This is a genomic window from Thalassospira tepidiphila MCCC 1A03514, from assembly GCF_001662875.1.
Taxonomy (GTDB): domain Bacteria; phylum Pseudomonadota; class Alphaproteobacteria; order Rhodospirillales; family Thalassospiraceae; genus Thalassospira; species Thalassospira tepidiphila.
On record NZ_JPVZ01000011.1, the window covers coordinates 1 to 110,441 of the forward strand.

Annotated in this window: 125 protein-coding genes and 3 tRNA genes (1 of these 128 running past the window's edge); 50 read left to right on the plus strand and 78 right to left on the minus strand. The window is 55.4% G+C overall.

Annotated features, from left to right (window positions below; translation table 11 throughout):
• Positions 1 to 121: 121 nt before the first annotated feature.
• Positions 122 to 195: transfer RNA gene (locus TH4_RS17865), tRNA-Gly, on the minus strand.
• 36 nt (positions 196 to 231) lie between these two features.
• Positions 232 to 316 (minus strand) — tRNA-Tyr (locus tag TH4_RS17870).
• Between the two features lie 194 nt (positions 317 to 510).
• Between TH4_RS17870 and rlmB the strand changes: the two genes are divergently transcribed.
• The 3 genes from rlmB to TH4_RS17885 all read left to right on the plus strand — a co-directional run bounded on the left by rlmB (position 511) and on the right by TH4_RS17885 (position 2,700).
• The gene (rlmB, locus tag TH4_RS17875; protein WP_008892100.1) at positions 511 to 1,383 is read left to right on the plus strand and encodes a 23S rRNA (guanosine(2251)-2'-O)-methyltransferase RlmB; all 873 of its coding nucleotides are present in this window, start codon (positions 511 to 513) and stop codon (positions 1,381 to 1,383) included.
• Between the two features lie 108 nt (positions 1,384 to 1,491).
• Positions 1,492 to 1,568, plus strand: a tRNA-Thr gene (locus TH4_RS17880).
• 151 nt (positions 1,569 to 1,719) lie between these two features.
• Complete coding sequence (locus tag TH4_RS17885) at positions 1,720 to 2,700, plus strand: tyrosine-type recombinase/integrase (protein ID WP_064782199.1); 981 nt, start codon at positions 1,720 to 1,722, stop codon at positions 2,698 to 2,700.
• A 9-nt stretch (positions 2,701 to 2,709) separates the two neighbouring features.
• Here the strand turns inward: TH4_RS17885 and TH4_RS17890 are convergent, their stop codons facing one another.
• The 41 genes from TH4_RS17890 to TH4_RS20720 form a co-directional block, all read right to left on the minus strand.
• Positions 2,710 to 3,390, minus strand: coding sequence for a hypothetical protein (locus tag TH4_RS17890; protein WP_064782200.1), 681 nt, complete (start codon positions 3,388 to 3,390; stop codon positions 2,710 to 2,712).
• Position 3,391: 1 nt separating this feature from the next.
• The gene (locus TH4_RS17895; protein WP_157097788.1) at positions 3,392 to 3,772 is read right to left on the minus strand and encodes a D-Ala-D-Ala carboxypeptidase family metallohydrolase; all 381 of its coding nucleotides are present in this window, start codon (positions 3,770 to 3,772) and stop codon (positions 3,392 to 3,394) included.
• Positions 3,769 to 3,954, minus strand: a complete 186-nt coding sequence (locus TH4_RS17900; RefSeq protein WP_157097789.1) for a hypothetical protein — start codon at positions 3,952 to 3,954, stop codon at positions 3,769 to 3,771. The genes TH4_RS17895 and TH4_RS17900 overlap by 4 nt, the downstream gene beginning before the upstream one ends.
• A gap of 37 nt (positions 3,955 to 3,991) precedes the next feature.
• Positions 3,992 to 4,198 carry a hypothetical protein gene (locus TH4_RS17905; RefSeq protein ID WP_245227992.1) on the minus strand — a complete coding sequence of 69 codons (207 nt, stop codon included), beginning with the start codon at positions 4,196 to 4,198 and terminating at the stop codon, positions 3,992 to 3,994.
• Between the two features lie 118 nt (positions 4,199 to 4,316).
• Positions 4,317 to 4,502, minus strand: a complete 186-nt coding sequence (locus TH4_RS17910) for a hypothetical protein (RefSeq protein ID WP_157097790.1) — start codon at positions 4,500 to 4,502, stop codon at positions 4,317 to 4,319.
• A gap of 9 nt (positions 4,503 to 4,511) precedes the next feature.
• Entirely contained in the window at positions 4,512 to 6,440 is a 1,929-nt protein-coding gene (locus tag TH4_RS17915; RefSeq protein ID WP_064782203.1) for a hypothetical protein, read from the minus strand.
• Positions 6,441 to 6,500: 60 nt separating this feature from the next.
• Positions 6,501 to 10,118, minus strand: coding sequence for a hypothetical protein (locus TH4_RS20825; RefSeq protein WP_209272171.1), 3,618 nt, complete (start codon positions 10,116 to 10,118; stop codon positions 6,501 to 6,503).
• A gap of 3 nt (positions 10,119 to 10,121) precedes the next feature.
• On the minus strand, positions 10,122 to 12,143 hold the full coding sequence (locus tag TH4_RS17925; RefSeq protein WP_064782204.1) for a hypothetical protein: 2,022 nt from the start codon (positions 12,141 to 12,143) through the stop codon (positions 10,122 to 10,124).
• Entirely contained in the window at positions 12,143 to 12,559 is a 417-nt protein-coding gene (locus TH4_RS17930) for a hypothetical protein (RefSeq protein WP_064782205.1), read from the minus strand. Before TH4_RS17930 ends, TH4_RS17925 begins: the two co-directional genes overlap by 1 nt.
• Positions 12,559 to 14,379: a phage tail protein gene (locus TH4_RS17935; RefSeq protein ID WP_064782206.1), complete on the minus strand. Its 1,821-nt coding sequence runs from the start codon at positions 14,377 to 14,379 to the stop codon at positions 12,559 to 12,561. Before TH4_RS17935 ends, TH4_RS17930 begins: the two co-directional genes overlap by 1 nt.
• Positions 14,380 to 14,382: 3 nt before the next feature.
• A complete protein-coding gene (locus TH4_RS17940; protein ID WP_064782207.1) occupies positions 14,383 to 14,967 on the minus strand; it encodes a phage connector family protein in 585 nt (194 codons plus the stop codon).
• Between the two features lie 85 nt (positions 14,968 to 15,052).
• Positions 15,053 to 15,238, minus strand: a complete 186-nt coding sequence (locus TH4_RS17945) for a hypothetical protein (protein ID WP_064782208.1) — start codon at positions 15,236 to 15,238, stop codon at positions 15,053 to 15,055.
• A gap of 40 nt (positions 15,239 to 15,278) precedes the next feature.
• Positions 15,279 to 15,686, minus strand: coding sequence for a Bbp16 family capsid cement protein (locus tag TH4_RS17950; RefSeq protein WP_064782209.1), 408 nt, complete (start codon positions 15,684 to 15,686; stop codon positions 15,279 to 15,281).
• 41 nt (positions 15,687 to 15,727) lie between these two features.
• A complete protein-coding gene (locus tag TH4_RS17955; RefSeq protein ID WP_064782210.1) occupies positions 15,728 to 16,720 on the minus strand; it encodes a major capsid protein in 993 nt (330 codons plus the stop codon).
• 20 nt (positions 16,721 to 16,740) lie between these two features.
• A complete protein-coding gene (locus TH4_RS17960; RefSeq protein WP_064782211.1) occupies positions 16,741 to 17,517 on the minus strand; it encodes a hypothetical protein in 777 nt (258 codons plus the stop codon).
• Complete coding sequence (locus tag TH4_RS17965) at positions 17,498 to 17,827, minus strand: Bbp19 family protein (RefSeq protein ID WP_064782212.1); 330 nt, start codon at positions 17,825 to 17,827, stop codon at positions 17,498 to 17,500. The genes TH4_RS17960 and TH4_RS17965 overlap by 20 nt, the downstream gene beginning before the upstream one ends.
• Before the next feature lies 1 nt (position 17,828).
• The gene (locus TH4_RS17970; RefSeq protein WP_064782213.1) at positions 17,829 to 19,466 is read right to left on the minus strand and encodes a portal protein; all 1,638 of its coding nucleotides are present in this window, start codon (positions 19,464 to 19,466) and stop codon (positions 17,829 to 17,831) included.
• Between the two features lie 69 nt (positions 19,467 to 19,535).
• Positions 19,536 to 19,667, minus strand: coding sequence for a hypothetical protein (locus TH4_RS20980; protein WP_280806649.1), 132 nt, complete (start codon positions 19,665 to 19,667; stop codon positions 19,536 to 19,538).
• Positions 19,664 to 20,233: a hypothetical protein gene (locus tag TH4_RS17975; RefSeq protein ID WP_064782214.1), complete on the minus strand. Its 570-nt coding sequence runs from the start codon at positions 20,231 to 20,233 to the stop codon at positions 19,664 to 19,666. Before TH4_RS17975 ends, TH4_RS20980 begins: the two co-directional genes overlap by 4 nt.
• A 73-nt stretch (positions 20,234 to 20,306) precedes the next feature.
• Positions 20,307 to 21,200, minus strand: coding sequence for a hypothetical protein (locus TH4_RS17980; protein ID WP_157097791.1), 894 nt, complete (start codon positions 21,198 to 21,200; stop codon positions 20,307 to 20,309).
• 2 nt (positions 21,201 to 21,202) lie between these two features.
• On the minus strand, positions 21,203 to 22,675 hold the full coding sequence (locus TH4_RS17985; RefSeq protein ID WP_209272170.1) for a terminase family protein: 1,473 nt from the start codon (positions 22,673 to 22,675) through the stop codon (positions 21,203 to 21,205).
• Positions 22,656 to 23,318: a hypothetical protein gene (locus TH4_RS17990; protein WP_064782217.1), complete on the minus strand. Its 663-nt coding sequence runs from the start codon at positions 23,316 to 23,318 to the stop codon at positions 22,656 to 22,658. The genes TH4_RS17985 and TH4_RS17990 overlap by 20 nt, the downstream gene beginning before the upstream one ends.
• Before the next feature lie 115 nt (positions 23,319 to 23,433).
• Positions 23,434 to 23,679 (minus strand): hypothetical protein, encoded by a 246-nt coding sequence (locus tag TH4_RS17995; protein WP_064782218.1) that lies wholly within the window; start codon positions 23,677 to 23,679, stop codon positions 23,434 to 23,436.
• A complete protein-coding gene (locus TH4_RS20715; protein WP_157097792.1) occupies positions 23,679 to 23,846 on the minus strand; it encodes a hypothetical protein in 168 nt (55 codons plus the stop codon). The genes TH4_RS17995 and TH4_RS20715 overlap by 1 nt, the downstream gene beginning before the upstream one ends.
• A gap of 1 nt (position 23,847) precedes the next feature.
• Positions 23,848 to 24,051 (minus strand): hypothetical protein, encoded by a 204-nt coding sequence (locus TH4_RS18000; RefSeq protein ID WP_064782219.1) that lies wholly within the window; start codon positions 24,049 to 24,051, stop codon positions 23,848 to 23,850.
• Entirely contained in the window at positions 24,051 to 24,293 is a 243-nt protein-coding gene (locus TH4_RS18005) for a hypothetical protein (protein WP_064782220.1), read from the minus strand. The genes TH4_RS18000 and TH4_RS18005 overlap by 1 nt, the downstream gene beginning before the upstream one ends.
• 54 nt (positions 24,294 to 24,347) lie before the next feature.
• Positions 24,348 to 24,575 (minus strand): hypothetical protein, encoded by a 228-nt coding sequence (locus TH4_RS18010; RefSeq protein WP_064782221.1) that lies wholly within the window; start codon positions 24,573 to 24,575, stop codon positions 24,348 to 24,350.
• 617 nt (positions 24,576 to 25,192) lie between these two features.
• The gene (locus TH4_RS18015) at positions 25,193 to 25,723 is read right to left on the minus strand and encodes a hypothetical protein (protein ID WP_064782222.1); all 531 of its coding nucleotides are present in this window, start codon (positions 25,721 to 25,723) and stop codon (positions 25,193 to 25,195) included.
• Between the two features lie 234 nt (positions 25,724 to 25,957).
• Positions 25,958 to 26,557 (minus strand): hypothetical protein, encoded by a 600-nt coding sequence (locus TH4_RS18020; RefSeq protein ID WP_064782223.1) that lies wholly within the window; start codon positions 26,555 to 26,557, stop codon positions 25,958 to 25,960.
• Between the two features lie 358 nt (positions 26,558 to 26,915).
• Positions 26,916 to 28,109, minus strand: coding sequence for an AAA family ATPase (locus TH4_RS18025; protein ID WP_064782224.1), 1,194 nt, complete (start codon positions 28,107 to 28,109; stop codon positions 26,916 to 26,918).
• The gene (locus tag TH4_RS18030) at positions 28,106 to 28,675 is read right to left on the minus strand and encodes a hypothetical protein (protein ID WP_064782225.1); all 570 of its coding nucleotides are present in this window, start codon (positions 28,673 to 28,675) and stop codon (positions 28,106 to 28,108) included. Before TH4_RS18030 ends, TH4_RS18025 begins: the two co-directional genes overlap by 4 nt.
• Positions 28,662 to 28,877: a hypothetical protein gene (locus tag TH4_RS18035; protein ID WP_064782226.1), complete on the minus strand. Its 216-nt coding sequence runs from the start codon at positions 28,875 to 28,877 to the stop codon at positions 28,662 to 28,664. Before TH4_RS18035 ends, TH4_RS18030 begins: the two co-directional genes overlap by 14 nt.
• Positions 28,874 to 29,428 carry an MT-A70 family methyltransferase gene (locus tag TH4_RS18040; protein WP_064782227.1) on the minus strand — a complete coding sequence of 185 codons (555 nt, stop codon included), beginning with the start codon at positions 29,426 to 29,428 and terminating at the stop codon, positions 28,874 to 28,876. Before TH4_RS18040 ends, TH4_RS18035 begins: the two co-directional genes overlap by 4 nt.
• Complete coding sequence (locus TH4_RS18045; protein WP_064782228.1) at positions 29,428 to 29,922, minus strand: helix-turn-helix domain-containing protein; 495 nt, start codon at positions 29,920 to 29,922, stop codon at positions 29,428 to 29,430. The genes TH4_RS18040 and TH4_RS18045 overlap by 1 nt, the downstream gene beginning before the upstream one ends.
• Positions 29,919 to 30,437 carry a hypothetical protein gene (locus TH4_RS18050; RefSeq protein ID WP_157097793.1) on the minus strand — a complete coding sequence of 173 codons (519 nt, stop codon included), beginning with the start codon at positions 30,435 to 30,437 and terminating at the stop codon, positions 29,919 to 29,921. Before TH4_RS18050 ends, TH4_RS18045 begins: the two co-directional genes overlap by 4 nt.
• Before the next feature lie 59 nt (positions 30,438 to 30,496).
• Complete coding sequence (locus tag TH4_RS18055; protein WP_064782230.1) at positions 30,497 to 30,709, minus strand: hypothetical protein; 213 nt, start codon at positions 30,707 to 30,709, stop codon at positions 30,497 to 30,499.
• Complete coding sequence (locus TH4_RS18060; RefSeq protein WP_064782231.1) at positions 30,709 to 31,077, minus strand: RusA family crossover junction endodeoxyribonuclease; 369 nt, start codon at positions 31,075 to 31,077, stop codon at positions 30,709 to 30,711. The genes TH4_RS18055 and TH4_RS18060 overlap by 1 nt, the downstream gene beginning before the upstream one ends.
• Positions 31,078 to 31,079: 2 nt before the next feature.
• Positions 31,080 to 31,568 carry an HMG-box domain-containing protein gene (locus TH4_RS18065; RefSeq protein ID WP_064782232.1) on the minus strand — a complete coding sequence of 163 codons (489 nt, stop codon included), beginning with the start codon at positions 31,566 to 31,568 and terminating at the stop codon, positions 31,080 to 31,082.
• Between the two features lie 415 nt (positions 31,569 to 31,983).
• Positions 31,984 to 32,280 carry a hypothetical protein gene (locus TH4_RS18070; RefSeq protein ID WP_064782233.1) on the minus strand — a complete coding sequence of 99 codons (297 nt, stop codon included), beginning with the start codon at positions 32,278 to 32,280 and terminating at the stop codon, positions 31,984 to 31,986.
• Complete coding sequence (locus TH4_RS18075) at positions 32,280 to 32,783, minus strand: hypothetical protein (RefSeq protein WP_064782234.1); 504 nt, start codon at positions 32,781 to 32,783, stop codon at positions 32,280 to 32,282. Before TH4_RS18075 ends, TH4_RS18070 begins: the two co-directional genes overlap by 1 nt.
• A gap of 232 nt (positions 32,784 to 33,015) precedes the next feature.
• Positions 33,016 to 33,249, minus strand: a complete 234-nt coding sequence (locus TH4_RS20720; RefSeq protein ID WP_064782235.1) for a YdaS family helix-turn-helix protein — start codon at positions 33,247 to 33,249, stop codon at positions 33,016 to 33,018.
• A 137-nt stretch (positions 33,250 to 33,386) separates the two neighbouring features.
• Between TH4_RS20720 and TH4_RS18085 the strand changes: the two genes are divergently transcribed.
• The 17 genes from TH4_RS18085 (at position 33,387) to TH4_RS18165 (ending at position 44,746) form a co-directional block, all read left to right on the plus strand.
• A complete protein-coding gene (locus TH4_RS18085) occupies positions 33,387 to 34,013 on the plus strand; it encodes a helix-turn-helix domain-containing protein (RefSeq protein ID WP_064782236.1) in 627 nt (208 codons plus the stop codon).
• A 604-nt stretch (positions 34,014 to 34,617) separates the two neighbouring features.
• Positions 34,618 to 34,944, plus strand: coding sequence for a hypothetical protein (locus TH4_RS18090; RefSeq protein WP_064782237.1), 327 nt, complete (start codon positions 34,618 to 34,620; stop codon positions 34,942 to 34,944).
• A gap of 58 nt (positions 34,945 to 35,002) precedes the next feature.
• Positions 35,003 to 35,644 carry a hypothetical protein gene (locus TH4_RS18095; protein ID WP_157097794.1) on the plus strand — a complete coding sequence of 214 codons (642 nt, stop codon included), beginning with the start codon at positions 35,003 to 35,005 and terminating at the stop codon, positions 35,642 to 35,644.
• A gap of 33 nt (positions 35,645 to 35,677) precedes the next feature.
• Positions 35,678 to 36,103, plus strand: coding sequence for a hypothetical protein (locus TH4_RS18100; RefSeq protein WP_064782239.1), 426 nt, complete (start codon positions 35,678 to 35,680; stop codon positions 36,101 to 36,103).
• The gene (locus TH4_RS18105) at positions 36,100 to 36,291 is read left to right on the plus strand and encodes a hypothetical protein (protein WP_064782240.1); all 192 of its coding nucleotides are present in this window, start codon (positions 36,100 to 36,102) and stop codon (positions 36,289 to 36,291) included. Before TH4_RS18100 ends, TH4_RS18105 begins: the two co-directional genes overlap by 4 nt.
• Before the next feature lie 118 nt (positions 36,292 to 36,409).
• Positions 36,410 to 36,637, plus strand: a complete 228-nt coding sequence (locus tag TH4_RS18110; protein WP_064782241.1) for a hypothetical protein — start codon at positions 36,410 to 36,412, stop codon at positions 36,635 to 36,637.
• The gene (locus TH4_RS18115) at positions 36,624 to 37,004 is read left to right on the plus strand and encodes a hypothetical protein (RefSeq protein WP_157097795.1); all 381 of its coding nucleotides are present in this window, start codon (positions 36,624 to 36,626) and stop codon (positions 37,002 to 37,004) included. Before TH4_RS18110 ends, TH4_RS18115 begins: the two co-directional genes overlap by 14 nt.
• On the plus strand, positions 37,004 to 37,513 hold the full coding sequence (locus TH4_RS18120) for an HNH endonuclease (RefSeq protein ID WP_064782243.1): 510 nt from the start codon (positions 37,004 to 37,006) through the stop codon (positions 37,511 to 37,513). The genes TH4_RS18115 and TH4_RS18120 overlap by 1 nt, the downstream gene beginning before the upstream one ends.
• Positions 37,510 to 38,658, plus strand: coding sequence for an SAP domain-containing protein (locus tag TH4_RS18125; protein ID WP_064782244.1), 1,149 nt, complete (start codon positions 37,510 to 37,512; stop codon positions 38,656 to 38,658). Before TH4_RS18120 ends, TH4_RS18125 begins: the two co-directional genes overlap by 4 nt.
• A gap of 10 nt (positions 38,659 to 38,668) precedes the next feature.
• Positions 38,669 to 39,586, plus strand: coding sequence for a recombinase RecT (locus tag TH4_RS18130; protein ID WP_064782245.1), 918 nt, complete (start codon positions 38,669 to 38,671; stop codon positions 39,584 to 39,586).
• 78 nt (positions 39,587 to 39,664) lie between these two features.
• Positions 39,665 to 40,060: a helix-turn-helix domain-containing protein gene (locus TH4_RS18135; RefSeq protein ID WP_064782246.1), complete on the plus strand. Its 396-nt coding sequence runs from the start codon at positions 39,665 to 39,667 to the stop codon at positions 40,058 to 40,060.
• Positions 40,057 to 41,895, plus strand: coding sequence for a DNA cytosine methyltransferase (locus TH4_RS18140; protein WP_245227994.1), 1,839 nt, complete (start codon positions 40,057 to 40,059; stop codon positions 41,893 to 41,895). The genes TH4_RS18135 and TH4_RS18140 overlap by 4 nt, the downstream gene beginning before the upstream one ends.
• A complete protein-coding gene (locus tag TH4_RS18145) occupies positions 41,892 to 42,575 on the plus strand; it encodes a hypothetical protein (RefSeq protein WP_245227996.1) in 684 nt (227 codons plus the stop codon). The genes TH4_RS18140 and TH4_RS18145 overlap by 4 nt, the downstream gene beginning before the upstream one ends.
• Positions 42,572 to 43,603, plus strand: coding sequence for a DUF5131 family protein (locus TH4_RS18150; RefSeq protein ID WP_064782247.1), 1,032 nt, complete (start codon positions 42,572 to 42,574; stop codon positions 43,601 to 43,603). The genes TH4_RS18145 and TH4_RS18150 overlap by 4 nt, the downstream gene beginning before the upstream one ends.
• A complete protein-coding gene (locus tag TH4_RS18155; RefSeq protein WP_064782248.1) occupies positions 43,600 to 43,848 on the plus strand; it encodes a Y16D family protein in 249 nt (82 codons plus the stop codon). Before TH4_RS18150 ends, TH4_RS18155 begins: the two co-directional genes overlap by 4 nt.
• Positions 43,848 to 44,480, plus strand: a complete 633-nt coding sequence (locus TH4_RS18160) for a J domain-containing protein (protein WP_245227998.1) — start codon at positions 43,848 to 43,850, stop codon at positions 44,478 to 44,480. The genes TH4_RS18155 and TH4_RS18160 overlap by 1 nt, the downstream gene beginning before the upstream one ends.
• Positions 44,477 to 44,746, plus strand: coding sequence for an excisionase family DNA-binding protein (locus tag TH4_RS18165; protein WP_064782250.1), 270 nt, complete (start codon positions 44,477 to 44,479; stop codon positions 44,744 to 44,746). Before TH4_RS18160 ends, TH4_RS18165 begins: the two co-directional genes overlap by 4 nt.
• Positions 44,747 to 44,846: 100 nt before the next feature.
• On the opposite strand, the gene TH4_RS18170 is transcribed toward TH4_RS18165, so the two are convergent.
• The 8 genes from TH4_RS18170 to TH4_RS18205 form a co-directional block, all read right to left on the minus strand.
• Positions 44,847 to 45,254, minus strand: coding sequence for a GFA family protein (locus TH4_RS18170; RefSeq protein ID WP_064782299.1), 408 nt, complete (start codon positions 45,252 to 45,254; stop codon positions 44,847 to 44,849).
• 16 nt (positions 45,255 to 45,270) lie between these two features.
• Positions 45,271 to 46,155 (minus strand): isocitrate lyase/PEP mutase family protein, encoded by an 885-nt coding sequence (locus tag TH4_RS18175; protein ID WP_064782251.1) that lies wholly within the window; start codon positions 46,153 to 46,155, stop codon positions 45,271 to 45,273.
• Positions 46,156 to 46,161: 6 nt separating this feature from the next.
• Complete coding sequence (locus tag TH4_RS18180; RefSeq protein ID WP_064782252.1) at positions 46,162 to 47,433, minus strand: TRAP transporter large permease; 1,272 nt, start codon at positions 47,431 to 47,433, stop codon at positions 46,162 to 46,164.
• On the minus strand, positions 47,430 to 47,918 hold the full coding sequence (locus TH4_RS18185) for a TRAP transporter small permease (protein ID WP_008892104.1): 489 nt from the start codon (positions 47,916 to 47,918) through the stop codon (positions 47,430 to 47,432). Before TH4_RS18185 ends, TH4_RS18180 begins: the two co-directional genes overlap by 4 nt.
• A gap of 165 nt (positions 47,919 to 48,083) precedes the next feature.
• Positions 48,084 to 49,073, minus strand: coding sequence for a TRAP transporter substrate-binding protein (locus tag TH4_RS18190; RefSeq protein ID WP_008892105.1), 990 nt, complete (start codon positions 49,071 to 49,073; stop codon positions 48,084 to 48,086).
• A 301-nt stretch (positions 49,074 to 49,374) separates the two neighbouring features.
• The gene (locus TH4_RS18195) at positions 49,375 to 49,929 is read right to left on the minus strand and encodes a GNAT family N-acetyltransferase (RefSeq protein ID WP_064782253.1); all 555 of its coding nucleotides are present in this window, start codon (positions 49,927 to 49,929) and stop codon (positions 49,375 to 49,377) included.
• A 14-nt stretch (positions 49,930 to 49,943) separates the two neighbouring features.
• The gene (locus TH4_RS18200; protein WP_064782254.1) at positions 49,944 to 50,498 is read right to left on the minus strand and encodes a helix-turn-helix domain-containing protein; all 555 of its coding nucleotides are present in this window, start codon (positions 50,496 to 50,498) and stop codon (positions 49,944 to 49,946) included.
• Between the two features lie 134 nt (positions 50,499 to 50,632).
• Positions 50,633 to 51,037 carry a RidA family protein gene (locus tag TH4_RS18205; protein WP_064782255.1) on the minus strand — a complete coding sequence of 135 codons (405 nt, stop codon included), beginning with the start codon at positions 51,035 to 51,037 and terminating at the stop codon, positions 50,633 to 50,635.
• A gap of 142 nt (positions 51,038 to 51,179) precedes the next feature.
• On the opposite strand from TH4_RS18205, the gene TH4_RS18210 reads away from it, so the two are divergent.
• The gene (locus TH4_RS18210) at positions 51,180 to 51,782 is read left to right on the plus strand and encodes a TetR/AcrR family transcriptional regulator (RefSeq protein WP_064782256.1); all 603 of its coding nucleotides are present in this window, start codon (positions 51,180 to 51,182) and stop codon (positions 51,780 to 51,782) included.
• Positions 51,783 to 51,862: 80 nt separating this feature from the next.
• On the opposite strand, the gene TH4_RS18215 is transcribed toward TH4_RS18210, so the two are convergent.
• On the minus strand, positions 51,863 to 52,201 hold the full coding sequence (locus TH4_RS18215; RefSeq protein WP_008892110.1) for a rhodanese-like domain-containing protein: 339 nt from the start codon (positions 52,199 to 52,201) through the stop codon (positions 51,863 to 51,865).
• Positions 52,202 to 52,816: 615 nt separating this feature from the next.
• Between TH4_RS18215 and TH4_RS18220 the strand changes: the two genes are divergently transcribed.
• The 10 genes from TH4_RS18220 (at position 52,817) to TH4_RS18265 (ending at position 65,426) form a co-directional block, all read left to right on the plus strand.
• Positions 52,817 to 54,760 carry a PrkA family serine protein kinase gene (locus TH4_RS18220; protein WP_008892111.1) on the plus strand — a complete coding sequence of 648 codons (1,944 nt, stop codon included), beginning with the start codon at positions 52,817 to 52,819 and terminating at the stop codon, positions 54,758 to 54,760.
• A gap of 175 nt (positions 54,761 to 54,935) precedes the next feature.
• Positions 54,936 to 56,273 carry a YeaH/YhbH family protein gene (locus TH4_RS18225; RefSeq protein WP_008892112.1) on the plus strand — a complete coding sequence of 446 codons (1,338 nt, stop codon included), beginning with the start codon at positions 54,936 to 54,938 and terminating at the stop codon, positions 56,271 to 56,273.
• Entirely contained in the window at positions 56,270 to 57,841 is a 1,572-nt protein-coding gene (locus TH4_RS18230) for a SpoVR family protein (RefSeq protein WP_064782257.1), read from the plus strand. Before TH4_RS18225 ends, TH4_RS18230 begins: the two co-directional genes overlap by 4 nt.
• Before the next feature lie 405 nt (positions 57,842 to 58,246).
• The gene (locus TH4_RS18235; RefSeq protein ID WP_064782258.1) at positions 58,247 to 59,779 is read left to right on the plus strand and encodes a multicopper oxidase family protein; all 1,533 of its coding nucleotides are present in this window, start codon (positions 58,247 to 58,249) and stop codon (positions 59,777 to 59,779) included.
• A 2-nt stretch (positions 59,780 to 59,781) separates the two neighbouring features.
• Entirely contained in the window at positions 59,782 to 60,120 is a 339-nt protein-coding gene (locus TH4_RS18240) for a c-type cytochrome (RefSeq protein ID WP_245227999.1), read from the plus strand.
• The gene (locus tag TH4_RS18245; protein WP_064782259.1) at positions 60,120 to 60,815 is read left to right on the plus strand and encodes a phytochelatin synthase family protein; all 696 of its coding nucleotides are present in this window, start codon (positions 60,120 to 60,122) and stop codon (positions 60,813 to 60,815) included. The genes TH4_RS18240 and TH4_RS18245 overlap by 1 nt, the downstream gene beginning before the upstream one ends.
• Positions 60,812 to 61,270 (plus strand): hypothetical protein, encoded by a 459-nt coding sequence (locus tag TH4_RS18250; RefSeq protein WP_157097797.1) that lies wholly within the window; start codon positions 60,812 to 60,814, stop codon positions 61,268 to 61,270. Before TH4_RS18245 ends, TH4_RS18250 begins: the two co-directional genes overlap by 4 nt.
• The gene (locus tag TH4_RS18255; RefSeq protein ID WP_064782260.1) at positions 61,270 to 62,874 is read left to right on the plus strand and encodes a GMC oxidoreductase; all 1,605 of its coding nucleotides are present in this window, start codon (positions 61,270 to 61,272) and stop codon (positions 62,872 to 62,874) included. The genes TH4_RS18250 and TH4_RS18255 overlap by 1 nt, the downstream gene beginning before the upstream one ends.
• Positions 62,871 to 64,307, plus strand: coding sequence for a hypothetical protein (locus tag TH4_RS18260; RefSeq protein WP_064782261.1), 1,437 nt, complete (start codon positions 62,871 to 62,873; stop codon positions 64,305 to 64,307). The genes TH4_RS18255 and TH4_RS18260 overlap by 4 nt, the downstream gene beginning before the upstream one ends.
• A gap of 204 nt (positions 64,308 to 64,511) precedes the next feature.
• On the plus strand, positions 64,512 to 65,426 hold the full coding sequence (locus tag TH4_RS18265) for a hypothetical protein (protein WP_064782262.1): 915 nt from the start codon (positions 64,512 to 64,514) through the stop codon (positions 65,424 to 65,426).
• A gap of 103 nt (positions 65,427 to 65,529) precedes the next feature.
• Here TH4_RS18265 and TH4_RS18270 read toward each other — a convergent pair whose 3' ends face one another.
• Positions 65,530 to 66,345 carry a type 2 periplasmic-binding domain-containing protein gene (locus TH4_RS18270; protein WP_064782263.1) on the minus strand — a complete coding sequence of 272 codons (816 nt, stop codon included), beginning with the start codon at positions 66,343 to 66,345 and terminating at the stop codon, positions 65,530 to 65,532.
• A 290-nt stretch (positions 66,346 to 66,635) separates the two neighbouring features.
• On the opposite strand from TH4_RS18270, the gene TH4_RS18275 reads away from it, so the two are divergent.
• The 3 genes from TH4_RS18275 to TH4_RS18285 are packed head-to-tail and all read left to right on the plus strand — an operon-like array spanning position 66,636 to position 69,397.
• Entirely contained in the window at positions 66,636 to 67,760 is a 1,125-nt protein-coding gene (locus TH4_RS18275; protein ID WP_064782301.1) for a zinc ABC transporter substrate-binding protein, read from the plus strand.
• On the plus strand, positions 67,720 to 68,415 hold the full coding sequence (locus TH4_RS18280; protein ID WP_064782264.1) for a DUF1007 family protein: 696 nt from the start codon (positions 67,720 to 67,722) through the stop codon (positions 68,413 to 68,415). Before TH4_RS18275 ends, TH4_RS18280 begins: the two co-directional genes overlap by 41 nt.
• Complete coding sequence (locus TH4_RS18285; protein ID WP_245228000.1) at positions 68,363 to 69,397, plus strand: nickel/cobalt transporter; 1,035 nt, start codon at positions 68,363 to 68,365, stop codon at positions 69,395 to 69,397. Before TH4_RS18280 ends, TH4_RS18285 begins: the two co-directional genes overlap by 53 nt.
• On the opposite strand, the gene TH4_RS18290 is transcribed toward TH4_RS18285, so the two are convergent.
• The gene (locus TH4_RS18290) at positions 69,398 to 70,267 is read right to left on the minus strand and encodes a LysR family transcriptional regulator (RefSeq protein WP_064782265.1); all 870 of its coding nucleotides are present in this window, start codon (positions 70,265 to 70,267) and stop codon (positions 69,398 to 69,400) included.
• A gap of 175 nt (positions 70,268 to 70,442) precedes the next feature.
• On the opposite strand from TH4_RS18290, the gene TH4_RS20540 reads away from it, so the two are divergent.
• The gene (locus tag TH4_RS20540) at positions 70,443 to 70,721 is read left to right on the plus strand and encodes a DUF1127 domain-containing protein (RefSeq protein WP_083997185.1); all 279 of its coding nucleotides are present in this window, start codon (positions 70,443 to 70,445) and stop codon (positions 70,719 to 70,721) included.
• A gap of 317 nt (positions 70,722 to 71,038) precedes the next feature.
• On the opposite strand, the gene TH4_RS18295 is transcribed toward TH4_RS20540, so the two are convergent.
• The 4 genes from TH4_RS18295 to TH4_RS18310 all read right to left on the minus strand — a co-directional run bounded on the left by TH4_RS18295 (position 71,039) and on the right by TH4_RS18310 (position 73,935).
• A complete protein-coding gene (locus tag TH4_RS18295) occupies positions 71,039 to 71,485 on the minus strand; it encodes a DUF7282 domain-containing protein (RefSeq protein ID WP_157097798.1) in 447 nt (148 codons plus the stop codon).
• A gap of 125 nt (positions 71,486 to 71,610) precedes the next feature.
• Positions 71,611 to 72,351 carry an anti-sigma factor gene (locus TH4_RS18300; RefSeq protein WP_064782266.1) on the minus strand — a complete coding sequence of 247 codons (741 nt, stop codon included), beginning with the start codon at positions 72,349 to 72,351 and terminating at the stop codon, positions 71,611 to 71,613.
• Entirely contained in the window at positions 72,348 to 72,890 is a 543-nt protein-coding gene (locus TH4_RS18305) for a sigma-70 family RNA polymerase sigma factor (protein WP_064782304.1), read from the minus strand. The genes TH4_RS18300 and TH4_RS18305 overlap by 4 nt, the downstream gene beginning before the upstream one ends.
• A 175-nt stretch (positions 72,891 to 73,065) precedes the next feature.
• Complete coding sequence (locus tag TH4_RS18310) at positions 73,066 to 73,935, minus strand: LysR family transcriptional regulator (RefSeq protein WP_008892128.1); 870 nt, start codon at positions 73,933 to 73,935, stop codon at positions 73,066 to 73,068.
• Between the two features lie 149 nt (positions 73,936 to 74,084).
• Between TH4_RS18310 and TH4_RS18315 the strand changes: the two genes are divergently transcribed.
• Positions 74,085 to 74,318 (plus strand): hypothetical protein, encoded by a 234-nt coding sequence (locus TH4_RS18315; protein WP_063090204.1) that lies wholly within the window; start codon positions 74,085 to 74,087, stop codon positions 74,316 to 74,318.
• A gap of 111 nt (positions 74,319 to 74,429) precedes the next feature.
• Here TH4_RS18315 and TH4_RS18320 read toward each other — a convergent pair whose 3' ends face one another.
• The 5 genes from TH4_RS18320 to zwf form a co-directional block, all read right to left on the minus strand.
• On the minus strand, positions 74,430 to 75,071 hold the full coding sequence (locus TH4_RS18320; protein WP_064782267.1) for a bifunctional 4-hydroxy-2-oxoglutarate aldolase/2-dehydro-3-deoxy-phosphogluconate aldolase: 642 nt from the start codon (positions 75,069 to 75,071) through the stop codon (positions 74,430 to 74,432).
• Between the two features lie 21 nt (positions 75,072 to 75,092).
• Positions 75,093 to 76,031, minus strand: a complete 939-nt coding sequence (gene glk / locus TH4_RS18325; protein WP_064782268.1) for a glucokinase — start codon at positions 76,029 to 76,031, stop codon at positions 75,093 to 75,095.
• A complete protein-coding gene (edd, locus tag TH4_RS18330; protein ID WP_008892135.1) occupies positions 76,031 to 77,863 on the minus strand; it encodes a phosphogluconate dehydratase in 1,833 nt (610 codons plus the stop codon). Before edd ends, glk begins: the two co-directional genes overlap by 1 nt.
• Positions 77,864 to 77,868: 5 nt before the next feature.
• Entirely contained in the window at positions 77,869 to 78,588 is a 720-nt protein-coding gene (gene pgl / locus TH4_RS18335; RefSeq protein ID WP_063090211.1) for a 6-phosphogluconolactonase, read from the minus strand.
• A 73-nt stretch (positions 78,589 to 78,661) separates the two neighbouring features.
• The gene (gene zwf, locus TH4_RS18340) at positions 78,662 to 80,155 is read right to left on the minus strand and encodes a glucose-6-phosphate dehydrogenase (protein WP_063090213.1); all 1,494 of its coding nucleotides are present in this window, start codon (positions 80,153 to 80,155) and stop codon (positions 78,662 to 78,664) included.
• Positions 80,156 to 80,955: 800 nt separating this feature from the next.
• Between zwf and TH4_RS20985 the strand changes: the two genes are divergently transcribed.
• The 3 genes from TH4_RS20985 to TH4_RS18350 all read left to right on the plus strand — a co-directional run bounded on the left by TH4_RS20985 (position 80,956) and on the right by TH4_RS18350 (position 83,960).
• Positions 80,956 to 81,087: a hypothetical protein gene (locus TH4_RS20985; RefSeq protein ID WP_255356223.1), complete on the plus strand. Its 132-nt coding sequence runs from the start codon at positions 80,956 to 80,958 to the stop codon at positions 81,085 to 81,087.
• 699 nt (positions 81,088 to 81,786) lie between these two features.
• Positions 81,787 to 83,076 carry a polyhydroxyalkanoate depolymerase gene (locus tag TH4_RS18345; protein WP_008892138.1) on the plus strand — a complete coding sequence of 430 codons (1,290 nt, stop codon included), beginning with the start codon at positions 81,787 to 81,789 and terminating at the stop codon, positions 83,074 to 83,076.
• Between the two features lie 161 nt (positions 83,077 to 83,237).
• Entirely contained in the window at positions 83,238 to 83,960 is a 723-nt protein-coding gene (locus tag TH4_RS18350) for an SDR family oxidoreductase (RefSeq protein ID WP_064782269.1), read from the plus strand.
• 7 nt (positions 83,961 to 83,967) lie between these two features.
• Here TH4_RS18350 and TH4_RS18355 read toward each other — a convergent pair whose 3' ends face one another.
• The 4 genes from TH4_RS18355 to TH4_RS18365 form a co-directional block, all read right to left on the minus strand.
• Entirely contained in the window at positions 83,968 to 84,582 is a 615-nt protein-coding gene (locus tag TH4_RS18355) for an NUDIX domain-containing protein (protein ID WP_064782270.1), read from the minus strand.
• A gap of 15 nt (positions 84,583 to 84,597) precedes the next feature.
• Positions 84,598 to 85,386, minus strand: a complete 789-nt coding sequence (locus TH4_RS18360) for an alpha/beta fold hydrolase (RefSeq protein WP_064782271.1) — start codon at positions 85,384 to 85,386, stop codon at positions 84,598 to 84,600.
• A gap of 163 nt (positions 85,387 to 85,549) precedes the next feature.
• Positions 85,550 to 85,711 (minus strand): RSP_7527 family protein, encoded by a 162-nt coding sequence (locus TH4_RS20725; protein WP_157088485.1) that lies wholly within the window; start codon positions 85,709 to 85,711, stop codon positions 85,550 to 85,552.
• 498 nt (positions 85,712 to 86,209) lie between these two features.
• The gene (locus TH4_RS18365) at positions 86,210 to 87,760 is read right to left on the minus strand and encodes an NAD-dependent succinate-semialdehyde dehydrogenase (RefSeq protein ID WP_209272169.1); all 1,551 of its coding nucleotides are present in this window, start codon (positions 87,758 to 87,760) and stop codon (positions 86,210 to 86,212) included.
• A gap of 198 nt (positions 87,761 to 87,958) precedes the next feature.
• On the opposite strand from TH4_RS18365, the gene TH4_RS18370 reads away from it, so the two are divergent.
• The gene (locus tag TH4_RS18370; protein WP_064782272.1) at positions 87,959 to 88,423 is read left to right on the plus strand and encodes a c-type cytochrome; all 465 of its coding nucleotides are present in this window, start codon (positions 87,959 to 87,961) and stop codon (positions 88,421 to 88,423) included.
• 109 nt (positions 88,424 to 88,532) lie between these two features.
• On the opposite strand, the gene TH4_RS18375 is transcribed toward TH4_RS18370, so the two are convergent.
• Positions 88,533 to 89,234 carry a cytochrome b/b6 domain-containing protein gene (locus TH4_RS18375; RefSeq protein ID WP_064782273.1) on the minus strand — a complete coding sequence of 234 codons (702 nt, stop codon included), beginning with the start codon at positions 89,232 to 89,234 and terminating at the stop codon, positions 88,533 to 88,535.
• 341 nt (positions 89,235 to 89,575) lie between these two features.
• On the opposite strand from TH4_RS18375, the gene TH4_RS18380 reads away from it, so the two are divergent.
• The 4 genes from TH4_RS18380 to TH4_RS18395 all read left to right on the plus strand — a co-directional run bounded on the left by TH4_RS18380 (position 89,576) and on the right by TH4_RS18395 (position 94,756).
• A complete protein-coding gene (locus TH4_RS18380) occupies positions 89,576 to 90,844 on the plus strand; it encodes an imelysin family protein (RefSeq protein ID WP_064782274.1) in 1,269 nt (422 codons plus the stop codon).
• 88 nt (positions 90,845 to 90,932) lie between these two features.
• A complete protein-coding gene (locus TH4_RS18385; protein ID WP_064782275.1) occupies positions 90,933 to 92,396 on the plus strand; it encodes a di-heme oxidoreductase family protein in 1,464 nt (487 codons plus the stop codon).
• Positions 92,397 to 92,464: 68 nt separating this feature from the next.
• Positions 92,465 to 93,592 (plus strand): imelysin family protein, encoded by a 1,128-nt coding sequence (locus TH4_RS18390; RefSeq protein WP_064782276.1) that lies wholly within the window; start codon positions 92,465 to 92,467, stop codon positions 93,590 to 93,592.
• A 24-nt stretch (positions 93,593 to 93,616) separates the two neighbouring features.
• On the plus strand, positions 93,617 to 94,756 hold the full coding sequence (locus TH4_RS18395; protein ID WP_064782277.1) for a DUF1513 domain-containing protein: 1,140 nt from the start codon (positions 93,617 to 93,619) through the stop codon (positions 94,754 to 94,756).
• A 457-nt stretch (positions 94,757 to 95,213) separates the two neighbouring features.
• Here TH4_RS18395 and TH4_RS18400 read toward each other — a convergent pair whose 3' ends face one another.
• Genes TH4_RS18400 through TH4_RS18425 form a run of 6 tightly spaced genes read right to left on the minus strand, consistent with a single transcriptional unit; the run spans position 95,214 to position 99,404 of the window.
• The gene (locus tag TH4_RS18400) at positions 95,214 to 95,972 is read right to left on the minus strand and encodes an IclR family transcriptional regulator (RefSeq protein ID WP_064782278.1); all 759 of its coding nucleotides are present in this window, start codon (positions 95,970 to 95,972) and stop codon (positions 95,214 to 95,216) included.
• A 41-nt stretch (positions 95,973 to 96,013) separates the two neighbouring features.
• Positions 96,014 to 96,400 carry a RidA family protein gene (locus TH4_RS18405; RefSeq protein WP_064782279.1) on the minus strand — a complete coding sequence of 129 codons (387 nt, stop codon included), beginning with the start codon at positions 96,398 to 96,400 and terminating at the stop codon, positions 96,014 to 96,016.
• A 19-nt stretch (positions 96,401 to 96,419) separates the two neighbouring features.
• Positions 96,420 to 97,184, minus strand: coding sequence for an amino acid ABC transporter ATP-binding protein (locus TH4_RS18410; protein WP_064782280.1), 765 nt, complete (start codon positions 97,182 to 97,184; stop codon positions 96,420 to 96,422).
• Positions 97,185 to 97,194: 10 nt separating this feature from the next.
• On the minus strand, positions 97,195 to 97,854 hold the full coding sequence (locus TH4_RS18415) for an amino acid ABC transporter permease (protein ID WP_064782281.1): 660 nt from the start codon (positions 97,852 to 97,854) through the stop codon (positions 97,195 to 97,197).
• A gap of 11 nt (positions 97,855 to 97,865) precedes the next feature.
• On the minus strand, positions 97,866 to 98,528 hold the full coding sequence (locus tag TH4_RS18420; RefSeq protein ID WP_064782282.1) for an amino acid ABC transporter permease: 663 nt from the start codon (positions 98,526 to 98,528) through the stop codon (positions 97,866 to 97,868).
• Positions 98,529 to 98,555: 27 nt separating this feature from the next.
• A complete protein-coding gene (locus TH4_RS18425; RefSeq protein ID WP_064782283.1) occupies positions 98,556 to 99,404 on the minus strand; it encodes a transporter substrate-binding protein in 849 nt (282 codons plus the stop codon).
• A 172-nt stretch (positions 99,405 to 99,576) separates the two neighbouring features.
• On the opposite strand from TH4_RS18425, the gene TH4_RS18430 reads away from it, so the two are divergent.
• Both TH4_RS18430 and TH4_RS18435 read left to right on the plus strand, forming a co-directional pair.
• A complete protein-coding gene (locus TH4_RS18430; RefSeq protein WP_064782284.1) occupies positions 99,577 to 100,623 on the plus strand; it encodes a D-TA family PLP-dependent enzyme in 1,047 nt (348 codons plus the stop codon).
• A gap of 21 nt (positions 100,624 to 100,644) precedes the next feature.
• Positions 100,645 to 101,556: a sugar kinase gene (locus TH4_RS18435; protein ID WP_064782285.1), complete on the plus strand. Its 912-nt coding sequence runs from the start codon at positions 100,645 to 100,647 to the stop codon at positions 101,554 to 101,556.
• 81 nt (positions 101,557 to 101,637) lie between these two features.
• Here the strand turns inward: TH4_RS18435 and TH4_RS18440 are convergent, their stop codons facing one another.
• From TH4_RS18440 to TH4_RS18450, 3 genes are all read right to left on the minus strand, one after another.
• Positions 101,638 to 103,920 (minus strand): heavy metal translocating P-type ATPase, encoded by a 2,283-nt coding sequence (locus TH4_RS18440; protein ID WP_245228001.1) that lies wholly within the window; start codon positions 103,918 to 103,920, stop codon positions 101,638 to 101,640.
• Positions 103,921 to 104,187: 267 nt separating this feature from the next.
• Entirely contained in the window at positions 104,188 to 105,237 is a 1,050-nt protein-coding gene (locus tag TH4_RS18445) for a sulfotransferase family protein (protein WP_157097799.1), read from the minus strand.
• Positions 105,238 to 105,251: 14 nt separating this feature from the next.
• Positions 105,252 to 105,686 carry an ArsR/SmtB family transcription factor gene (locus tag TH4_RS18450; protein ID WP_064782288.1) on the minus strand — a complete coding sequence of 145 codons (435 nt, stop codon included), beginning with the start codon at positions 105,684 to 105,686 and terminating at the stop codon, positions 105,252 to 105,254.
• A 177-nt stretch (positions 105,687 to 105,863) separates the two neighbouring features.
• Here TH4_RS18450 and TH4_RS18455 point away from each other — a divergent pair, with 177 nt between their 5' ends.
• Positions 105,864 to 106,418, plus strand: coding sequence for a DUF2975 domain-containing protein (locus tag TH4_RS18455; RefSeq protein ID WP_064782289.1), 555 nt, complete (start codon positions 105,864 to 105,866; stop codon positions 106,416 to 106,418).
• A complete protein-coding gene (locus TH4_RS18460) occupies positions 106,418 to 106,624 on the plus strand; it encodes a helix-turn-helix domain-containing protein (RefSeq protein ID WP_008892160.1) in 207 nt (68 codons plus the stop codon). The genes TH4_RS18455 and TH4_RS18460 overlap by 1 nt, the downstream gene beginning before the upstream one ends.
• Before the next feature lie 54 nt (positions 106,625 to 106,678).
• Here TH4_RS18460 and TH4_RS18465 read toward each other — a convergent pair whose 3' ends face one another.
• On the minus strand, positions 106,679 to 109,132 hold the full coding sequence (locus TH4_RS18465) for a GcvT family protein (RefSeq protein ID WP_197145376.1): 2,454 nt from the start codon (positions 109,130 to 109,132) through the stop codon (positions 106,679 to 106,681).
• A gap of 282 nt (positions 109,133 to 109,414) precedes the next feature.
• Here TH4_RS18465 and TH4_RS18470 point away from each other — a divergent pair, with 282 nt between their 5' ends.
• A complete protein-coding gene (locus tag TH4_RS18470; RefSeq protein ID WP_064782290.1) occupies positions 109,415 to 109,831 on the plus strand; it encodes an MAPEG family protein in 417 nt (138 codons plus the stop codon).
• Positions 109,832 to 109,963: 132 nt separating this feature from the next.
• On the plus strand, positions 109,964 to 110,441 hold the 5' portion of the coding sequence (locus tag TH4_RS18475) for an SDR family NAD(P)-dependent oxidoreductase (RefSeq protein ID WP_064782307.1). 281 nt of this gene lie beyond the right edge of the window; only the first 478 of its 759 coding nucleotides appear in the window; it begins with the start codon at positions 109,964 to 109,966; its stop codon lies off the right edge, out of view.

Genomic DNA, 110,441 nt, shown 5'->3' on the forward strand with positions numbered 1-110,441 from the left:
TAACGTGCGGTTTTGTACGCTCAAACTTTTCCTTGGCCATTGCCCTCAGATCCTATTATCCGAACCAAAAAAACACGTAGTAACCCACCGCACGAGCCGACGGGTTGCATCATAAGAATATTGGAGCGGGTGAAGGGAATCGAACCCTCGTCGTAAGCTTGGAAGGCTTCTGCTCTACCATTGAGCTACACCCGCATATTTATGCTGCGAGCTCTCGCGAGGGCGAGAGAGTGGTGGAGGGGGCAGGATTCGAACCTGCGTAGACTAAGTCGGCGGATTTACAGTCCGCTGCATTTGACCGCTCTGCCACCCCTCCATCAGGGTCGTAACGCCATCCGGGTTTGACCCCGGCCTCGTTGCGGCGAGGGAGGGAATACGGCGAAGGCACCTACCCTGTCAACAGCAAAAAAAGCACGAAATCGTATTTCCTTTCCTATATGTTCGCCAAGTTTCGCCGATCAAACGAAGCAAACTGCATTCAGTCCCCTACGGCCCGGAGGTTTCCGCCATATGTCGCGTCGCAATAAATCCCGTTCAGGAAATCGTCATCAAGGTGACGGGGCACCCGATGCCCTCCCGCAAGGCGATGAAAACCGTGAAGGCAATTCGCGCCGCGGACGAAAACGCGGCCGTGACGGTGGTGGATCGGGTGGCAATTCGCGCCTGATTCTATTTGGGCGTCACCCGGTAATGATGGCAATTGCCAATCCGCAGCGCACGATTCACAAAATCTGGGCCACCGAAAACACCCGTGATGAAGTCATGGCCGCCCTTGCCGATGCCGAGCGCGATGACATCGCGGTAGATTCGGCCGGACGCACCGACCTTGATGAAATGCTGCCGCCGGGCACCGTGCATCAGGGCATGGCCATGCATTGCGCCCCCCTGCCCCAGCTTTCCGTCGAAGAACTGATTGCCGATCACCGCGATTCTGAACAATGCACGGTTCTGATCCTTGATCAGGTGACAGACCCGCATAACGTTGGCGCGATCCTGCGCAGTGCGGCGGCCTTTGGCGCATCTGCCGTTATCGTGCCCGACCGACATGCACCGCCCGAAACCGGCGTGCTTGCCAAATCGGCCAGCGGTGCGCTTGAAACCGTTCCCTATATCCATGCCGGCAACCTGAACCAGACGCTTGATAAGCTTAAGGGCGCGCATTTCTGGCTGGCAGGTATGGATGGCTATGCAGAACAGACACTGGCCGAAGCCAAACTGCATGGCCGTGTCGGGATTGTCATGGGATCAGAGGGTGAAGGCCTGCGCCGTCTGACGCGTGAAAGCTGCGACTTCCTGGTCAAGCTTCCGATGTCGGATCGCATCGAAAGCCTTAATGTTTCAAACGCAGCCGCCGTCGCGCTTTACGAGCTGTATCGCAAGTAGGCAACAGCCCACGAACACGTGCGTTTGAGGGGTTTTCACGGGATGTAAATTTCCGTGCTTCAAACTCTTGCAATCATCAGCGGCCCGGATTATGTTCGCGCCGCTCACGCCGGCATAGCTATAATTGGTAGAGCAGCTGATTTGTAATCAGAAGGTTGGGAGTTCGAGTCTCTCTGCCGGCACCAGAAATAATCCGCAAACACCCGCCAATGCGCAGATATTCTGCACTTCTGGCGGGTTTTGTTTTTCTGGCATTCGTAAAAATCCGCCAAAATTCGCTTGAAATTGATTCCCTTTTACGAACGAATTACGAATTCGCAGAGAGGGAGTCGGGGTATGGCGACCATCCGAAAGCTTGCCAACGGGAAGTGGCAGGCCCAAGTCGCGCGCCAAGGGGTGCGCCGGTCAAAGACGTTTGATAGAAAGGTCGACGCCAAGGATTGGGCAACGATTGAGGAACGCAATATCATCGAAGGCAGGGGTGTAGAGGCGTCAGAGCGCTCCTTTGCAGATATCCTGAAAAGATATGCCCGTGAGGTTTCGCCGTCGAAGCGTGGCGGCCGATGGGAAATGATCAGGATCGAGAAGTTCTGCCGCGACCCTATCGCCAACACGCTGCTTGATGATCTGACACCGGAAGAAATGGGCCGATGGCGCGACAAACGCTTGCGTGAGGTCAAGCCCGGTACTGTTATCCGAGAATTGAACCTGATGTCTGCGGCACTGACCACGGCACGGCGGGAATGGAAGTGGATCAAAGAGAACCCGATATCTGATATCAGAAAACCGGGCGGCACTCAGGGCCGTGATCGCCTGATCAGTGAACAGGAAATCGAGATCATCACATCGCTTGCCGGCGAAGATTACACCAAAATACCTGGGCGGGTTGGGCTGGCGTTTCTGTTTGCCATCGAAACCGCTATGCGTGCCGGAGAGATCTGCGGGCTCCATCAAGGCGACATCAACACAAAAACCCGTGTCGCCACGCTGCGCGAAACCAAGAACGGTACTTCACGCAAGGTTCCGCTATCCAGTCGTGCAATGGAAATTCTCGAAGCCCTGAACAGCTTGCCCCCGACTAATGGGCCAATCTTCCGGCTTACATCGCGACAACTGGATTCGAATTATCGCATTATCCGGAACAAGTCCGGCATTCAGGATCTGGTGTTTCATGACACCCGGCATGAAGCAATCACCAGACTTGCCAAGAAACTCGATGTCCTGTCGCTGGCCCGAATGGTTGGGCATAACGACATCAAACAATTGATGACATATTACAATGAGACGGCAGAGGATTTGGCGAAGCGGCTTGATTAGCGGTTATGTTTATTTGCGTGAACCGGAAAACACGGACTTGATGCCTGTCATCACCTTGTTGATCGCACCTGAAACAACTTGCTTCGGCCCGCCTGCCTTGCCTGCTTCGCGCAAGGTCATGTAGGTGATCACGATATAGGCACTGTATTCCACGATCTGGGAATACATCTGGACATAAACACTGCCGCCATCGCCAAAGAACTTGCCCGCGACCAGTTCGAATTGAACCGGCGCGGCCGCTTCGCCGAAGACCGCCCAGATACCGGCAATGAAGGTGTTGATCACGGCAAGGGCGATATCGACGGCAAAGACTGACATCACCGGCCAGACCATGGCGCGGGTCAACTGGCGCACCACCCAAGGCCGCGTTGTCATCCGCATTATAGCAACCTCTGTTGCTGCTTCCGGCGTCAGAACGGCAAGTGTTTCAGCATCGACCCGTCCGCCTTGGATTTCGAGGCGTTCGTTCTGGGCGCGATACATCTCGATTTCTTTTGTCATCCGCTCGGCGAATGCCTCCTGCTGTTCCGGAGGCAGGCTTTCAACAGCGCTTTGCAGTGCTGCCGGGGTGTCCGGGGCGGCATTGCCCGTGACTTCGTTATAGACCTGCTTCCCGGCATCAAACAGTTCTGTGGCGCCAGAGATGGCGGTAAAGATACCGGGCAGCATGGCAAGCAATGGGAAGACCATATCAATAACTCCACAGTGCCGGTGACGGGAAACCGTGCTGCTCGGCCATGTCGAGATGAAGGAAGCGACCGCTGCCTTTCTGCGACACTCCGATACGGCGGATACCGTGTTTGTAGGCAAGGAAAATAATACGCATGGCATCGCCGCCGCTGACCGCGATATCAGCGGCACAGCCATAGGTATGCGCGCCGGGGTTAGATTTGCCGCGCTCGGCTGAATGAGTCGGGTCGCGATAACCGGAACTGATCGTCATCGGCTTGCCAAACTCGGTGCGGATCGCCTGCAGGACATCAACGAACCGCTTCTGCATGTGGTTCTTGCCGGTTTCCTTGCAGTCAAACTCGGTCTTGGTGAAATTCGGGTAGTCGTTCCAGTTAATCATTGCGCCGCTCCTTTGTCTTGGCGGCGATTGTTCCGCCATTTGTAGTACATCTGCATCAGGAGCCACATGATCGTAAGCGCACCGATGACCAGCTTCATCGCAGGTTCCCAGTTCGTGAATTGCGCGAAGAAACCACCGGCACCCCCGACCGCTGGCGCGGCCGCTTTGATTTTGTCGATCATGCTGCTCCCCATTGCTGCTCGCATAAAAAAAGCCGCTCTATGCGGCCGGTCCTTTGAGTTTGTCTTCGAGATATTCCCATGCCTCGCCAGAAGCGACGAGGCAGCTTGGTCCGGATGGATACGTAAACAGGATCGTCCATGTCTGCCCGTCTGGGGCTTTAAGAACCTCGATCACACCGCCGTTTGATGTGACACCGACCGCAACAGGTTCTTCGCTGTATTTGGCCCGGAGACTGTCGATCACCTTCTGGCGATCCCCGCAGACCGGTGATGCCTCGGCCCCAGATGTGAGGGGCCAAGGCAATAAAAAAAGGACCGCGGCAACAGCGATCCCGTACCAACGGACAATCGTTTTCATGGCGTCACTCTTTCTTTGGTTTGGGGATGTCGCGCTTGACTGCCAGAACCTTGTTCAGGACGCGGTCGGTATCGGCAGGCAAGTCCACGCCGTTAAGGCGCTGCTGGTTGATGAACTTCCAGATCGCGTCGAGCTGCTCACCATTTGGCGGGTAGGCAAGACGACGCTGCTTTTTTACGCTCATTGTCATGGTTATTCCTCAGTATCCGGGAACCGCAACGTACTGCTTGATACGCTGAGATTTTGTGTTGGCTGTTACACACTTCATTACGAACTGGTCACCTGTCTGGGCTTCGACATTCGCCGTCGCCTTGATCAGCGTGTCGTCATCTCCATAAGCCCCCAAAACCGAGATAGTTGCCGCTGAAAAAGTCACGCCGTTATCGATGCTAAAAGAGATTACGCGGTCTGTTCCGTTGGTCACCGGGTCAATGTCCTCGACGCGGAACATGGCTGTGATATCGGATGGGTTAGCGGTTTCCAGTGTTGCCGCTGCGGATTGCAGCGTCATATCGCTAACAGACTGGACGCTTACTCCTGTAACGCCATAGGTCTTGCCTGTATCTGCGGTATATCCGGTGGCATCGACAGTTGAGGCTTCGTCACCAGTTTTATAATAAGCGTTCCAGTTCGCTGACGGTGACCCAAACTGGATATCACCAGCAGAAATATAAAAAGCTACGATCAGATCATCAGTGCCTTCGAAATCTAGCGAAGAAAAGTCAGAAGTAGCCGTCGCGCCAGCACTAATGACAGCGCTTCCAGATTCGCTAAAAAGAAGCTGCACAGGTGTCGAAGCAAAGTCGAATGCGTCTCCTGATGCTGCCGCAATGCCGATATATGCTGAGCCAATTGTCAGGCCAGCTGAGCTGCTCGCCTTGAAAGTTACCGAAACTGACTGACCGCCCGACGAAATTGCAGCAGCAGCGATGCGCTGCCGAACTGTTCTACCCGTGTTTCCAGAGCTGTTTGTTGATGCTGCTGCGGATGCGATTACGGTCTCTGCTGCATTAGAATAATAGTCTCCTGTAGCGTCATAAGTCGCGTTGGTAGAAACAGAAAGGGTATCTGAGATGAAGTTGTCGCTGATGATGCCGCCATACACTCCACCTGGATCACTGATTGCGATATCCGATTTGATGTATGAGATTAGCGCAGTGTCTCTTGCTGTGTTGTCGCGTACGTTGATCAGGTTTGTTGCGTCGAGTTCTGGCAACATTGCGTTTTGGTCCAGCGCAACGATGTTGTTTGCCGATGTCCCGACAGGCAACCCGATCAGCGCCTTGTCGGTTGTAACCCACTCATCACCGGCGTCGTTGACCGTGAAATCAAGGCACAGGTAATCGCTGGCAAGTACGATGCTGGATGCACCGTTGATAAGAGCGGAATCCGCCGCTGAAATCGTCAGATCACCACTGCCTGCTGTGCGGCAAATGCCGATATTGTACCCCGCTGCCAAACCGGAAAGCGCGGGCAGCGTCACTGCGGCATCAGACGCATTGTTGTAAGTGAACAGCGTCAGGCTTTCGCCAGTGCCTGGCATGAACGCGCCGGTTTTCTGTTCCCCGCTGGTGTAGGGATAAGTTGCGGCTGCAACGGCACGGTCGGCCTGAGCCTCGGCCTGATCGACATACGATTGGGATGCTGCGGCACCCTTAACCATCGTGATATTTTCACCAGTTGCATCGAACCCAACCAATGCATCTGCACGGATGCTTTTATGCGGCAGGGTGACCGCCTCGCTGTCCGTCACATGCAGGCGCAGCGTGCGGTTGATCTCGCTCTGCTGGCGCTGGTTCTCAATCGTCTTGCGATCAAGGCCATCCTCAACTGATTTCGGATAAATATCGTTGCCATCAAATTCTTGCGGCTGGGAAATCGGGGCCTTGTTATCGACACTGACAACAGAACCGGCAGGCGGAGCCGACGCGAATGTTACTGTGCCACCCGCCGGATCGCCAATGCCGGTCGAGCTGACGATTTCAAGCGTGGTGTCCTCACCCGTCGCAACGATTGTTTGCGTGACATCAAGGTCTGCCACGTCCTGAATTTTGAAGTTGTACGGAAACGTAACCGTCGAACCATCCCCTGCGGTCGTGGTCGGCGGAAGCTGGTTTTCTACCGTCATGGCATTATCCCAATAAAAAACCCGCCATGTGGCGGGTGAAGTTGTCAGGTGATGGTTGAATTACCGGGCGACACCCAGTTGGTTGTTGATGCCGCGTTCGGCCTCATCAAGAAGCCATCGCATGTAAAACAGGTTTTGATAGGGAAGAAGGCGACGCATCGCCGAGGTATCGCTTTCGCGCCAATCCCCGGCACTCATTGCGCCAATGGCTTGTGCCGCATCACTGATCGCGCCACTGGTCGGGCCGATCAGAGCCCCGATTACGTTCCGGCTGGCATAGCGTGACATGATAGGCCCGCCGGTCAGTGCCGACACCCCGACCCGGCCACGGGTCAGTTTTTCGGCAAGGTTGTTGACCTCAAAGAACCAGCCAAGCGAACCGGATCGATCAACACCTTCGGCAATCCATGTTCCGGGGTTATCGGTCGGCTCATATCCCGCGGCCTTGGCCTTGAGGTAATAGCTCAGCATGCCAAGCCCCACCATCATCGACATACCAGACAGAAACGCCGCGTCACGCTGTTGCAGGCCAGCAAGAAACACACGTTGCGTCGAGGCAATCGAGAACGACTTGAACTGCCCGATGACAGCGCCAAGTTCGGTCGACATCCAAAGTGGCTTGTCCTGCCCCGGTGTTACAATGGTGCGATCCACGTCCTTGACGATCATGGCCCGGAAGGCCTGAACCGCTTTTCGGTCGGTCCAGTTCGCGGTATTGGCAAGCTTGACGCCATCGACGTTATCGCCATGCGCCGCAAACTCTGACGCGATCCGGCGTGCCATGTCTTCATCAATCCCGGCGCGGGCCAGATTTTCGACGGTGGCGGTATCGGCGATGCCCTTGGTCCATTTGTCCACACCATCAAGGGCGCGCGACATGGTGACAACCCCGGCGAACTGCTTCACCGCCGCGTTCCATGGTGCCATCAGCGACACCACCCCGAACCGGTCAGCGGCATAGCGAATCCCGCGTTCGAACTTGCTATGCCGGCCAAAATCATCAGCAACATCGGCAATCGCCATCGACCGGCTATCAAGCACCATGTCAAGTGCCGTGCCTGCCTGGCGGACTTCATCACCGGCCAGGCGAAACGCCTTGAAGTTCTTTACCATCGGGCCAAGACCGTCCCCCATGACACGGCCCAAGCCATGCACCATGACAGGGCGGGCAATATCCGGGATGGCGGAAAGTGTCATGCCGCCCAACAGGCGGAGGTAATTCAGCGACCGCACCACGCGACCGACACGCACCAGAACACTGTTCGGGTCACGCGGCAGGGCAAAGGTGCCCCGCAACCGGTCACGGATTGCGGCAATGTCACGGATATCAGCGTCACGGGCCTTTGACAGTTTGGTACGTTCCGCGTCGGTCTTGGCCGTTGCAATCTTGTTGGCATAGTCGCGGCGGATCTCACCCAGCGGGGCTTCCATTTCCGCGCTTTCAAACCTTCTGGTCAATGCAACGTCGGCGGACATGGTGCGGGTATAGATCCGGCCCACGACGTTGATGTCACTTTCGAGAAATTCCTCGATCATTTCATCTGGGATCATGAAGACACGACCCTTGAGCGGCCCGCGGACCTCCCGCTTTGCCCGGCTTTGAGGGATCGGGTTGCTGTCACGCGAAAGATAGGCGTCATAGGGCAACCGGCCATCAGGCGTGCCAAGCACGCGGTCAACAATCTCGTCGGCCAGATCAAAGATTTCTGCGTCTTCCCAACCTTCCTTGCTTTGCTGGGCCTTAAGCCAACGGGCAACGATGGTGGTAAATTCGCCGCGACGGGCCGAAATCTTTTCGCTGTTATAGACGCGGTTCAAATACCCGGCTGCGGTTTCGACATCAACGCCATCGGGCAAAAGGCCAAGATCAATCGCGTCCTTTTTCAGCGGGTCAAAGACCTTGTCGCGCCATACCTTCGCGGCCTGCTGTACTTCCGGAATATCGTGACGATCACCGCGACGCATGGCGCGCCCGATTTCCTCGTTAAACCGGACACGATCCAGCATTCCGTCGCTGCGCCCGACAAGATCAGACGCACCGATCCGGGTCAGATCACCGGGGCGACGGTTGCGGCCACGGCGATATTTGACAAACAGGTCATCGGTTTCACGCACCGCGTTATAAAGCCCGGCCTGCGACATCTTGATTTCTGTCTCGGCCGCCAATGGCGTTGCAGTACCGAGTGCGTTCTTTTCATAGGTCAGCGGTGTTTCGGCCAATTCCTGAACAACGCGGCGGGTCGTGATGCTTTGCGACGTGGCGGCGCGCAACATCGGGTCCTGGAACCGCACGGCACGCTCCATGCCAAGGGCAGATTTCAGCTTTTCCTCGGCATTGTTGCGGCTCGACGCGGCGGCACCGACTGAGCCGCCCTGCCCGGTCGCTGGTCGCTGCACGTCTGGCAAGTCGTCGCTGGTCAGAACCGTTTCACCGGCATCAGCGGCCAGTTCATCGGCCTTGATTTCGACGGTATGCGGGCGGATCGGGTCAACATCGGCATAGCCTGGCACGGTCAGATCGCTATCAATGGCGCGCGAAATGTCGGCAGACTTCGCCGCAAATTCCGCCGCCGTCGCTGCGGTTCCCGTTACAAGATCACGTCGCGCCGTTTGTACCTCTGCCGCTTCGGCCCGCGTCGGGGAAAGATCGCCGTCACCGATAGAAACCTCAAGGACCTGCGACCCATCGTCGCTTTGTGACAAGGCGTACCGCACGGCACGGACTTCACCGGTATCTGGCGCGGCGCGTTCCACTGTCCAAGTCAGATCGCCGTTATCGGCACGTTGCGGCGCATAGTCGCGCATGGCGGCTGGCGCACCAGTCACGTCATCCGAAACAATCCTTGCCTCGTCATTGGTCCAGCGCACCAAAACCGGACCGCCATCGGTCGCGATATCAATCTCGCCGCGCGGTGCTGTGATCTGCTCATCGATCTGGCGGGCAACAACGCCATCACCTTCGCGCGACAGAACCGTTTCAAGCCTTGCCGCCGCTTCGATATCGGCTGTGTCGCGGGCCGCAGTTCGGGTCGGCGCTGCATCTGGTACGACATTATCAACGCTGCGACGAAACGAACCGGCTGCACCGCCAAGAATGCCTGACAGGAACGTCGCAACCGCGATGTTTGATGCCGCCTCGCCAATGCTGCGCGTTTCTTGGGCGTTATAAAGAATGGTTTCCGCCGCGGTCGAGCCAAGAAAACCGGCACGCGCCGTGGAAAGTCCGCCTTTGAGGATCGATCCACCCATAGAATAGGCGCGATAGGCCTGCCCGCCGACCGGGACAAGGTTGATCGGGTCAAAGATACCTGCACCAAAACTTGCCGCCATCCCCGGAAGTCCGGCGGCAGCCACGGTTTCACGGTCCTTGCGTTCGCGATCAATGATGCGCTTTACCCGGGCCACTTCCTCGGCGCTGTTGGCAAAGGCAAAGCTTTCGGAAAAGTCCTCATATCCGGCGATGTCGCCGAACGGGTCGAATGCTTCATCAATGACCAGGCGGTGCCGTTCGTCGCGCTGCGGCTTGAAACGGTCCTGAACAGATGCGCCGATGGTGTTTTCGAGGCGAAACGCCGCCGGGACCGTTTCACGGAAGAAATCCGGGGTATCGGGCGCAACCGCTTCTGGGATTGTCCCGATCTGGCCCGCCGCAGTGTTTCTGGTTTCAAACAGGGTCATGACTTACTCGTTCAAATCCGGCGCAATATTGCTGTCCGGTCCTTCGCCAAAGAAGGGTGCCGGTTCGATGGCCTCACCCGTTTCAGGGTCGCGCGGCCGCCATGTGCTATCGCTAAAGGCATTGCCCCAGTCGAACTTGCCGATGGTGATCAGCGATCCGGCATCCTCGCCATTGATCTTGATCGGCACATCGACAACAGCGTCACGGTCGCGTTTCTCGCGGCCTTCCTCAATTCTGGCCTTGCGCCATTCCTCGGCGGCCTTGGCGCTATCTGGTGCCCAGCGCACGTCAAGCGGCACCAGCGCGCCGTTATCGTCCTGCAGCAACACTTGATAGGTCGGGGCCTGCACGCTGGCCTGACGGGCTGTCATGTTGTCGCTATGGATAAACACCCGGCCGTCAAGATCGTCTGCCGCTGATCCGGTGAAATCGGCCACATCCGCAACCAACTGCTGCTGCATCCAGCCATTGTCATCGTTGAATGCATAAAACGCCTCTGGCGGGTACTTGATCAGGCGCTTGCCGCCATCAGCTTCGGTCTGCCCCCAGATTTTGGCGGCCTGTTTCAGGGCATAGTCGCGCGCAACGTCCTCGTCGCCGGTCAACTGATACTGACGCAGGAATACGCCATTCACGTCGCGCTCAAGCTCAGCCACCAGATGATCGGGAACATCGGCCTGCCAGTTCAGAACAGTGTCAAATGAATCAGCTACAGCATCCGCCGTAATAGGATCGATATCGCCAAACGCTTCCTTGCGCGCCTTCATCATGGCTGAGTTGTTCGGATCAACAATCTGGCTGGTGCGTTCCACAGCATCAGTTACCGACTGACCAGACGCGACCATTGAATTGATCAGCTCGCTGCGTGCCATATCCACATCGGTCAGACCGGAAGTGGATTGCAGGAGACCAGGCGCAAGTTCTTCGACCTTGCCGATAAAGGCTGCCGTCTCGGCCTGCTGTTCCGCAGGCGCGAACTTGGATGTTCTGATCATGGTTTTGATGGCGTCTGGCACCACCTTCACCCCGCCAACAAATTCCGCCAGCGTTTCGGTACGATCATTCGGGCTCATTTCGGCAAGTTGCGGCGTCATCTGATCAAAGAACAGGTTTACCGCGTCGCGATGCTCCTTGTTGCGGTCATCCAGAATAACCGCCCCGCCATAGGCCGCACCGACAAGGGCCGCGGCGTCCGTGATTTTCCGCTGTTCATCGGCTGCGGCCTGTTGTGCCTTGATCAATGCAGCCTCGGCACGATCAACGCCTTCCAGCATGCCGTTGCGCTGATCTGCGGTCAGGGCCGACGTGACCTTGATTTCGCCCTTATCGTTCAGAAGCGCGCGCGCCTCGGAGAACCGGCCCTGATTGACATAGCCCTGAACCGACGTTTCGATCAGAACCGGGGCCTGCGCCATGGCAGACTTGCGGACTCGGTCTTCGCCCAGCACATCGACATAGGTGCCGTATTTATCGCGGAGGTCTTCAAGGCTTGTTTTCAGGGTGTCTGGCGCGTCAAGCAGCCGGTTGCTGATGATGTTGACCTCGCCGGTCAGCGTGGTGTTCACGTCATCAATCTTGGCCTTCGAGTTGGCCGAACCGATCCCGACCCGCGCCGTTGCAACCCGTTTGGTGCCAAGGGCCTGTTCGCGATAATAATCCCGTTCAGCGCCCTGAAAACCATAGGCATCAAGTTGCGCGTCAAGCGTGGTGTTGACCCGTTCTTGCCACAGGTTCACGGCTTCCTCGGTCGAAAGCTGCGCAAAGCCTTCCTGACCCTGAATTTCATCATAGGCCCGCAACGCCTCGTCTTCGACGCTGCGCTGGAGCTTGATCAGGTTGGTTTTCTGGGTAAGTTCCTGCTGCTTCTGCTGCTTTTCAACAAACGGCTGATAGGCACGCTGTGCGCCAGCCATCAGATCACCGGCACCGCGCAGGATGGTTTGCGTATCGTCGTAGCCTGCCCCGATGCGTGACGGTGCGATATTCGGGTTAGAGCTGTAAAACTGCGGAATGTTGTTTGCCATCAGTTAAAGAACCCCAGTTCGCGCCACGTCTTGTACCCGCCCAGAAGCGACCCTGCCCCGGAAAGGCTGTTGCCGATCGCTGTGGCGCGACCGCTTTTACGGGCCTGATTGGCGGACTGGTTGCCGTAATAAAGGATGTCGGCAACGTCCTGTTCCGCCAAGGCGTCTGTTTCGTCCAGAATATCTTTTGCCGTGCCTTCAAGCGTGACGCCCGCCGCCGAAAAACGGGCGCGTTGATTGGCTTTGAGACGCTGCGCGTCACGTCGTGTTGCCGCAGCCTGTCGGTTGGCTTGTTCATTGATAAGGGAAGATTGGCGTTTCGAGGATTGGATGGCCTCATAGGCCGAATACGCCGATGCTGCTGCGCCAAGGGCTGGTGCCGCCGCATTGGCCCATTTCAAAATGCTTTCAAACATTACTGGCCCGTTTCAATCTGGAGAACAAAGGCGCGGACGTTGCACGGCAACGGGCCGTCTGCCCCGAAGGAGAAGATTGCGTTTTTGCCGCTCGATGAATTGATCGGCAGGTCCTTGATGCCGGTATAAAGCTCCGGCACCGTGCCAATCGGTGTCTGGCTGGTCATAAAAGTGGTGTTGTTGAGCGTGTCTTTATCGCCACCGATCTTGAGTTCGGCGGAGTTAAGCAAATCGACATAGGCCTTGAGCGGTCGTTTTTCCTTGGCCCGGCCAGTGCCCTGAACCGAACCCGGATCAAATGGCAGTGTCGTGGCCAGCGACGGCGCGTTGAGCCCGATCAGAACTTCATTCGCGGTGCGTTCGTTGGGCAACACGATTTCGCCACTGCCCGGCATGGTTTGTGCCGGCAGACGACTGCCATCGGCAAAGACCTGAACCTCTTCGCCTTGGAGGTGCCCCCCGCCGGTAAACGTGCCAGTCGCTGTTTCCTCGGTATAGCTGATACAACTGTCGAGATAGCGCGCCGATGCGATGTCGTTCTCGTCCACCGGGTCATGGAACGGTTCCATGTATTCGATATATCGCTTGGTCTGCCCGTTGATCTCGCGCGCCACAACCATCCAAAGCACGTCACGTCCACCCATAAAGACCGAAGCGATGCTTTCGACCTTTCCCCAATTGTTGCCGCCAAAGGAACCGCCGATCTTGTGACGGTGCCAGGCATAAACGCCGCTTTCTCGGTCATAGGTCATGCCGATCAACTGACCATCATTGCGGCAGCCCCAGATAATCGGCACCGGATCGCGCGTGATTGCGATTTCGACAATTCCGCCATTACTGCCCGGACCTGCGATATGATCCGACCATTTGGTCACGTCAGGCGCGTTGAACGCGTCATCCTCAAAGGCATAGCTGAACTCGTGGACCCGCGTCTTGGAAAGCGACACAAAGAACAGCGAGTTGTTGAGACGAACAGGTTTGATCGCGGCTGATCGCTCGTTGGCATGATCGCGGTTCAGGATTGAAGTGGGTGTAATCGGCTCATAGAAACCGCCTGATCCGGAAACGGTTCGCGTTTCGTCGGTGGTGCCTAGGTAAAGAGCGCGACCAGACGAAAGCCACTGCATTTCGCCAGTACCAACAATGTCAAACACCAGAGCGTTATCGGCGTCAGTGCCCGTCGTGAAATCAAGTAGGCGTGGTCCAGATGTGTTTGGCGTTCGGCTCAGCCACATCTTCCGCGGCTTGGCTGGTGTCGACGCAAAGCAAAGGCGTTGCTGGTGCTGCGTCACCTTTGATGGCCAGTTGGCGCTCGCCCATTCCGTTGGCTTCGCTGTGATGGTCGGGCTTGCGTTCAGGGTCCAATCGTCATGATCGGTTCGCAACAGCGTGGCCGGGCTCTTTTCGCCGTGGGCCAGATACATCGTGTCGCTGACCTGAATGTAATCAACTTCTGGAATTTGCGCTTCGCTATAGGTCGTCGTGACCTCATAGATATGGCTGCTGCCGTCAAGAATCTGGCCGAACGTGTCATCATCCAAATTGCGATAGAACCGGATATAGTTCTCGCCCCATTCCTGAATGTAGGTGTCGAGCGCACTGTACTCGAACGGCAAAAGGCGCACGGCCTTGCTGCTGTCTTTAACCTCGCAAACGAAATGCGTTCCGGGGCGACGTGTCAACATGCCCTGCGGCAGAACGATGAAGTTCTCGCAAACGGCTAGACTGCGCTGAAAGCTCTCAAGATCAACGTTACCGGCATATTTCGGGCTGATCTCGCCACGGTCAAAGCTGGATTGTCCAAGGGTGCGAACCGCCATCGATCAAACCCCCATGGCTTCTTCGAACTGGGTCGCGCCCTGTTCTTCGACCTGGTTCTGCTTGCGGCGGTCCTTCATCTTGCCCATGGCAACGGCTTTGTCGTATTTGCCTTCCATGCGCTCAAGGCTGGTATCGCTGCCCTTACGGACCTGCGCGATGCAAACGGCTAGTTGCGCGCCAATGACCTCGGCCACGTATTGCGGCATCCGGGCATAGCTCGACTTGTTGCACGTCATCACGATCTGAATGGGGGCTTCGACGTTGGCAAGGATGTACTCGCCTTCAACATCCCACGGCTGTGATGACTTTAGTTCGACCCCGTTCTTGCCGACCCAGAAGACCGAAACGCAATCGGCCGGCAGCAAATACCGATAGTCATAGCCAAACGCCGGTGCTGTCGCGTCAGCGGCAAGCTGGTGACGCTCCTTGGCCCACTTCCAGTCATATTCTTCAAGGGCTGTTGCCTTGGCGTCATTGAAATACTTTTTGCAAAGGCGCGCGTTTTCGCTGTTTTCATCAATCGATGAAATCGGGTCTTCACCCAAATGACGCATCGCGACATTGGCAATACTGGTTTCACTCGGCATTGCGCGCCCTCATTAAAGGATCAAAAGAAAAGGGCCACCCGACCGGGCAGCCCTGAGTTCACGAGGAAAAAGAAAGCCCGCCGTGTCAGGCGGGTTTGGTGTCGGGTTTCGGTGCCGGTTTGGCCGGTGGTTTATCAGCGGCCTTGTTGGCGGGTTTGGTGTCGGGTTTGAAATGTTCCGGCACCTTTTCATTCTTGTCAGCGACCAGTTTGTCGCCGGGATGCCAAAGCTTCCCGCGATACTGGCACTTGGTTTCACAGGTGTGCGTCATCGTTCCTGTCCTTCGTTGTTACACGTCGATCAGGTCACGATCAGACGTAACCGACCTTCTGGCTATCGCGATACCATTCCGGGATGACCGGGCTGACATACGCGTCGATCTTGCCAGTGGTTGCGTTGGTGCCAGCCACCGTGAAGCCGACCTGCAGATAGCGGCGGCAATTGAACGGGATGCGCTCAATTGCGAACCGATAACCCGCCTTAAGGGTCGCAACCGGAATTGCTGCCGTCGAAAGAACCGTCGCGAACGAACTGTCATCGGCGGAATCTTCCAGTGTCACCGTCAGGCTGGTAAGGGTGGCGAAATCTTCGGTCACAGCAATTACGAGATACATCTCGTTGCCGTGGCCGCGATAATCCCCGATATCAAGGGAGTTGGTGGACTTTGCAGACGCCGTTACCGCCTGCTCGTCCGAGAAGATGCCCTTTGCATCAATCATGGTTCTTACTCCTTGGAGTTAAAAGGACGACGCAGCACCAATTAAGGTGCTGCGGTCAGTGCAGTTTCGGTTGTCAGAAGTGCGTCGACCTGACGCACCGGACGGCCATGCAGGAACAGGACGTTCTTACTGTCCTGCCATTCCCCGTAACGCAGGTGGACGTTTTTCGGATCGCCTGCCTGCATTTCAAGCATCGACATGACCGGCTCCGGGCAATACCAGATCATGCGGCTGCGTTTGGTGCCAGGGATCTTGTTTTTGGCTTTGATCGTGGCCTTGCGCAGATCGATGTAGCCGCTATCACCCGGCGACAGGTCAAGCTTGGTCACATCGATGTTGCAGACGCGGGACACGCAACGCCAGTCCTTGACGGTCAGGCCCGGGAACCACTTGTATTCATCCCCGACAACACGGTACGGATCACCGTTCTCGTCATAGGCGTCATATTCGCCCAGGTCTTTCTCTTCGATCCCAGCCTTGGTTCCTTTCGGGAAGATGCCGCAAGCGGCGTCAACGCCCCACACAACAGCATACATGGAAGCGCAATTGCTTCCGCTGCCACCGGCATCGACAACGTTCGGGCTGTCCTTGTATGGATACCGCGGAGCAAATCCGTGGAATTCTTTTTTGTTTAGGGTGTTGTTGCCGTAACCCAGCAGTTCTGCAACTTTTTGGGTCATGCTTTCGATGAACGACTGGTTTTCCTGCATGCGATAAGACGCAGAGTTGCCGTTCAGGTTAACAAGATCGATATCGATTTCGCCACGCGCGGCAATCATTGCCGTTGGGTCCGTGACCTTGGAGATACCGGATTTGGTTTTCTTCACGCCCTGATATAGGCCGCGAAGGGTTACTTCCGGAAGGTCGGTTCGGATGATGGAGGTATGACCCGCCATCTCGTTGCCTTCCATCCACGGAATGTCGTTCATAATTTCATTGGTCTGCGCAAGCAGTTCAATGATGGTCCCGATAGTCTTCTTGTCGGGATCAAGAAACTGGCCCCACTCAGCCAGTGTGCGAACGCCCTCAGCCATAGCTAAAGCTCCTTTTCAAATCAGGGGTTCATGTACGGGTATTTTCGTTGGGCGGCAGACTGGCCGGCCTTCGGATCTGCGCCCTTGCCGTCGACAAAGGCGCTTTCGCCAAACTGCTCACCGAGCCGGATGGCGAATTCGATAAATTTCGGATGCTGATCAAGACCGTTCTTGGCCATGAACTCGCCAAAGCCTTCGAAGTCCTTGCCAAGCTCGTTCAGAGCGCGTTGGCCAAGCGTCATTTTCTCGGCGGTCTTGTCGCCATACTTGGCCTTGAGGCCTTTCGCGGCTTCTTTGCGCTCGGCTTCTGCGGCCTTGGTGGTTTCTGCCATGAATTGGGCAACGCCTTCGGCCTCTCGCTTCACAAGCGCCTCATAGGCGGACTGCGGCAGGTCTTGGCTGTGCGCCAGTTCCTTGAGCCACGGCGTCGGCTCGTACCCTTCGGGCAGGCCTTCAATGCCTTTGATCATTTCGGCAGCATCGCCGTAACCGTCTGCGGTTTCCGGAACGCCAATCGCGGCACGGAACGCGGCACGTTCTTCGTCGGTCGCGTCGTCGCCCGGCAGCTTGAAATAGCCTTCCGGGATCGCCGGGGCTTCTTCGCCGCCCTCGCCACCTTCGGCTGGCTTTCCGTCTCCAGCTTCCGGGTTCGGTGCATCACCGCCATCATCTGGCAGCTTCAACGAAATACCGCCGCCCTGATCATCAGAAGCGGCGGTATTGTTTTCGGTGTCCGTGGTTTCGGGTGCCGGGGCGGCTTCCTGCCCCGCACCGGCGTCAATAGCCTGATCGGTCATCGGTTAATTCCATCTGTGCTTGGTTGAACTCGGTTTGAAGTCGGTTGGCTTCCTTCTGATAGGCCGCCATTTCGTCCTCGGTCAGGCCAAGAACGAGAAGGATATGCGCGGCCAGCTCACGCTTTCCCTCGTTGCGCTCGACAGGGCCGCCATGCGGTGTGACACCGCCATAACCGGCCTGCAAAAGGATGTCTTTCAACACGGCCTTGCCATCTTCGCCGCCAAAGACACGGCGATATTTGCGCATCAGGCCCATGGCCTTGATCGGGTTTTTGATGTGCGGCCAGAAGACAAACGGGAACAGGTTCATGTTACGCGCCCTCTTCCATCATCTTCATGGCAGGAGCGATCTTTGCGACCTGCTCTGCCTGTTGCGATTGCTGCTCAAGCTGCTGCTGACGTTGCGCGTCTTGGGCGCGTGCTTCGCGGGTCGCTGCCACGACCTTCTTGTCGGCCCAGATTGTCGGGCTTGCGCCAAACGCATCACCGGCCTGATAGGCCAGCTCGTCCCAATCAACCGTATCGCTGACAGCCGGGTTAAACTGGGCCAGCTCACCCACGGCGCGCCCGGCCTGCATGTTGGCCTGTGCCTGTTTGGCCTTGCGCAACTGCGCCAGTGGCGAGGTGAATTCAAGATCGATACCTTCGCCGTCACGCAGAACGTCCGGCATCGGTGGCAAATCGATCTCGCCGTTTTCGGCCTTGCGGTTGACGATGCTGATCTCGCGCGCGATGCAACGGCCCAGCATTGCTTCCTGATTTTCAAAGGTTGGTGACAGGAAGTTGTTGCGCTCTTCCATGATCGACAGAACTTCGGTCGCGGTCATGTCCGGCTTATTCATCACCGCGGCGAACAGATCCATTCCATAGCAGGCGTCGATATCGGCCGAGAACATTTCAAACGTGTCATTGCCAAGGTTCGGGTTTCCGCCCATGGCGATAGGCCCGATAAGCTGGCGACCCTGCCGGTTGAACGCGCCGCGCACCAGCGACCCGGCATTGATGTTAATCGTGCCTTCGTGCTCGTCTGACACGCCCATGACCGGATCAACGGCCTTTTCCGCGGCACGCAGGAACAGGCGTTTGGCATGATGTGCGCCCTTGATCGCGGCCAGCGCCAAAAGACCAGGCGCATAGCCGTAAGGCAGATGATCATCGACCCGACCAAAGCTGCTCATCAGGTACGGCATTTCATAGGTGCCGCCTTCCTGCATGACCTTCTTGCCATCAACATCGATATAGACGCTGTCATAGGCAAACCGCGATTTGTCGCTGGTTTTGGGATAGACCGCATGAATGGCGTCAAAGTGCTTTTCGCCGCGCAGCTTCGGATCATCAAGGGCACGCTTGGCGGCTTGGCTCAGTTTACTTTCGCCGAACTTCTGCGCCATCTGCTTCGCGGTCATGGCGAACTTGCGATAAACCGTGTCCTCAACGCCCGTTTCATCGACCGAGAAAACGACCTGCGACAGCGGAACAAAGCGATACAGGAACGGCGCATCGCCGCCAAAGCGTTCCTCGATATGGACACACGGCGTGCCATAGTTCATCAGCTCGCGATAGGCCGGACCAAATGCGCCCTGAAAGTTCGCCTTCGGGTCATAACGCCACGAAAACAGCAACCGGCGCATGCTCTCGCAATAATTGGTCGCCTCCTGATTATCGACCAGCTCTTCATCAACCGGTTTCAGGCCGTGCCATTTGCTGCCGGGCGGTACCAAAAGCGACGTTGCCGCCGATGCGGCACGCTGCAATGTCAGACTGGGCCGCGAATTGAACTGCTTTGCCAGTCTGCCACGGTTCGCAACACTGGTGTCACCGGTGCCGTTGAACGGCGACAGCGGATCGTTCTGCGCCGCTACTTCGCGCCACATCGCCTCAAAGTCGCTGCGCTCGGATCGCAGATGGTTTTCCGCACCGATGATGTCATTTGCCAGTGAATCGGCCATTGCGTTTTCCCAAAGAAAAAGGCCGCCCCAAAAGGAACGGCCTTGTGTCAGTGTATCTCTGTGTCTTCGTCAGTCGCAGGTCTTGGTATATCCCGAACCTACGCAGTTATCGTAACTGCCGCCCTTGCGCGGCGCGCCAAACATCCCCCAAAGCGTCGAGGCAACTATCGCGACTGCGACAATCCAGATGACGGCTTTCATTTTTCGATCCCGGCCACGTCCGGTGCGCCAGTCGCGTTCTGGTGCGAACGCCACATATCGGCATTCATGACCATGATCATATCGAAGTTCGAACGCCCCTGAACCACTTCAAGATGGCTGACTCCGTATCGCGGCGCGTCGACATAGCCTGCCTTGGTGCGTTTAAACGTACCGTCAAACATCACGATATTGAGGTCGCGATAGATCAATTCGTTCGGCAGCGATCCTGCGGCATAGCTTGCGCCGCACGCCCCACCATCGCCATAGAACGAAATAGCGGTCAAATACCGGCCATCATTATCGATCCGGTAATGCTTGAGCGGCACCACCTTGCCATCAAGGCGAACCATCTCACGTTGCGCGTCATAGCCACCAAGGTCACGAACGGCTCTGGTCATAGCAAGCGCGTCATTCATGTTATCGATGCAAACCTTGTTGACCGCGTTGGTCACAACATCCAGATCGGACTGACTGAACGTAAGCGGCCCATCGTCCGACGGTGCCCTGACGGCGGAACAAGCCGCGACAAGCGAAACGGCGATAATGGCAATCAGATTACGGATCATTGCTTTACTCCTTGATCCGAAGATCATGCCATTTCAACCAAAGGGCGTCTATTCCAATTCATGCACCCGTTTTCTACAGCAATTCTTCAACGGTCGGGACGCCGCGAAGGGCTGCGAAACGCAGATTCAGAGGGCTGAACGTGCGGCGTTTGTTCCGCGCCACATTCGATGCGACAGCGCTTTTCGCTGATGTTCTTGCCTTGGCTGGCTGTGATGTTCCAGTAATGATGCGCGGATCATCATTCTGTCGCCCGCCGGGAAAATCATCAAGGCCGACGCTATTCAATGATTGCGCGGCTGCTGTTGCTGGCGAACCGGCGGGAAGGTCATCAAGAGCGATACCTTCATCCAGATCAACCGCACTGTCAATTAGGCCTGCAATCGTTGCGATGCCACCAACCGGGCCCGGCACGCCAGACGCCATGCGCGCAACATTCCCGATAGTGTTCGGCCTGCCCGGCGCTGCCGAATACATGCCGTGAGCGCCACCGGCTAGCCCACCACCAACCGGGCCACCAAAAGCGAAACCTGCCGCCGTCGCCAGTCCATTCGCGGCATCAGACTTCGCAAACCCACCCGGCGCACCAGCCCCGAACCGGTCCTGTACCCATGACCCGAACCGGCCAATGGCCTCGCTGATTGAATTAATGCCTTCCTCGTCATCGTTGAACACGTCCGACGCTACATTCACATTACGGCCGTCTGGACCAAGTGCAGCAACAGCGGCGCGATCACGGCGGTTCAGTTCGGCCAAAGAAGCGCGCATCGACAGGCTTCCTTGACGCGAGGTTACGCCCTCTCCGCCACGATCCCCCTGCGGAGCGTTAGTGTCACGACGGCTGCCTCCGCTCAGGTTAACATCGTTGCGTTTAGGGCCCTGACCAGCTCTATCACTGCCACGATCCCCCTGCGGTCCGTTATTGAGCGCATCACTACCGCCCCAAGCGCCGCCACCACTGATCGACATGATTAATACTCCGGCTCGTAACTCATTTCGGCGCGTTCCGTGTTGGAGCGCGGCTTGACTGAAACAGGCGTCGTCGCATGCGCATCAATCAGTGCGTCACCCCTGTCAGGGCTGCGACCGATGCGCTTCTTGATGTCTGCCTTTTCCTCGATCTGTATCTTCCCGCCGCTAAGTTTCCAACGCGGCGCTGCCAAATCTGCGGCCAAGGCCCGATCTGGCGGAATGGCGAGTTCCATGCCCGATTTCGGATCAAGCGCCTCGCGCAACATCCAGTGGTCGTATGCCCGGTCATTCTTGAACTCAAGCCGACCGGACTTGTCTGTTTTGCCTTCGCTGCGACGGGTCGAAGCCCCGTTCAGTTCTTCGACGCGATCACCGACAAGGTCTTTCAAGTGGTCGTAAACACTCGCCCCGATGCCGATCACATCAACGCCGATCCGCGTTCCTTTTTGTGCATTCGCAATGCAAAGTCCTGCAACGGTTTGGCCGTCTGGTGCACCGGTGCCCGGAATAACGACCTGCTCCCCGAAATAGCGAACACCATATTTCGGTGACATCACCGTTTCATCGCGCCCGCCTCGGCTCGGGTCAACGCCAAGCGTCGTCATCGGCGCGTCACTCGGCTTCTGCTCCGTCCAGCGCGCCTGGGCCTGTTTGATCCATTCCGTCGGGATAACCTGCCAAACGTCATCGTCAAGGCCAGCACCAAACGCGCCGTCACGCATCATGGAACGCAGCGGTTCCGGCAAGGCCTCCAGCGTGTCTGCGTACCCGGTATCCATCAAAAAGCTGTTATCCTCGACACGGGCCGGAATGAATGTGCGCGACCTTGGCCGAATGACCCGGATATGTTCGCCGCGTTTAACCTCGATAGGCTCGTCTGTCTCAAATTCCTGTTCCTTGCCGTCGATCATGGCAAAGAACCTGATTTCCCCCGGTTCAGCAGGTTTGCGGTGCCCGTCATCCAGCCAAGGCGCAAAGAAGGCCACAATCCATTGCCCCTCTGCCGTGGTCGGCGGGTTAAAGCCAAGAAACAACCGACAATGGTGTCCGGATGCAGACCGGTTCCACGCCATCAGATTGCGAACCTGACTTTCAAGAAAGTTCGCGGCCTCGTCAAAGGCCAGAAGATCGTTCGGCTGCCCCTGGTATTTCATCCAGTCATCGGCCTTTGGCAGACCACCAAACCGGATACGCTTGCCATCTGGCAGCTTCCAGATGTTCTTCGATCCGTTGAAGAATTTGTCGGACCTGATAATCTCGACCGACCGCTCGACAAGGCCGTTGAGCTGTGTCGCTTCACGGCGCAGGATCAGCGATCTTTGATGCTCAAGGAACGACAGGCCCAACATGGTGTCTGTCTTGCCGCCGCCAGCAGCCCCGCCATATCCGATCTGTGCCGCCGGCGTCATCATTGCCATAAGCTGTGGCACGGAATGCGGCATCCAGAGACGGTTAGCTATCTTCCTCGCCATCTCCATCTTCTGCGAGCTGCTCAAACAACTCAAACGCCGTTTCAGTTCGGCTCTCGTTAGTCCCACTGTCATCGTCACCATCTCCGCCCGGCGGCTTGCCCTGTTCCATTTGCAGGAACGACGCCACGGTGCGCAGGGAACGGTCGGCCGCTCGTGCCAGTTCGATCAGGCGTGCGTCATAGATCGGCTGCTTCTCAGTGGCCGTGCTTTCGTTTTCCTCGGACTCCTTCTTTTCGGCCTCAAGCGTCTTGGCCGCGCGCAACATCATAATGTTTGCCAGAAGGTCCGCCCTGTCCTTGGGCGTCATCGCCGCGAAACTCTCAAGCATCGGCAGGTCTTCGACCCGGATAAACTTGCTGTTTCTCAAATCAGGTTGCACGTTGTTTGGCCTTCCCTTTGGCGATCCCTTCGACCCGCCGCCGTGAATGGCACAACACAACCCGACTTCACCGCCCCGGCTGTCACCGTGCTTGTCCTTTACACGATGCCCCGCGACTTGCTGGCACTGCGCCCCGCTTTGCTTGCTCCATGCCGGGCACCGTGGCTTGCCGCGATACGCCTTGCGCTTCCAGTCATCGGGGAAATGGGTTTCCGGAACAAAGTCGTCCGGTTTTGGAATGCGTTCCTTGAATGGTTTTGCCACATCACCGCGCCCTTACTGCCACGGATCATATCTGCCGAAAAAACGAATAGCGCCAATCGCGGCGCCAATGATTGCGAGACATGCCAGGATGATGAAGACGGCTGCGAATTTCATGTCATTCGTCCTCGCCGTAAATCTTGACCAGCTCTGCACCGATGGCCTGAGCCTTCGCCATCTCGATATCGGCGATGATGTCTCTGGTGCCGTGTGTGCTGGCGATGTACTGCTCGCCGTCCTTGGTCCATCCGATCACTGTCACAGCAACAAGATCAGCGGACTTTGCGCCTTCAAGCACGCCGTCAACCGGTACGGTAATGCCGTCTCCGATTTCGGCTGCGTTAAACTGGATAACATCGGCCATCACTTCACCGCCTGATGCTCAACATTGATGCAGAACTGTTCACCATCGACCGTGATCCAGATCGTTCCTTCGTTCCCGGTCCGTCCGGTGTCGATTTCCGTGCCTTCATCTGCCAGCGAAGACAGCATATCCGCGATCTCGTCGCGCATGGTGAAGGCTGGTTCCATCTCAGTTACTCACCGAACATTTCGGGCACGGGCAGGAGATGAAGCGCACGATGTCGTCTCCGGTTCCCTGCACATAACCCCGATCATATTGCTCATTAAGGCAGACCTCGTTGTGTCGTCCGGCCTTAGCGAACGCTTCGCGCTTCCATTTCGGCCAAGCCTCGACTTCTTTTGCTCCGCTCAAAATACGATCCGCAATCGCCATCACTTCCACCCCGCCAATTCCTCATAGCGCAGCAACCGGACAACAGCCGGTTTGTCGCCGCAGCTTGAACAGCGGAGCCTTTCCTTGATTTGTTTAAGGGTTTTAATTCCGTGGTTGTGCTTGCAGAGGTCGCGCCACAGGTTGACGGTTCGTTTGCGTCCGCACCGGCATTCGCAGCCTATCGCGGCATATTCGCGATGGTTCCAGATGGTCCCTATCGCGGTGTTGTCGAGTTCTTCCATGTCGGACCTCTTGGCCCTGTCCCTGCTTTCAGATAGCGGAACAGATGGAGAACATCAAGCGGTGCGAAGTGCCGGGTCAAACAATCGAACTAGAAGACGTGGATTCTTCCGAGGGCTGCCGTCAATGCGGTTTTTCCAATTCATATCGGAAATGCCAAAGATCGTCCCGCCGATCTGGATGTGAATGCCCATCGCACACTGCCAGTTTGCACGCTCAACATTGCGATAGAAGTATGGGCGAAACTTAATATCTCGCCAGTTCGGCCATTTCTTCTCAGGCATTTTTCGCTCCAAAAGAAACAGGGCAGCGCAGCCTAAGCCACCCGCCCTCTTGTGCCCGCAGGGTTTTCTTGTCGAAACAAGGGAAACGATCCCGCAGAATTACAAAACCCGCCCGGATTGCTCCAAGCGGGTTATCGGCCAGAGTTGTCACAATGCAACGCGGCAAAGTGGAAACCTTCTGGTCGTTGAATAAAGGGCTGGCGACAATTCATCATCCCACCGTCGCGGGCGAAGGATGCCACCAGCCGGAAACATCCTACTACACGACTATGGCCGCATTCAGATGTTGGGTTTTCGTGCGGACCCTGAGCGGCTCCGGGCATGTGCGCAATCTAAACGACCGGGCTCTCTCACTTCGGTTAAAGCGCCACACTTGCCGCACGAATCAAAAAGCGCCCGACCAGCGGACGCAATTCCTAAACTCTACAGATTTCATGGCACAAATTGCCCCCGAGGTCAAGTTTTGTTCTCAGGGTGTTCGACTTGGGTTCTTGGTTTGGGCTTAAAATCCGGGAAAAGCTCGTCCCTAACGTGAGACGGAAGGCTCATAATGAAATTATCCGCGTACTCACCTGAGTTCAACGCGTCACAGAAACGATTATAAAGACTTTCAGCCATCATCCCCACCTCTTCAACCGGCAAAACTCTTCCAACACCTCGACAAGGTTGTTGATCGCCCAACCTTTGCGCTTTCTGCGGGTTTCGTCAACGTAGGATGCAGACCTGCCTTCCCCGATGATCTCGATGGCTGCGGCGTGACGAATGAACCGGTCGGGATGATCAACGGCACCCATGACACGCTCTGCCCATTCGAGATAATCGCGTTTCAGGGTACTGATGTGTTCCTGGTATGATTCCTCATCGCCCTTGCCCACGATCAGATCCATGTCCACGCCAAGGCGCGCAACCTTGACCCTGACCTGCCCCGTGATCACGAGATAGCCCTTTGCGATGCGCTCAAACGCCCGCTCACATGGCAGTGCGCTGCGTTCCATCGCGTCAAACAACCGCCTGTCCTGCTTGCGACGTGTCACGCCCTGCTTGGTACGCCCCTCACTGATCTTGACGATATCGGCAACGGTGTCCTGTTCATCATCGATCAGGACCGGTCGAAACTTCTGCTTTGTATCGGTGGCTTGCTCCGCCATGTCTGCTCCTGCATTTAAATCTACGTCAGGTTGGTTTATTTGCCCGTGTGGCGCGTTTGAGGAAATTTATGAGGCGTGATAGCCGAGAGGGTTTTTGAGGAACTTCACGCAGAGGAATAGTCTTCGACGACACCGTGACCGGCGTGTATGGCGCGAAGCCGGAAAGTTCAAATCCCGGCTCTGCGCTTTGCCTGATAGCCGCTGCGAAGGCATCAATCTGCCACTGTTCCATGCTCACGCTGCACCGCCTTTCAGGGCTCTTTTCGCGGAACGCAAAGTTTCCTGCGCGCCCCAACGTTCGCGTTCTGGCAACGCCTCAAGCTTGAGCAGTTCGGTCCATCCGATCACTTGATCACGTAGCGCCACCCGCAGCTGTTCGATCTCGGCGGATTGGGTTTTCGCCGCGTTTTCCAGCATCGAAACCTCTTCGCGCAGTGTGTCGTTCTCATCGGCGCAGGCGGAATTGTGTTTCGAGTGGTCTTCAAGCTCCGCCTCGAATGCCAGGAACATCGTTTTGACATCGGAAACCAGATGTTGAAGCTCTGGCAAATCTGGCACGCCTTCAATCGGAGTGGTCCGTTTCCCGATCTTGATCATTCGTTCGCTCGAAGCGCGGACATCTGGGTTGCTCATCATCCAATCTTCAATTTTCGGTTCCCCGATCACAGCCAGCGCCGCTTGCGCCTGTTCGATAGTGAAGTGGTAAGCTGAATCCCCGAAGCCATCCCTGAAGGCTTTGGCGTCATCAAATGTCATCTCGTCTTCGCTGCAATCCCAAATCGCACGGGCCACATCTTCGATCAGCTTGTCGTCATGTTTCGTCGTGTCAGTCATCCCAATTTCCTTTCTGTGTCCGATTGCGGTGCGTGGCCATGAGGCAAAAGACGGGGTTTCGATGGTGTCTTGCTGTGTGTCTGAGGATCGATCCCAACTCCACTTTCAAACCGGTGGCGGCTCCCGAAGAGCCACCGGGTATAGATAGAATATCTATAGGGACTTCCCGCCCGCAGACTGCCCGCAGCAATATCAATGACTTGCGACCCAACTTCCCGCACTTCCCGCAGACATCCCGCAAAGACTTCCCGCACCTTCACTTTCCGCAACAAAATCAACAATTTGCTTGCGGGATGTCCGCACATTTCAGAAATCACTTCCCGCACACTTCCCGCAGATATTTTTGCGCCGAAATTGATCATTTTTCCCTCCGGACAATCGCCTTGATCGGGTGCCGATCTGGACCGACAAGCGACCCGACAATGATCTCCTGATGGCTGAAAAGTTCTTCCATTGTCTTCTCGAAATTACGACGTGAAACGCCTCTGCCTTCCGGCATGCCGGCAAACATTTTCGGGGCGTATCTGGGGCTGTTTTTTGCATCGCTTGGCGGGCGTCCCTGATGGAGCGCGACATCGAGGCAGTGTAGGAATGCTTCGCGGCGGAATGTGGTTTTGGCATCCTCGCTGATCTGGTCAAGCAAGCCGCCCTGGCGCTCTTCCTCGGCAACGACATACCCGTCCTCGTAGCGCAGACGCACGTCGTAGCCGCTGGGTCCGTAGTTGGACTTCACGACGCGCAAAAGGCGGCCGTCCGGGTCTTCCTCGGCTTCCTCGTCCTTGAGCCCGGTCATGTAAAGCATCTGGCGAGCGCGGTTGCGAAACGCGGTTGATCCTGATGTACCCGTGCCGCTTTCAAGGCCGGATGCCGACGGATGCCAAAGCACAACGATTGCGCATTCGGCTTCCAGTGCCAGTTTTTGCAGACAGTCCATAAAGGCCGTTGCGTCTGTCCGGCTCAGTTCGTTGCCACCGAAAAAGTTGTACATGCTGTCAATGACAAGCAGGCCGATACCAAGATCAACAACGGCATTCGCCAGCAGGCAGAAAAACGGGCTTTCCTGCCATCCTTCATTATCGCGAAACAGGAACGGCGTTGCTGATCCGGTCTTGTCCCAGAGAATAAGCTGATCTTCATAATCACCGTGCTGTGCGTCGTGGCGCATGTTAATCACGTCAAGGCGGCGGTGCAGCTCGTCGCGGTCATCCTCGGCGCTGAGATATGCCGCCCGACGCAACATCACGTCCCGACCAAGCCATTTGCGACCAGAAGCGACCGCAGCAGCGAGCTGAAACATCACCGTCGATTTACCAATACCGCCATTGCCAGAGAACAGCGTCACGGCCTTGTCCGGTATCAGGTTATGAACAATCCAGTCACGCGGCTTTGGTTTGGTGCCCTGTAATGAGCTGGCATAAAACATGCCGTCGGTGCGCGCCCGTGCCTCAACGCTCTGGGCGACACGGCCCTGCGACATGCGCGGCCCATCGTTGGCGTGTTCTGTACGCTGTTGCCGCCTTGCTTCTTCAAGGGATACCGTCTTGTCGCTCATGCCGCCCCCTGAACTTCGTTTTGTTGTATGTGGATTTCCGGTGCGCGGGCCGCCTTAAACAGCCGGTCGATCTGCTCGGCTATTTCCAATGTGTCGCAAATGATCTGCGACGGGCCTGTCAGGGCAAACGCGCTGATTTCGTCCCAATCCACGATCACGCATCCCATCTGCTTTCCGACCAGATACCGGATCGGATCGGAAAAGACGTGCAGCGGAATGTCAAAGTGCCGGGCATAGTCCGGCGCATCCGGATTGATCATTGAGCACGGCGTGTCGTCGCGGCGAAACATGCGACCCGGTTGCCGTGGGCCGCAGGCGATCAAATTACCCCGCTCAAACGACAGGATTCCTCCACTGCCCAAAACAGGGATTTCAGGCACGACAATCACGCCGACGCCGTTCGGGTCCGGTTCCCATGTTCCGTTGTCATGTAGCTTGGCCTTTGTGGTGCCGTACCGTGCCATGCGGCCATACAGCCACGCGGGATCGACACCCTCGCCGATCAGCCAGCCATCTTGTGCTGCTGTTGTGTTTATGGCTGCTCTGGCGAACTCAGACAGGGGCATTGATATCCCCCTCAATCTTGGTATCCGCGACACGCGAAAGCGCGACAAGTTCATGTGCCAGTCTGGTATCGATGGTGGATGCTTCCGACGCCATGATCCGCAGTACTTCCGCCACGTCATGGGGCGTCCATGTTTTCTTTTTCAGAAAAGGCAGGATCGCGGAATTGGGAAAGTTCGACTGGATGAAATCAAGTGTGCTCATTCCGCCGCCTCCGCGTCGAACTTGCCGACCTCGTTGCCCCACGCATCCCAGCCCGGTCTTGTCTGGCGCGCGAAAAGCTCCAGATACGGGCCGTCAAACAGACCTTCGATCAGGTCATAGGTGCAGTCAGGCTTGCGACTGTGTTCACGTACCTGCGCCTCGATGAGGTTGCGTGTGGATCGGTTGTTGATAGATGGCTTGCCGCGTGTGCCGACAAGAAAAAGCTCGGTAGCGCTACGGAACACATATCCGGTGCCAAACGCGGTTTTGCCGTGCTTGGTTTTCTTGTGCCACGCACCGCCGGACTTGTAGGTAAAGCCCCACGCCTTCATAAGATCGATCGCTTCTGGCAACATGGGGAATGTCGCCCACATAAAGCAAACCGAGTCATTGTCCGCCGCAAATTCGACCGGGATGCGCTTGATCTCATCAAGGCTCTCGCAGCCGTAATGCGCCTGGGGTGACTTTTCCAATCCCTTGTCGGAATAGGTTTTGAACTGCCAAGGCGGATCGGCATAAATCACGCCGTATTTGAGGGATGGGAACTGCATCACTGCGGCAACTCCATTCCTGAGCGTTGCAGGTAATAGCCGCGCCGCCAGATTGTGCAGATATCAATCTCTGACCCTACCTGACGCAACTTCTTGCGAAGCGCTGAAACGGTGACTTGAAGAACGCTTGCCCAATGATCCGGCATGTCATCCGGATCCGGCCAAAGCACTTCCGCGATTTCGATATCTGAGCGGATGCCGGCATTCGGGTGATTGGCCAGCACGACAAACAGGCGCAACTCTGTTTGTCTCAGCGCAACGGCACCGTCTCTGGCGGCCAGAACGGCGCTGTCACAGCCCTTCGGGAAAATAATCCGTGTCGTCGGAAACTTCCGTTGCGCTGCCTTTTTAAGCTCCGCCTCCATCGGAAGCACGGCCCCGGACGGCGTGCCGCGACGTGGATTAAGCAAGCTTGGCGCTTTACGAAGCGATGCGTTACGCGGCGTATCCGGCCTGACAGACCAGTCGCGTTGTCCTGTGCTGATCTGGTTCATTGCGGATGCTCCAGCTTCGCTTCCTTCATGAGATAAAGGCCGCTGACCGGAGTGCGCCCGATGAAGCACTCGCCGGAATGGATGTCGTAGCGCGCCCCTGGCACAAGCTCTGCGGCCTTGGCGAACAGGTTGTGTTCGACCTGCATGTCACACTGCGTCTGGCTTACCGATTTCTCCGATCCGGAATCATCGATATGGATCCGGCGGGAATTGAGATATCGCACCACAGACGACCCGAGCAGGCCGTAGCGCTTGCCCAGCGTTTCACGGATTTTCAGCGGCGAAACGCTGGCGGCCATCATTTCCTTGGCATCGCTGGCCATCGCGTCACGCTTTTCCTGCGACAGAAACAGCGCGCCCTTTGCCCCGTTCGGAACAACAGTTACATCAATGTCGTATTTCTTGAGACGCACCGAGACCTGACGTTCAGTGAGGTTGAACTTCGCGGCGCATTCCTTGCGGACGCTGTCACGCGACCCGCCATTGTCGAGAAGCGTCTTGGCAAACGCCGTCATCTTCTCCATCACCGCCGGGTTAATACATCTGCTGTTTTTGTGAGCCGATAGAACAACCATCACCCACCCCGCTTCGAATTGACGTAATCGGGATCGGCCTTGCCGACGCGGCCCGCTGCAACTTCGCATTTCAGCGCTGCCAAGGTGATGTTGCGCATCTTTGCCCGTTCATCGGCGATCTTTTGCGTGTCACCGCTGATTTCTGCCTGACGCACCCATTCACCTTGCAAGGCGCGCTCAAGTTCAATTTCTTCGAAGGGTTCCAAGGTCATCAAACCAGTCCTTTCACCAAAGGGCGCAGCACGATTTCAAAACGGGGGTTGTTTCGGTCGATGTCGTGATAGACGTGCTTCTCGCGCACTTGCCGATCATTCCGGTAAATCAGGCCCTGCAGGGCATCCAGAATGATGCTTTCATCAAGGTCAGGGCGTTCGCTGGCGTAATAGATGCGAATGAACGCCACGAGCTTCTCAGTCATCAGCCGGGGCAACTGGTGAACCTGCTGCTTGACGGATGCCTCAAAGGCTCGCGCCTTGTCGGATTTGATCGAGGCCGGCCGATTGCCGAATTTGACAATCTTGCGGCTGTTGGCTTTTGATGCCGGTTCGCCATAGACAACCAGCCGGACCTCGTTTGTCATGATCAGGCCGCCTCGTTTTCTTCAGGAAACTCTGGCTGCTCGTCGCCAAGATCAGGCTGGCCATCGCCGATCATGTCCGGCTGGTCCGGTTCGGGCTGCGGCATATCGCCGCCGGTGTACTGGTTCTTTGAGCCGGCAACCACGATCAGAACGGGAAGGCCTTGCGCGTCATAAAGCGCGTGTCGGTCCTCGGCGTGCTGGGACATGGTCACAACACCTTTGATGCCGTCTTTAATCGTCACCTGATCGAGTTTTGCTTCGATCACGGTGCGGCCCTGACGGGCGATGGCGCGAATGGCCTGCCCGATCAGGTTTTCGGTATGTTCCGACAGACGGGCGATGAATTCTTTCTGCTCGTCTTCGCTCATTTCCTGCCAGGTCTTGGGCGCATTGCGAAACCAGTCACAGACGGCCCGGCTGTAATCACCTTTCAGGGTTTCAACGACGGCGCCGACTTCGTTCTCCGGCACTTCTTCATGTGTTTCAGACATTCTCTTTGCTCCTCAATGAAAGTTCTTTGCTCGTTTTCCCGCCAAACTCGGCGGTTGTGGTGCGGCCTTGGCGGAAAGAGCTTTCGCAACTTCATCCAACGGGACTTTGTGGATTGCCCGCCTATGCGCCGCTATTCAGGTTTCGCAACGCAATCGGTCCTGATGCCGCCGCACCGGTGAGACCATCTATTTTCGCCACTGTTGGGCTATCCCCGCGACGGGCCGCTGTGTCGCGCCAGCAGGAAGATGGTCTCGCCGCTACGTCGGCACCCCAAAGGCCGGACCCAATCTTCAAATCGGGTACCGGCTTGATGGGTTTCTGCCGTTTCACCAGACCGGCACCATGGGCCAGCGGTGAAGGCGGGTTGCGTCTTTCGGAGGGTCAGAACCGTGCATTGCTGCCTCCTGTTGGTGGTTAGATTGCGACGATGTGCTTGCGGTCGAGCTTTGCTTTTGCCCATTCAGGCTGTTGGGTTCCCGGCCACCCGAAGACATTCGAACCGAGGCCCATTGCCTTCATGCTTGCGCGGTTCTTTTCACGCTCACGCGCCCGGTATTCGCGCCACTTCGAAGGCTTCAATGCTTGGCGGCGGAAGTCACGCGCAGCCGGTTCTGTGGCGGTTAAATGAAAAGGAAGATCGATCGACGTAGCTTCCACTAAACGCATCGCCACCTCGGCAATCGACGGTCCAAAAATGGGACGGTTAAACATCAGCTTGCTTCCTTCTTGTTGAGACTGTGAACGTTACAGGACCGTTCGCCTTCAAGGGCATGAATGACCCGTTGAACTTCGGCGATCAGCTCGGCACCGGCGGAAATAATCGCTTCGCACTCCGCCGGGGTGCGGATATGTCCAGACGGACCTTTCGGGCACCTGCTGGCGCGGATGGTCTCGGCAAGCATCTGACAGCCGTTCAAGGTGCTGACGATTGTGTCCACGTCATCAATGGCGGGTGCTGCGGTGCCGGAACCGGCGCGCACCATGGCGCCAAAGGCCTCGCTGAAATGCTCGGCATTGCCGGTTTCAATCAGCTTGGCCGCCAGCTTCGCCGCATCGGAAAAACTGATGTTGTGGCTTGAAAGGTCCGGGTCGGAACACTGGCGATACAGCGACGTGCTTTTGCCCGTGGCATCAAAAATATCGGCATCTGACAAATGCCCGATGGCAAGATGGATGGCCTTGTGTTCCGTGGCTGCTTTGCGTTGCTTGGTCATCTGTGAGAATTCCTGTCTTCGATTTCACAGGACCGCGACACGGCCCTTGGTTAATCTCTGTCTTGTCCGGTTTGCTCCCCGGACCTGCTCCGCGAAAAGGGCCGGGACTGCGACGTTTTGGGAAGTGAAACAGTCCCGGCCTAGTTAATCAGGGAGGCACGTCTGGGAGACGTGTTGCCAGATAACCGACTGGCGGCGGATGCCCGGCGGGATAATCAGCGCCGGGAATTCGTTAGGCGGCGTTATTCTCCGCAGTGATTTCTTTGAAGAAGTCGTCGATTGGCACTTGGCCGTCGACCGCCTCGCTGATCTGACGGGCAATGTGATACGGGATGCTTTTCGATGAATTCAGGTGATATGAAATCTTCTGCTGTCCGACCTGAGAACGGCGAGACAGCTCCACCTGCGTTCCGCACAGGTCAATTGCCTTTTGCAGTGCCGTCTGATGGGGAGGCGTCTGGTCCATCTACAAATCTCCTTGTTGATAATTGCAAATTACAAATTTCAGATTTGCAAGTCAACAAAAAAATTTGTAGAGCGCGACAAAGTTCCATATGCGATACAAACGGAATGGAAACTCTTGCTGTTAGATTGACCCAAGCAATGCAACGGGCCGGACTTAATGAGTCCGAACTTGCCCGCAAGGTTGGTTTGAAACCGCAGACCATCAATTCGATCACGCGCGGCATCACGCAGCGGTCGCGATCGATGCCTGAAATTGCCGAAGCGCTTGGCGTTTCCCTTGATTGGCTGTTACGCGGATCTGGCGAGCCCGCAACAAATCATGATGCATTTGCCATGGAAGACGAGCCAATGACCTGGCCCGAGCCGGTCATGAAAGAGGATCTGCCGATCCGTGGAAGCGTCGACGGAATGAGTGATGGCGTGAAGCTGACAAAGCATCAGGGCCGTGACGACATACAGGGTTATACGTTCCGCCCGCGCCCGCTGCTTGGCAACCGGCATGCCTTTGCGGTTTACGCAAATGGCGAGGCTATGGCACCGCGCTATCTTCCGGGTGAAGTCCTGTGGATCGTTCCGGGCCTGCCACTCAAGCCCCGCCGCAATGTTCTGATAGAAATGAATGACGGAACTGCCATTGTGCGTCAGCTCGTGTCGTTCTCCAGCGCAGATATTGTCGTACGAACCTTGACCCCTGACGTGGAGTCGCACCTGTCACGCGACGATGTGCGACATGTGCACACGGTCGCCGGTTCTTGGGATATGTGATCTCTTCCAATGATTGTATAAACGTCCCGCCAAGACAGCATCGCTGTGATTTCCCTGATCGGGCGGATCGCTCTTTTACCTTTATCTGTGACGACAAGGCCCCACGTATAGCCACGAGCTATACCCTTGCGCAGTATAATGTTTTCACCAACAGGAAACCGATCCCCGCCGTCTTCCCCGGCGCGAACGCGAACCTTTATTGTTTTCTGATGCCCGCCAGACATACGTCCCTCCCCATTTAAGGATGCCGCTATTTTAATATTTCGTTACAACGCTCCCTGACCGCGGTCAGGCGGGAGCGTTCGTATACGAGCGGTGCCAGGGACCATCTGGCATAGGTGACGACCTCTCCCGCTGCGCGGGAAAAGCCAGATTCCATACAATCACGCGCATTTCCCACCAGCAAGCTCTCTTCTGGGTAGTTTTTCTTCTTACAAATAGGAACATTCGTATAGGTTTCTGCGGAAATTTGCAGAAATTTGAAAACGCATATTTGCAATTACAAATTTATTTGTTGACAGCATTACAGAAAAATTTGTAAGGTCGCCTCATCACAGCGAGAACCGCGCCAAGATCAATCAACCGGCGCACACAGGAGAGCGTGATGAGCAACAGTTATTACGACCTTGATGAAGTTGATTGCGAAAAGCAGATCGCGCTGATCAAGGAAGAGCAAAACAAGTTCGTCCGGGCGATGTTCAACCTGAAATACGAACTTATGCCTTCCGCCATTGACCCGGTCGCTGCCGACAAACTGCGCGAAATCCTTACCGACTTCGAAAGCGACATGATCGGCCTGACTGGCGACAACATCATTTCTGATCTGCAGGCGCGCATCGATGAAATTCGCGAGGAAGACGCCCGCGAAGATTACCGCGCCGAGGTACGTCACATGACCGCGCAACACGTCAGTCTTAAAGCAGCGATTTAACCTGATCGAAGCCGGGTCACGGCCCGGTTTTCTTGAGGTTTAACCAATGGAGATAGAAATGGCAGACAAGATTATTGACACCGACGAACTCGCAGAAATTGAAGCGGACGGCGAATGGGGCGATGAAGAGCAAGAGGTCAGCGACATCGCTGCCACGGAACAAGCGACCGGCGACAAAATGGAATTCCACGTTCAGATGCGTGGGTACACGCTTGCCGACATGGAAGACCTGATTATCGGGGCCGCAGCGCGGCAGCTTCTTGGCGCTCATAACAACACAAAATTGGCGAAGGATATTCAGGATCGGTGCGTTGAGCTAACGCGCAAGCACGCCGACGAAGCGCTAAGCAAGGTCACAGCTGAAATCATAGATCAGCCAATCATGCCGTCATTTGGCAGCAAGGAGCCTGTGACAATGCGAGAATTCATCGGGCTGTGCGGACGCGAATACCTGACTGAATGGGTTGACCGGAGTGGCAAACCATCAAGAGACGTGTACTCGACGAACAGAATGCCGCGCGCCGCATTTATAGCCCAGCAGTGCCTTGAGAAGGTTTTTGAGAAAGAGATCAAAACTGCGACTTCGATGGTTATTGGCGAAATCAAGACTGCTGTCCGCGCAAGCCATGAAAAGTTCATCGAAGAAGAAAAGGCCCGCGTTCTCGAAGCGATCAACAAAACACTTGAACCCAAAAAATGACATTCACCGCAGCGCATCTGCGGGTGCGTTGTCATGAGTTTCAGCAAGGAGCAGGTTATGAGCGGTCTACAGATTAGTAAGGGTGAAATTACCGCTGCCAAAGTCAAGCACGCAGGAGTTGATGATGGCGATTACGTGATAGCCATTGTTTCGCCTGACGATGGTGAACGGGCGTACACTTTGTCAACGCCAAGTGATCCGTCTGGTGTCGATCAAGGCTACCAGAACGCTGAGTTTATTCGGGGCTGCTTTATCGTCGCCAACCAAACCGGCCTCACACCCAAGCAGTTGCTTGAACAGCGAGATGAGTTGCTGTCTTCCGTCAAACTGTTCCGCGACACAATTGAATACCTGATCAAAGCTGATCGTGTTGCTGGCGATGACGAAGGTGCGCGCCTCAAGTCATTCACGCTTGAAAGCGTTGAAGAGTTGATCGCCAAAGCCGAGGGCCAGTTATGACCCACATCAACGAAAACACGATCCGCAACACGCCGGAAGTACATGACCGCGAATGGGAGCCAGAACTGTCTCCGCGTCATGAATGGGTGAAGTTCTTCTCCTTGGTCGGGCCGCTGCTTATCGGCATCACGGCATTCCTGTACGCAGGCCGCGAGATCGTCTCGATTGTTTCGGGCTGGCTGTCATGATCCCTCAATCCGTAATAGAGGCGCGCCGCCGAGAGGCCCACGCGATCCTCTGCGATGTAACGGCCACGCTGCAACGGAAACGCTTGGCCGAGAGATTTCTCAAACAGTGGGGTGTGTGATGGTTACAGTTATCGCAACACGCAAAGACCTTATCGAAGGCTTCATGTGGCCGGATCATCTGCCGGTGGCGACATGCGCTTGGATGTCTGACGGCCGTCGGGTCGGAACCGTTCAGGTGATGAAATCAAACGTTCGTGAATATCTTGGCGCACCGTATTTCAGATGGAAACCGGCATACGAAAGGCACGTCGAAGAAACCCGTGCCCGCATGGATGGCCAGCTATGACCGCCCTATTCCACAAACTCACCCGACCATTCAGGAAATGGATAAGTCACAGAAGGATGTTTCAGTGATGAGTAGCATTTTGCAGCGCGTCCATAAGGCGCTCAAACATCGAATAGCCCACAACGAACCTTGGGCGCTTTTGCATACATGCGCGGTCGAGATCGAGAAGCGTGACACCCTCATCACTGAACTGGTTGGGGCGTTGGAGGATGCGAAAAAGTCAATTGAGCACCTGCCGGAAAACGTTCTTGGGCGTACCAGTGTTGATAACATCCATACCGGAGAGCCGTCTTTCGATTATCCGATCAAAGATGAGTTGATGAGCATCATTCAAGCCGCCATCACCAAAGCCAAAGGGGCTGAGTGATGGGAAAGCGCGCCTATCCGACCACCGTCAAAGACTTTGAATCCCTGCGCGACCGGTTCGTCGCATGGCTTGAGGCGCGCGGTAGTCAGATCCATGCCACCACCAACGATTATGAACTGATCAGGTTCACAACGTTTCGCGGCATGGGTGTGATTTATCGCAACAAAAAGGACTGGGTTTCGAGCGCCAGCAATGGCGCCGCTCAGGCCCTGAGCGCCTTTCTCGACGGTTCGGAATGGCGTGCGCAAACAAAGCCATCACGCGGCAACCGAAAACGGCACGGATTAATCATGTCGCTGATCGAACGTGACGGCGAAACATGCGCCTTTTGCGGGGGTGGCCTGACGGTCGAAACGGCGACCATTGAACACTTTGTTCCGATCACGCAAGGCGGGCCCAACAAACTCAGCAACATGATGCTGGCCCACGAAGCCTGCAATCAGAAAGCAGGCCATCTGGATGTACGCGCCAAATTGGAACTGGCGATCAGCATGAGGAAGGCGCAATGACCCAAATCACCGAACCGGGGATGGAATACGACTCCCTGCACAACACGCTGCCGGACTTTGATCCGTTCGAGATGCCGGAGGCGGAGCCAATCCCCTTGCCCGACAACGCCTATGGCGACGGTGTGTATTTCGGTCTTGCCGAGGATGTGTATCACGCTCAGCCACGCCTTTCAGCATCCGGTATCAAGGCGACACAGGCCAGCATCGAGGACTTCTGGCACGACAGTTGGATGAACCCGCTGCCGGATCGCGAGGAAAAAGACAGCTTGACGCTGGGCAATGCCTATCACGCACGCATTCTGGAAGGCCGTGAAGCACTGGACCGGCAATTTGCGCCGTTCCTCAACAAGGGTGATTACCCGGGCGCGCTCGAAACGGTTTCAGACTTGAAGGTACGGCTTGCCTGTCTTGGCCTAAAGGTCGGAGGCAACAAGCCTGATCTGATTGAACGGCTCAAGGCCGCAGATCCGGATGCTGTTATCTGGGACGATGTTGTTTCGGAATATGCCAAGAAACATGCAGGCAAGATGTTTCTGCATGCTGATCAGCTGCAGCGCATCGAATACGCCGCAGCGTTTATCGAAAAACACCCGACCTTGGGCAAGGCATTTCGGGGCGGACATCCGGAAGTCACGATCCTTTGGACCGATCGCGAAACCGGCGTTCGCATGAAGTCGCGCATTGATTACCTGAAACCACGGGCCATCATCGATCTGAAATCGTTTGCCAACAAGTCGATGAAGAACATCGAGCGCGCCATCACCGGCGAGATTGCCAATTACCGCTATTTCATTCAGGCCGCTGTGTATTGCGAAGCACTGGATCAGGCGAAGGAACTGGTCAAGGCGGGCAAGGTGATCGGTGATGTTGATCAGGACTGGCTCAAGCATTGCTGCGCCACGCCGGAACATCAATTCATGTTCGTGTTCCAGAAATCGACCAAGGCCCCGCTGGTGCGGGCCCGGATTATCCCGCGTGACCGGATGCTGATCGAAAGCGGCCGTTCCGCCATGAAGATCGGCATGCGCCAGTTCCGTGAATTTTATGACCGTTTCGGCGACCAGGGGGAACCTTGGATCGATATCGAAGCCATGCAGCCGGTGAATGTCGAAGACGACGAAATCCCGATCTGGGCGTTTGAATAGGAGGACTATCATGACGAACGCAGTTGCAACGATTGAACAGGCCAAGGCCACGGCAAAAGCCGCGACCAAGGTTAATGCGGTTATTCCGCAGAACCGCCAGCAGATCAGCGAGTTTTCCGCCGATCTGATCGCGGCGGGTATGGTGCCAAACAGCTACAACAAGGGCAGCGCGCAAGAAGTGCATGCCAAGCTGTGCATGTGCATCACCAAGGGCCTTGAGATCGGCATGCCGCCGATGATGGCGCTGCAATCGATCTACATCATCAACAACATCCCGGCGATCTATGGCGATGGCGCAATTGCTCTGGTTCAGCGCAGCGGAAAGATCGAATGGATGAAAGAAACCATCGAAGGCAAAGGCGGCACAGATAACTGGACCGCTGTTTGCGAGATCAAGCGCGTCGGTCAGGAAGAACCATATCGCCGCACGTTCAGTTTCGAACAGGCCAAGCGCGCCAAGCTGGCATCCAAGCCCGGACCATGGATGGCTTACCCCGAACGCATGTTGCAGATGCGCGCGCGTGCGCTTGCCCTACGTGACGGTTTCGCAGACGTTCTGTGCGGCCTTGGCATTGCCGAGGAAGTGCAGGATATCCCGGTACAGCATGAACCGGCCTCAACCTCGTTCCTTGACGATGGCGACGACGCCGCCGCGATTGAGGACCACAGCGATGAGCAGCCGCAGGAAGAACAGCCGGCCAACGATGGGCACGATATCGAAGCACCGGCATTCGATCCGGAACAGCCCGGCGCATGGCTCATTGAGGCGCAGGAAACGATTAACACCTGCCAGAACGTCTCTGACCTCGCGCACGTCTGGAAGGGCTTGCAGCAGGGAATTAACGCGCTTGGCGATGACAGCCGGATCAATGGCCTGATCGCCGCCAAAGACAAACGAAAAGAACAGCTTTCCCAAGAAGCAGCATAACAAAACGGCGCTGACAAGGCTGCAACCTCGCCAGCGCCCATCAATCCCCGCACTCGTAATGCAGAAGGAATCGACGTTATGGAGCATAACAAGAAAACACGCGGCAAGGCGAACGGTGTTGACGCCGTTGTCGGGGCGCGCATCCGCGAACGCCGGACACAACTCGGCATGTCACAGGAAGCACTGGCCGAAAAGCTCGGGCTCTCGTTTCAACAGGTCCAGAAATACGAAAAGGGCTCTAACAGGATCGGCGCGGGACGACTTTACGAAGTCGCCAAGGTTCTCGCCGTTCCGGTCGAATGGTTCTATGCCACGCTCGATGATGGCACCGAGGCACCGGCAGAAATCGGCACCAAGGCCCTGCGCCTGATGCAGCGCTTCAACGCCCTGCCAGACCCGCTCAAACAGGGGATCTATCTCCACGTCGCCAACACCCACGACTTTTATGTCGCGCGTCAGGGAGGTGTGTCGTGAAGCAGATCATCAACGAAGAAATCAAAACCTTTGGTCTGTTCTGCGGTATCGGTGCAGGTCTGGCCGGCATGAACCGCAGCCGTGCGGAAGTGACCAACAAGGTCGCGACCTATCGCGCCCAATTCCGCAATGTCGGCGGGATCGATGTTGATCCCGGCTGTATCGATAACTTCGATAAACTGGTCGGTGTTGACGGAACGGTTCTTGATCTGTTTGACGCAGAGCAATACACCGCCTGGCATGGCAAGGAACCGGGATCTGATTGGAAACCGGCCATGCCTGACGACATCCGCCGTGCGGCTGGTGGGGAATGTCCCGATATCGTCTTTACCTCACCGCCTTGCAAGGGTTTCAGCGGCCTGCTTGGGTCGAACCGTGCGGGTACCGCGAAGTATCAGGCGCTGAACGCGCTGACCCTGCGCGGGATATGGCTTGCGCTTGAGGCATTCAAGGATGATCCCGCCAGCTTCTATCTGCTTGAAAACGTCCCGCGCATCATGACGCGGGGCACTCACTTCCTTGATCAGATCGAAAAGCTGCTTGAGGCTTATGGCTATGCCGTGGCGCGCACCACGCATTGTTGCGGTGAATTGGGTGGTCTGGCCCAGAAACGTCGCCGATTCCTTCTGGTGGCCCGTCACAAGGCTAAGGTTCCGCCGTTCCTCTACGAACCGCCGAAACGGTCTTTGCTAACCGTGGGCGATATCCTGAACAAGCTGCCGATGCCAGGCGATGAACGGGCCGGGGCAATGCATACCCTGCCCTCGCTGGCGTGGAAAACTTGGCTGCGTCTGGCCCTGATCGAACCGGGCAAAGACTGGCGCAGCCTGAACCGGCTGAATGTCGAAGACGGATTCCTTACCGACTTCGGGATTATCCCGCAGCAGGCCTATCAAAGCGATGTGCTTGGCGTTCGGTCCTTCGATCAGGCAACCGGCTGCGTTCCTGGGCGAAGCGGCCCGACCAACGGCGCGCATAGCGTTGCGGATCCGCGTCCTGTTGGTGCGCTTGAATATCGCCAGTACGGTGTGAAGAAGATGGATGAAACATCGGCAACCGTCACCGGTCACAGAAGCCCCGGCCAAGGCCCGTTCTCGGTTGCTGATCCGCGCCTGTCTTGGCATACGGCAGCAAGCCGAAACAAATACAAAGTTGTGGCCATCAACTCGCATTCGAATACCGTGATCGGGTGTTCCCAGCCTGCGAGTGGCGCGGCATCCGTCGCAGATCCCCGCCCGAACTGGAGTGATCGCCACGGCGGCAACATGAAGCTGTGCAGCACAGAGCAAACCGCCCCAACCGTGATCGGTGGCGGCAAAGGTGTTCAGGGTGGTCATATCTCGATTGCCGATCCCCGTGCGTTTGGCACCGATCAGCGCGAGGTCTTCAATGGTGGCGGTCATTATGGCGTCATTGATCCAGAAGACAGCGCCAAGGCCGTAACTGCGGCCGGCAAATATGACAACGGCTTCAATTCCGTTGCCGACTGGCGCCTGCCGGAACCTACCGAAAATCTCCAATGCGTGATCCAGTCCGAATGGAACACTTGGAACCGCCCGTTCTCGACATATGAACTGGCGGCCCTGCAGAACCTGTTCGATCCGGAAGAAGGCATCTGCTTCGAACTGGTCGGCAAGTCGCACACCGCTTGGCGCGAATGGATCGGCAATGCCGTACCACCGGCAACCGCAACTGCAATCGGGTCTGCCATGGGACATGCGATCCTTCTGGCGCGATCCGGCCAGACCTTCGCCTTGGGCTCAACCCCGATCTGGGTCCGTCCTGTTATGACTGCAATCAGCGTCGATACCCCGGCGCGTGGGGGTGTGGAGTGACCATCACAGCAAAACCAATCCTGTTCAGCGCACCGATGATCAAGGCGCTGCTGCGAGAGATCGAGAACCCCGGCACGGGGAAGACACAGACGCGGCGGGCCGTGAAAGGCACTGCGCTTAACTGGCTGGACGAAGCCAAATTCTCTCCTGATTTTTTGGTTGATCCGGGCAATGACCTTTGCCCTTACGGCAAGCCCGGCGATCTGCTGTATGTGCGCGAAACGTGGAGCGGCCACCACATCTTCAAAGATATCAAGCCATCTGAACGTGGCCACATCAACACCGAAGACGGACCTGTTTTCAAGGACGAGCTTTGGTTCTGGGCTGATGGCGGCCCGAAATGGGGAGATTGGGAAAAGCCACGGCCCGGTATCCACATGCCCCGCTGGGCAAGTCGGATCACGCTCGAAGTGACTGATGTGCGGGTTGAACGCTTGCAAAGCATCAGCGAGGAAGATGCCATTGCGGAAGGTGTCGAGCTAATGCGACCCGGCTATTGGCGGAAATATACCCCTAGCTGGACACAGCATGAGCTCACCGCGAAAGGCTCGTTTGTCAGCCTTTTCAAGTCAATCCACGGACCCGACATCTGGAAATCCAATCCTTGGCTTTGGGCGGTGACCTTTGTTCCTCACCTGATCAACGTCGACCGGTTCATTGAGGAAAGGGCTGCGGCATGACCAAGATTGAATGGACCCAGCGCGAGGGAACCAAGGGCAAGACGTGGAACCCGCTTCGCGCTCGGAACAAGAAAACCGGTGGCGTCGGGCATTTCTGCGAGAAAGTCTCGCCGGGATGCAAGAACTGCTATGCCGAAACGTTCCAGAAGCGCTTCAAGAACCCTGTCAGGTACGCGGCACAGGATGCTGATCAGGTCGAAGTATTCCTTGATCAGAAGACACTGGTTCAACCGATCGGTTGGAAGAAGCCTGCAACCATATTCGTTTGCAGCCAGACCGACCTGTTCTTGCACCACTACAAAAGCGAATGGATCGATCAGGTGTTTGCCGTCATGGCCCTGTGTCCGCAGCACACCTTTATCATCCTTACCAAGCGCCATGACCGAATGAATGCCTATTTCGGCAACCTTTCAGACCTCTCAAGCAGGCACTCAGAACAAACCAACACTGCTTTCAACTGCGCTGACTTGTTAAACCTCAGACATCTGACCAAAAATCCGCGTGGAAAGCCGTTACCAAGTAGGGTCTGGCCCCTTCCCAACGTCTGGCTTGGCGTCAGTGTCGAGGACCAGAAAGCAGCAGACGAACGCATTCCGGTATTGCTTGATACCCCGGCAGCGGTTCGCTTCTTGAGTGTGGAGCCGTTGCTGGGCCCAGTTGATCTAGCTAATCACAATGCACCTGGCATGTGCGGCACCACAGACCACGCCGATTATCTGCGCGGATACGTCAGCCCCGAATATAGCTGCCGAGCCCACCTGTCTAAAGAAACCACTTCACTTGATTGGGTCATCGTCGGCGGTGAAAGCGGACATAACGCCCGCCCAATGCACCCGGACTGGGCGCGCTCCCTGCGCGATCAGTGCAAGGCCGCTGGGGTGCCGTTCTTCTTTAAGCAGTGGGGCGCATGGGCTCCCGTCGAAGAATACCCATCAGGCAAGCAATCAATGAACAAGGTCGGCAAGAAACGCGCCGGACGCTCACTCGATGGCGTCGAACACAACGAATGGCCGGAGGTGAAGTCATGATCGTAGCAGCAGCAATGATGATCGATGGTGAAGTCAAAGCTCTGCCCGCACCGGCACGGCACCATGACATTATCGGACGTTGGCCGATGCCGGAGCATCATCACGGCACGCAAGGTTTTATCGACAGCAAAGAAGGTTTTGTCGACCGGTTCCGCGCCTGCCTAATAGCTATCATAGAAGGCCAGATCGAGATGCCGAAAGCAACAAGCCCTCAGAACGAACTATTCAGCGAGGATCTTTGGTGATGGTTGAGGCATACCCGCTTTCATGGCCGCAAGGCTTCAAACGCACTGAGTCGTCACGTCGCCGCATGGCACCGTTCGGAAAGGCTGACAGGCACAACGGATATAAGCGCCGCCTCACTGTCGCCGATGGCCTGCAACGGCTGATCGAACAACTCGAAATGATGGGCGCGATCAACTACGTGATCTCGTCAAACGTTGAGCTGCGCAACGACGGTCTGCCGAGATCCGGTCGACGCAAACCAGATGATCCCGGTGTGGCGATATATTTCCAGTTCTGCGGCAAGGCGCACTGCCTGCCCTGTGACAGATGGGACACGGTTGCAGACAACCTCGCCGCGGTTGCCAAGCACATCGAAGCACTGCGCGGCATGGATCGCTGGGGCGTTGGCGATCTTGAAATGGCCTTCGCAGGGTTCAAGACACTGCCCCCGCCAGGTGGTGGCGTACCGGTCGATGAAGCTGCCCAGCACCGCAACTGGTGGGACGTTCTTGGTGTCGATCCCGACGCAACGCCAGACAAGGTGCGAGAGGCCTTTCGTCGCCTTGCCAAGAAGCACCATCCGGACAGAGGGGGAAGCCCCGAAACAATGGCTGAACTGAACACGGCATATCAGGAGGGTATGGAGCGATGAGCGCACTTCAAGAAGAAATCAAACAGGCCATGGCCGAAGTGACCGCTCCGCTCTATGAGAGACTCGCAAATCTCGAAATGATGCTCAGGCAGCAGTCCGACAACGAAAACCCGTTGATCCCGCTTGAGGAAGCAGCCAAGATGCTGGGCATGCACAAGGACACTTTGCGCCGGAAATGCCACGCCGGAGAGTTCAAATACAAAAGGCCCGGAAAGAAGTTTTTGCTATACCGGAGCGAATTAATTACGAACTGCCCAACTAAGTAATTGATTTGTATAGGCAGTGCGTTTCTCTCTGCCGGCACCATTAAAGAAAACCCCGCAAGCCATCGGCTGCGGGGTTTTCTTTTGGCATCACACCGAAATGCTATTTGGGCATGCCTTCAAGGCGCACGATTTCATCAAGCCCGTCATCCCAGCTCGCCTTGCTGGCCATCATGATGTGGGCGTTCGGGCGTATTGAGATAGGCGTTTCAAGGCTGCCTGCCGGTACGACCAACAGCTTGCCGTCCATCTGCGTGTAGGGAACAGCCGCGCCGCATGTTTTGCAAAACGCCTTTTGATGGCGCGTTCCGGGAACGGTGTAGGACTGGATGTGATCATGGCCGTCGATCCAAGACAGCGTTGCCTTGGTTGAGAACAGATTGGCCGCATGAGCCGAGCCGGTGTCCTTTTGGCAATGTTTGCAGTGGCACAGGAAGAATGCATCAAAATCACCCGTGACTTCGTAGCGCACAGCCCCACACAGGCAGCCGCCGTGATGTTTATCAGCCATGACCATCTCCCCTGCCCTAGCCGTCGCGTCTCGATGACGCGTAGCGTTCCGAAACGTTGTAATACTCATCAAAGCCGATGCGTTGGCGCAGGTCCGCCCAGCTCATCAGTTTGTCATCCCGCGGTTGGCCGACCTTCATGGTTTGCAGGCATTCGACCATGGCCTTCATGGCGGCTGCCATCAGCGATAGTGGATAGGCCGCGATCTGATAGCCGATCTGTTTGAGTTCTTCGGGCGACAGATCCGGGGTTTCGCCGCCTTCAACAATATTGGCCATCTTGGGACCAGGAAGTTCGGCACAAAGGGTGCGCATTTCGTCGACGGATTTCGGGGCCTCGACAAACAGGATGTCGGCACCGAGTTCCTTGAACTTTGCGGCACGGTCAATTGCCTCGGTCAGGCCATGCTGATGACGGGCATCGGTGCGCGCCAGGATCAGGATGTCCGCCCCGGCTTCGCGGGCATCGACGGCGGCCTTGATGCGATCAAACGCCTCATCCCGGCCGACGACTTCCTTGCCCTTGGTATGGCCGCAGCGTTTGGGGGCCAGCTGATCTTCGATCATGACCGCCGCACAGCCTGCCTTGGCAAAACCGGTGACGGTCCGCCTGACATTCATCGCATTGCCATAGCCGGTATCGCCGTCCCCGATCACAGGGATTGATACCGCATCGGTGATGTTGCGCGCCTGATCAAGCACTTCGCCATAGGACATCAGGCCCAGATCAGGTTCGCCAATCCGTGCGGCAGAGCTCGCAAAGCCCGACATGAAGGTCAGACCGAATCCTTCCTGTTCGATCAGTTTGGCAGAAAGCGCATCAAAGCAGCAGGGCATCGTGATCAGATCACCGGTGGCAAGCAGCGCGCGCAGGGTATCGGCAGGTGATTTTACGTTACTCATCGGTCTTTACAGCTTGAAGGGAATATAAAGGGCGAGATCGTGCCACACATACAAAAGGGCGGCACAAGCAAACATCAGCAGCAGGAACGGTGCAACACCGCGGGCAACCTCGCCCAGTCTGGCCTTTGCCACCGACTGGATCACATAAAGGTTAAGGCCGACGGGCGGTGTAATCAGGGCACATTCGACCATGATCACCATATAAACACCAAACCAGATCGGATCGAATCCGAGGGCAAGGGCGGCGGGCAACAGCACTGGTGTCATGATCAGCACCATCGAAAGCGCTTCGAACACCAAACCCATCACCAGCAGAACCGCTGTGACAATCAGGATGAAGCCAAGTTCGGTATCGACCCCTTGGGTGATCATTACCGAGATGTCCTGCGGGATGCGATAAAGCGTGATCGCCTTGCCAAAGACCTTGGCCCCGGCAATGATCAGAATGATCGCAACCGTGGTTGCCATGGAATCGAACACCGCCTTTTTCAGCGCATCCCATGTTAGGACCCGCATGATCGGGCCGGTGATGACGAGGGCGGCGGCAAAGCCGATGGCCGCGGCCTCGGTCGGGGTGAAGGCCCCGGAATAGATGCCCGATATGATCAGCACGGCCAGAACAACCGAGGGAAGTGCGCGGATGGTGGCACGTTTGCGTTCGGCCCAGTCTTTTTTCGGTTCAAGTTCCTGCCCGCCCATGCGGGCATAAATCATCGAGAAGATGATAAAGAACACCAAAAGCGCAATACCCGGACCGATACCGGCCAGAAACAGCGAGATCACCGATTCTTCGGTGACAAAACCATAAATGATCATCGGGATCGATGGCGGGATCAGAATGCCAAGAGTGCCGCCCGCGGCCAGCAATCCATAAACAAACCGCTTGTTGTAGCCACGATTGATCATTTCCGGGATGGCAACCGTGCCGATGGTGGCCGCCGTCGCAACCGAGGACCCGGAAATGGCGGCAAACACACCACAAGACAGAATGGTCGCCACCGCAAGCCCGCCCGGCCAATGGCCGACCCATGCACTGACAGCGGCAAACAGATCATTGCCAACCCCCGCACGCAACAGGATGTTTGACATCAAAAGGAACAGCGGCACGGCCAGCAGGATAAAGCCATCAAGCGTGGACAAAACCGCCTGTGGCGCCATCAACGGCGAAAAGCCCCCAAGGATCAGCATGGCAAGGCCAAGCCCGCCGAGCGCAAAGGCAACCGGCACACGCATCAAAAGCAATGCGAACATCGCAGCAAGGGTCAGGACGATGGTCATTCGTGCGCCCCTTTCGGAATGTCCTTGCCGCGTGCAAGCCCGATAATCTCGATCACCGCCTGAATGGCAAGCAGCGCAAAGCCGATGGCGACCGGCAGTTCGGCAACCCATGCCGGAAGATCGAGCATGGTGCCGCTGGTGCGGCCGCGCTCGAAACTTTCATAAAAGATTTCCCAGCCCTTGATCGTCACCATCACCGAAAAGGCCAAAATGCAGGCCATGGCAATGATTTCGACAAGCCGCTGGACCTTGGGGGCGAGAAGACGGGTGATGGCATCCACCGAAATATGGCGGCGTGCGGCCAGTGCCCAGGGCATCCCCAAAAGCGATCCCCAGATCAGACAAAGTTGGGAAAGCTCGGCCGCCCAGATGGTCGGACGCACGAAGAAATACCGTGCCAGCACTTCGTAGGTCAGCATGCAGCCGGCAAGCACAAACAAGATGGCCGCGACCCACGCAAGAATAAGCGTCAATCGATCAAACATGATTTAAACAGTGCATGTTGGAAAACGGGGCGTCATCACCACACAGTATGGGCATTGGCCCAAACATGCGCGGTGATGACAACAAATCAAATTACGCCCCGGTCGGCGTCCATGGGCAATCATGCAGCGCATGGCACATGGCACCCGACCGGTGACGTCAAATGCTTAGAACTTCTGGGCGGCCTCGAAGACCTGTTTGCCAAGATCACCGGTATTGGCAAGGAATGCCTCGTAAACCGGTTTGGCAGCTTCGCGCCATGCAGCCATTTCTTCGGCCGTCGGGGTGTAAATGGTCATGCCGTTGGCTTTGGCTTCGTCAAACGCTTCTGCCTCGATCGTCGACATGCGATCACGCACATCGTTCTCGGCATTGATGGCCGCGGTTGAAATGATGTCACGCTGCGCATCGGTCAGACCGTTCCAGAAGTCGGTATTCACAACCACGATGAATTCGATATCGGCATCGTTGGTGGTGGTGACGGTGTCCATGACTTCCCAAAGCTGACGGGATTTCACACCCGACATGCCGGTCATGCCAACATCAACCGTGCCACGCTGATAGGCGATATACTGCTCGGAGCCTGAAATCAGGGTCGGTGCACCACCGGCAGCGGAGATGAAATCACCCTGGGTTTTCGAGAACACGCGGACTTTCTGGCCTTTCAGACCATCCGGGCCTTTGATGGGGCCACCGTTCGACAGCATGATCGACCCACCATAAGCCTGCCACCACAGAACCGTCGAACCGGTTTCAGCAATGGCCTCATCCAGCGGCGCACGTACCGGGGAATCCGGTGAAACGGCCTTGCGGACCTTTTCTTCGGTATCGAGCAGGAACGGCTGATAGAAGATATCAACCGCCGGGACATCACCGACATAACGGGTCAATGACGCGACACCCATTTCAATCGCACCTGATCCCACCGCCGCAGGAACTTCCTTGTCCTTGTAAAGCTGGGCGGAATCGTAGATCTGGACTTCGATATCGCCGTTTGATTTTTCCTCGACCTCGTTCTTGAACATCAAAAGGTTCTGACCAAGGTGGCTTTTCATCGGCAATTGCAGGGAAATACGCAGTGTCAGGTCTGCGGCCTGAACCGTGCCGGAAAATCCGACGGCTGCCATCAGTGCGGCAGCAAGGGCAAATTTTTTCATGATGGACGTCCTCCGAGAACTTTTATTCTGTTTCTTTATTCAGGACGGCAAGGATGCGCCCATTTTTCGGCGGTGTTCAACATGTTTTGACTACGGCGAAACCCTGACCAGGCGGCTCACAGTGCGGCGCACACAGCACCAAAACTCAGCGAGGTGAGGACATACAGACGAGAAGCACAGCTTTGATAACGGCACTGCGGTATTGAAATAATTTGCAATGGAAATGTCCATGCGTCTGGTCTGGCATGCCAGAATGATCGTTCTGGATACAAAACCGGGAATCGCAAGCCGTTTCAAAACACTATCTGATAATGCGCTTATACATCACAGTGGTGCCGCTGAGTTTTTCAGAGTCCGGATCACGGGCAAAATCCGGAATAACGCCGGTGGTCTCAAACCCGAGCGAGGTATAAAGAATCTCGGCACTGTCGCCAGTTCGGGTATCAAGGGTCAGCAAGGTCCGCCCAAGATCACGCGCCCGGTTTTCGGCCGCCTGCATCAACAGCCGGGCAATGCCGCGCCTGCGACAATCGGGGCGCACCATCAGTTTGCTGATATCGCCGCGATGGGCCTGATTGGGCATGGTGTCATAATCAAGCTGGACGGTGCCGACCAAGCGATCCTGATCAAGGGCAGCAAACAGGATGCGCTTTCCGCCTTTGAGTGCCGGGATGGTTTTATCGCGCCAGAAAGCTTCGGCCTCGTGCATCGGGAAGGGTTCGATGAAGCCGATGCTGGCCCCGTCATGGACACAGGCGTGCAGCATGTCGGCGAACTGATCGAGGCGTTCTGTAACCGCATCAGTATCAAGGGTGACGATGTCGAGATCGGGGGCGGTGTGCGTAGCCGATGGCATAACGGTTCTTTCGCTTAGTCGATGATAAACAGGTGATATTTCGCGCCCTGATCGCGGGGCGTTTGAAACACATTGCCCCCACGCAACTGATAGCGCAGGCAATCACCCGCCTTTAGGTGATGGGTTTGGCCATCGACTTCCATCGAAAGCGCGCCAGACAACATAACCAGATGATGTTCAAGCCCGTCACGCGGGGATCCATCATATTCAATGCGCTGGTTCGGGCCGATTTCGACTTCGATCACCTCGCCCGACAATTGTTTGGATGTCGGGGAAACCAGCCGTCTTTGATAGCCGGTATCGGGATCAGTCCAAACTTCCTGATCGGCACGCGCGACAAGTGGTGCAAAGTCGTCTTCGACCATTTGCATCAGGCGTGACAGGGTGACGCCAAAAGCAACGCACAGCTTTCCCAGCACATTGGCGGTCGGGCTGACCTCGCCCTTTTCGATCCGCGACAGGCTGGCACGACTGACCGCACTTTTTTGTGCAAGCTCATCAAGCGACCACCCGCGTTCGGCGCGCAAAGCGGCCAACCGTTGGGCCAGTCGTGTTTCGATTTCATCCATGGCGACATCCTTTAATCTCTTATTTGAGATATTTTTCCATTAATGAGAAATCGTCAAGATGAAAAAACCGACCCCGCTTTCTTGGCAGGACCGGTTCATGTCACTTCATGGCATTGCCGCCACAGATAGATGGATCAGGCGTTGGTCGCCGGGATGCGTGCAATCACCTTGATTTCGAAATCAAAACCGGAAAGCCAGGTAACCCCGACTGCTGTCCAGTTCGGGTAAGGCGCCTGATCAAAGATCGCGTCCTTAACTTCCATGATGTCTTCAAACTGGTTTTCCGGATCGGTGTGGAAGGTCGTCACGTCAATGATGTCATCAAAATTGCATCCGGCGGCCTCAAGGATCGCCTTAAGGTTATCGAATGCGCGTTCGACCTGCTTTTTGAATTCAGGTTCGGGGGATCCGTCTTCGCGACTGCCCACCTGACCAGAAACAAAGAGAAGATCGCCGGATTTGATGGCCGGGGAATAGCCATGCGCGTCATAAAGCGCATGGCGGTTTGGCGGAAAGACGGCTTGGTTTGCGAGGGCCATGAAGACCTCCTTGTTCGGGTAAAGTTAGTATCTGTGGTATTTCGAATTGAGTTCAGATACGCTGCGTATGTGAAGCAGATATATTCACATACGCAGCGTATGTCAATTCGTATACGCCACGTATGTTAAATTGGAGTGCCCGATGGCTGCCAAAACGCGCGCTGAAAAAATGGAAGAAACCCGCATCAAGCTGATCAAAGCGGGACGCAAGGCCTTTGCCGAAAAGGGATATGCGGAAGCGTCAATGGACGAACTGACCGCAAGTGCTGGGCTAACGCGCGGGGCGCTGTATCACAATTTCGGTGACAAGCGCGGACTGCTGGCCGCTGTGGTCGATGAAATAGACTCTGCCATGGCACAACAGGCCAAGGATGCGGGGGATGCCGCAGGCGGCGGTTGGAACGGCTTGATGGCCGAGGGCAGGACATATATCGAACTGGCCCTTGATCCCGAAATACAGCGGATCGTTTTGCGCGATGGCCCGGCCTTTCTGGGCGATCCATCACAGTGGCCGAGCCAAAACCGCTGCTTGCAGGCGACAATCGCAACCCTGACGGAACTGGCCGATCAGGGTGCGATCAAACCGGTCGATATCGAAGCACTGGCTAGGTTGCTAAACGGGGTCGCGTTGAATGCCGCCCTTTGGGTCGCGGCCAGCGATGATCCGAAAGATACCCTTGGCAAGGCAATTGCCGCATTTGAATGCCTTGCGGCTGGCGTATTGGTAACGCCCAATGCCAAATGATAGTGGCGTGAATTCGACCACCGCGCGTAGTAGAGCGCCCGATCACACTCCGGCCCCTGCCCCGTCAAAGAAGGTCGGGATTATTTGCCATTTTCAAGGTCAAAGCCCGCACGGGTCCAGCTTTGAATGCCGCCTTTAAGGTTACTGACAGAGCAATCCACATGGGGCAGAACAGCGTTGGCCGCCCCAAAGGAACGCTGACCAACAGCACAGACAAAAACCAGATCCGTGTCGCTTTCATCGGTCAGGTCGACCAAGGCCGGGATATCGAAGTTCGAGGTCGGAATATTGATCGCGGTTTCAATATGGCCGGTTGCAAATTCCTCGGCTTCGCGGACATCAATAATGGTGACGGCTTCTTCGCCAATCAGTCGATCAAGTTCATGCGGTTCGATAAACTGTACGGTTTCGTCGCTCATTATGAAGTCCTTTGGTGGCTTTTGCGGCCTGATCCTGCCCACCTGTGATAGCTGTCGGCTTGCGGATTTTGCAAATGCAAAATATTTTTGTGCGATGATGTGGGAATGAAAGCGGCATCAAAGCTGGACGAGCGGTCACTTACATGTGAACATGAACACACGATTTTACGATGTTCGACAGAAGTATCGTCTTGCGAAATCAGTTCGTTATTCCCACGTCTGAATAACAGGGCAAATTGCCTCGGCAGGCTCAAAGGTCACTTTGAAATTCATTCGACAGAAGCCTGCCCCGACACATTGATGGTCGGTTTGTTGGTCGCCGCAACGGGACCCAAAAAGAGTCTGATCAAGACTGCACTACGGCGCTGACGCCGCAACTGCACAATCGAATTTTCACACGTTTGGCATGATCCGCCAGAGATTAACCGCGAACGCCATTTGTTAATTCATGACCGTCTGGCGGAGTCCCTTCACAGGGGACCTGCCGACGCCACCAGATCAGGATCGGGTTCGCCCCATCCGTGCAAAAGCAAAACGCAAAAATTGCGCAAAAACAGGATTGAGACAGGAAACGTAAGTTTGACAGTGCGATAACGTTTGAAAGGAGACCGCGCCATGGCTGAGAAGGATATCTTCGAGCTGTATGCGGAAGGCTATGACGGAAAGCAGGAAACTGAACTGACCATCCGCGATTACCTCAATTTGTGTCGCGAAGACCCAAGTGCCTATGCCTCTGCCGCTGAACGCATGATCAAAGCGATTGGCGAGCCGGAACTGATCGACACCTCGACAGATTCCCGACTTGGCCGCATTTTCCTGAACCGAACCATCAAACGTTATCCCGCCTTTGAAGATTTCTTTGGCATGGAAGAAACCATCGAGCGCATTGTCGGTTTCTTTAAATATGCCGCCCAGGGTTTGGAAGAACGCAAACAGGTTCTTTATCTGCTCGGCCCGGTTGGCGGGGGGAAAAGTTCCCTTGCCGAGCGGCTGAAAGAGCTGATGGAGCGTGAACCGATTTATGTTCTGAAGGCCGGCGATGAAATCAGCCCGGTTTTCGAAAGCCCGCTTGGCCTGTTTAATCCGGCCAAGATGGGTGATGCGATCGAAGACAAATACGGCATTCCCAAACGTCGCCTCACGGGACTTATGTCGCCATGGGCGGTCAAGCGCCTTGATGAGTTTGGCGGGGACCTGACCAAATTCTCGGTCGTTAAACTGATCCCGTCACGTCTGCGCCAGATCGCGATTGCCAAGACCGAACCGGGTGATGAGAACAACCAGGATATCTCGTCGCTTGTTGGTAAGGTCGATATCCGCAAGCTTGAATATTTCAGCCAGAACGACCCGGATGCCTATAGCTATTCGGGCGGCCTGAACCGCGCCAACCAGGGCATTCTTGAATTTGTCGAGATGTTTAAGGCGCCGATCAAGATGCTGCACCCGTTGCTGACCGCCACACAGGAAAGCAACTATATCGGCACGGAAAACCTTGGTGCCATTCCGTTCCAGGGGTTGATCCTGGCCCACTCGAACGAGGCAGAGTGGCAGACATTCAAGGCCAACAAAAACAACGAAGCCTTCATTGACCGTATTTCAGTGATCAAGGTGCCCTATTGCCTGCGCGTCACCGAAGAAACGATGATTTACGACAAGCTGTTGCAAGGGTCCGAGCTTGAACACGGGTCCTGCGCGCCGGGCACGCTTAAAATGCTGGCACAGTTTTCTGTCCTTTCGCGTCTGCAGGAACATGAAAACTCCAACCTGTATTCCAAGATGCGGGTCTATGACGGCGAAACCTTGAAGGATGTCGATCCCAAGGCAAAATCCATGCAGGAATATCGCGATACTGCCGGTGTTGACGAAGGCATGGATGGCATTTCAACCCGCTTTGCCTTCAAGGTGCTTTCAGAAACGTTTAACCACGACACCCACGAGGTCGCGGCAGATCCGGTGCATCTGATGTATGTCCTTGAACAGGCGATCCGGCGCGAACAGTACCCGGAAGAACGCGAGAAGGCCTATATGGACTTCATCAAATCCGAACTGGCCCCGCGCTACGCCGAGTTTATCGGAGCGGAAATCCAGAAGGCGTATCTGGAAAGCTATTCCGATTACGGTCAGAACCTGTTTGATCGCTACGTTGCCTATGCCGATGCCTGGATCGAGGATCAGGACTTCAAGGATCCCGATACCGGTCAGCTTCTTGATCGCAAGATCATTGATCAGGAACTGTCGAAAATCGAAAAACCGGCGGGCATCGCCAATCCCAAGGATTTCCGTAACGAGGTCGTCAAGTTCGCCCTGCGTGCCCGTGCCAACAACAAGGGCAAGAACCCGTCCTGGACGTCCTATGAAAAACTGCGCGATGTGATCGAGAAACGCATGTTCAGTCAGGTCGAGGACCTGCTGCCGGTGATTTCGTTCGGCTCGAAGAAAGACAGCGAGACCGAGAAGAAACACAACGAGTTCGTCAAACGCATGATCGATCGCAAATATACCGAACGCCAGACGCGTCGTCTGGTCGAATGGTACATGCGCGTCAATAAGGCCGGTTAAGCTCCCCCCTGTCTTTCCCGGCCCAACCGGGCGGCTTCGTCCCTTGTCCGCCCGGTTACCTCTTCGCCGCAGGATGCGACCACGGCCCGTTTTATCCGGGTCACATCCTGCGGAACTTCAAGGCGCAAGCGACCTGCACAACGCGCTTTTGAACCGTGCAAGGATGTGACTGCCCATGCTTTATATCGTTGACCGCCGCAAGAACCCGACCGGCAAAAGCCTTGGCAACCGGCAACGTTTCATGCGTCGCGCAAAGGCCCAGATCAAAAAGGCGGTTGAAAGCACCATCCGGTCGCGTGGCATTACCGACATCTCCAGCGGCGACCAGATCACCATTCCCGGCAAAACACTGAAGGAGCCGGGCTTTCACCACATGGGACGCGGGGGCAACCGCAATTATGTCCTGCCCGGCAACAAGAAGTTCGTTCAGGGTGACCGCATTGCCCGCCCGCAAGGTGGCGATAGTGGGTCTGGCGGATCGCAAGCAAGCCCCGATGGCGAGGGTGAAGATGAATTCCAGTTCACCCTGACCCGCGACGAGTTCCTTGATATCTTCTTTGAAGATCTTGAACTGCCGGACCTTTTGAAAAAGAGCCTGAAGCAGACCACCGCGTTTCGAAATGCGCGTGCGGGCTTTTCGGTCGAAGGCACACCATCAAACCTTAGCCTTGTGCGCACCATGCGCAATTCGCTGGCCCGGCGCATCGGACTGCGTCGCCCCAAAACGGCCGAGGTGCGCGAACTTGAAGAAAAGATCTCAGCCCTTCAGGCCAAGGCGGAAAAACGCCCGAATGGCAAGCTGACCAAAACTGACGAGGATACGCTTCATACCCTGCTGGCTGATCTTGAAGAGGCCAAACGACGGATGAAGGCAATCCCGTTCATTGATCCGATTGATACGCGGTTCAACCAGTTCCAACAGATCCCCGATCCCAACACGCAGGCAGTGATGTTCTGTTTGATGGATGTGTCGGGATCGATGTCCGAACAGATGAAGGAACTGGCGAAACGGTTCTTCATGTTGCTTCACCTGTTCCTGCATCGCAAATACGAACATGTCGAGGTGGTGTTTATCCGCCATACATCGCGCGCAGCCGAGGTGGACGAGGAAACCTTTTTCTATTCGCGCGAAACCGGTGGCACGATTGTTTCCACAGCACTCGAGGAAATGAAAAAGGTGTTGGTGGATCGTTATCCCACCGATCAGTGGAACATCTATGCCGCGCAGGCATCCGATGGCGATAACTATTCCAATGACGGGGCGAAATGCACAGCCCTTCTGGCCCAGGACCTTTTGCCCAAGTGCCAGTATTACGCCTATATCGAAATCACTGACGAGCGCGAGGCCGAGATTTTTGCCGCCGCCGAAGGCGAAACCGCCCTTTGGAAATCCTATGCCCCGCTTGCCAGAGACAATCCGCGCTTTGCGCTTAAACGGGTAACCAAGGCAGCCGACATCTTCCCGGTATTTAGGGAACTGTTTGCCAAAAACCGTGCGGAGGCAGGCCGATGAGCTCCAAGACCAAATCCGCAGACAAATTGCTTTTCACCAGTGCCGACTGGGACTTCGAGACGTTAAAGGCCACCTATGACGCGATTGAGGATATCGCGCTGAATGAGCTTAAGCTTGATGTCTATCCCAATCAGGTCGAGGTGATCACGTCCGAGCAGATGCTGGATGCCTATTCATCAATCGGCATGCCCTTGATGTATCACCACTGGTCGTTTGGCAAACGCTTCGTGCGCGATGATGTGATGTATCGCAAGGGATATCAGGGGCTGGCCTATGAGATCGTGATCAATTCCAACCCTTGCATTTCCTATGTGATGGAAGAAAACACCATCGTGATGCAGGCGCTGGTGATCGCGCATGCGGCGTTTGGCCATAACCATTTCTTCAAGAACAACTATCTGTTCAAGCAATGGACGGATGCCGACGGCATTCTGGATTATCTGCAATTTGCCAAAAGCTATATCGCCAAGTGCGAGGACCGATACGGCTTTGACGCGGTGGAACGGATTCTGGATGCCGCACACGCCCTGATGGATCAGGGGGTGAACCGCTATTCCCGGCCGGAAAAACCCAACTTGGCGGCCGAGCTAAAGCGTGAACGTGAACGCGCCAAGTATGAAGACGAGACATACAACGATCTGTGGCGCACCCTGCCCCAGCCTAATCCGGGTGATCAGGATATGGACGAGCTTAAGCGCAAGATGCGGGTCGAGGAACGCCGTGCGCAGTTCGGCTTGCCGGAAGAAAACCTGCTTTATTTCCTCGAAAAGAATGCCCCGACCTTGCAAGCGTGGGAGCGTGAGATTTTGCGCATCGTGCGCAATATCGGGCAGTATTTCTATCCGCAGAAACAGACCAAGATGATGAATGAAGGCTGTGCGTGCTATGTGCATTACGCCATCATGAACAGTCTGTATGACAAGGGTCTGATTTCCGAGGGTGCTATGATGGAGTTCATCGATTACCATTCGCGCGTCGTGTTTCAGGCCGAATATGATGATCAACGCTATTCGGGTTTCAACCCCTATGCGCTTGGCTTTGCGATGATGCAGGACATCCACCGCATCTGTGTTGATCCGACCGAGGAAGACCATAAATGGTTCCCCGATATCGCCGGCAACAATGAGCCAGTCGAGACCCTGAAAGAAGCGTGGGCGCATTACCGGGATGAAAGCTTTATCCTGCAATTCCTGTCGCCCAAGGTCATGCGCGACATGCGGATGTTCATGATTGATGATCTCAGTTCATCACCGCACCTCGAAGTCGCGGCCATCCATGATGATAATGGGTATCGCAAGGTGCGCCGGTCCTTGGCCCGCATGCATGACATTTCAGTGCGCGAGCCCGACATGCAGGTGGTCGATGTCGATATCCGCGGCAACCGCCAGCTTTACATCCAGCATACCGAACATGAAGGCATCCGCCTTGAAAAGTCGGAAGCGGAAATGACGCTGGGCTATATCGGGCAGTTGTGGGGCTATGGCGTTACCTTGCAGGCGGTCGATTATGAAAGCGGCGAAATCCTGCATGAGGTGAATTACACACCGGATGATCTGGTCGGCAACTAACCACAACCTTCGGGCAAAAAAACAGACCTTTGAAATCCGCGCCCCAAATGGGTGCGGATTTTTAATTTCGGGTTTGGAAACAGCGGAACCGATCAGGCGATGGATAGTGATTTCATTAGGTTGCCTGTTATTCCCTCCGCCCGGACTTCCGTCTTCATTGAACCGTCATGCATTATCGAGCAACTCCGAATTGATAGATCGGTCAATTGCGGTACAATAGCATCACGGGAGTTTGAAAGAATAATCGTTCCAAATCAGGCGTCTGTGACGGTTGGCACATCGCTTTGGCGGCCAAGCTTTTATCTTTCCGATGTAATCAGCCCCACCCTAATGGGGTACAAGAATAATACTGAGCATCTGCCGCGCCGGGGGACCGCATTCCGGCACGTTGAGGGAGACCACATTATGATCACGCGTCGCGGACTCTTGAAAGGGTCGGCTGCAGCGACCGTTGCTGCAGGCATTGCGCCAATGCCATGGCTTGTTTCGCCATCGAATGCGATGGAAACAATCGCAAGCCAATCCCCCATCGGCATTACAGACGATCTGCCCAACCCGATGGAAATCCATTCGGTTGATGGGCGCCTGAAAGCCGATTTCTTTATGGATGCCAGCGACTATTCGCTGCCAAGCGGGCCTGCCAAGCTTCGCATTTTCAACGCATCCATTCCCGGCCCGACCATTCGCATGAAACCCGGCGACACATTGGAACTGGCATTTGAAAACCGCATGCCGCCCAACAAGGATGCCGGCGAGGACGTGGTCACGAATGTGCCCAACCGGTTTAACACTACCAACGTCCATTATCACGGCTTCCATGTCAGCCCGCGCGGCAACAGCGATAACGTCTATTTGCAGATCGAACCGGGGCAGAGTTTTAACTATGTCGTGAAGTTGCCCGTTGATCACCCGGCGGGCAATTACTGGTATCACCCCCATCGCCACGGATCGGTTTCGGCACAGGTTGCATCGGGTGCGGCGGGCATGGCGATCATTGGTGGCACGCTTGACGAAGTCCCTGAAATCGCTGCTGCCCTTGAACGCGTTCTTGTGCTTCAGGCACCGATCCCGGGCATTGACGGATTGCTTGAAAGTGAAAAGCCGATTTGGCCACTGGATGCCGAACGCGACTTCCTTGTGAATGGTCAGTACCGCCCGAAAATCTATATCCGCGAAGGCGAAGTTCAGCATTGGAGATTGCTGAACGCGGGCGATGCGCAGTTCATCCCGTTGCGCGCAGATGGCATGGAAATGCATCTGATTGGTCTGGATGGCAACCCGTTGCCCAAGGCCGAAGAAACCGAAGAATTCCTGTTGGCACCGGGCAACCGCGCGAACCTTTTGATCAAGGGTGTTAAAACCGGCACCTATGCGCTGCGCCGTCCGGCCTTCATGCAGGGCAAGGCCAGCCTGCCCGAAGAACATCTTGCCGATATCATCGTGATTGCGGCCGATGATCCGCGCGTTGGCAATGGCATCAAATTCGGCAAATCAATTCCGACGGGGGATTTGCCCAAGAACGAGATTCTGACCGACATCACCGATGATGAAGTCACCAACAGGCGTAAGTTCGTTCTGGGTGTGAAGGATGTGTCGGGTTTCTTTGACGACACCGAATTTACCATCAACGGTCAGGGGTTTGATCCAAGGCGTGATGACGTTGTCGCCAAACTGGGCGCGGTCGAGGAATGGACGCTGATCAACACCACACCCTTCCCCCATCCATTGCATATCCACGTGAACCCATTTCAGGTCGTCTCGATCAATGGTGAACCGGATGAACGCAAACCCTGGATGGACACCATTGCCGTTCCGGCAGCGGGAACCGTGACATTCCGCACCCGCTTTGTCGATTTTACCGGCCGCTACGTTATGCATTGCCACATCCTGCCGCATGAAGACACCGGCATGATGATCAACGTCAATATCGAGGTATGATGATGCGATCCTTTGCACACACCGCCAGCTTCACCGCGGCCATCATGATCGCATGGTCCGCCTTTTCCGTGACAGATGCCAAGGCCGATGATGCCAAACCCGATGCGATGCCAACCGCGGCTTCGCAATGCCTTTCGTGTCACGGCACCAACGGCAACCCGGCCCTTAAGGATGTTCCGATCTTGTTGGGTCAACAGCCGCTTTATCTTGAAAACGCCATTCGCGCCTATCAGGAAGGTCGCCGCACCGGCGGTCAGGCGCTTGTCATGCATGAAATCGTCAAAGACCTGAGCGATGCGGACATCAAAGCCATCGCCACCTGGTTCGGAGGAACACAATAATGAAACGTCTTATGCTTCCTGCACTTGCCGGTCTGATGATGGCCGCCCCGATGATGCACGCATCGGCAGATGAGTTGATTTATCTGACCGATGACAAGGGCACCGAGATTTTCATGGATGCCGAATTTACCGGCCCCTATTTCGAACTGGCGAGCTACCTTGAAAGCGAACACATCCTGACGTTCTGTGGCCCGGCCAGTATTGCCGCGACCATGAACAGTCTGGGTGTCGAACGCCCACAGCCCTATCGCCTGTATCCGTGGGGCCTGTTTACCCAGGAAACGGTGTTCACCCCGGAAAACCAGAAGGTCAAATCCTATGCCATGGTGGAGCATGATGGCCTGATCCTGAGCCAGATTGCCACCTTCTTTGAAAATCTGGGTGTGAAGGCAAAATACCATCACGCCAACAACTTTGATGAAGCTTGGCTGCGCGACACCATCAAGGCCGCACTTGCCGACCCGGACAAGCGACTGGTGGCAAACTATTCACGCAAACCGATCGGTCAGGTCGGTGACGGGCATGTTTCGCCGATCGCCGCCTATGACGAGGATACCGACCGCGTACTCGTTCTTGATGTTGCCAAATACAAATACCCGCCGGTCTGGATGACCATCGAAGACCTGCGCACCGCGATGGCAACGATTGATAGCGGATCGAACAAGGCACGCGGCCTTGTCGTGGTAAGCAAATGAAGATTTCACGACGCGCCCTTTTAGGGTCAATCTCGTTATTGCCACTGGCCCCCGCTGCCACCCGTGCACAGGCACTGGGCAGCAATGCGGTGTTCTATGACATTGTGCGTCAGATTGGCGGCATTCCCGATATTTCGGATCATCTTCTGGATGCCGCCAATGACGAGTTCCTTACGACTTACGGTGCGGCGGCCCAGCGTGAATTCGTTTATGCGCTGCGTACCGGTGCGATTGCCGAACGCATCAAACAAGCCAGCCCGGAAATTCAGGAACAGGCCGCCTTCGTTGCCCGTCTGCTTTATACCGGCGAAGTGATGCGTGATGGCGCCTATAAGGCGATCTATTATCCCTGGTGCCTTGGTTGGAAATCCCTGACATTTGCCACCGCACCCGGCACCTGTGGCGGCCCGGCCTTTGGTCATTGGGCCCACCATCCGGTCACGGGGGATATGTGATGGAAGCAACCGTTGTCATCATCGGATCGGGCATGGCCGGGTCGCATCTGGCCTATAGCCTTGTGCAAAAGGGCATCGATGTCATCATGCTCGAAGCAGGGCCGAAACGCACGCGCGCCGAGAACCTGAAAACCTTCTATGAAAACCCGGTCAAGGGACCACAGTCGCCTTATCCGTCAGAGCCCTATGCGCCGCACCCCGAAGACGGGAAGTATAACGACTTCTATGTTCAGGGCGGCCCCGATCAATTTATCGGTGCGTATCTGCGTTTGTTTGGCGGCACGACCTGGCACTGGACCGGCTTTGCCGACCGGTTGCGCCCACATGACTTCACCATGAAGTCGACCTATGGCGTTTCACGCGATTGGCCGATCAATTATGACCTTCTGGTGCCCTATTACATCGAAGCTGAAAAACGCTGGGGTGTTGCGGGTGATCCGAATTATCCGTGGGGCGCGCCGCGCGATGGCGCCCCTTATCAGATGCCACCGATCCCGATGAGCTATATGGATCAGAAGGTCACCGAGGCACTGGATAAACTGGGTCTGCATTCAGCCCCGTTTTCCCATGCCCGCAATTCCGAGATTTACGACAAGCGCCCGGTTTGTTGCGGCAACAATACCTGTGTGCCGATCTGCCCGATTGGCGCGAAATATGACGCATCGGTTCACGCCCAAAAGGCCGAAGACCTTGGCGTCCGGGTTGAGACCGAAGCACTGGTCACCTTTGTCGAGGTCGGTGATGATCAAAAGATCAGCCGTGTGAAGGTCCGCAAACCTGACGGGTCGGAATTCTGGGTAACGGGGAAATACTTTGCCGTTTGTTGCCATGCAATTGAAAACCCGCGCCTTCTTTTGAACTCGGCACAGGACAATGCCCCCAAGGGTGTCGCCAACAGTTCCGATGCAGTCGGACGTAATCTTTTGACGCAAGCCAACCAGGACAGCTGGGGCATGCTTGATGAGCAAATATTCCCCTATCGCGGTCCACAGCAGACCGGTGGTCTGGTAGAATTGCGTGATGGTGACTTCCGATCCGATTATGCCGCGGTTGGCACCAGCTTCATGAATGATGGCTGGTCGGGCAATTCCGATGCCACCAATCTGGCGAAGGATCTGATTAAAAAGGGCATGGTTGGTCAGGAACTGGCCAATGCCATCAATGATCAGATTTCCCGACATCTGCGGTTAAACAGCTCGGCCGAGGTTTTGGCGAACTGGAACAACCGGGTCGAGCTTGCCGATGAAAAGGACAGTTCGGGCATTCCGCGTCCGAAAGTGACTTTTACCCTTGATGACTACACCAAAAAGGGCTTGGCAAATGCGCTTGAGGTCAACCGCAAGATCTTTGCCACCCTTGGTGTGGCCGATATGCAGACCGATAAACCGTATCTGTCGAATGCGATTATTGGTGGAACCACGATCATGGGCTCGGACCCGAAAACATCGGTCGTGAACGCGGATCTTGTCGCGCATGATCACAGCAATCTTTATATTCTGGGATCAAGTTCGCATGTAACAACACCGGTCAATGCCCCGTCCTTGACCATTGCCGCACTGGCGATCCGTGCGGCTGATCATATGGCCGATGCATTGACCAAATGAATACACCACTCAAACAACTGATCCTAATCGAAACAGGGCTTCTTGCCCTGTTCGTTCTTCTGGGCAACGGAATGCGATCTGTCGCAACCATGACCGTTTCCGTCTCCCAGGGTGAGTTTGCAAGCTTCCTGAATATCTCGGTCGAACGCACCGATATCCTGATTGAAGTCCTGATTGGCGGTGCTGTTATGGCACTCGCCATCGCGCCCTTTGTGATAAACAGTCACACGGCGCGCAAGGTCTGCCTTGCCACCGCTGTCCTTGCCAGTGCCAGCTATGCCGCTGTCGGGCTGACCATGCACTGGGACCCGGCCCTTTCCGTACGTGAAATCATTGTTCTGGCCAGTTTCTGCATGGGTGGCTTTGCGATTTCGTTCTTTGCCCCGCTGGCACAGCTTGCGATCAGCCAGGCCAAGACGGATCGCGAAAAATCGATGCTGACAACGGTGTGGACCGCCGCCCAGCCGATGGCGTTTCTGATTGCGCCACAGCTGGTTAAATATGTCGCCTTTGATGTCGGCACCGGGAATTACTTCCTGATTCTGGCCGTGATGCCGATCCTGTTCTTGTTGATCATGCCGATGGTGATGGGCACCGCCGATGGGGCTGCCATGCCAACAAACACCGGCAATACCGGCGCAAAACAGGCGCCCAACTGGAAACTGATCGGTCTGTTTCTTTCGGTCGTTATCATTTTCGAAGCATGGACAACCGCCAACAGCTTCCTTGGTGTTGAAAGCCTGACAGGGCTTGGCCTGATGTCGGCTTTCCTTGTTCTGTCGGCTATTTTGTATTTCAGTGTGAAATCGGCAATGCCGCACGACACCAAATTGCCGTCTGATGCGATTTTCCTGTTGGTGGTGTTATTCATCCTCGAAATTCCGACCACCGGTGTTTACGACACCGCATATCTTGTGCGGCATTTGTGCTCGTCAGAATTGATTGATGATCGCGCGACCCTTGGTGCGGCCAGTCAGGTGATCATGGTGTTTGCCGCCGGGGCCCTGATTGCACGTAACCCGGTCTGGCGCGAACGTCTTTGGCTGCTTGCCATTCCATGTCTGATCGTTTCATCGGTTGCGACGATCTTCTACCCCTACCCCGCAACGGATGCGGCCCTGTTCTATTGGACCAAGATGCTTTCAAGCATCGGGATCGGGATTGCCACGACAATTGTGGTCAGTGCTGTGATCGCGTCGGCCAATGGTAACAAGCTGATCACGCTGGCCCCGGCCTTCGTCATCATGTTTGGTACAGAAGTCGGGATCGAGATCCTTGAAATCACGTTCCAGATTTCAAAACTGGCGGGGCTTGGCGTCACAGCCGCCTATCAGATGGTTTTTGTCGTACAGGTAAGTGCTGTGTTGCTGGCCACCACACTTATGGCGTGGCGATGGCTTGCACCGAAAACACAAAAAACTTCTGCCGCCTGACTCAGGAGGACAACAGTCATCGTAATTGGCGCGCGCCTTTGGCGTGCCTGCGGGGAACTAAGCCATTACAAGACTTCCTAATTGAAACCAAACCTAGCTTTGTTCGCGATCTGGCGACCATGACCCTTTCAAAGGCATCGGCAAGACACAATATCAATTGATGGTTGCCATGCTTATTTCTTCGCGGGCTCTAGGAGCAACAGATTGCAAAACCGCTTTTGGGTATTGCTGATATCTGCCGTCATGTTTTCATTTACCGCCCCGCCCGCACGGGGCGAAGAAATCGTGCGCATGGCCTTCCCGATCGGTGCGGTTGAGTTTTTCAAGTACGAGTTCGGCGTTATCGAGCTTGCCCTTGACCACGCCGACGGCGACTTTCGGCTTGTGATCGAAGAATTCGAGGGCATGACGCAGGCGCGCATCAGCTCAATGATGCAAGAGGAAAAGGTGGATGTGATGTTCACCGGTTACAGCCTCGAGCGAGAAACAATGTTCTTGCAAGTTGACGTTCCGATGACACGAGGCTTGCTGGGATATCGGGCTTTCATCACGCATAAGGAAAACATCCCGGCTCTTAGTCAGGCAGCTTCTCTGGAAGAATTGAAAAAATTCTGCATTGGCACCGGGTCAGATTGGCCGGATGCCAGCATCATGGAAAAAAGCGGCTTTTGCGTTGATCGCGCACCGCGTGATCAGCTTTGGCCGATGGTCGCCAATAAAAGATTTGATCTTCTCAGCCGTGCGGTGCACGAGGGCTATCGCGAAATTGATGTTATCAGCCGGGAATATCCCAATGTCGTTCTCAGCCCGTCACCGGTTCTGGCGTATCCGTTTGATCTGTTCATTTACGTGAACCGCAATAATGAACGACTGCATGCGATTTTGACGCAGGGACTTTCGCGGGCCTATAGCACCGGCGACTTCATGCGACACTTCTTGTCGAACCCGCATATTCGCCAGGCGCTCGAAACACTGAAGGATCCTGACACCCAGATTATCCAGATTGAAAATCCGGATATGAGCCAAAAGTCACGCGACATCGACCCCGCACTTTGGGAAAATATCGTGCGCCGCAAATATGATGATGACTTTGGCTATGACCCCCGGGATCAGATGTAAATCCGATATTTATCAACACGATATCGGATTTACTGCATATGCAGATTTTTCGTTCTCAAAGCGGAATAATCTTATTTGGATCAGGCAATGATCCTTAATTGGTTTAATTTTCCAGCCAGTATCGGTGAATGTCGGCGCTGTTATGCTCTGTCATTTCCGGGTTACTAAGATCAATTATCCGCAAATCTGGATGGTCTTGCAGGAACCGGGTTGCATAGGCAATTCCGGGATGTGCCTGAAAATATTTGTCGATCGCGCCGTTTTTTGTCGCCGCCTGAAACCCTTGTTCGATCAGGTCATGAAGGGGCTTGCTGTCGCGGCGAACATAAAAATAGAAATCATACGGATAGCGCACCAACAGGTTCTGATAGACCATCAGGCCATGCTGACTGAGCAAGTTCATGACGCTCTGTGTTCTGAGCTCATGAAGTGCCAGGTGCATGACATCGAACCGCCCGTTTTCAAGCATAGTATAAAGATTGTGCCCCGGCCCACCAACCACACACAGACCAGCATGTTCGAGAATGAGCGTATCAATCCAGGAGTTCCCGGACCCGATGCAAACACTTTTCAAATCATCCTGGTTTGCCACATCATCAAGTGCTTCAAATGTGTCCTCACGGGTGATGAATAGCCGATAACCCTGCAACCCTTTGGTCAGGGGATAATCGATTTGCAGCAAATCAGCCTCAGCTTCACGGCTATAACCGGCAAGGAGAACATTGACCTGACCATCATCAAGCATGTTGAACATCCGCTTTTGCGACAGACCTTCCAGGGAAATAACTTCAAGGCTGTGATCACCGGGCGCGTATTGCAGTGCCAGTTCAAGCAAACCGGTCTCAAAGGCAAAATGTGTTTCGCGACCAGCCGGCAAGGGCAGTGTAAGTGTTTCGGCAGCAACGGGCCGAACCAGCATCAGGGGAAGGACAACCAACCCGCACAAACACCTGAAAAATGAAACCATTCCGCCTGCAACTATTCCCCGAAGTATCAGAAGCTTACCTTTGTTGTTTCAGGTGGGGATTGTTGCGTCTGGAAACACCCCTTCTGGTATGAAAACAGCTGAATCAGAATTGAGTTTCATAGAAACCACTGATCAGCAGCGTTCATTTTTTCGGCCCCGGTCGTTTCCGCTTGACGATTTGTTATGTTATATCATAACAACACATATTGAATATCAAACCCACTGCAAACCGGATCAACCACATGCCTTCCTTGCGCCGAGCCCTCCGTCATGTTCTTTTTGCCGCCCCGATCGTTGTTGCCGCCCCGCTGACCGCGGCCGCCCATGGCGACGATGCCCCAAAAGTCGTGACCTCCATCAAGCCGATCCACGGCATCACCAGTGCTATCATGAAAGATATCGGGGAGCCGGTTTTGCTGATCGATGGCGCGTCTTCACCGCATACCTATTCTTTGCGGCCGAGTGAGGCGCGTGCGCTAAACGATGCCGATCTGGTGATCTATGTTTCGCATGCGCTGGAAGGCTTCCTTGAAAAGCCGCTTGAAAGCCTGTCTGGCCATAGCCATCAGCTTGAACTGGTTTCCCTGTCGCAACTGTCACTGCGCAACATGCGCGAAGGCGGCACGTGGGAAGGTCACATGCACGCGCATGAGGGCGACGCGCATGATGATCATGAGGAGCATGACGATCACACCGACCATGCCCACGATGATGACCATGATCACGACCACGAAGCCGAACATGATCAGGCGGCCCATGATGATCATGATCACGACCATGTGGCCGAACATGAAAAACATGATGATGACGACCATCATGACGTCACCGAACACCACGAACATGACGGTATCGACACGCATATCTGGATGGATCCGGCCAATGGCGCGACCATCGCGATTGCCATCGCCGATGAACTGGCCGAAATCGACCCCGAACATGCCGACGACTATCGCGCAAACCTGCAGACACTACTTGCAAGCCTGACCAACCTTGGTAATGATCTTCGGGCAAAAGTTGCACCGGTCCAGGACAAGCCCTATGTGGTATTCCATGATGCCTATCAGTATCTCGAAGCCGGCCTTGGCCTGAACGCGGTCGGATCGATTACAGTTTCGCCAGATCAAAAGCCCGGAGCCAAACGCCTTCATGAAATCGAAGACAAAATCCATGATACCGGCGCTGTCTGCATATTTGCCGAACCGCAATTCCGCCCGGCAATCGTTCAGGCCGTCGTGTCTGACACTGGCATCCGGACCGGCACGCTTGACCCGCTTGGCTTTGACATTGCTGCGGGACCGACTGCCTATCAGGAAATTCTCGCACAAAATGTCGACGCACTTGTCGATTGCCTTGGCGACGCTTCGTAAGCGCACCGCAATGATTTTGGTTGCCGGCATGACGATGCTGGCAACCGCCCCTTCGGCATTTGCGCATCCACATGTCTGGATCGACGCGAATGCCGAATTCGTTTTTGAGAACGACAAGATTACCGCCATTCGCGTGCGCTGGCTGTTTGACGATCTGTTTAGCATGACCATGATCGACGAGTTCGACAAAAACCACGACACCCGGTTCTTTGACGAAGAAAACACCGCTGTGCATGACAATGCCTTTGCAGCCCTTTCCGAGTTTTCCTGGCTGACCCATCTGCGCAAGGACGAAGAACTGGTATCCTTTGCCGGTGCGACTGATTTTGTTGCCGATATCACCGATGACCGCCGGGTCAGCTATGACTTCAAGCTGATGCTCGAAACACCACTTGATCCGATCAAGGATGCCATCAGCCTGTCGGTCTATGATGCCGAATACTATATCGATGTCGCCTACACACAGGTCGATCCCGTCCTGTTTGCAGGGGCCAAAAACCTGTCCTGCCATTTCGAGATGAGCGAAGATGAAAAGAACCGCATCTATTTTGACCTGGTCGCGCCAATCCGTGCCGATGTTGTTTGCGCGGCCAAGGTGGCAGATGGCAGCAGTTCTGGCGGCCTTGCTCCTGGCGATTTCGTTCTCGTCGAATAATCCGGCAGCCGCACAATCATCAAACCTTCTGGGTCGCGGGGCAGCTGATAACCCCCAAAGCAGTCCTGCTCCCAATCCCGATGCCGACAACGTCGAAGACAGCCTGATTGCCCTGCCCGACTGGCTTTCAGACCTTATTGGCCAAACGGTGATCATTCAGACCAAACTCAATCGTGAAATCACCGCGACGCTGCGCGAAGCCAAGGACGGTGACAGCTTCTGGCCGGGCCTTGTCATTATTGCCCTGTCGTTTGGCTATGGCGTCTTTCACGCGGCGGGCCCCGGTCATGGCAAGATGATCACCACCACCTATTTCCTGTCGCGCGATGCGGGATGGAAACAGGGTGTGGCGATGGGTAGCCTGATTGCCGCCGTTCAGGCAGTTTCGGCCATCGTCATGGTCGGGGGACTGACCCTGATCCTTAACCTCGGCCCGGCAGCGGTCACCAAGAACGGCCTGATCATGGAGGCAGTTTCATACGCCCTGATTGCCGCGTTGGGCGCAGTGATGGCGCTTCGTATCCTGCAAGGCCGTGATGATTGTTGCGATCACCACGGACCGGGCGAGCATCATCACCATCATGTACATTATCATAGTCACGACCATGACCACAGCCACCACCTCACCCATCACGATGCCCCGGCTGTTCAATCCAACTGGCAGATGATCTCAACCGGTGTTGTCGCAGGATTGCGCCCCTGTACCGGATCGATCCTTGTTCTGCTGTTTACCTTGGCCAATGGCATGTTTCTGATTGGTATCGGGGCTGCCTTTGCCATGGCGCTTGGGGTTGCGATTACCATCAGCCTGATCGGACTGGCCGCCATCGGCATTCGCACAGGCACTCAGTATCTGTTCAGCGTTTCGGAAACATCGTCGGGTATCATTCGCCGCACGGTCGGCTTTACCGGGGCTGCAATCATTACCCTGTTTGGTGTGATGCTGTTGCTGGCGTCGGCCCGCCAACTGGGCTGGTTGTAATCAGGATTTATAGGCCGCCGGGATGCTGTCTGACGCCTTGATCAGGGCATCCATCACCATGCGGACACCGGGCGAACGCCGCATATCAGGATGCACCACCAACCAGACCGGCTTGCTGAGTTCGGCCAGGCTGTCATCCGCCACCACTTCCAGTCGGTCATCTTCATCTGCCATATATCTCGGCAACAAACCCAGTCCGTGACCGGCGGCAACAAAGGCCTGCACCGTTGCGGTATCATCGGCCTTTATGCGTACTGGCAATTCTTTATCCAGCGTATCCCAAACCCAGCCTTGCTGATAATCACCGAATGTGTTGCGACCATCAGCACAAAATTCCCATTTTTCCTTGGGGACACGCTCTGTATAGCCCTTTGCCGCGTAAACCGCATAACGTAACTCGACCAGCTTTCTGACAATCAGGCCACTTTGATCAGGACGTACCATGCGCACAGCAACGTCCGCTTCACGCCGGGCCAGATTGGCAACGACGCTTGATCCCAGGATTTCATATTCAAGATTTTTCTGATCGCGCAGCAGTTCTGCCAAGCGCGGGGCAAACAGCAATCGTCCGGCACTTGGCGGGACCGCGATCTTGACAACACCATGAGCGGTTTCATCGCCGTGCGCCTGACGTTCGAACACCAAAACATCGTCTTCGATCCGCAACGCGGCAGGCATAAGATTTTCGCCAGCCTCGGTCAGTTTCCAGCCTGTTGCCAGCCGATCAAAAAGATGTGCACCAAGATCTGCTTCAAGGGCCTCGATCCTTCGCGAAACCGTTGTGTGGTCCTTGCCAAGACACCTTGCCGCACCGGACAAGGTTCCTTCCTTTGCCACCGCAACAAAGAAACGCAAATCATTCCAGTTCATTGGCTCCATCCCGGCACGGCTTTTAGAAATAGATAGCCTGCGTAACGCCGAAAACGATGCTTCGCCATTGCGCAAATCTGCACAACTGTAGCGCATTTTATCGGAATTCATTTGTGTTTTTGCGCATGGCAACCTTGTCGACATCACAAAGCCCACACGATCAAGGAGCATCAAAATGGCTGTCTTAAACCATATCAAATGTCATCCCGTCGTTGGTCCCCTGTCGAACACGTCATCGTCGGAGATACGCGCTCAAAACCCCAGTTTCCCTGCCTCGCGCCGCCACACCACAGAGGGTTTGCATGCGATCATCCCGACGATCCTCGATACACTGATTACCGCATACAAGCACTATCAGGGTCGGAATGCGCTAAATAAGCTCAGCGATGATCAACTGCGTGACATCGGTCTTGAACGCACACGTGACGGATACGCAACACGCGACTGGTATTGATTTTCTTCAATACCGCCCCCCGAACATCAAAGCGGCCCCGGCTCCAAACAGAACCGTTGGCAATCGACACGCTTTGATGCTGCTAACTTGGGAATACGACTATTGCCAAGTTGGTCAATGCCTCCCTCAAGGCAGACAAAGGCCCCTGCAATGCGGGGGCCTTTTGTTCATAGTTCGAAATTGCTCGGACTTGAGTTTGTCGATAACGGTATTAGCTGTTTCTGCCAATAGGACGCCGGACATGAAAACAGCCCGCAAGGGGACACTTGCGGGCTGAAAACGATCTCGTCTATTTGGGCAAGATGGTCGTCTCTGCCCTACTGAGCAGATACAACTTTCATCACCAGTTTTCCGTCCGGCTTGATCGGGCCGTCTTCCTTGGCGCCCAGGGTGTATTCGAAGACGCCCGTTTTCATGCCACCGGCTTCGGAATGCACCATCAGCATCAACATTTCGCCGGACTTTACCGGTTCCTGCAGGATGGCGGATACATCCGTGTTTTCACCCTTTTTAAGCGGTGCATAGCCAACGACCGGTCCCGGCTTCATATCGCTGTTGGTGCGATGGACAACCAGCCAGCCGTTTTCGCCAGCCATGATTTTCGATGCGGTTACCACACCAGCCGAAACATCCTGATCCATGGCTTCGACCATCGGACCCATTGCGTTTGCCGCACCCGCACCACCGAATACAAAGCCGGCACTCAGCATCATTGCCGTGATTACGCCGGTTGCTTTTGCGGTTGCTTTGGCTTTGAAGGTCATGTGAAGTCTCCTTTGCTTTTGATCTGGAACGCGCTGTTTTCTGCGCTCGCTCATGTCGTGCGTTTCATCGCACACACAGAAGCTACGCAGCCAAATCAATCGGGTTTCAGCAAAGGTGATTTTTTTTACTGAGCAACGGAAATAAGGCGCCCATGGATCGCAGGACCGGTTGGCTGACCAGTTGGTGAACCGCCTTCGGGCTCAAGGCTGATGCCAAACGTTGCATTGCGCAACATGGCCGGATCAAACCCGCCAAGCTGCTTGGTTGTCGGATTGGCGATGTTTTCAAGCAGGCCAAGCGATTTCGGTTTCGGCCCGGTTTCCTCGGTCACAATCCAGAGCTGATAGGTCTTGCCTTCGGGTACGGTCGCCTCGACCGGTCGAATGGTGACTTCGCGGGTTTCAAGATCAACACTCATGACAAAGGCCGGTTGGGTGTCATCCCGGTGGAAGACGGCAACAAACTGCCCGTTCTGGACCGGGGAATTCAGATCACTTGAAAGCACAACCACAATCAGACTGGCCGCAATCGCCGCCGCCCCCAGCGCACCGGCACGCCAAACGGCCAGTCGACGTTTGAGTTTGGCGAATTCCACCACACCCGGCACGTGTTGGCTGGTGGCTTGGCGCGTGGCCTGTGCGGCACCTTCGATCCGGGCACGAATACCGGCAAACAGATCGCTCGACGGGGCAACCGCATCATAATGGGCATTTAGCGGCGACAGGCGCGCTTCCCAGTCGGAAATCGCGCGATCAAGTTCGGGTTCCTGGCTGCGACGTGTCTCAATGGATTGGCGTTGCGCGGGCTCAAGAGTCCCCAACACATATTCCGCCGCCAACATGTCAATATCATCCCGGTCCGTCATGTTCCCAGGCATTCCTTTAATTGTCTCAGACTGCGATGCAGCCATGTCTTGATCGTTCCGACCGGTTGGGCAAAGCGTTCTGCCAGTTCGGCACGTGACCAGCCTTCGAGATAGGCCAGCTTTACAATCTGCTGGCGGTCGTCTTCGAGATCGTTCAGGCAACGGTCAAGTTGCCGCATCTCGTCTGCAACCGCCATCTGGTCAAATGCAGAGTCCGACGATATCAGCGTTTCAATATCTGCATCCTCGACATCGGCTTCCGGGCGTTGCCGCCGGACGATATCAATCGCCCGGTTGCGGGCAATGGTTGCCATCCATGTGATGATCGAGGCACGACCGGGCTCGAAATCACTCGCCTTTTGCCAGATACGCACATAAATGTCCTGAAGGGCGTCCTCGCTCTCGGCGCGATTTCTCAAGATACGCAGGACGATGCCGAAAAGTTTCGCTGATGTTGCATTATAAAGCTGTTCGAAGGCATCCGTATTGCCTTCGATCGACTGCCTCAGCAGGTTTTCCAAATCCCGGGTCGATGTCATACCCACCGCCACATGCATACACCCCGCCACAAGTGCGGCTGTATGAAAGAAACAAATACGGGATCGCGCATGATCCCGAGCCATAAGTCATTACGCAGCCAGACAGCAACCTGATCAATTTTATTTCAAAGAAAACAACGCGTAGGGCTGCCTGCCGGCATGTCAGGTTTGCCGCTCAGACCTGATATTCCTCGGCGATGTTGTTGGCCGCCTTGATCAGGGCATCCATCACAAGACGCACGCCTGGCGATCGACGCATATCCGGGTGCACCACCATCCACACACTTTCACGGCTGCGGCCTTCGACATCTGCGTGGATCAGTTCGAGTTCGTCATCCCGATCACCAAAATAGCGCGGCAAAACGCCGACACCATGCCCGGCGGCAATGAACTGACGGACGGTTTCGGTGTCATCAGCACGGAACCGACAGGGCAATTCACGATCAAGCACCGTGCGCACCCATTCCCGTTTGGATGCGCCATATGTGGTGTCCTCATAACCGCAGAATTCCCAATCCATTTCCGGCACGCGGTCCTTATAGCCAACCCCGCCATAGAGCCCCACGCCCAGTTCAACCAGTTTGCGGGTAATCAGGCCGGGTTCACGCGGCGTGATCATGCGTACGGCGACATCGGCTTCACGCCGCGCCAGATTGACGATGTTCGCCGCGCCAATGATTTCGAATTCGAGTCCCTTATGCGCCTTGAGCAATCGGGCAAGGCGCGGCGCGAACAAAACGCGCCCTGCAACCGGGGGCACGGAAATGCGCACAACCCCGTGGGCGGCTTCATCGCCCTTTGCCTGTCGCTCGAATGTCAGGGCTTCTTCTTCGACTCGTTCGGCCACAGGAACAAGGTTTCGACCCGCTGATGTCAGCTGCCAGCCACGTGGTAACCGGTCAAAAAGTTTTGTGCCAAGATCACTTTCGAGCGCCTCGATCCGTCTCGCAACGGTGGTATGTTCTTTGCGCAAACGTCGCGCTGCACCGGACAAGCTATTTTCTTCCGCAAGAACAAGGAAGTAGCGTAAATCATTCCAATTCATAGGCGTTATTTGGTCCCTTGGAATCTGTCAAAATCGTCGTGCATTTTTGCACAGTAGCTATGCAAAACAAAGTAGTTCCCGTTTTATTTCGCATATGACATTTTCCGCCCATCGAAACGCAAATCAACCGTAGATCATAGGAGGCCATCATGGCACACACGGTTTCCGCTGCACCGCAATTCAATGCTGCTACCGACCCGTTCGCGAAACGCATGCCGTTCGGATCGCTTCTGAGCAAGATCGCCAACAAGATCGGTAAGGCACGTGCACCCAAAGCCGCGAGCTACGGTTGGGATTCACTGAGCCATGCTGAACTTGCCGACCTTGGTCTGCAGCGCAAATTCAACGGTTCGACCTGGTATGTTGACCGCATTTCGCGCTAAGGCGTGATCGGGCGCGGCACCGATATCGTCGCATGGACGACCCTGATAGAAAAAGGGACCCAACCGGGTCCCTTTTTCGCATTTCGGCTTTGGCTACTGAGCCCAAAAATCTCAGCCGCGCAGCGCCTTGACCTTATCGGTGGCTTCCTGCGCAAGTTTGGTGATCTTGCCCCAGTCGCCTGCCTTGACCGCATCCTTGGGCGCAATCCACGAACCACCGACGGTGATGATGTTTGGCAGGGCCAGATAATCAGCAAGGTTGGACAGCGATACGCCACCAGTCGGGCAGAATGATACCTGCGGGATCGGGCCGGAAATGGCTTTGAGCATCGAAACACCGCCCTGCTGTTCTGCCGGGAAGAATTTCAGCGTGTCATAGCCATGATCAATCAGGTTCATGATTTCCGACGGCGTCCCGGCACCCGGAAGCAACGGACACCCGGTATCTTTGGCCGCTTTCAGCAAACCTTCGGTATGGCCGGGTGACACGGCAAAGGCACAACCGATTTCGGCCATGCGTTCCATCTGTTTGGCATTGATCACAGTACCGGCACCGGTAATCGCATCGGGCACCTCGGCGATGATGCGCTTGATGCTTTCTTCGGCCGCGGACGAGCGCAGGGTGATTTCAAGTACCGGCAGACCACCGGCGACAAGCGCCTTGGCCAGCGGCACGGCATCGTTAGCGTCTTCGATCACCAGAACCGGAACGACCGGTGCCATGGACAGAATTTCACGCGATGAAAGGCTCATTAACTTTCCTCCAGGTTTCGATTACGCCGTTAAAATCTTGGCGCAACCGATCAGGGCCGGGTATTTCGCCGTCATCAGGCGCACCGGCACATCATTCATCAAATCACGGAACCGCCCCTTGGCGATCATGCGCTCCTTGAGCGCGCTTTTCTTCATGTAATCGGTAATGCGCGGGCCAATGCCGCCACCGATAAACACCCCGTCAAAGGCGCCAAGGGTCAAAACAAGATCCCCGGCGACACCGCCAAGGAACATGCAAAACCGGTCCAGCACCTTGAGGCACAGGGCATCCCCGTCCTTAAGGGCACCATCGACAATCTCGGCTGCCGTTTTGGGTTCGACATCAAGCCCATCAATCGCGGCAAGCGCCCGATAAAGGTTTTCAAGCCCCATGCCCGACAACACGCGTTCGGCAGATACACGATCAAGTTCGCGGCCCAGGAATTTGACAATCTCGTAATCAAGATCGTCAATCGCGGGCAGCGAAACATGCCCGCCTTCACCTTGTATGGGCAACCATTTGCCTTCGTGTGGCAGCAGCCCCGATACGCCAAGACCGGTCCCTGCCCCTACCACCGCAAGCGGAAGCCCCGGACGGCCCGGACCATCAAACAGCGTGATCAGGTCTTCGTCGCCCAGATAGGGCACAGACATGGCAAGACCGGTAAAGTCATTGACCACCACAAGCCGATCGAGATTGAATTCGGCCTTGAGTGCTTCTTTCGAGAACACCCACGGATTGTTGGTAAATTTGACCGTATCGGCCATGGCGGGGCATGCCACCGCCACAGCAAATTCACGCAAATCCGTGCAATCGGTTTTCGCCATGAAGTCCCGCATGGCATCGCCGATGGTGGCATAGTCACGCACCGGCAATGTCATGGGTGTGTGGGGATCGCCGGCCTCGTCCAGCCAGGCAAAGCGGGCATTGGTCCCGCCAATATCACCAACCAGCTGCATTATGCGACTTCAGCCTCCCCCGGGAAGGCCGCAGAGGCACCAAGTTCAGCCAGACCAACATGTTCGCGGAAGACACCAAACATCTCGCGGCCAAAGCCATCCTGATGTTCGGCCTTATGATCAAAGGTCGCAAAGTCACGCTTGGCCAGTTCGGCATCGGTGACATTGAGCAACAATTCGCCGGTTTCGGCATCAAGACGGATGATATCGCCATCCTGAACCTTGGCGATCGGGCCGTTCATCATGCCTTCCGGCGTGACGTGAATGGCGGCCGGGACCTTGCCCGATGCACCCGACATACGACCATCGGTGACAAGGGCAACCTTGTACCCAAGGTCTTGCAGCACACCTAGTGGCGGGGTCAGTTTGTGCAGTTCCGGCATGCCGTTGGCTTTTGGGCCCTGGAAGCGGACAACACAGACGACGTCGCGATGCAGTTTGCCTTCCTTGAAGGCATCCATCATTTCTTCCTGCGACGTAAACACCGCCGCCGGCGCTTCGATCACACGGTTTTCCGGCTTAACGGCCGAAACCTTGATCACGGAACGGCCAAGGTTGCCCGAAAGCATACGAAGGCCGCCATCGGCACTGAATGCCTTTTCGGTCGGACGCAGGATTTCTTCGTCATGGCTGGTTTCCGGCGCATCACGCCATGAAAGCTTGCCATTATCCAGATACGGCTCGGTGCCATAGGCCGCCATGCCACCGGTGTGAATCGTTTCAAGATCCGGGTGCAAAATACCGTTCTTAAGCAGATCAGAAATCACAAAGCCCATGCCACCTGCCGCATGGAAGTGGTTCACATCGGCCTGCCCGTTCGGATAAACGCGGCAAAGCAACGGCACAATGCGCGACAGTTCATCAAAATCATCCCAGCGAAGCTCGATCCCCGCCGCACGCGCCATGGCTGGCAGATGCAGGGTATGGTTGGTCGACCCACCGGTTGCGAGCAAGCCAACAATCCCGTTCACAAACGCCTTTTCATCAAGGATTTTGCCAATCGGGCGATAGTCATTGCCAAGCTTGGTGATGGCAAGCGCACGACGTGCGGCTTCCTCGGTCAGTGCATCGCGCAGATCGGTGTTCGGATTAACGAACGCCGCCCCCGGCAGATGCAGGCCCATGACTTCCATCAGCATCTGGTTGGAGTTCGCCGTCCCATAGAACGTGCAGGTGCCCGGGCTGTGATAGGACGCGGTTTCTGCCTCAAGCAGTTCCTTGCGGCCGACTTTGCCTTGGGCATAAAGCTGACGGATGCGGGCCTTTTCATTATTCGGAAGACCTGATGGCATCGGCCCGGCCGGGACAAACACCGCCGGGATATGGCCATAGGAAAGCGCGCCCATAACAAGACCCGGAACGATTTTATCGCAAACACCAAGGTAAAGGGCCGCATCAAACACATCATGCGACAGTGACACAGCCGTCGACATGGCAATAACATCGCGTGAGAAAAGCGACAGCTCCATACCCGGACGGCCCTGCGTCACGCCATCGCACATCGCCGGAACACCACCGGCAACCTGTGCGGTGCCACCGGCCTCAAACACGGCCTTTTTGATACGGTCCGGGTAAACACCCAATGGCTGATGGGCCGACAGCATATCGTTATAGGACGTAACGATGCCAAGGTTTGCACCGTCTTCGCCGTTAATGCGCTGCTTTTCCGCAGCCCCGCAACCGGCCGAAGCATGAGCAAGGTTGCCACATGACAAGGCGGAGCGATGCGGGCGATCAGAGGCCGCTGCCTCGATCTTGGCAAGGTAGGCTTCGCGGGTTGGTTTGGAACGCTCGATAATGCGTTTTGTAATCTGTTCTATTTCACGTTTCATGGGGTTCAGCCTTTCGGGTTCTCGGCGCTCCACCACAGATCGACGGGGACATCGTTCTGTTGCAAGATTGCGCGAACCGGCATCTCTTCGATTTCCGTGCCGTTTTTCGCGGTTTCATAGGTCGACCATTTGGATTGTCCGGTAATATGGATGGCAATGTACCGGGAATTCAGGATGGCTGGCAAAGTCATGCTGATACGCGGGACCGGGGATACGGTCGGGCGGGCAGCGGCGACCAGTTCGCCATGCTTGGGATAAAGCCCATTACCCAGGGCTTCGGGGGTTGAGGACGGGAAAAGCGATGCGGTATGACCATCATCCCCCATCCCCAAAAATACGATATCAAGCGGCCAGTGCATTTCCGTTCGCAAACGCGCGCTGACGGTTTCGACCGCGTCTTCCGGACTGTTATCGGCTGTTTTCAGCGACACAAAGCGGGCGTTCTGCGCTTCGTTGATAAACAGGTTATCGCGCACCAGCTTCTCATTGGACTGATCATCATCAAGCCCGACCCAGCGATCATCGCCAAGGGTGACAATCACCTTTGACCAGTCAAGGCGCGCCTGTGAAAGGGTTTGAAACAGCGGCTTTGGAAAGCGTCCACCGGCAACAGCAATGCTGGCGTGTCCGCGGGTTGCGATGGCAAATTCCAGACGATCAACGGTTTCCTTGACCATTGCCGCAAGCATTTCATCGCCGCTTTTGAATGTGCGTTCGTTTGTCATGTCTTCTTCCCGAAGTTGGGGTCATGGCGAGTTTGCGCAAGGCCCCGGCACACAAGTACCGGGGTGCACAATGCTAGAACCCGGCCTCTTCGTTCCAGGTCCGGCCATCGCGTTCGATCAGGGCGATGGCAGCAGACGGGCCCCACGTTCCGGCGGTATATCCCTTGGGCGTGACATGATTGTTCTGCCACGCATCCTGAATGGCGTCGACCCACTGCCAGGCAATATCCTGTTCATCGCGGCGCACAAACAAGGTGTTGTTGCCATCAATCGCATCCAGCAAAAGACGCTCATAGGCATCCGGGCTGCGGCCGCCAAAGGCCTCGGCAAAGGACAGGTTGAGTGCGGTTGGGCGCAGACGGACAAGCCCCGGCCCCGGGTTCTTGTTATTGAGCACAAGATGGATACCGTCATCCGGTTGCAGGCGCAGGACCAGCTTGTTGGCCTGATAGTTGGTCATGGATTTTGCCAGCGGGAAAATCTGGTGCGGAACGTCACGGAACTGAATGACGATTTCCGAATGACGTTTGGGCAACCGTTTGCCCGTACGCAGATAGAACGGAACGCCAGACCAGCGCCAGTTATCAAGCTCTGCCCGGATCGCGACAAAAGTTTCGGTGGTGCTGTCGGTATTGGCACCTTCCTCTTCGAGGTAACCCGGCACTTCCTTGCCGCCCACAGCGCCCTTGCGGTACTGGCCGCGCACGGTGGAACTGTCGATGTTGCTATCGTTGATCGGCTGAAGGGCTTTGAGCACCTTGACCTTTTCATCGCGGACCGCGTCCTGATCAAGGACATAGGGCGGCTCCATCGCGACAAGGCACAAAAGCTGCAACATATGGTTCTGCACCATATCGCGCATGGCACCGGCATCGTCATAATAGGACCAGCGGCCCTCGACCCCGACTTCCTCGCCGACCGTGATCTGGACGTGATCGATATGCGCGCTGTTCCACAACGGCTCGAACATCGCATTGGCAAAGCGCAGGATCATCAGGTTCTGCACCGTTTCCTTGCCAAGATAGTGGTCGATACGGAAAATCTGGTTTTCCTCGAACACTTCACCGATCTGGCCGTTGATTTCGCGGCAACTGTCAAGATCATGGCCCAGCGGCTTTTCAAGCACGACACGGGAATTCGGCGTCACCAGACCGGCCTTTTTCAGATTAAAGGCCATGTCGGCAAACAGCGACGGACTGGTCGAGAAATAAAAGACGCGATCACGATCAGGCTGATCGGACAGCTTTTCATACAGGACCTTGAACCCGCTTTCATCGCCGGCAGAAACCTGCACATAGGCGATGCGGCTGGCGAACTTCGCCCACGTCTCGGGTTCGAATTCGCCTTTGGGAATGAATTTCTTCCCGGCTTCTTCCAGCTTGGCCCGAAAATCTTCGTCGCTATGTTCGCTGCGCGATGCGCCAAAGATGCGGGTCTCATCATCGAAACGCCCTGTGCGTTCCATTTCATACAGTGCGGGAAAAAGTTTACGTAACGCCAGATCTCCGGTCCCACCGAAAATCACGATATCCGCGATACGATGCTTAAGCCTTTGCCTTTGTTTCATTATGCCCTTAGCCTTCCAACGTTTCCTTCCCGTCGCCAAGGTGGGACCCTGGATCTTGCGATCCTGGCAGACAATCGGGGCACGGCCGATGCCGTGATGCAGAACCGGATTTTCCGATCCCGCCTGTTATTTGTCACCTGACAGGAATATGACACCCGTCTTGATGACCGATGGTCTGTCGCCAAACACCTGACGACCGGAGCCTGACGTCCGGCCCTGCTGTGTCCTGATCAGCAAGGCTAATTCGCCACGATCCTTACGCGCACTGTTACACGATCCATGGGGGCAAGACCACTGCGATCACGCGCGATAGAAGACGTTTTACCGAAATCCGGTTTAACCGTAACAGTTTGTTGCAAAACCACTGCAATTACAGCCGGATTTCCTACATTTTAGGACAGTTGAAACATCGTGCAACAATTTGATTCTGCCAACTCCCCCGCCCGCACTATTTAAACAGTTCGGACGATTTGCATTTGGCGCACGGTTTGTTCCAAAAAACGATCTCTTGGGCCGGTTCAATCGGCGTTTAATTCCCATCAACCAGCGAGAACACAAAAGAACATTGAAACAAGACTCGCGCGGAATCGCTGCTTTCTGCGCCTTTTCGATCTCATTGATCCAAGAAAACCCGTTCTCGTTCCTGTTCTCACCACAAGAATGAGAACATTTGTGAACGAAATTTAATTTATATATATCATATACTTAACATACATTATCCTTCTTTGTTCCAATTTTGTTCTTGCGAGAACAAAATCAGAACAGTATGGTTTCCTCAGACAGATTGAGGAGGACACACCATGCTGAAACTGATCGAGAACCCGACCCGCTTGAACGAGCTTTGCAGCACAGTCGCTGTTGTCGGCAGCACAGGATTTTTCCTGTTTGTGATCGGACTTGGTATGGCCCAGACCCTTCGCGGTCTTGTCTAGGAATTCCCAACACACGTTATTTGTGTTTCTGAGGCCCGGACCATAAGCCACCCAGCTTTTGTCCATCACGGGCGTCTGACCGGCAGGCAACCCCGCACCCAAACCCTGTCCCGCCTGTCGGTCAGACCTTCCCTACGCCCGGTCTTCCCTATGGGCTTCATGGACCGCAATAATGCTTTCCGCATACTCCGCCTACTGGCGCCGCTATTTCCCCAATAGCGGCGCTTTTTTTGATTTGCACGTACCCGGCACCAGATTTACCCCAACAAAAAACATGAGCCTTCCTCACATTCACCTCATCAATCGCCTGCCAAGATCCAACGCTACATGCCAAAAACTTTTTATTGCATCGCAACAGTTTAAGCTGCATTGCAAAATTTCACTCGACAAACCGGCAAAATTTCGTTTGAATCAGGCTGAAAAAAGATAATTCGTCATTTCCTCATACTTTATGGCTATTGCTTGTCTGCGGAACTCAAGTAGGCTTTGAAGCAACAATTGGATTTCAGAACGCTGATTCCCAGATATTGAGCAACGGGCGTCAGATCGGCCAACGGAAATTATTCGTCCCGACCGGAATTCTGAAACAAGCCAAATTACGTGCGCAGGTAAGCTGTGCGCGGATAAAACAGGGTGAAATGCCGTAAACCAGGTCGGTGACCACTTAAACCTTTGTCGGTCACCCGGGAGTGAGAATAAATGCTGTATCACCTTTATGAATTGCAGCACGCCACAATAAGCCCGCTTCGCATGGCCGCAGATGCCAGCAAGAAGTGGCTGCGCAATCCGGCCAATCCAATGTCCTATACCCATCAGGGTCGGGCAGCGGCCGCGGCGTGTGACGTGTTCACGCATATTACCCATCGTTACGGCAAACCGGAATTCGGTCTGGACACGACGGTGATCAACGGTGAAACCGTGCCGGTCACCGAAGAAATCGTCCACAGCGAAGCTTTTTGCAACCTGTTGCATTTCAAGCGCGAAACCGACCATCTGAAAACGCAGCCCGATGACCCGCGCCTGTTGATTGTGGCACCGTTGTCCGGACACTTTTCAACGCTTCTGCGCGGCACGGTCGAAGCACTTCTGCCCGATCATGATGTCTATATCACCGACTGGATTGATGCCCGTCTGGTGCCCGTCCACCTTGGCCATTTCGATCTTGATAGCTATATCGATTATCTGATGCGCTTCCTGCGCAAGCTTGGCCCGAACACGCATATGATGGCCGTTTGCCAGCCATCTGTGCCGGTGGTTGCCGCAGCATCCCTGATGGCAGCAGGCAACGAAGCCTGCCAGCCCGCATCAATGACCCTGATGGGGGGCCCGATTGATACCCGCGAAAACCCGACCGAGGTCAACAAGTTCGCCAAGCAGCATACCCTTGACTGGTTTGAGCAGCATGTAATTTCCCACGTGCCCCTGCCGCATGCAGGTGTGATGCGCCGGGTTTATCCGGGCTTTATGCAGCTTGCCGGCTTCATGAGCATGAACTGGGATCGCCACGTTTCCGCCCATCACGACATGTTCAATCACCTTGTCGAAGGTGACGGCGAAAGTGCCGATGCCAAGCGTCATTTCTATCAGGAATACCTGGCGGTCATGGATATGACGGCCGAGTTTTATCTGCAGACGCTGAAGGTCGTATTCCACGAACACAGCCTGCCCGAAGGTACGATGCGCTGGCAGGGTGTTCCGGTTGATCCATCCGCCATCACCAAAACGGCCCTTCTGACCGTTGAAGGTGAACGTGATGACATTACCGGCATGGGACAGACCCGCGCGGCCCACAAGCTGACCACCAATCTGCCTGACAATATGCGCATGCATCATCTTCAGCAGGGTGTCGGCCATTACGGTGTCTTTAACGGGCGTCGCTGGCGCGAACAGATCAGCCCGCGGATCAAGGAATTCATCCGCCGCCACGATCACGAAGGCAAAGGTGCGCGCAGCGCCCCCAATGTCACGCATATCAACGCGGCCGAATAACACCTAACCGCAACCCCATATCAAAAGCCGCCTGCATAAAAACAGGCGGCTTTTTTTTGGTTTGATCGCAGTACTGCCAACAACAAAAAGGCACAGGTGAACCGCCCTTCGCGGCAACGCGTAAAGTTTTAAACAGCGAAACAACGACTGAGCCCACCATCATGACCAGCTTGACGACATTTGACAGCTTTCCCCAAGACAGCCTTGCCGTCGTCTGCGGCGCAACAGGCGGCATCGGAAAGGCCTTTGTCGATCATTTGCAGGCCAGCGGGCGGTTTTCCGGGGTGATCGCGCTTTCGCGATCCAGCAGTCCTGCCCTTGATTTTGATCGCCCGGAAACCGTCGCCGAATGTGCGGATTATGTCAAAACGGTTGGTGGCGAAGTGCGCCTGATCATTGATGCCACCGGCTATTTGCACGATGAAACCTTCCAGCCGGAAAAATCCCTGCGTCAGATTGATGCCGACTACATGGCCAAGCAGTTTCAGATTAACGCGATTGGCCCGGCGCTTTTGATGAAGCATTTCTGCCCGCTGTTGCCGCGTTCAGGCAAATCGGTGTTTGCCACCCTGTCGGCCAAGGTTGGCAGTATCGGGGATAATCGCATGGGGGGCTGGTATGGGTACCGTGCGGCGAAGGCAGCGCTTAATCAGTTGGTCAAATGCACCGCGATTGAAATCGGGCGGAACAAGCGTGATTGCGTTTGCGTGGCCCTTCATCCCGGCACGGTCGATACCGGCCTTTCCGGCCCGTTTGCCAAATCAGGGCTGAAAGTACAAAGTCCGGACGAGGCGACGGCCAATATGCTGAACGTCATTGATCAGCTTGGTGCCCAGAAATCAGGCGGGTTCTTTGCCTATGATGGTACAGAGCTGCCTTGGTGAGGCGGGCTTAATCAAACAGCTTGGTCAGAAGGGCATGCTGTAACAGGATCACGGTCTTGGCATCGCGGATACGACCATCGGCCATCATCGGAACGATGTCGTCAAAGCCGATCTCAAGCACATGGATATCCTCGCCCTCTTCATGCAGGCCGCCACCATCGCCTTCGCGGTGATCGCGGGTGACTTCGGCAATGAACAAATGCAGACGTTCGGTGACGGATCCCGGGCTCATGAACAGGTCAAAGACCTGGCGGGGCTTTCCGATCTTATAGCCGGTTTCTTCTTCGACCTCGGCAATGACGGCTGAGGCCGGATCACGATCATCAAGCACACCCGCTGGCACTTCGATCAACATGCCGTCTTCGTTGCCATTGACAAAGCTTGGCAGGCGAAACTGACGGGTCAGGATCACTGTGCGATCTTGGCGGTTATAAAGCAGGATGCCCGCGCCATTGCCGCGTTCATAAGCTTCGCGCGTCTGACTTTGCCATGATCCATCTGATCGCTTCAGATCAAAGCTGACGCGATAAAGCCGATACCAGTTATCCGACAGACATTCGATATCACTGACACGGATGTGATCCTGATCGGGAAGAGACCAGCCTTTGGGCAGATCGAACATGATGGCGTCACCGGACTAGCGTTTCAGGAAGGCAGACAGGGTCAAAAGCACGGCATCGGGTTTCTCGGCATGCACCCAGTGGCCAGCGCCCTTGATGCTGGTAAAGGCCGCCTTGGGGAAAAGCGACTTGATGTGATCGCGGTCCTTGGGATCGACATAGTGCGAATTTGCGCCCGAAATAAACAGCACATCACCATCATACTGATCGGCAAGCCCGTCCGTTGGCCAGTCGATGATATCGTCAAGATGATTGGCCATGGCATCAATATTGACCTGCCATGACATAGCACCCGTTTCCTTGTCGGTCGCGACATTCTGGGCAAGGAATTGACGCACGCCTTTTTCCGACACCCCGGAAGACAGGGCGTCTTCGACCTCGGAGCGGCGCGAAATGGTGGAAAAGTCGACATCGCGCATGGCGCTGATATAGCCGCTATAATCATGGTCATAGGAAACCGGCGCAATATCGACCACGACCAGATCGGCAACCAAACCGGCATCGGCCGAAAGGGCAAGCACCATCGATGCTTTGCCGCCCATCGAATGCCCGACCAGATGCACCGGTTTATCAGATACCTCGCCGATCAGTTCGGCCAGATCGGCCGCCATGGCCGGATAGGTCATTTCCGCGTCCCAGTCGGAGCGTCCGTGATTTCGCAAATCAGCAGTGACAACGTGATACTTTTCCGCCAGCCGCCGTGCGATGGCCGTCCAGTTGCGGGCCTGACCAAACAGGCCATGGACAATCACGATGGTGCCGTTGTCACGGTTTTCTTCGCCAAAGGCGTAATGGGCTAGTTTCATAAAGGCCAACTTCTGCACAATTCGAACGGGTTCGATCCCCCTTAATAGCGGTGCAAACTGCGAAGGTGAAGTGCCCAAACAAAAACACCTCCGCAACAACGAGATGCGGAGGCGTTTTTAAGCGTACCGGTTGAACGGTCGCAGGGTGTGGTTGGCAGCGCACTTACGCGCCAGCAGCAACACCACCGTGGGGTTTGTTGTGTGCGCCAAACAGGGCACCAACTTTGCGTACCAGTGCAACAAGCATCTGACGCATAGCCTGTGCACGGAGATGTTCAGCTTCGCGCTGCAGGGCAACCAGGTCATAATCACGATACATTTTCATGTCCGTTTCCTCTTAAAAGCATCCGGCGTTGTTCCCGCCGGGGTTTCGCTGTGTGTTTCGTTAAACCCGGTGTACGCCTGTTTGATCATACCGACGAGAAGAGTTTTATCACCCCAAACATGCACTCAACGCATACCTATGACTGGCAATGAGATAATTTCGTCATGCACATTTCACATATTTGTATCATGACAAATAAGGCGTTCGTTTTGCTCACATTTTCATGTTTGGAAACCCTCAACATCTAGCCAAACCTATGAAGATCCTAATATGAAGATTCTCTGCCCGACGGTATTTCAAGTCCTGCGCAGAAGAAAAATCATCGAAAAATACTTGGTGCAGATCGATTTTTCGCCAAATGCGGTCAAAATTGCGGATATTTTCGCCAGAGTCACACCACACAATTTTGCATAGCTCATCAAAAAGCAGAAAACGGCAATACCCGATCAGGATATTGCCGTTTTACGATCCGCCTATATGGGGGCTCTTTACACGCTGTCAGATGCCCGACTTAAGGGCGTAATTGAGGTATTTGGGCTCAAGATATTCCTCAAGCCCCCAATGACCGCCTTCGCGGCCCTGACCACTTTCCTTGACCCCGCCAAACGGCGCACCTTCGTGGCTGGTGGTGCCATCATTGATGCCGACCACACCGACTTCCAGACGATCGGCAAGCCGTTGGATACGCCCGATATCGCGACTGTAGATATAAGAAGACAGTCCGGTGCGCACCCGATTGGCAAGTGTGATCACATCATCTTCGGTGCCAAACCGATAGATCGGCGCCACCGGGGCAAACAGTTCCTCGTCAAAGCAATCTGCATCATCGGGCACATCGGTCATTACAAGTGGCCGCGTGAAAAAGCCTTCCTCGGGCAAGGCCGCACCATAGATCAGGTTTGCACCGCGTTTTTGGGCATCGGCAACAAGGCGTTCGACCTTCGCCACCGCCTGACGGTTGATCAGTGGCCCCAATTCCGTGCCAGGCACAAATCCATTGCCGATGGTCTGTGCCTTGCTGGCGGCAACGAACTTTTCGACAAAGGCATCATAGACACCGTCCTGGACGAAAATGCGGTTGGCACAAACGCAGGTCTGGCCACTGTTGCGGAACTTTGAAATCATCGCGCCTGCAACGGCCGCATCAAGATCGGCATCGTCCATGACGATAAAGGGCGCATTACCGCCAAGTTCCAGCGACAGTTTTTTCATCGTCGGCGCGCACTGTTCCATCAACCGTTTGCCCACCGAGGTTGAACCGGTGAAGGACAACATCCGAACGCGCTGATCGCCTGTCAGGGCCTCGCCTATCGGGTGGGGCAAACCGGTCACGACGTTAAACACACCGGGCGGAAAACCGGCCTGTTCGGCAAGTTTGGCGGCTGCCAATGCCGAAAGCGGGGTATCCTCGGCCGGTTTGACAATCACGGTACAGCCTGCCGCCAATGCCGGCGCACATTTGCGCACCACCATGGTCAGCGGAAAATTCCAGGGCGTGATCGCCGCGACCACACCTACTGGGTGTTTTTGCACAACAACGCGACGATCGCGCTGGGTTGCGGGCATGGTTTGACCATATGCACGCTTGGCTTCTTCGCCATACCATTCGGCATAGGCAATCGCACCGACCACTTCGCGCAGCGCCTGATCAAGCGGTTTTCCCTGTTCAAGGGTGATCAGGGCAGCGAGGTCTTCTTGATGGGTTTCAAGCAAGTCACGCCAGCGGCGCAAGATATCTGCCCGTTCGCGTGCCAGCATGCGCGACCATGCCGGAAAGGCCGCGTGGGCCGCATCAATTGCCTGCCGGGCCTCGGATGTGCGCATAAACGGCACTGTGCCAATCACGTCACCCTTTGCCGGGTCGATTACGTCCAGCGTTTCACGACTGTCGGCCGCCCGCCATTCCCCGTTGATATAGGCATGTTTAAGGTTCCAGTCGCGGATAAGGGCGCGCGCACGCGCGCGTCCCTCGCGAATAAGGGTCTCATTGGCCTGCGGATCCGGGGCGGATGATGCGGAGGGTGAATTATTCCGGGTGGCAGCGGACATGGGCGGGACTTCCTTGGCACGCAACAACAAAAATTTTGGTGATCACGCGCTTGTGATTACAGTTTCGGGGGCACTGCTGGGACACTAAGCCTTGCGGCGGGCTAATGGCAATAACGTGCTTACATCTCAATATAAAAAACTAAACTGAACGCTGCACTCAGAGAGACACTTTAACGCGTTTTGGAGAGAGAACCCAAGATGAAGAAGCTCCTTTTTGCCGGTCTCCTCGGCACGATCATAACTGCAGGTGCCGCATTCCCGATGATGGCACAGGCCGATGAAGCATCCGACAACGCCGCGGTTGAAAACCGCAAGATGCTGATGGATGGCATCGGCGGCGCGATGGGCACACTTGGCTGCTATATGAAGGGCGAATGCACCCTGCCCGATCCGGTTCTGGCCAACTTGGCCAAGGGCATTGCGTTTTCGGCGGGTGCCGCCCCGGCAGCGTTTGAACCGCAAACCCCGGATGCATCCGTCAAGACCACGGCAAGTGCCGATATCTGGACCAACTGGGATGATTTCTCTGGTCGCTTCCCGGAAATGAAGCAGGCTGCGCTTGCGCTGGCCGATGCCGTTGGCGACAAGGGTGCGATGGGCGCTGCGATGGGCAATCTTGGCAAATCCTGCAAAGGTTGCCACGACGAGTTCCGCACCAAGTAAAATTTGATCTTGCGGCCCCACCCGATCATGGGGTTTTCTGGGAAATCAAAAAGGCCAACGCTCCATCAAGCGAACGTTGGCCTTTGTCATTATTATCCGCGGCCCTGAACTAACAGCGCGCCAGCGTCACACCGCCCCACACCACAAGCGCACAGATAATCAGGATCACAATTCCCAGCACGGGTGAGGCAAACCGGATATTTGCAAAGCGCCCCGCCAGTTCGACCGGCACGCGGCGGGTGCCAATCACAATCGCCCGGATCAGGTTTTCACGCTTTACGACCAGATAAAACAGCGCGGCAAAGACATGTAGCCCGACGGCCCCATAGATCAGGTTGATATTGGTGTGATGGATCCAGTTCATGGTGCTGGCAAAATCGGAACTGACATAAGCCACCAGCGGCCCGTCAAAGAACAGGAAGGTATCCTCGCTGGCAAACAGGCCAGATACCGCTTGCACCCCGACCAGCAAGATCATGACCAAAACCATCCAGCCCCCGGCCGGGTTATGCCCGGTATATGTCAGTTCAGAGGTCGAACCCTTGGGCAATTTTCCGAGATAACCGATCACATGGCGTGGACCGGTCAGGAAATCAGCAAAGCGGGCATTTGAGCTGCCAACAAAGCCCCAGATGATGCGAAAGATCACAAGCGCAAGCACGCTGTAACCGGCGATGGCATGGATATCAATCATCACCTGACGATTGCTCCACCAGGCCGTGACAATGGCAACGACAAGAGCCCAATGAAACAGGCGAACCGGGAAATCCCAAAGTTTGACTTTCTTTTCGTCTGCGGACGGGGTGCTCATCGGGTCTCTCTCTTTGCACGAACAGGGGTTATTCAATTGCGAAAAATATCGCACAGCAGTTTCCGTCAAGAAACTTAAAGACAGATCAATTTTCCATACCGTACGATTTTTCCGTGAACCGCGCGTCAACCAATGGTTGCCACATTACCGAAACCTAAAACTTTGCGAATTGCCAATTCTTTAATTGAAAATCATTCTCACAAGCAGTATCAATTGGCGAAAGCAAAGTGATCAGGGTCACAGTTCCTGTGCGCGTCCATTCTTTGGGCGTGACGGATTTTCACCTTGATCGACGGGGCTTTTGCCCTTGGCTCACCATTCAGGGATAGATGGGAACTCCTATGAAGATCGCAAAGATTCTGGGTACGGCCGCACTGGTCACTACCCTTGGCGCGCAGGCATATGCCGCACCGGCTGCCAAAGACGTGCTGACCACTTATGCCGATATCGCGCATGCCGGTTACGAAGATTCACTGATCACCGCCAAGGAACTGCAGGCGGCGATTGATGAGCTGGTTGCAAATCCGTCGGCCTCGACCTTTGATGCCGCGAAATCCGCATGGCTGGCGTCGCGCGCACCCTATCAGCAGACCGAAGTTTACCGTTTCGGCAACGCGATTGTTGATGACTGGGAAGGCAAGGTTAATGCCTGGCCGCTTGATGAAGGTCTGATCGACTATGTAGAAACCGGCCTTTACGGCGAAGAAAGCGAAGAAAACCCGGCTTATACCGCCAATGTTATTGCCAACCCGACCCTGACCATCTCGGGCGAAACCATTGATGCCTCGACCATTGATGCTGCTTTGCTTGAAAGCCTGCATGAAATTGACGACGTCGAAGCAAACGTTGCCACCGGCTACCACGCGATTGAGTTCCTTCTTTGGGGGCAGGACCTCAATGGGACCGATGCCGGTGCCGGTGAACGTAAATGGACCGACTATGCATCGGGTGATGCCTGCACCAATGGCAATTGCGACCGTCGTGGTGAATACCTTCAGGCGGCAGTTGATCTGATGGTTTCCGATCTTGAATGGATGACCGCGCAGTGGGCCGAAGGCGGCGAAGCACGCGAAACCGTTCTTGAAGGTGATGGCGTTCCGGGCCTGACCGCGATTGTGACCGGCATGGGTTCGCTGTCTTATGGCGAACTGGGCGGCGAGCGTACCAAGCTTGGCCTGCTGCTGCATGATCCGGAAGAAGAGCATGACTGCTTCTCGGATAACACCCACAACAGCCACTTCTATGACGCGCTGGGCATCCAGAACGTTTACCTTGGCCGTTACACCCGTGTTGATGGTTCGGTCGTTGAAGGTTCGTCGCTGTCTGATCTGGTTGCGGCCAATGACGCGGCACTGGATACCGAACTGCGCGCCAAGCTGGCGGCATCGGTTGTTGCCGGTAAAGTCATGGTCACCCGCGCACAGGGCGGCGAAGCCTTTGATCAGCTGATTGCCATGGGCAACGAAGATGGCAATGCCGTCGTTCAGGCCTTTGTTGATGCGCTTGTCGATCAGACCAAATCGATCGAACAGATCATTGCCGCGGTCGGCATTGATGGTATCGAGTTCGAAGGTTCCGACAGCCTCGACAACCCGGCTGCTGTCAACTAATCCTGATCATCAGGCACCTGCCTGACTGTGAACGGCGGGGGATGAATTCTCCCGCCGTTTTGCTTTGACCCCGAACTAGAAGACTTCCATGAACCGTCCCGCACGTACTTCTATGTTTTCACGCCTGTTCTGGATGGCCGCAATTGGCTTTGCCATGACACCTGTCGCGCTTCATGCAGAAGCGTCCGGCAACCCAGCCCTGCCAGGCGGTGACACAAGCTCGACCGGGGCAAAGGGGCGCAATGCCTTCATGCACCAGTCAGCCAACATGAGCTTTGAAAAGCGGCTTGATTTCAAGCTGGGGGAAGCCCTTTTTCAAAGATTATGGGTCACCGCCCCGACCCGCACCAAGGCGGCAGACGGATTGGGTCCACTGTTTAATTCACGCGCCTGCAGCGGATGCCATATCCGCAATGGGCGCGGTCATCCGGTTGATGAAAATGATAACGAGGCCGGGGCAACGTCGATGTTGCTGCGCCTGTCCATCCCGCCGAAAACCGCCGCGCAACTCCGCGAACATCTGGATGGCAAGCTGGCCACCCTTCCCGACCCGGTTTACGGCGGCCAGTTTCAGGATTTCTCGATCCCCGGCATTCAGGCCGAAGGACGGGTCAAGGTGACCTATACAACAACCGACGTTCTCTTGGCCGGGGGTGAGACGGTTACCTTGCGCAACCCAACGTATGAAATGACCGATCTGGCCTATGGGCCGCTGCATCCCGATATCATGGTGTCCCCGCGCCTTGCCCCGCCGATGATCGGGCTTGGGCTGCTGGAAGCCATTCCTGACAGCACCTTGATCGCGGCCAGCGATCCGCAGGATGAAGACGGCGACGGCATATCCGGGCGGCTTAATCAGGTCTGGGACATTGCCAAATCAGAAATGGCGATTGGCCGGTTTGGCTGGAAGGCCGGGATGCCGACCCTTGATCAGCAAAACCAGAATGCGTTCCAGTTTGATATCGGCCTTTCCACCCCGCTTTATCCAAATGCCAGCGGCGATTGCACGGCTGCGCAAACAGATTGCATCAATGCGCCCGATGGCAATGACGAAGAATTCGAGGGGCTGGAAGTCCATTCGGTGATGACCGATCTGGTGCTGTATTACGCGCGCAACATCGCCCCGCCAGCCCGCCCGAATGCCAATGATGCGGACGTTTTGGCGGGCGAAAAGATCTTTGACGCAATCGGCTGTGCATCCTGCCACACGCCGCGTTACGCGTTACCCGAACGTGCCGACATGCCCGAACAGTCCGGGCAGATCATCTGGCCCTATACGGACTTGTTGCTTCATGACATGGGCGACGGCCTTGCAGATCATCGGCCAGAGGCGCAAGCATCGGGCAGTGAATGGCGCACGCCCCCGCTTTGGGGGATTGGCCGCGCGCAAGAGATTGATCCACGTGCCCGCTTCCTGCATGACGGCCGGGCGAGAACCATTCTTGAAGCGATCCTGTGGCATGGGGGCGAGGCCGAAAACGCCCGCGATGCAGTCACAAAGCTGCCACCATCGGAGCGCAGTCAATTGTTGGCATTTCTAAAGTCATTGTGACGCGGTATATGTCGCAAGACCGAATACCAAACCAGATACCAAATCACGTGAATATCGGGATAAGTCATATGTTCTGCAAACCGAGCTGGCGCACCTTGTTGCTTTCGACCACCACCGTTCTTGCTGTTGGTGTGATCAGCCCCGGTGCCCGTGCCGATATTCCCGATGAAAACTATCAACCGGTTCTGGCGCACTTGCTGGGCACCGTGATGCCACCCAAGCTTGATGACTTCCACGCGGCAACGGAAAATCTGACCAGCGAGTTCAAGGATTTCTGCTCAGATCCGGATAAGAGCGGACTTGAAGGCACCCAAGCGGCCTTTCACGCGGCGATGGATATCTGGCAGGAAATTCAGCCCTGGCGCATGGGGCCGCTGGTTGCCAATGGGCGTGATCAGCATATCGAATACTGGCCAGACAAACATGGTACGGCGGCGCGTCAGTTCCGCAAGCTGATGTTTGATAAACCGGCCGCCTATACCGATCCCGAAAAACTTTCTGGCGCCAGTGCAGCGCTTCAGGGTTTCCCGGCGTTGGAAGAAGTCCTGTTTGCCGATGATCATGGCGATCAGATGATTGCTGCCAATGAAGATGGCGTGTTCCTGTGCCAGTACGGCACGGCAATTGCCACCAACCTTGGTACGCTTTCGGGCGAATTGCAGGCCGAATGGCCGGAATTTGCCACGGCAATGGAAAATGCCGGACCGGACAGCATGGATTATCCCACTGCCAAGTTTGCTGCGACCGATCTGTATCGTGCCCTGCATGAAGGGCTTTTGATCATCTCAAGCCAGAAGCTTGCCCGTCCGCTTGGCGATGGCGAGGAGGACGCCAGTGCAGGCCGCGCGGAAAGCCCGATCTCGGAACGATCGCTTCGTAATATCGAACATAACCTGATTGGTCTGTTTGCCATCTATGACGGCACATGGGGGGATGTCGACGAAGAAGGCAAAGGCCTTGCCGCCCTGATTGATAACAGCCTGCTGGATCGGTCGTTCAAGCTTAACTGGCAGACTGTTGGCGACACAGTGGCAGAGCTGCCGCCCTCTGTTGCCGAGGTGCTGGAACAGCCCGATGGTTATGCCGCACTGACAGACCTTAAGGGGCAGATTGATTTCCTTACCACGCTTGTTGAAAACGATGTCGGCGGCAATACCCAGCTTGGTGGCGGCTTTAACGCGCTCGATGGTGACTAGGGCCCAGACGGCAGGAGATCAAAGATGGCATATCAACGTCGCAGCTTCCTGAAACTCATGGGTGTTGGCGGGGCTTTCACCCTGTTACCAGTGGGCCTTGCCCGTGCGGCAACCACGCCCAACCCCGAAGACCGCGCGGTTTATATCTCGGCCAGCGCCGGGGATGATGGCGATTATTATGTCAGCGCGTTTAATGCTTCGGGCAAAATCCTGTTTGAGCAGCCCCTGCCCGGCCGTGGCCATGATATCGGCCTGCGTCCCGACCATGTTGATGTCGCAGCCGTCGAACGCCGTCCGGGGCTTTATGGCCTGATCCTGGATCGCCATACCGGGGATGTGCGCGCCAAACTGCATTGCCCGGAAGACCGTCGGTTTTATGGCCATGCGATCTATTCCAATGATGGCCGTTATCTTTACATCACCGAAAACGACTTTGATCATGCCCGCGGGGTTGTTTCCGTGTGGGATGCCGAGGATGGATATCGCCGGGTGGCGGAGTTTGACAGCTTTGGTACCGGTCCGCATGAATTGCATCTGATGCCGGATGGCGAACATCTGGTGATTGCCAATGGCGGATTGCACACCCATCCCGATCGGGACGGGCGCACACCGCTTAATATCAGCTCGATGCAACCCAACCTGTCGATCATTGATCGGCGCACTGGCAAGCTTGTTCACCAGGCAGCGCTGAAGCATGACTGGCACAAACTTTCGATCCGCCATCTTGATGTGTCCGCCAACGGCACGATTGCCGCAGGCTTTCAGTATCAGGGCGATCTGACCAATCAGGTGCCCCTTGTCGGGATCTGGCAACCGGGATCAGACATCCGCCCGATTGAGGCCCCGGATACGGTTCAGTACCGCATGCGGCAATATTGCGGGTCAGTGCGATTTGATGCGTCGGGCCAGGTGTTTGGCATTTCCTGTCCGCGTGGCGGGCTTGTGACCTTCTGGGATGCGCAAACCAATGACTTCCTGACCCATATCGCCGCCCCGGATGGCTGCGGACTTGCCGCAACGGATCGGGCCGGTGAGTTTGTTGGCACTAGTGGCCTTGGCAATGGCTGGCGAATGGATGCGATTCGTCGCAAACGGGTCGAACTGCCCGACGATTCCTTGAAATCGCAGCACTGGGACAATCATTTACGCCGGATTATTGCCTGAACCAACCCGACGATAAAACCATTCAAAACCCGCACAAACACTGCGGGTTTTTCTATTTCCAACATCTGAATATCGCGGAAATCCGAGCATAAACACCCCGCTTAACCAACTGTTTTTGTCGGGATATTTATATCAGAAAGGCATCAGCCAAAAGTTTTTCTCAAATGAGAACGATTTTCACTTGCGTCGGTGTTTTTTCTTACCTATAACGGGTCTCGACACAGCCCGCGAATGAAACCCATTCGCACTTGTCCCCAAGCGGCTTGTCTCTCAGACCTATGGGTCCTCTCTCCCCATAGGCCTCTCAAGGTGGAAAAGCGGTGGTTATCGATGCGGGAAACGATAGCCGCCGCTTTCTCTTTTCGGGCAAAGTTCCGCGACAACACCAAGACGCAAAAACAAAAACACCCGGACGATTGATCCGGGTGATGTGTTTATTGACCGGTGCCCTATTGGATCAGACGGTTTTGGAAAGCTTGTCGCCCGCTGTCTGAAGCACGTTTTTATAGAGATCATAGTTCTTACGTGCGTCGTCCTTGGGGGCGACGATACACAGTGTCGCCGAACAGATACCGCTTTGATTATAAACCGGTGCGGCAAAGCAATGGGTGAAGGTATCCACAATGCTGTCGAACGAGAAAAAGCGTTCGTCATGCGCACGGCGGATTTCGGCGATATAGGCATCAATATCCATTTGACGCCCGTCGGGCAGGATAAAGTCCTCAGCCGGGATCAGATCGCGGATTTCCTGATCACTCAGGTGCCCCAGCAAAAGCCGGCCAGACGCCGTCCACGGAATGGCAGTCCGTTCCCCAACATCAGCAGAAATGCGAAACGGGCGGCTGCCTTCGCGTTGCAGGGCGACGGTGTATTTGTTGCCATCAAGCATACAAAACTGGGAAGTTTCCTTGGTGCTTGCGGTGATTTCATCAAGCACGCCGGCCGCCTGCCGAGTCAGATCGAAATAATCACGATAAGCAAGACCCAGGAAATAAACCCGCCGACCCAGAAAGACCGAGCCATTGGCATCGGTGACTTCGAGCATGCCATGATCGATCAGCGTGCCAATCAGATCGTAAACCGTCGAGGTTGGCGCGCCCAAAGCCTGGGCGATTTCGGCAGGACGCTGAGAGGTTCTGACATCGCGCAGATGGTCCAGAATATCGAACGCACGATCAATGCCGCGCGCGCGCTTTCGTATCTGCTGTTCCGTCATAAACCCCTCATTTAACGTCTTAGCGCAATAATTGCAGACTGTTATGCCTTACGAAAGGCGATGCAGTCGACCTCTACTTTGCAGTCAACAACCATCGAGGACTGCACGCAGGCACGTGCCGGGGGATTTTCGCTGAAATATTCCTCGAACACGCCATTGAACGACCAGAAATCACGCGCGTCATCAAGCCAGACACCAATACGCATGATGTCAGCCGCAGTGTAACCGGCATCTTCAACGATTTTGAGCATATTCTCAATCGCGATCCGGGACTGTTCGACAATGCCGTTACCGACAACTTCACCATCACGCATCGGGGTCTGACCGGACACATAAAGCCAGCCATCGGCTTCGGTGGCCTTGGCGAATGGCAATGCCTTCTGACCGTTGCCCTTACCTTCGCCCACACCGTGTCTTTTAATGCTCATAAAAAATATCTCCTGGTTCTTAAAATTCAGAATTTGCAAGGAAACCCTGCAAACGTTCAGTTTTCGGCGCACCGAAAATTTGTTCGGGGGCGCCTTCTTCGTGGATACGCCCCTGATGCATGAACACGACCTTGCTTGAAACATCGCGCGCAAACCGCATCTCGTGCGTCACCAGCAACATGGTCATGCCCTCATTCGCCAGATCACGAACAACTGCCAGCACCTCGGCCACCAGTTCCGGATCAAGTGCGGAAGTCACTTCGTCAAACAGCATGATTTGCGGGTTCATCGCGATGGCACGCGCGATAGCTACGCGCTGTTGCTGGCCACCGGAAAGCTGGCCGGGATAGTGATCACGACGCTGGCCCATACCGACGCGCTCAAGCCATTTTTCGGCAATCGCCCGTGCTTCGTCCTTGGGCATTTTCTTGGTCTTGATCAAACCAAGCATGACGTTGCGAATAGCCGTCATATGCGGGAAAAGATTGAACTGCTGAAAAGCCATGCCGGTCATGGCACGTTGACGGGCAATTTCACGTTCCGACAGCCGGCGACGCTGTCCGCCCTCCTGTTTATAGCCGATAGACTGACCTGCCAGTTCAATTGAGCCCTGCTCAAAATCTTCCAGAAGGTTCACACAGCGCAGAAGCGTGGTCTTGCCCGAACCGGACGATCCGATCAGCGAAACCACATCGCCCTGCTGCATGGTCAGGTCGATGCCCTTAAGCACTTCGACCTTGCCAAAGCTTTTATGAAGGCCGGAAATAGTCAAAATTGGGGACATGATTGCCTCTTTATGGGATCGAAATGCGGCGTTCGACGGCACGACCAGCCTGCTCGATCACGAAGTTCAAAAGGAAATAGACAAAGCCCGCAAAGAGATAGAACTCAAGGCTGAGATAGGTGCGCGAGATGACCTGCTGTGTCGCAAGCAGAAGCTCCACCACGCCAATGATCGAAAGTAGCGTCGATGCCTTGACGATCTCGGTCGCGGTATTGACCCAGGTTGGCAGGATCTGGCGCAAAGCCTGGGGCAGCAGCACATAAACAAAGGTTTGCCCAAATGTAAGACCGACCGATTTGGCAGCTTCGGTCTGGCCTTGCGGAATAGCGGACAAAGCCCCGCGGACGATTTCACCAACATGGGATGAACAAAACAGCGTCAGTGCCAAAACACCGGCCTGAAACGCCGTCAGGTCAAGACCGACAACCGAAAGGATGTAGAAGCAGGCCAAAATCAGAACAAAGACCGGCGTTCCGCGCAGAAAGTCGATATACAGCCGGACAACAAAGCGAAGCCACTTCGCGCCATATGTCATCGCCAAACCAACGAACACACCAAGGACTGATCCCAGTATAACCGAGGCAACCGAAATCAGGATTGTGTCACCCAGTCCCGAAAGCAGGCTTAGCCGCGCGTTCCACAATTCTGTCAGGAAAAGAGAGAAATTCATCTGATACCCCTTTAGCGTGGAACTGCAAGGCGCAGTTCAAGACGGCGCAGCAGAGCCGCAATCACATAACAGGCAACCACATAGATCATTGACGCGACCATCCATGTTTCAATCACACGGAAGCTCTCGACATTGATCTTGCGCGCATAAAAGGTCAGCTCCGGCACCGCAATGGCGGCGGCAAGGGAAGTGTCCTTGAACAGCGAAATGAAGTTGTTTGAAAGTGACGGCAGGACATTTCGAAACATCACCGGAATGATGATGTTGGTCTTGATCTTGAATTCCGTCAGACCAATCGCAAGGCCAGCTTCGCGCAGTCCCTTGGGCAACGCAACCAGACCGGACCGGAATACTTCGGCCAAATAGGCCCCGGCATAGATCGAAAGCGTAAAGACAAAGGACGATATTTTGTCCAACGCGATACCCAGTTGCGGAAGCGCGAAATAGCAAAACAGAATAAGAACAAGGATCGGGGTATTGCGGATCGCGGAGACATAAGCCACCGCGATCCAGCGCAAGGTTCTGTGGCGCGAAAGCATCCCGAACGCCGCCAGAAGGCCGATCCCGCATCCAATCGCAATCGAGACGATGGCCAGAAACAGACCCAGCCCAAGCCCCTCTGCGAGGAGATCCCAGTTACGCCAGATGACGTCAAAGTTGAAATCGTAATTCAAAGCGGAATTCCCGAATGCTTGCGTTGATTACTTGTACTCGACAGGGAAGCCGATTTTCGGCGTTTCGAGCTCTTCACCAAACCAGGTTTTGAAGCTTTCAGCGTAGAACGGGAATTCAACACCGGTCATGCCTTCATGCAGGACGGTATTGACGAAGTTCAACCAACGCTGATCGCCCGGCTTTACACCGCACGAATAGCTTTGCGGATTCCAGGCATAGCCAGCATCCGTATAACGATCCGGGTTCTGAACCATGAACCAGCGAAGCGCAGACTGATCGGTTGCGGCGGCTTCAGCACGACCGGAATTAAGCGCCTGATACATCAGATCAACGCTGTCATACTGATCAACTTCGGCTTCCGGCAGGGCAGCGTGTACCATTTCTTCGGCATAGACGTTCTGCAGAACAGCGACGGTGACATCATCACCACCTTCTTTCAGCGCGTCATAATCGGCGTAGTCGCCGTTTGCCATCAGCAACAGACCAACACCTTCGCGATAGTAGGGAATGGTGAATTCGATCTGCTGGGCACGCTCGGCCGTGACCGTCATGAACTGGCAGGCCATATCGACCTTGTCGGTGACGAGGTTCGGAATACGTGCGTCGCCCGACTGCTGGACATACTCGATCTTGTCCGGGTCGCCAAACAGGGCCTTGGCCACAAGGCGGCCCATATCAACGTCAAAACCTTTGAGCTTGTTGTCTGAATCAACAAAGTGCCACGGCGGGTTGGTCGATCCGGTTCCAAGGACCAGATAGCCGCGATCAAGGACCTGCTGAAGTTTGCTTGTTTCCTGAGCGGATGCAGTGCCGAGTGCCGAAGCCGCCGTGGCGGTCATGACAGTTGCGACCGCCAGAGTTTTAAGAAATGCCATTTTTGTCTCCAGTTTCAAATGAGCCACACATTCTTGGATCGTTTTTTGTTTTTCCGTTATAACGGAACATATCCCGTTACTTCGGATTTACCCTAGCAGCGGCGTTCAAGATATGTCAATTTCGTTTTGCAAAAAGCTGAGAGCGCCAACCTCAAACCAATCAGGAACCAGCATGCTCGACACCCCCTGCCTTGTGATTGACCTCCCCGTCGTTGACGAAAACATTGCGCGTTTCCAAAATCTTGCCGATACGGCGGGTCTGAAGACACGCCCGCATATCAAGACGCACAAACTGCCGTTTTTTGCCAAACGACAGATTGAGGCCGGGGCAATCGGCATCACCTGCCAGAAGATTGGCGAGGCCGAGGTTATGGTTGAGGGCGGACTCCGCGACATATTGCTGACCTACAACGTCATCGGGGATGCCAAACTTGATCGACTGGCGGCACTGGCGCGCAAATGCACGCTGTCGGTCACCTGTGACAATCTGACCGTCGCAAAGGGTTTATCGGCGCGCTTTGCGGATGAAGAAAACGAGTTGACCGTGCTTGTGGAATGCGACACCGGTGCAGGACGGTGTGGCGTGCAAAGCCCGACTGATGCTGCCGAATTGGCATCAAGGATCAATGAGTTGCCCGGACTTCGATTTGGCGGCCTGATGACCTATCCGCCAATGGATCATGCAGAAAACGTCGACAAATGGCTGAGTGATGCCAAACAACGTCTCGAGGACGCAGGGCTCCCCTGCCCGGTTGTTTCGACCGGCGGCACGCCAAATCTGGACGCCCTGCCCGCATTCAATCACGCAACTGAACACCGCGCCGGGACCTACATTTACAATGACCGCTCCCTGATTGCGCGCGGTGCATGTGGCGTTGAAAACTGTGCCGCAGTTGTTAAGACCACCGTAGTTTCCCGCCCGACGAAAACCCGCGCCATCATCGATGCCGGATCAAAGGCGCTGAGTTCCGACCTGCTGGGCCTGGAGGGCTTTGGGATGGTTCGAGAGGCACCGGATGCGTCAATTGTCGGCCTGTCCGAAGAACACGGCATCATTGAACTTGGTGATAGCGATTGGGATCCGGCAGTTGGTGACGTGATTTCGATTATCCCCAATCACATCTGCGTCGTGACCAACCTGTTTCCAACCGTCTGGATCAAGGATCAGAACGGCGAAATGATGGAAATGCCGGTCGCCGCACGCGGCATGCTGCGCTAATCCGCATCAGGGAGTTTTGTGATGTCTGTTGATGTCATTTGCATTGGCGAGGCCATGGGCGAGATTTCGTTCGACCCGACAGGAAACGCCAGCGTCAAGGTTGGCGGTGATACGTTTAATACTGCGGTCTATCTTGGTCGCCTTGGGATCAAGTGCGCCTTTGCCTCTGCGGTCGGCGAAGACCCGTTTGGTGAGCAGATCCGGTCTGTGCTGAAAGACAACCACGTCAGTGATGCGTTCCTGATCAGCACGGATCAGGCAAATACCGGACTTTATTCCATCACCAACCGGGCGGACGGCGAACGATTTTTCCACTACTGGCGCAATCAGTCGGCCGCACGCCAAACGATTTCGCTGGCAAGCCCGGCCTACCTAAAGGCGCTTGAAGATGCGCCGTGGCTGTATCTTTCCGGGATCAGCTTGCACGTGCTGGAAGACGACACCACGCTTCTGTTCCAGACACTTCAGGCACACAAAGACCAGGGTGGCAAGATCGCCTTTGATGGCAATTTCCGGCCCAAGCTTTGGTCTGGCAAGGAAGAACAGGCGCGCGAGACATACGCCCGCATCACCGCCCTTGCCGATGTTATGATGCCGACATTCGATGACGAACAGCTTCTTTGGGGTGATAAAACGGCGCAAGACACCGTAAGCCGGATTGCCAAGCTGAGCCCTGCCCTGATTGTCGTCAAACAGGGGGAGCAAGGTTGCCTGCTTTATGAAGGTGGGGAAACTCATCATATTCCGATCCCGGAACCGGTCACCCCGATTGATACGACGGCCGCCGGTGACAGCTTTAACGCAGGCTTCATGGCAGGCTTGCTCAAGGGACAGGACGGCGTGACAGCAACACTTGCCGGACACAAGCTTGCCAGCAAGGTCATCACCCATCGCGGAGCAATCATTCCAGCCGAGGTGATGACAGACCTTTAAGTGCCGGACTAAACCACTATCACAGCACAAAGCCCGGCATTACGCCGGGCTTTGTTCATTATGGCCGATGTTCACCCTGTTCTATGCCTTGCGCAAGGCGATCAACAATCTCAGCGAATTAATTGTCACCAGAACCGTCGCCCCGGTGTCGGCCAGTACGGCAAGCCAGAGGCCAGTTAGCCCGGTGATGGATGTCACCAGAAAGACCGCCTTAAGCCCCAATGCAATCGTGATGTTTTCACGGATCACCCGGCGTGCCGCACGCGACAGCTTCACCAGATTAACCACATCACCCAGCCGGTCCTTGACCGCCACCGCATCGGCGGCCTCAAGGGCGATATCCGTGCCCCCGCCAATCGCGATACCAACGTCGGCGGATTTCAGTGCCGGGGCATCGTTGACGCCGTCACCGACCATCGCCACCGGACCTGACCGTTTCGGATCATCCCGCAATTCTGCCAAGGCATTCAATTTGTCTTCGGGCATCAGTTCGGCGCGATACTCCATGCCAAGCTCTGCGGCCATGCGTTTGGCGACCCGATCCGCATCGCCTGTTAACATCACAGGCGTGATGTTAAGCCTGTTAAGTTCGCCAAGCGCGTTCTTCGCGTCACTGCGCGCCACATCGCGCAGGGCCAGGGCACCGATCACCTGCCCGTCTTTCAGGATCACGACGGCAGTACTGCCTTCATCCTCTTGCGCGGTCAGCCAATCGCCCATCTCGCCATCCGGCATACCGTTCAGACGTTTGGCCGCACCCACCTGATACAGCGCCCCGTCAATGCGTCCTTGGACACCGGCACCTGCGATGGTTCTGGCCTGTTCAACCACAGGCAGATCAAGATTGCGGTTTTCAGCAGCCGTGACGACAGCACGCGCAAGCGGGTGCGATGTGACGGCCTCAAGGGCTGCGGCAATCGTCAGAATACCATTCTCGCCATAGCCATCGGCTGTTTTGATTGCGCTTAGTTTCGGCTTGCCTTCGGTCAGCGTGCCGGTCTTGTCAAACGCCATGGTGCGCACAGCGCCGATCAGCTCCAGCGCAGCCCCACCCTTGACCAGAAGACCGATCCTGGTCGCGCGTGCCAGCGCCGAGGTGACCGCCGCCGGGGTGGAGATCACCAGCGCACAAGGGCAGCCAATCAGAAGCAGGGCCAGACCGCGATAAATCCATTCTTCCCATGCCTGCCCAAACAACAGCGGCGGGATCACGACCGTGGCGAGTGCGAGGCCCATGATGATCGGGGTATAGATGCGGGCAAACTTGGCAACAAAGCGTTCGACAGGTGCCTTGTGCTTTTCGCTTTGCTCGACCAGCTCAATCACGCGGTCCAGCATGGTTTGGCCCGCCGCACGGGTCACACGAATGCGGACCGGACTGTCGGTAACAATCGCACCGGCAAAAACATCTGTGCCGGCGTCGCTATAGACCGGGACCGACTCACCCGTCAGGTGGCTATTGTCAATCTCGGCCACACCACTTTCGATCACGCCATCGGATGGAACTCGTTCGCCCGGGCGGACTTCGATGATGTCGTCAATAACCAGATCACGCGGCGTCACGGTCTCAAAACCCACACCGGCAACACGCCGTGCCTGTTCCGGGGCAAGCTTCATCAGCGCCTTTACCCCGCTTCTGGCCCGTCCGGCAGCCACACCTTCAAGTCGCTCGCCAATCGCAAACAGCAAGACCACCATCCCGGCCTCAAGGCTTTCACCAATCGCGACCGCCCCGATGACGGCAACCGACATCAGAAGCTCGATCGAAAAGATCGCACCGCTTTGCGCCAACCGCGCCGCCTTTTTCATCACGGGCAGCGCTGCCAACAGCGATGCCACCGACATGGCATAAGGCAACGTCACCGGCAAGATCGCACCAATCAGCCCGCCGAGTGCAAGGCAAATGGCGGCAAAGGCGATTTCATCATTTTCCGAGGACCATGGCGCGAAACGACGCAGAAGGCTCTGTTTGGATGCATTTTGCGCGTCATCTGCGGAATTCGATGCCCCGTCATTGGCGGTACTCGAGCCGCAACTGTTGCCAGCACAGCAAGACGATCCGCTTGCCTTTGCAGCCCCCGGGGCGTTCTTTTCCTGCGCCGGATATCCGAGCTTATTTAGGGTTTTGGTGATGTCTGAACGGGTTTCATCGTGGGCAGCATCAATGCCAAGCGTCACGGTTTCGCGCATCATCGATACATCGATGCATGAAACCCCCTCAAACTTGCCAAGGGCGGTTTCGATCTTGGCAACACATGACCCACAATCCATGCCAGTGACATGCCATTGGTAATGAACAATGTCCGTTTCATGGTTCTTGAGGATTTCCTGAAAGATGGAGGCATCATCTCCTTCGAGTGGCATCGGGGTAGAAATGCCTTGACCGTCATCGGAAAAACTTTGATGTGGTATTGCCTTAGCAAGAGCATTGACTAACGCTTCCCGGCATTGAGCACAGGAACCTACCGTCGGCATATCCGCCCATTTCGCGATGAAAGACATCCACAATCCCAAACAATCAAATTTCTATTCATATGTTAAGGTAAACGTATTTTGCAGGGTTGTCTCTGTCAAGAACATTCAAACAGGAATTTGAATGTTCTTGTTTCCAAACATCATATATTGAGGTCGTCAGGCATAGTCGTGGCGTGCCATCCATGCCTTCAGGTCTTCGGATATTGCGGCCTGTATATCACGATCACTCTCAGAGCGCCCGATATGCGCGGCATCACTCTTGACAAGCTGCGAATTGAATTCATTGGAAACATTGAGAAATTCGGCAAGCGTTTCCAGAGTTTTTTCTGGTTGCTCCACCAAATCCTCCATCCGCACCGTCAAGGTCAAATGCTCAGGCAAAGCCTCCATCAGCTTTTCAGCTGCCAGCAAGTTGGAACAGATATACTGCTCAGCTAATTTGACATCATTTGGGAACCAGACTTGCTTTACATAGGAGCTGATCGTATCGGCCGGTGACCGGATCATGTTGACAAACCGCATTTCCGGGAACAGTTCGGCAAGGAAATCTACCGCCAGAGAGTTCGATGGCGTATCATCGACCCAGCGCAGTTGCGATATAGTGCCGTAAAGATCGCACAGGAAGCCCCGTGCAATATCCAACAATTCTGCTCGCTCAAACTGCTTCGTCACAAAAAACGGTTTCAGTAGTCCATCTGTATCAACAATCCCGTTCTGATCGATATGCACAGCCAGTTTTTTGACGAGCTCGTTCACGCACTTGTCATAGTTGTTAATCCCAAAGCCCTGCGCTATCGCATGGACGGACCCACTTGCCTGAGGATTTTGTCGTTGCACATACTCAAACGCCTGATGAAATGATGCACCATGCTCGTTCATACGGTTTTGCACCTGCTGGTTTAACGCTACGTCGCGAAAAGCCAGATTACGAAGCTTTTGGGCCCGCGCGTAAAAATGCAGGATTGCGAAATGACGCCTCATCAAATCGGGTATGCCAGACAGGTCACGTATAAGATCGCGCAATCCCGCACGTTCGACAATGAGCTTGTTCTCGTGGACAGGCAGATTAAATGCGGGATGCGACCCGACTAAATCCCCCATGAGCGAGGTACCACTTCTACCGCTACCACCAACGAAAACAGGCAACGTCAATTGACTTTGGCTCATAATTTTCCTGCATGCTTGTTTTGAGGTGGCGCGAGACAAGAGTCATAGCATCCTCAATCATGTGTGACATGGGCAAAGGTATCGCGTACTACCCGCGAAATATGATCATCATCAATCTGATAAAGGATATGTCGCCCTCTACGCTCGGACGCGAGAATACGTTGGTCGCGCAAATGTCGCAAATGATGACTGCAAAGCGATTGCGACATATTCGTTGCCGCAGCCAACTCCGAAACAGTCTGGGGCTTTTCCATGCAGCGCAGGACAAGCTGAAGCCGCCCGGCATCCCCCAATAGGGAAAAGATTTTCGCTGCCGCCTCGACATCAGGCAAAGCCAAATCCGCGCCAACGGCCCGCGATGCGTCGCGTGTGACGGCCTCGCCCTGTTCCGTGCTCAGACCAAGTCGGGCAGCTGCATCACATTCCTGGCAATCATCAGGATCAGTTGCGGGAACGGGCGTGCGGGGTTTGGTTTTGCTTTCTGACATGGGGACTATTTTCCACGCCTGCCCGCACAAGGCAAGCGACACATAAAAATTCGCCTAAATCGCCGTCGCTCTCGGCAGGCCAGAAACAAACCGGATTGACTCATTTCGATAAATTATTCATGTTTTACATGAATTTTATAACTTGATTCCGAATTCCCCTATTCAGGAGCCCCACAGATGTCCTCCACCCAACACACTGATACGCTTAAGAATGTGCGCACCATCAGCACTCTTCTTTACTGGGTCTGTGCGATTGCCATCATTTTTCAGATCCTGGTCGTGCCACTGGTCTGGTATGCGCCGGGCTGGGTCGAAGCCAGCACCAGTCAAATGACCGTCAGCCTTGCCGATCTGCACGCGCTCTCGGGTTGGCAGAAATACGTCACCATGGCGGTGATGATGATCCCGTCACTTGTTTTGGCCTATGGCCTGTATCGCTTGCGCAAGATGTTTGGTGCCTTCGCACACAATGCCATTTTCCAGCCTGAACCCATCAGGCATCTCAAGGCATTTGGTATTGCCCTTCTGGCGCAAACCCTGATCAAACCGCTGACCGGTGCTGCCACCTCGGTCCTTGCGACCTTTCATCGTCCGGCGGGTGAACGGGTTCTGTCGATCGGGCTGAGCAATGCCGAGGCCAGCACGTTGTTTCTGGGCGGGCTGATCATTGTCATTGCCTGGGTACTGGGCGAAGCCGCCCGCATTGATGACGAAAACCGGAGCTTCGTCTGATGGCCATTATCGTTCGGCTGGACGTCATGCTGGCCACGCGCAAGATGAAATCCAAGGATCTCGCCGCCCGGATCGGGATCAGCGAACAGAACCTGTCGCTTTTGAAGTCCGGCAAAGTGCGAGGCGTGCGGTTTGAAACGCTATCGGCCATTTGCAAGGAGCTTGATTGTCAACCCGGCGACCTTTTGGAATTTCAACCCGATTAGTGACCGGCCAATGCAAGCGAGCAGAGCACGAGAACCATGGCATTTCGCCCGCTTTTACGACTTCATCCGATCCCCGGACGGGTCGCAGAACGGGTGTAGAGACGCCTGAGCACCAACCACTGTTCCAGCGACATCAATGCTGTAACTTGATGCCAGAATGTCGCCGGACGTCTCACCCGCGCATCCGATATAGCCCATCCCGACAGCAGCACCAAGATGATGGCCATAGGCCCCCGATGTCAGATGACCGACGATCTTGCCATCGCGCAGGATCGGTTCGTTATGGAACAAGAGTGGTTCCGGATCATTCAGGCGGAATTGCACTATCCGACGCGTCAAACCACTTTCACGCTTGGCAAGCACGGCATCCCGGCCAAAGAAATCCGACTTGTCGGTTTTAACAGCAAAACCAAGCCCGGCCTCAAGCACATGATCCTCACAGGTGATGTCATGACCAAAGTGACGAAAGCCCTTTTCGATCCGGCACCCATCCATCATATGCAAGCCACATAATTTCAGGCCATGGCCTTCGCCAGCCGCTAGCAGCGTTTCAAACACATGGGCAGCCATGTCGGTACTGACATAGATTTCCCAGCCCAGTTCCCCGACATAGGAAACACGATGGGCACGCGCGATCCCCATGCCGATTTCGATTTCCTGTGCCGTGCCAAACGGATTGGCCGCGTTTGAGAAATCGTTGGGCGATACGGAAGCCAACAGATCACGCGACTTCGGCCCCATAACGGCCAGAACCGCCTCACCCGCCGTGACATCAGTGATGACAACCATATGATCGTCAACATGGCGACGCATCCATGTCTCATCGGCCAGCCGCGTTGCCGCCGGTGTCACCACCAGATAAGCAAGCTCCGAAAGGCGTGTAATGGTTACGTCCGCCTCGATCCCGCCCCGCGCATTGAGGAACTGGGTATAGACGATCTTGCCAACCGGCACGTCCATCTCCCCACCGCTGACATGGTTCAGGAAGGCCGTCGCATCCGGGCCTTCAACCCGGATTTTGCCAAAGGACGACATGTCATAAAGGCCCACACCGGTTCGGATTGCCAGATGCTCTGCCTTGGCATTGTCAAACCAGTTGGGGCGTTTCCAGCTATATTCATATTCCGGTTTCTGACCGTCATTGGCGAACCAGTTTGCACGCTCCCAGCCTGCGAGCTCACCGAACACGGCGCCGTTCCTCGCCAGATGTTCATGCAGGGGCGAGCGACGAATGCCGCGTGATGTTGCTTTTTGCCGGAACGGATAATGATCGGCATACAGCAAGCCCAATGTTTCTGAAACACGTTCCGTCAGATAGGTCTTGTTGCCCTGAAATGGCTGCATGCGTGCGATATCGACATCGCCAAGATCGAACGGCTTTTCGCCGTCTTCCATCCATTGCGCCAACGCCATCCCGGCCCCACCGGCCGATTGAATACCGATGGAATTGAACCCGGCCGCGACCCAAACATTATCCATACCAGGCGCCAGACCAAGGTGATAGGCGTCATCGGGCGTAAAGCTTTCCGGGCCATTGAAAAAGGTATGAATACCGGTTTGGCCCAAAAGTGGCAGGCGATTGATCGCCATTTCAAGGATCGGTTCGAAATGCTCGAAATCGGGTGGCAGCTCATCAAACTCGAAGCTGTCGGGAATGCCCTCCATGCCCCATGGCTTGGCCTTGGGCTCGAACATTCCCAATAGGATCTTACCGGCATCTTCCTTGTAATAGGCGCACTCATCAGGCACGCGCAGAACCGGCAAATCACCCAGCTGTGGCACACTATCGGTGACGATATAATAATGCTCACAAGCATGTAACGGCACATTCACACCGGCCATCTTGCCAACATCGCGCGCCCACATGCCCGCACAGTTGACCACCATATCGCAGGCAATTTCGCCTTGATCACCATCCTCGGATTGCCAGGAAACGGCTGTAATACGCGATCCCTGTTTGCGCATACCGGTGACTTTGGTGCGGCTATGGATTTTCGCACCACGTTTGGTTGCACCGCGCGCCAGCGAAAGCGCGATATTCCCCGGATCACCCTGCCCATCCTTGGGCAAATACACGCCTGCTGTCACGCCATCCAGATTGACATGCGGATAGCGTTCCCCGATCTCGGCAGGTGAGATTTCTTCGATCTCCACCCCGAAGGCACGTGCCATCGCGGATTGGCGGAACAATTCTTCCTTCCGATCCTCCGTCAGGGCGACGGTGATGGCACCAACGCGCTTGAAACCTGTGGCGACCCCGGTTTCATCTTCAAGCGTGCCGTATAGTTCCTGGGAGTACTTGGCAAGACGGGTCATGTTGGCGGTTGCGCGCAACTGGGCAATCAGACCCGCCGCATGCCATGTCGTGCCGGATGTCAGTTCCTTGCGTTCGAGCAAGACAACATCTTTCCAGCCCAATTTGGTCAGATGATAGGCGACCGAACAGCCAATCACGCCACCGCCGATAATGACTACACGGGCCTTGTCCTGAATGTTTGCCAACGCCATAGCCCCTTATTCGAAATGCACTGAACTTCCCGGGACGGTCTCCTGATATGGTGGCATACCTGCTTACAACAACTGGATGCTCATATTGTTGTGCTGACGCTAGACAACAAGCTTGACGGCGACAAGGGGAGATGGAGCCAAAAGGTACTTTGGCTCCATAAAATCATACGATCTGGCACCACGAAATCGTTTACCACTCAGGGCTTAAAGGTCACCATGAATGATCTATTGCCTGCCCATAGAACGTAGATCATATAGTCCCATCAGACATCCGGTTTCCCAATGACTTACGAATTAACCATTCTGGTTCTCAACGCGCTGCTCTGCCTGGCTTTCCCATGGGCCTATAATTATGCCTACGCCAAGCAGCCCGGTGTTGGGGGCAAACGCCTCATGGGCAACCGCGACGCCCTGCCCGAACGGACCGGCATGGCCGCACGCGGGGTACGCGCCCATCAGAACCATCTCGAAAACCTTGTTCCCTTTGCGATTATCGTACTGACTGCACATGTCATCGGTGTGTCCAATAGTGTGACCGTTGCCTGTGCGACCATTTTTCTCGCGGCGCGCATTGCACATGGCGGGCTTTATCTTGCGGGCATCACGCGCGTTCCGGGGATCAATGGCGTGCGCTCGCTTGCCTATTTCGTCAGCCTGTTTTCGATGCTGGTTTACGCGTCCCAACTGTTTTTGGCCTAGGTCTAAGCGATGATTTACATCCTTGATTGATCGTGTGCTTGCCGGGCACTGCGAGTTTTGCCTTAATGAACGCCAATAATGCCGCGCACAAAGCAGCGGCAACAGGGAATGGTTCAGGAAAGGACGTTTTACATGACGCAGAAAGTCGCACTGGTCACCGGGGCCGCACGCGGGATCGGACTTGCTACCACCAAACTATTTATCGATCAGGGCTGGAAAGTCGCCATGATTGATCGCGACGGACCAGAACTAAGCGCTGCGTCAAAAACCGTTTCGGATGTCGCTTCTGCCTTTGAATATGACGTCTCCGACCCCGCACAGGTTGACCAGATGGTCGATGCCGTGCTTTCGGCCTTTGGTCGCTTAGATGCTGTCGTCAACAATGCCGGTGTTGCCGACTTCCTGCCGGTCGAGGAAACAAGCTTCGCGACCTGGCGCCGCATCATGGAAACCAACCTTGATGGTGTCTTTCTTGTCTCACAGGCGACCATAGCAGCACTCAAGGAAACCAGAGGCGCGATTGTCAATATCGGCTCGATCTCCGGCCTTCGCGCATCAACGCTTCGTGTCGCCTATGGCACATCAAAAGCTGCGGTCATTCACATGACCA

What these genes read in the sequence shown, in the direction of transcription:
- rlmB (WP_008892100.1), top strand. Translation starts at nt 511, where the DNA reads ATGTCGCGTCGCAATAAATCCCGTTCAGGAAATCGTCATCAAGGTGAC.
- TH4_RS17885 (WP_064782199.1), top strand. Translation starts at nt 1,720, where the DNA reads ATGGCGACCATCCGAAAGCTTGCCAACGGGAAGTGGCAGGCCCAAGTC.
- TH4_RS17890 (WP_064782200.1), bottom strand. Translation starts at nt 3,390, where the DNA reads ATGGTCTTCCCATTGCTTGCCATGCTGCCCGGTATCTTTACCGCCATC.
- TH4_RS17895 (WP_157097788.1), bottom strand. Translation starts at nt 3,772, where the DNA reads ATGATTAACTGGAACGACTACCCGAATTTCACCAAGACCGAGTTTGAC.
- TH4_RS17900 (WP_157097789.1), bottom strand. Translation starts at nt 3,954, where the DNA reads ATGATCGACAAAATCAAAGCGGCCGCGCCAGCGGTCGGGGGTGCCGGT.
- TH4_RS17910 (WP_157097790.1), bottom strand. Translation starts at nt 4,502, where the DNA reads ATGACAATGAGCGTAAAAAAGCAGCGTCGTCTTGCCTACCCGCCAAAT.
- TH4_RS17915 (WP_064782203.1), bottom strand. Translation starts at nt 6,440, where the DNA reads ATGACGGTAGAAAACCAGCTTCCGCCGACCACGACCGCAGGGGATGGT.
- TH4_RS20825 (WP_209272171.1), bottom strand. Translation starts at nt 10,118, where the DNA reads ATGACCCTGTTTGAAACCAGAAACACTGCGGCGGGCCAGATCGGGACA.
- TH4_RS17925 (WP_064782204.1), bottom strand. Translation starts at nt 12,143, where the DNA reads ATGGCAAACAACATTCCGCAGTTTTACAGCTCTAACCCGAATATCGCA.
- TH4_RS17930 (WP_064782205.1), bottom strand. Translation starts at nt 12,559, where the DNA reads ATGTTTGAAAGCATTTTGAAATGGGCCAATGCGGCGGCACCAGCCCTT.
- TH4_RS17935 (WP_064782206.1), bottom strand. Translation starts at nt 14,379, where the DNA reads ATGGCGGTTCGCACCCTTGGACAATCCAGCTTTGACCGTGGCGAGATC.
- TH4_RS17940 (WP_064782207.1), bottom strand. Translation starts at nt 14,967, where the DNA reads ATGCCGAGTGAAACCAGTATTGCCAATGTCGCGATGCGTCATTTGGGT.
- TH4_RS17945 (WP_064782208.1), bottom strand. Translation starts at nt 15,238, where the DNA reads ATGACGCACACCTGTGAAACCAAGTGCCAGTATCGCGGGAAGCTTTGG.
- TH4_RS17950 (WP_064782209.1), bottom strand. Translation starts at nt 15,686, where the DNA reads ATGATTGATGCAAAGGGCATCTTCTCGGACGAGCAGGCGGTAACGGCG.
- TH4_RS17955 (WP_064782210.1), bottom strand. Translation starts at nt 16,720, where the DNA reads ATGGCTGAGGGCGTTCGCACACTGGCTGAGTGGGGCCAGTTTCTTGAT.
- TH4_RS17960 (WP_064782211.1), bottom strand. Translation starts at nt 17,517, where the DNA reads ATGACCGATCAGGCTATTGACGCCGGTGCGGGGCAGGAAGCCGCCCCG.
- TH4_RS17965 (WP_064782212.1), bottom strand. Translation starts at nt 17,827, where the DNA reads ATGAACCTGTTCCCGTTTGTCTTCTGGCCGCACATCAAAAACCCGATC.
- TH4_RS17970 (WP_064782213.1), bottom strand. Translation starts at nt 19,466, where the DNA reads ATGGCCGATTCACTGGCAAATGACATCATCGGTGCGGAAAACCATCTG.
- TH4_RS20980 (WP_280806649.1), bottom strand. Translation starts at nt 19,667, where the DNA reads ATGAAAGCCGTCATCTGGATTGTCGCAGTCGCGATAGTTGCCTCGACG.
- TH4_RS17975 (WP_064782214.1), bottom strand. Translation starts at nt 20,233, where the DNA reads ATGATCCGTAATCTGATTGCCATTATCGCCGTTTCGCTTGTCGCGGCT.
- TH4_RS17980 (WP_157097791.1), bottom strand. Translation starts at nt 21,200, where the DNA reads ATGTCGATCAGTGGTGGCGGCGCTTGGGGCGGTAGTGATGCGCTCAAT.
- TH4_RS17985 (WP_209272170.1), bottom strand. Translation starts at nt 22,675, where the DNA reads ATGGCGAGGAAGATAGCTAACCGTCTCTGGATGCCGCATTCCGTGCCA.
- TH4_RS17995 (WP_064782218.1), bottom strand. Translation starts at nt 23,679, where the DNA reads ATGGCCGATGTTATCCAGTTTAACGCAGCCGAAATCGGAGACGGCATT.
- TH4_RS20715 (WP_157097792.1), bottom strand. Translation starts at nt 23,846, where the DNA reads ATGGAACCAGCCTTCACCATGCGCGACGAGATCGCGGATATGCTGTCT.
- TH4_RS18000 (WP_064782219.1), bottom strand. Translation starts at nt 24,051, where the DNA reads ATGGCGATTGCGGATCGTATTTTGAGCGGAGCAAAAGAAGTCGAGGCT.
- TH4_RS18005 (WP_064782220.1), bottom strand. Translation starts at nt 24,293, where the DNA reads ATGGAAGAACTCGACAACACCGCGATAGGGACCATCTGGAACCATCGC.
- TH4_RS18010 (WP_064782221.1), bottom strand. Translation starts at nt 24,575, where the DNA reads ATGCCTGAGAAGAAATGGCCGAACTGGCGAGATATTAAGTTTCGCCCA.
- TH4_RS18015 (WP_064782222.1), bottom strand. Translation starts at nt 25,723, where the DNA reads ATGGCGGAGCAAGCCACCGATACAAAGCAGAAGTTTCGACCGGTCCTG.
- TH4_RS18020 (WP_064782223.1), bottom strand. Translation starts at nt 26,557, where the DNA reads ATGACTGACACGACGAAACATGACGACAAGCTGATCGAAGATGTGGCC.
- TH4_RS18025 (WP_064782224.1), bottom strand. Translation starts at nt 28,109, where the DNA reads ATGAGCGACAAGACGGTATCCCTTGAAGAAGCAAGGCGGCAACAGCGT.
- TH4_RS18030 (WP_064782225.1), bottom strand. Translation starts at nt 28,675, where the DNA reads ATGCCCCTGTCTGAGTTCGCCAGAGCAGCCATAAACACAACAGCAGCA.
- TH4_RS18035 (WP_064782226.1), bottom strand. Translation starts at nt 28,877, where the DNA reads ATGAGCACACTTGATTTCATCCAGTCGAACTTTCCCAATTCCGCGATC.
- TH4_RS18040 (WP_064782227.1), bottom strand. Translation starts at nt 29,428, where the DNA reads ATGCAGTTCCCATCCCTCAAATACGGCGTGATTTATGCCGATCCGCCT.
- TH4_RS18045 (WP_064782228.1), bottom strand. Translation starts at nt 29,922, where the DNA reads ATGAACCAGATCAGCACAGGACAACGCGACTGGTCTGTCAGGCCGGAT.
- TH4_RS18050 (WP_157097793.1), bottom strand. Translation starts at nt 30,437, where the DNA reads ATGACGGCGTTTGCCAAGACGCTTCTCGACAATGGCGGGTCGCGTGAC.
- TH4_RS18055 (WP_064782230.1), bottom strand. Translation starts at nt 30,709, where the DNA reads ATGACCTTGGAACCCTTCGAAGAAATTGAACTTGAGCGCGCCTTGCAA.
- TH4_RS18060 (WP_064782231.1), bottom strand. Translation starts at nt 31,077, where the DNA reads ATGACAAACGAGGTCCGGCTGGTTGTCTATGGCGAACCGGCATCAAAA.
- TH4_RS18065 (WP_064782232.1), bottom strand. Translation starts at nt 31,568, where the DNA reads ATGTCTGAAACACATGAAGAAGTGCCGGAGAACGAAGTCGGCGCCGTC.
- TH4_RS18070 (WP_064782233.1), bottom strand. Translation starts at nt 32,280, where the DNA reads ATGTTTAACCGTCCCATTTTTGGACCGTCGATTGCCGAGGTGGCGATG.
- TH4_RS18075 (WP_064782234.1), bottom strand. Translation starts at nt 32,783, where the DNA reads ATGACCAAGCAACGCAAAGCAGCCACGGAACACAAGGCCATCCATCTT.
- TH4_RS20720 (WP_064782235.1), bottom strand. Translation starts at nt 33,249, where the DNA reads ATGGACCAGACGCCTCCCCATCAGACGGCACTGCAAAAGGCAATTGAC.
- TH4_RS18085 (WP_064782236.1), top strand. Translation starts at nt 33,387, where the DNA reads ATGCAACGGGCCGGACTTAATGAGTCCGAACTTGCCCGCAAGGTTGGT.
- TH4_RS18090 (WP_064782237.1), top strand. Translation starts at nt 34,618, where the DNA reads ATGAGCAACAGTTATTACGACCTTGATGAAGTTGATTGCGAAAAGCAG.
- TH4_RS18095 (WP_157097794.1), top strand. Translation starts at nt 35,003, where the DNA reads ATGGCAGACAAGATTATTGACACCGACGAACTCGCAGAAATTGAAGCG.
- TH4_RS18100 (WP_064782239.1), top strand. Translation starts at nt 35,678, where the DNA reads ATGAGTTTCAGCAAGGAGCAGGTTATGAGCGGTCTACAGATTAGTAAG.
- TH4_RS18105 (WP_064782240.1), top strand. Translation starts at nt 36,100, where the DNA reads ATGACCCACATCAACGAAAACACGATCCGCAACACGCCGGAAGTACAT.
- TH4_RS18110 (WP_064782241.1), top strand. Translation starts at nt 36,410, where the DNA reads ATGGTTACAGTTATCGCAACACGCAAAGACCTTATCGAAGGCTTCATG.
- TH4_RS18115 (WP_157097795.1), top strand. Translation starts at nt 36,624, where the DNA reads ATGGCCAGCTATGACCGCCCTATTCCACAAACTCACCCGACCATTCAG.
- TH4_RS18120 (WP_064782243.1), top strand. Translation starts at nt 37,004, where the DNA reads ATGGGAAAGCGCGCCTATCCGACCACCGTCAAAGACTTTGAATCCCTG.
- TH4_RS18125 (WP_064782244.1), top strand. Translation starts at nt 37,510, where the DNA reads ATGACCCAAATCACCGAACCGGGGATGGAATACGACTCCCTGCACAAC.
- TH4_RS18130 (WP_064782245.1), top strand. Translation starts at nt 38,669, where the DNA reads ATGACGAACGCAGTTGCAACGATTGAACAGGCCAAGGCCACGGCAAAA.
- TH4_RS18135 (WP_064782246.1), top strand. Translation starts at nt 39,665, where the DNA reads ATGGAGCATAACAAGAAAACACGCGGCAAGGCGAACGGTGTTGACGCC.
- TH4_RS18150 (WP_064782247.1), top strand. Translation starts at nt 42,572, where the DNA reads ATGACCAAGATTGAATGGACCCAGCGCGAGGGAACCAAGGGCAAGACG.
- TH4_RS18155 (WP_064782248.1), top strand. Translation starts at nt 43,600, where the DNA reads ATGATCGTAGCAGCAGCAATGATGATCGATGGTGAAGTCAAAGCTCTG.
- TH4_RS18160 (WP_245227998.1), top strand. Translation starts at nt 43,848, where the DNA reads ATGGTTGAGGCATACCCGCTTTCATGGCCGCAAGGCTTCAAACGCACT.
- TH4_RS18165 (WP_064782250.1), top strand. Translation starts at nt 44,477, where the DNA reads ATGAGCGCACTTCAAGAAGAAATCAAACAGGCCATGGCCGAAGTGACC.
- TH4_RS18170 (WP_064782299.1), bottom strand. Translation starts at nt 45,254, where the DNA reads ATGGCTGATAAACATCACGGCGGCTGCCTGTGTGGGGCTGTGCGCTAC.
- TH4_RS18175 (WP_064782251.1), bottom strand. Translation starts at nt 46,155, where the DNA reads ATGAGTAACGTAAAATCACCTGCCGATACCCTGCGCGCGCTGCTTGCC.
- TH4_RS18180 (WP_064782252.1), bottom strand. Translation starts at nt 47,433, where the DNA reads ATGACCATCGTCCTGACCCTTGCTGCGATGTTCGCATTGCTTTTGATG.
- TH4_RS18185 (WP_008892104.1), bottom strand. Translation starts at nt 47,918, where the DNA reads ATGTTTGATCGATTGACGCTTATTCTTGCGTGGGTCGCGGCCATCTTG.
- TH4_RS18190 (WP_008892105.1), bottom strand. Translation starts at nt 49,073, where the DNA reads ATGAAAAAATTTGCCCTTGCTGCCGCACTGATGGCAGCCGTCGGATTT.
- TH4_RS18195 (WP_064782253.1), bottom strand. Translation starts at nt 49,929, where the DNA reads ATGCCATCGGCTACGCACACCGCCCCCGATCTCGACATCGTCACCCTT.
- TH4_RS18200 (WP_064782254.1), bottom strand. Translation starts at nt 50,498, where the DNA reads ATGGATGAAATCGAAACACGACTGGCCCAACGGTTGGCCGCTTTGCGC.
- TH4_RS18205 (WP_064782255.1), bottom strand. Translation starts at nt 51,037, where the DNA reads ATGGCCCTCGCAAACCAAGCCGTCTTTCCGCCAAACCGCCATGCGCTT.
- TH4_RS18210 (WP_064782256.1), top strand. Translation starts at nt 51,180, where the DNA reads ATGGCTGCCAAAACGCGCGCTGAAAAAATGGAAGAAACCCGCATCAAG.
- TH4_RS18215 (WP_008892110.1), bottom strand. Translation starts at nt 52,201, where the DNA reads ATGAGCGACGAAACCGTACAGTTTATCGAACCGCATGAACTTGATCGA.
- TH4_RS18220 (WP_008892111.1), top strand. Translation starts at nt 52,817, where the DNA reads ATGGCTGAGAAGGATATCTTCGAGCTGTATGCGGAAGGCTATGACGGA.
- TH4_RS18225 (WP_008892112.1), top strand. Translation starts at nt 54,936, where the DNA reads ATGCTTTATATCGTTGACCGCCGCAAGAACCCGACCGGCAAAAGCCTT.
- TH4_RS18230 (WP_064782257.1), top strand. Translation starts at nt 56,270, where the DNA reads ATGAGCTCCAAGACCAAATCCGCAGACAAATTGCTTTTCACCAGTGCC.
- TH4_RS18235 (WP_064782258.1), top strand. Translation starts at nt 58,247, where the DNA reads ATGATCACGCGTCGCGGACTCTTGAAAGGGTCGGCTGCAGCGACCGTT.
- TH4_RS18240 (WP_245227999.1), top strand. Translation starts at nt 59,782, where the DNA reads ATGCGATCCTTTGCACACACCGCCAGCTTCACCGCGGCCATCATGATC.
- TH4_RS18245 (WP_064782259.1), top strand. Translation starts at nt 60,120, where the DNA reads ATGAAACGTCTTATGCTTCCTGCACTTGCCGGTCTGATGATGGCCGCC.
- TH4_RS18250 (WP_157097797.1), top strand. Translation starts at nt 60,812, where the DNA reads ATGAAGATTTCACGACGCGCCCTTTTAGGGTCAATCTCGTTATTGCCA.
- TH4_RS18255 (WP_064782260.1), top strand. Translation starts at nt 61,270, where the DNA reads ATGGAAGCAACCGTTGTCATCATCGGATCGGGCATGGCCGGGTCGCAT.
- TH4_RS18260 (WP_064782261.1), top strand. Translation starts at nt 62,871, where the DNA reads ATGAATACACCACTCAAACAACTGATCCTAATCGAAACAGGGCTTCTT.
- TH4_RS18270 (WP_064782263.1), bottom strand. Translation starts at nt 66,345, where the DNA reads ATGCTGGTTCGGCCCGTTGCTGCCGAAACACTTACACTGCCCTTGCCG.
- TH4_RS18275 (WP_064782301.1), top strand. Translation starts at nt 66,636, where the DNA reads ATGCCTTCCTTGCGCCGAGCCCTCCGTCATGTTCTTTTTGCCGCCCCG.
- TH4_RS18280 (WP_064782264.1), top strand. Translation starts at nt 67,720, where the DNA reads ATGTCGACGCACTTGTCGATTGCCTTGGCGACGCTTCGTAAGCGCACC.
- TH4_RS18285 (WP_245228000.1), top strand. Translation starts at nt 68,363, where the DNA reads ATGGCAGCAGTTCTGGCGGCCTTGCTCCTGGCGATTTCGTTCTCGTCG.
- TH4_RS18290 (WP_064782265.1), bottom strand. Translation starts at nt 70,267, where the DNA reads ATGAACTGGAATGATTTGCGTTTCTTTGTTGCGGTGGCAAAGGAAGGA.
- TH4_RS20540 (WP_083997185.1), top strand. Translation starts at nt 70,443, where the DNA reads ATGGCTGTCTTAAACCATATCAAATGTCATCCCGTCGTTGGTCCCCTG.
- TH4_RS18295 (WP_157097798.1), bottom strand. Translation starts at nt 71,485, where the DNA reads ATGACCTTCAAAGCCAAAGCAACCGCAAAAGCAACCGGCGTAATCACG.
- TH4_RS18300 (WP_064782266.1), bottom strand. Translation starts at nt 72,351, where the DNA reads ATGACGGACCGGGATGATATTGACATGTTGGCGGCGGAATATGTGTTG.
- TH4_RS18305 (WP_064782304.1), bottom strand. Translation starts at nt 72,890, where the DNA reads ATGACATCGACCCGGGATTTGGAAAACCTGCTGAGGCAGTCGATCGAA.
- TH4_RS18310 (WP_008892128.1), bottom strand. Translation starts at nt 73,935, where the DNA reads ATGAATTGGAATGATTTACGCTACTTCCTTGTTCTTGCGGAAGAAAAT.
- TH4_RS18315 (WP_063090204.1), top strand. Translation starts at nt 74,085, where the DNA reads ATGGCACACACGGTTTCCGCTGCACCGCAATTCAATGCTGCTACCGAC.
- TH4_RS18320 (WP_064782267.1), bottom strand. Translation starts at nt 75,071, where the DNA reads ATGAGCCTTTCATCGCGTGAAATTCTGTCCATGGCACCGGTCGTTCCG.
- glk (WP_064782268.1), bottom strand. Translation starts at nt 76,031, where the DNA reads ATGCAGCTGGTTGGTGATATTGGCGGGACCAATGCCCGCTTTGCCTGG.
- edd (WP_008892135.1), bottom strand. Translation starts at nt 77,863, where the DNA reads ATGAAACGTGAAATAGAACAGATTACAAAACGCATTATCGAGCGTTCC.
- pgl (WP_063090211.1), bottom strand. Translation starts at nt 78,588, where the DNA reads ATGACAAACGAACGCACATTCAAAAGCGGCGATGAAATGCTTGCGGCA.
- zwf (WP_063090213.1), bottom strand. Translation starts at nt 80,155, where the DNA reads ATGAAACAAAGGCAAAGGCTTAAGCATCGTATCGCGGATATCGTGATT.
- TH4_RS20985 (WP_255356223.1), top strand. Translation starts at nt 80,956, where the DNA reads ATGCTGAAACTGATCGAGAACCCGACCCGCTTGAACGAGCTTTGCAGC.
- TH4_RS18345 (WP_008892138.1), top strand. Translation starts at nt 81,787, where the DNA reads ATGCTGTATCACCTTTATGAATTGCAGCACGCCACAATAAGCCCGCTT.
- TH4_RS18350 (WP_064782269.1), top strand. Translation starts at nt 83,238, where the DNA reads ATGACCAGCTTGACGACATTTGACAGCTTTCCCCAAGACAGCCTTGCC.
- TH4_RS18355 (WP_064782270.1), bottom strand. Translation starts at nt 84,582, where the DNA reads ATGTTCGATCTGCCCAAAGGCTGGTCTCTTCCCGATCAGGATCACATC.
- TH4_RS18360 (WP_064782271.1), bottom strand. Translation starts at nt 85,386, where the DNA reads ATGAAACTAGCCCATTACGCCTTTGGCGAAGAAAACCGTGACAACGGC.
- TH4_RS20725 (WP_157088485.1), bottom strand. Translation starts at nt 85,711, where the DNA reads ATGAAAATGTATCGTGATTATGACCTGGTTGCCCTGCAGCGCGAAGCT.
- TH4_RS18365 (WP_209272169.1), bottom strand. Translation starts at nt 87,760, where the DNA reads ATGTCCGCTGCCACCCGGAATAATTCACCCTCCGCATCATCCGCCCCG.
- TH4_RS18370 (WP_064782272.1), top strand. Translation starts at nt 87,959, where the DNA reads ATGAAGAAGCTCCTTTTTGCCGGTCTCCTCGGCACGATCATAACTGCA.
- TH4_RS18375 (WP_064782273.1), bottom strand. Translation starts at nt 89,234, where the DNA reads ATGAGCACCCCGTCCGCAGACGAAAAGAAAGTCAAACTTTGGGATTTC.
- TH4_RS18380 (WP_064782274.1), top strand. Translation starts at nt 89,576, where the DNA reads ATGAAGATCGCAAAGATTCTGGGTACGGCCGCACTGGTCACTACCCTT.
- TH4_RS18385 (WP_064782275.1), top strand. Translation starts at nt 90,933, where the DNA reads ATGAACCGTCCCGCACGTACTTCTATGTTTTCACGCCTGTTCTGGATG.
- TH4_RS18390 (WP_064782276.1), top strand. Translation starts at nt 92,465, where the DNA reads ATGTTCTGCAAACCGAGCTGGCGCACCTTGTTGCTTTCGACCACCACC.
- TH4_RS18395 (WP_064782277.1), top strand. Translation starts at nt 93,617, where the DNA reads ATGGCATATCAACGTCGCAGCTTCCTGAAACTCATGGGTGTTGGCGGG.
- TH4_RS18400 (WP_064782278.1), bottom strand. Translation starts at nt 95,972, where the DNA reads ATGACGGAACAGCAGATACGAAAGCGCGCGCGCGGCATTGATCGTGCG.
- TH4_RS18405 (WP_064782279.1), bottom strand. Translation starts at nt 96,400, where the DNA reads ATGAGCATTAAAAGACACGGTGTGGGCGAAGGTAAGGGCAACGGTCAG.
- TH4_RS18410 (WP_064782280.1), bottom strand. Translation starts at nt 97,184, where the DNA reads ATGTCCCCAATTTTGACTATTTCCGGCCTTCATAAAAGCTTTGGCAAG.
- TH4_RS18415 (WP_064782281.1), bottom strand. Translation starts at nt 97,854, where the DNA reads ATGAATTTCTCTCTTTTCCTGACAGAATTGTGGAACGCGCGGCTAAGC.
- TH4_RS18425 (WP_064782283.1), bottom strand. Translation starts at nt 99,404, where the DNA reads ATGGCATTTCTTAAAACTCTGGCGGTCGCAACTGTCATGACCGCCACG.
- TH4_RS18430 (WP_064782284.1), top strand. Translation starts at nt 99,577, where the DNA reads ATGCTCGACACCCCCTGCCTTGTGATTGACCTCCCCGTCGTTGACGAA.
- TH4_RS18435 (WP_064782285.1), top strand. Translation starts at nt 100,645, where the DNA reads ATGTCTGTTGATGTCATTTGCATTGGCGAGGCCATGGGCGAGATTTCG.
- TH4_RS18440 (WP_245228001.1), bottom strand. Translation starts at nt 103,920, where the DNA reads ATGCCACTCGAAGGAGATGATGCCTCCATCTTTCAGGAAATCCTCAAG.
- TH4_RS18450 (WP_064782288.1), bottom strand. Translation starts at nt 105,686, where the DNA reads ATGTCAGAAAGCAAAACCAAACCCCGCACGCCCGTTCCCGCAACTGAT.
- TH4_RS18455 (WP_064782289.1), top strand. Translation starts at nt 105,864, where the DNA reads ATGTCCTCCACCCAACACACTGATACGCTTAAGAATGTGCGCACCATC.
- TH4_RS18460 (WP_008892160.1), top strand. Translation starts at nt 106,418, where the DNA reads ATGGCCATTATCGTTCGGCTGGACGTCATGCTGGCCACGCGCAAGATG.
- TH4_RS18465 (WP_197145376.1), bottom strand. Translation starts at nt 109,132, where the DNA reads ATGGCGTTGGCAAACATTCAGGACAAGGCCCGTGTAGTCATTATCGGC.
- TH4_RS18470 (WP_064782290.1), top strand. Translation starts at nt 109,415, where the DNA reads ATGACTTACGAATTAACCATTCTGGTTCTCAACGCGCTGCTCTGCCTG.